A 112,666-nucleotide genomic window follows, 5' to 3' on the forward strand; every position below is an offset into this window, starting at 1 on the left:
GCGGCAGCGTTCGGGCGGGTCCGCGCAAGGTTGAGCGATTCGAGCCCCGCAATTCTGGACAGCGTCGCCAGTGGCGAGCTGATCTTGGGGTATAATGTCTTGGGGTCCTATGCCTTTGCGCGGCAGGCGGCGGGCGCGCGCATCGGGATCATCGTGCCGGATGATTACGTTCTGGTGCTGACGCGCAGCATGGTTATTCCGCGCACGGCACCAAACCCCGATCTGGCGCGCGCGTTTGTGGATTTCGCGCTGTCGCCGGCCGGTCAGCGCGTGGGCGCGGGGCCATCGGCGCTGGGCGCGATCATACCGGACAGCACGGGCACATGGACGCCGGAACGTATCTCGATGATGGGGACGGGTGTGATCCAGCCTATCGCGCTGGCACCGGTGCTGCTGGTGGCGCTTGATCCGCAGCGGCGCAGCCGGTTCCTGACCACATGGCAGGAAATCGTGGCACCGGGCCGGCCGTAACGGGCTGATGACAGGACGGTGACAGGAACCGCTGCTAGGCTTTGCCGCAGTCGGGCATGGGAGGTGCCGGAACTGGGGGGAAACCGCGACAGCACGCCTGTAGGCTATGGTTGCGCACCTGTTCCAAACATCTTCACGCTCCGCTCCGCGCTTGCGCGGTCATTTATATCCTTTGGGAGGAACATATGAAGAATTTTGGTATCGCGGCGTTTGTGGCCGCATCGGTCATGGCATCTGCCGCCGTGGCACAGGTATCCGAACTGCGCATCATGGCGCCTGCAGGCCCCGGTGGCGGCTGGGACCAGACCGCACGCACGATCCAGTCGACGCTGCAAAGCGAAGGGCTTGTGCCGAACATCCAGGTTGAAAACGTGGCTGGCGCCGGTGGCACCATCGGGTTGCAGCAATTCGTCAACCGGTCGACAGGTGATGCCGCTGCGACGATCGTCGGTGGCTATGTGATGGTCGGCGCGATCATCGCCAACGAAAGCAATGTGACGCTGAGCGATATCACCCCGCTGGCGCGCCTGACGGGCGAATATGTCGTCGTCGTGGCCAATGCCGACAGCCCGATCAACACTGCCGAAGACCTTGCCAACGCGCTGCGCAACGATATCGGTGGCGTGACCTGGGCCGGCGGGTCTGCCGGTGGCGTCGATCACATCGCGGCAGGCAAGTTCGCCCAAGTGGCGGGCGTGGCACCAGAGCAGATCAACTACATCCCCTATTCGGGCGGTGGCGAAGCACTGGCCGCGATCCTCGGTGGTCAGGTCAGCGTTGGTGTGTCTGGGTTCAGCGAATTTTCCAGCCAGATCGAGGCCGGAGCGCTGAAGGTTATCGGGATCACCGCGCCAGAGCGTCAGGCCTATCTGGATGCGCCGACCTTTGTCGAACAGGGTTTTGACGTCGATGTGCAGAACTGGCGCATGATCGCCGCCGCCCCCGGCATCAGCGACGCAGAACGCGCAGCCTTGCTGGATGTGATCGGCACGATGGCCGCATCGGACAAGTGGAACGCCGAACTGGAAACCAAGGGCTGGGTGAACACCTATCTCGCTGGTGACGATTTCGCGGCTTATCTGGCCGAACAGATCACCGCGACGACCGCGATCCTCGCCGATCTTGGAATCACCGAGTAATGTCGGGCGATCCGAAAAACCAAGCAGCCGAAGAGGACCTTCGGCTGCCTTTCGACGATGAGACCGGTCACGGCACAGGCAAACGCGATCTGGCGGGGTTGCTGATCGCGGTGGCCTTGTTCGGGCTGGCGATGGTCATCGTCAATGATGCGTCAGGCTATCCGATCCGCCGGTCCTATGCCAAGTTTGGACCAGAGATCGTGCCCTATCTGATCGCTGGTGGCATTTCTGTCATGGCCGTGATCACCGCCATCATGGCATGGCGCGGTGCGTTCGAGGCGCGTGATCCGCTGAACATCGGTGCTTTGTCATGGCTGGTCGGTGGCATCGTCCTCGAGATTTTCATGCTTTACGGCGGCACTGGATTCATCGCGGGGTCCGCCGTGCTGTTTGCCTTTGCTGCGCGTGCCTTTGGGCAAAAGACGCTGCCGCTCAATCTTGGGATCGGTCTTTTGTTGTCAACGCTGCTGTATCTGCTGTTCCGCTACGGGCTAGGGCTGTCGCTGCCTGCCGGTCCGGTCGAGCGGGCCATCGATCTTTTGCTGAGGTAAGCACATGGATACCTTCATTCTGCTGTTCGAGGGTCTGGCGACCGCGACGCAACCGTCGAACCTGATGTTCGCGTTGCTGGGCGTGATGCTGGGGACCGCCGTGGGCGTCATGCCCGGCATCGGGCCTGCGCTGACCGTTGCCTTGTTGCTGCCGGTCAGCCTGTCGTTCGGTGCGACCGGGTCGATGATCATGTTCGCGGGCATCTATTACGGGGGCATGTATGGGGGGGCGATATCGTCGATCCTGCTGAACACCCCGGGGGAAACCGCGTCGATTATGACCGCCCTCGAAGGCAACCGCATGGCCAAACGCGGTAAGGGCGGCAAGGCCTTGGGCGCTGCGGCCTTCGGGTCGTTCTTTGGCGGCATGTTCGCAACCTTGGGTCTGGCGGTTGTCGCGCCTTTCATGGTCATGGTCGCGCTGTCGTTTGGCACGGCGGAATATTTCGCGCTGATGGTCTTGTCCTTCATGACCGTTTCTGCGGCCTTTGGCGGGTCGATGTCGCGCGGGCTGACGGCGCTGTTCATCGGTCTGACCATCGGCATTGTCGGCACCGATAAATTGACAGGGCAGGTGCGCCTTGCCTTTGGCATACCGGAGATGAGCGATAACATTTCCATCGCCATCGTGGCTGTCGGGCTTTTTGCCATTGGCGAGACGATGTATCTGGCGTCGCAATATGTGAATCACAAGGAAAAGGCGCAGGCCGTGTCTGGGTCTGTCTGGCTGAACTGGGGCGATTTCAAGCGCTGCATCCGGCCCTATATCCGCGGCACCGGTCTGGGGTTCCTGTTCGGGCCATTGCCGACTGGCGGCGCCGAAATCCCGACCTTTCTATCTTATACCACCGAAAAACGTCTGGCGACCGGCGAAGCGCGCCGCGAATTTGACGAAGGTTTGGGTGCTATCGAAGGTGTGGCCGGACCAGAGGCCGCCAACAACGCTTCTGCCGCAGGGACGTTGATCCCGCTTTTGACGCTGGGTCTGCCCACCTCGGCGACGGCGGCGATGATGCTGGCAGGGTTCCAGCAATACGGGCTGCAACCCGGTCCGCTTTTGTTTACCAACAACGCGGATCTGGTCTGGGGGCTGGTGGCCAGCTTGTTCATCGCCAACCTGATGCTGGTCGTGCTGAACGTGCCGTTCATCGGCATCTGGGTGAAGCTTTTGACGATCCCGCGGCCATGGCTTTATGCGGGTATCTTGTGTTTCGCCACGCTGGGCATCGTCGGCGCGCAAGGCTCGCCTTTTGCCTTGATCCTGCTGCTTGGCTTTGGTCTGATCGGTTTCGTGATGCGGCGGTTCGGCTATCCTTTGGCCCCCGCGCTGGTGGGTGCGATCCTTGGGCCTTTGGCCGAAGAACAATTGCGCCGGGGGCTGATGATCAATCAAGGTGACTGGATGTTCCTGATCGAATCGCGGATCGCGCTGGCGATCTATGCGATTGCCCTGTTGTCGGTGTTCGGCCCCCGCCTGTGGGCGCTGGTGCGCAAAGCCAGCCGCAAGACCACCGCGGCCGCATGACCAGCTAAAGTCACCGCGCGATGCAGCGTCATGGATGCTGCGTCGCGCCTGCCGTTTTGGGGGCGATCCTGACCAAAAGTTTCGGCTAGACTGTGCAGGTGCCAACAAGGAATCGCCCGATGGCCCGTAGCTTTTCTGTCGATGTTCTGCGCGGCTTTGCGCTGCTTGGCATCGGAATTGTGAACCTGCCGTACCTTGCCCAACCGCTGGCGGCGCAGCTTGGCTCGCCCGAGGGCGGTTTGGACCTTGCCGCCAAAGGCATTGTCAGCCTGCTGTTCGAGGGCAAGTTCTTTGTGCTGTTCTCGTTCCTGTTCGGCTGGGGTTTCGGGGTGCAGCTGGCCTCTGCCGCGCGGGCGGGCCTGCCTGCGGGGCCGCCATTTCGCGCGCGGTTGATCGCGCTGGGCCTGTTTGGTGTCGCCCATGCAATATTGGTCTTTCCGGGTGATATTCTTTTGGCCTATGCGCTTCTGGGTGCGGGTTTGTGGACCCTGCGGGATGCGTCAGTGCCGCGCCTGCGGCGGATCGCGCTGTCGATGGTGCCGCTGGCGGCGCTTGCTTTTGGCGCACTCGGGTTTCTTGATGCGCTGTCTGGCGACATGGCGCAGGCTGAGGCTGCTTTGACGGGTGACGGATATCGTGGCAGCTATCTTGATGCGACAGCACAGCGGCTGGCCGACTGGCCTGTCACATTGGGCGTCGTGGCGCTGTTCAACGGGCCACTGGCCTTTGCGGCATTCTGCCTTGGGCTTGCGGCCTACAAATCAGGTTTTTTCGACGCGGGCAGTCCGGCGTTCTGCGTCCTTGCCAGACGCCTGCCCTTGCTGTTGGCTGTGGCCCTACCGGTGAACGGGGTCTACGCGGCGGCGATTCTTGGCTTTCTGCCCGATGGTGTGCCGACCTATCTGGGGTTTGCCGCGCTGGCGCTTGGCGCGCCGACACTCGCGGCAGTTTATGTGGTCATCGTGGTGCGCCTTGCGCCGCGGCTTGGTTTTCTGGCGCCTGTCGGGTCCATGCCGTTAACTGGTTATATTGTGCAGGGCCTGCTGGCGGGTGCCATCTTTCATGGTTGGGGGTTGGGGCTGTTCGACACGCTGGGCAATGCGGCACTGGTGGCAGTGGCTTGCCTGATCTGGCTGGTGGTGACGCTGGCGGCGATGCTCTGGCGGCGACGTTGGGCGCGTGGTCCGTTTGATGCAGCGCTGCGCGCAGCTGCGACACGGCTGGTCAGGGCCGTGTGACCGGCGATCAGGGCGCGTCATAGCCTTTGGGATTGCCTGATTGCCATGCCCAGGTGCTGGCGGTCATTGCATCCAGATTATGGGTGGCGCGCCAGCCGAGTTCTGCCTGCGCGCGCGCCGGATTGGCCTGCATCGCCGCGATATCGCCCGCGCGGCGGGGGGCTTGCACGGTCGGGATTGGCTGGCCGCAGGCGCGTTCAAAGGCGCGGACCATGTCGATGACGCTATAGCTTTGGCCGGTGCCGATGTTGAAAGGCCGCGCGCCGGGGGTGCGGGCGGCATAGTCGATCGCGGCAACATGCGCGCGGGCCAGATCGACGACATGGATGTAATCGCGCAGGCCGGTGCCGTCGGGCGTGTCGTAATCATCGCCAAATACCGTCAGCGCAGGGCGCAGCCCCACGGCCACCTGTGCGATATAGGGCATCAGGTTGTTGGGAATGTCCTTGGGGTCTTCGCCGATGCGAGCAGAGCCATGCGCCCCCACGGGGTTGAAATACCGCAGCAGCACCGCGCTGCGGGCCGGATCAGCGGCGGCCCAATCACGCAGCACCTGTTCGGCCATCAGTTTCGTTCGCCCGTAGACGGATGTCGGCCGTGTCGGATGCGCCTCGTCATAGGGCAGGTAATCGGGTTCGCCGTAAACCGTTGCCGACGACGAAAAGATGATCCGGCGACACCCCGCGCGGTCCATCGCATGTAGCAGCGCCAAGGTGCCGCCCACGTTGACATCGTAATAAGCCAGCGGTTTCTGCTGGCTTTCGCCCACAGCCTTCAGCCCCGCAAAATGCACAACGGCCTGTGGCACGAAATCCTGCATCACGCGGTCCAGCGTCGCGGCATCGCGCACATCGCCGCGCACATCCATCATCGTGCCGTTGGACAGGCTGCGCACACGGGTCAGCACCTCTGGCGTGGCATTGGTGTAATTGTCCAGCACGCAGACCTCGTGGCCCTGCGCCATCAGTTCGATCAGCGTGTGGCTGCCGATATATCCGGCTCCGCCGGTGACAAGGACGCGCATGCTTGGTCTTTCGTCGGGCCGCTAGTCGCGGGCATAGATGTCTTCATAGCGGATAATGTCATCCTCGCCCAGATAGCTGCCGGTCTGTGCCTCGATCAGGACCACCGGCACCTTACCGGGATTTTCCAGCCGGTGCGTTGCGCCCAGCGGGATGTAGACCGATTCATTTTCGGTCAGCAGCGTCACATTGCCATCGCAAGTGACACGCGCCGTGCCTTGCACCACGATCCAATGTTCGGCCCGGTGGTGGTGCGATTGCAGCGACAGCGCGCCACCTGCATGGACGACGATCCGCTTGACCTGAAACCGATCACCGATGGTAAGGCTTTCGAACCAGCCCCAAGGGCGGTGATCCTTGGGAAAGGTGTCGGCCTGACCTGCGCCTTGGGCTTTTAGCAGCGCCACTGCCTGTTTGACGTCCTGCGCGCGGCTTTTATGGGCGATCAGCACGGCGTCGGGCATCGCAACGGCGATGATGTCCTGCAACCCGATGCCCATGATCACCTGCCCGTCGTTCTCGGACCGCAGCAGCGTGTCTGCGCAATCAATCGCATAGGCGGGGCCGGACAGCGCCAGCCCGTCATTTTCGGTTTCGCGCCAGACCGCCGCCCAATCGCCCAGGTCCGACCAACGACCAGCATATGGGGCCACGCTCAGATTATCGGCCTGTTCCATGACCGCGTAATCAATCGAGATCGCGGGCGCGCGGTCCCATGCATCGGGTGCCAGCCGCAGAAAGCCCAGATCATGGCGCGCATCATCAACCGCCGTTTGTACCGCCTCGACCATATCCGGCGCATGCAGTGCATAGGCGACCAGAATATCCTTGACGGTGAATAAAAACAGACCCGCGTTCCATAGATACCGCCCTTCGGCCAGCATTGCGGCGGCGCGGGCGGCATCCGGTTTTTCGACAAAGCCGATCAGCGGTGCGATGCCTGCGCCGTCCTGCAAAGGCCCGCCAAGTTCCAGATAACCGTATCCGGTTTCCGCCCGATCCGGCGTGATGCCAAAGGCCACGATCTGCCCGCCTTGCGCCGCTGGCACGGCGGCCTGCACGGTCTGCGCGAACAGGGCTGCATCGGGGATCACATGGTCGGACGGGGCCACCAGCATCAGCGCGTCAGGATCGCTTTGCGCCAGATGCAATGCGGCGGCCAGAACGGCCGGGCCGGTATCGCGCCCTGTGGGTTCGATCAGCACGGCCTGCGGCGTGATCCCCAGCGCATGCATCTGCTGCACCGCGATGAACCTGAACTGGTCTGCTGTCACGACCACGGGCGCGGCGAAACCATCGCCGGTCAGGCGCGTCAGGCTGGCCTGAAACAGGCTGTCCGCGCCTGCCAGTGGCGAAAACTGCTTGGGATAGCTTTGGCGCGACAAGGGCCAAAGCCGCGTGCCGGCACCGCCGCACAGGATAACCGGTGTAATCGTTGACATACCCTGCCTTATGACGACCGCAGCGCAACACCTGCGTGATGCTGGCGTAAAACCCAACCGTAGGTTGTGTGCAAGCCCTGTTGCAAGCTGATCTTTGGCACCCAGCCCAGACGTTGCATCCGCGCACAATCCAGCAATTTGCGCGGCGTGCCGTCCGGCTTGGTCGTGTCGCAGACGATCTGGCCGGTGAAGCCTGTCACATCGGCGATCATCCGTGCCAGATCAATAATGCTGATATCCGTCCCCCACCCGATGTTCAGATGGCTTTGCATGGGTTGCGTTTCGGTGGCCAGAATGGTGGCATCCAGCCCCATCACAAAGACGGCGGCGGCGGCCAGATCATCGACATGCAGGAATTCGCGCCGTGGCGTGCCGCTGCCCCAGATCGTCACGTGGTCTGCCCCGCTTTGCACCGCGTCATGGAACCGTGCCAGAAGGGCGGGCAGGACATGCGCATTGTCGGGGTGAAAATTATCGCCCGGGCCATACAGGTTTGTCGGCATGATTGACCGGTAATCGGTGCCATGCTGCCGGTTATAGCTTTCGCATAGTTTGATCGCGGCGATCTTGGCGATGGCATAGGGGGCGTTGGTGGGTTCCAGCAGACCGGTCAGCAAGGCATCTTCGGTGATCGGCTGTGGCGCATCGCGCGGATAGATACACGATGATCCCAGCTGCAACAGGCGCCGGACGCCCGCGCTATGGGCGGCATGGATCACGTTGGCCGCGATCAACAGGTTATCGTGGATGAAATCCGCCGGATAGGTCGCATTCGCCATGATCCCGCCGACACGGGCGGCGGCCAGCACCACGGCATCGGGGCGCTGGGCCTGCATGAAATCGCGCACGGCGCGTTGGTCGGTCAGGTCAAGCTGCTGTCTGTCCGCCGTGATCAGATCATGCCCGCCGGTTATCGCCAGATGCCGCAGGATCGCGCTGCCGACCATGCCGGTGTGACCCGCGATATAGATGCGCATCCGCCTAGCCCCGCATCGCCATCGGCAGGTCCAGCCCGCAATCACGCAACACGGCCTGACGGCGCGCGGCGCGGTAATCTTCGGCGACCATTTCGGCACACATCTGCCGCGCGCTGATCTGCGGCGTCCAGCCCAGCTGTTTGCGCGCCTTGGACGGATCGCCCAGCAGGCTTTCCACCTCGGCGGGGCGGTAATAGCGCGGGTCGATCCGCATGATCGTATCACCGACGCGGACCTTTGGCGCCAGATCGCTGCGCACGGCGGTCACTACGGCGGTTTCGGCGCGCCCCGTGCCGGTGAAATCCAGATCAAGCCCCAGTTCTGCCGCAGACCAGCGGATGAAATCGCGCACCGAATGTTGCACGCCGCTGGCGATGACGTAATCCTCGGGCTGGTCTTGTTGCAGCATCATCCACTGCATGCGGACATAATCCTTGGCATGGCCCCAGTCGCGCAAAGCGTCGATATTGCCCATATAAAGGCAGTTTTCCAGCCCCAGCGCGATATTGGCCAGCCCGCGCGTGATCTTGCGGGTGACAAAGGTTTCGCCGCGCCTTGGGCTTTCGTGGTTGAACAGGATGCCGTTGCAGGCATGCAGGCCATAAGCTTCGCGGTAGTTGACGCAGATCCAATAGGCATAAAGTTTTGCCACACCATACGGGCTGCGCGGATGAAACGGCGTTGTTTCGGTCTGCGGCGATTGCGTGACCTGCCCGTAAAGTTCCGAGGTGGACGCCTGATAGAACCGCGTTTTGCGTTCCAGCCCCAGAAAACGGATCGCCTCGAGCAGACGCAGCGTGCCTAGCGCATCCACATCGGCAGTATATTCGGGGGCTTCGAAACTGACCGCGACATGGGATTGCGCGCCAAGGTTATACACCTCGTCCGGTTGCACCTGTGCGATGATCCGCGTCAGGTTGGATGCATCGGTCAGATCGCCGTAATGCAGCACGAAACGGGGATTGTCGGTCTGCGGGTCCTGATAGATATGATCGACCCGCGCGGTATTGAGGCTGGAGGCGCGGCGCTTGATCCCGTGCACCTCGTATCCTTTGGCCAGCAGGAATTCCGCAAGATAGGACCCGTCTTGCCCGGTAACGCCGGTGATCAGCGCGCGTTTCGCCATCAGCCTGTAATGTTGCAAGGTTCAGTTAACCACCTTGTGGCCAATCAGGCTTAAGGATTGATTAACGTCGCAACGGTGGTGCAGGGGGGATTTAAACATTCGGGTATAAATTGCGGCATCCCCATCCTGAAAGGTGCTGTTCGATGTCCGACCAATCCCCCCGCCTGTCCTTGCCGTTCATCCTGCCTGCGCAGGCGCAAAAGCATGTCACCCATAACGAGGCGATCGAACTGCTGGATCTGATCGTGCAACTGGCGCTGGTGTCGGTATAGCAGGTCACGCCGCCTGCAACCCCGCAAGACGGGCAGGCCTGGGCGGTGCCACCCGGCGCCACGGGCGATTGGGCAGGGCAGGACGGCATGATTGCGACATGGCGGGGCGGGGGGTGGCTGTTTGTTGCGCCACAGGACGGCTGGGTCGCTTGGGTTGGTGAGGCGGCGGCCTTGCATATATGGTCTGGCGGGGTGTGGACCGCGCAGGGTGATTTGCAAAACCTGCCCGGCATCGGGATCAACAGCACGGCTGATCCGGTCAACCGGCTGAGCCTGCGCGCGCCTGCAGCCCTGTTCGACAACGAAGGTGCGGGCCATCAGATCAAGATCAACAAGGCGACCGCTGCCGATACCGGGGCGGTGCTGTTCCAGACCGGCTATGGCGGGCGGGCTGAACTGGGGCTAGCGGGCAATGACGATTTCAGCATCAAGGTATCGCCCGACGGGACAACATGGCGAGCTGCGATCACCATTGCGGCTGCCACGGGGCGCGTGCAGCTGGCAGATGTTCTTCAGATTGCGCCAAGCGGTGTGCCTGCAACCTCTGGTGCGGGTGATATCTATTTTGATTCTGCAACTGCAAAGCTGCGTTGCTATGACGGGACCACCTGGCACGATCTGTTTTGAACAGATCGCATGGCGGGACGCGACAAAGGCAGGATCGGCGACGGTCCGGTCTTTGGGTTTTTGCAGTGAATTTATCAGAAAAATGACAGAAACGTGGGCAAACCGCGCCCCGTCTGCGTCATGCGGTCCATATCGGGGCTTCACAACCCGATTCTGGTCGCATGGCGCTTGCGACACCGTAGGACGTCTGCTACATCGCGCAAGATTTTGACGCTTTCGTGTGAACGAAGGCTTAATAAGCCGCCCCTTTGCTGCCCTTTTTCGGGTCGTCGTAAAGCTGGGCCAAGACATCGGAAGGGTGGACGTGTCCGAAACTGCTGGTATCTCCACGGGCATCGCCGCGCGCTATGCGACGGCTGTGTTTGACCTTGCCAAGGAAGGCAAGGACATCAAGGCATTGGAAACGGATGTCGCGGCATTGCAGGCCGCCATCGCTGACAGTGCAGATTTCACGACATTGCTGACATCGCCGCTGTATAACCGCGATGAACAGGGCGCAGCCGTGACAGCCATCGCGAAAAAGATGGGCCTGTCGACGACTGTCAGTAATGTGTTGTCGCTTTTGGTGGCCAAGCGGCGGTTGTTCGTGCTGCCGCATATGCTGGCTGTCCTTCAGGACCGTCTGGCCGACGAGCGCGGCGAAATGACTGCCGAAGTCACGACTGCAAAGTCCCTGACAAAAGCGCAGAGCGACAAGCTTGCCAAAACGCTTTCGGGCCAAGTCGGCAAAACCGTCACCATCAAGCAAACCGTCGATGAAAGTATCATTGGCGGTCTTATCGTAAAAATGGGCTCTCGGATGATCGACACGTCGATCGCCGCCAAGCTCAATGCACTCCAGAACACCATGAAAGAGGTCGGATAATGGCGATCCAAGCGTCGGAAATCTCTGCGATCCTGAAGGACCAGATCAAGAACTTCGGTCAAGATGCCGAAGTGGCCGAAGTTGGCCGTGTGCTGAGCGTGGGCGACGGCATTGCCCGCGTCTACGGGCTGGACAATGTGCAGGCCGGTGAAATGGTCGAATTCCCTGGCGGTATCCGCGGGATGGCTTTGAACCTTGAAACCGATAACGTCGGTGTCGTGATCTTCGGGTCCGACCGCGAGATCAAGGAAGGCGATGTCGTCAAGCGGACCAAATCCATCGTGGACGTTCCGATTGGTGATGAACTTTTGGGTCGCGTCGTGGACGGTCTGGGCAATCCGCTGGATGGCAAGGGCCCGATCAAGACGACCAAGCGCGCCGTTGCAGACAGCAAGGCCCCCGGCATCATCCCGCGCAAATCGGTGCATGAGCCGATGGCGACAGGTCTGAAATCGGTTGACGCGATGATCCCGATTGGCCGTGGCCAGCGCGAATTGATCATTGGTGACCGCCAGACAGGCAAAACCGCCGTGGCGCTGGATACGATCCTGAACCAGAAATCGTATAACGACGCTGCCACCAACGAATATGACAAGCTGTATTGCGTTTATGTCGCCATCGGCCAGAAACGGTCCACCGTGGCGCAGCTGGTGAAAAAGCTCGAAGAATCGGGCGCCATCGAATACACGATCGTCGTCGCGGCCACGGCATCCGACCCCGCGCCAATGCAGTTTCTGGCACCCTATGCCGCGACCGCAATGGCCGAACATTTCCGCGACAATGGCCGCCATGCGCTGATCATCTATGATGATTTGTCCAAGCAGGCCGTGTCCTATCGCCAGATGTCGCTGCTGCTGCGTCGCCCACCAGGACGTGAAGCCTACCCAGGTGACGTGTTCTATCTGCACTCACGTCTGCTGGAACGGTCCGCGAAGCTGAACGAAGACAACGGAGCAGGGTCTTTGACCGCGCTGCCGATCATCGAAACCCAAGGCGGCGACGTTTCGGCGTTTATTCCAACCAACGTGATTTCGATCACCGATGGTCAGATCTTCCTTGAAACCGAATTGTTCTATCAAGGTATCCGCCCTGCTGTGAACACCGGTCTGTCGGTGTCGCGCGTTGGGTCCAGCGCGCAGACCAATGCGATGAAATCTGTCGCAGGTCCGGTGAAACTGGAATTGGCACAATACCGCGAAATGGCGGCCTTTGCGCAGTTCGGCTCCGATCTGGATGCCGCGACCCAACAATTGCTGAACCGTGGCGCGCGCCTGACCGAATTGATGAAGCAGCCGCAATATTCGCCGCTGACCAATGCGGAAATCGTTTGCGTGATCTATGCTGGCACCAAGGGTTATCTGGACAAGATCTCTGTCAAGGATGTTGGCCGGTTCGAGGCTGGTCTGCTGAAATACCTGCGGACCACCGGCAAGGACGTGCTGGACATGATCACCAAAGAAGATCCAAAGATCAAAGGTGACGCAGAAGCCAAGATCAAGGCCGCTCTGGACGCATACGCCGCCGACTTCGCGTAATCCCTGAGATAAGGAGACGAAAACGTGCCTAATCTTAAGGATCTCAAGAACCGGATTGCGTCGGTCAAATCGACCCGCAAGATCACCAAGGCCATGCAGATGGTCGCGGCAGCAAAACTGCGCCGCGCCCAAGATGCGGCCGAGGCGTCGCGCCCTTATACCGAACGGTTCACCGCCGTGATGGCGCAGCTTGCGGCATCGGTGGGCGGGTCGGATAGCGCGCCGAAATTGCTGTCGGGAACCGGCGGCGATCAGGTGCATCTGCTGATCGTGATGACTGCCGAACGCGGTCTTTGCGGTGGTTTCAACAGCAACATCACCAAGCTGGCGAAAGTCCATGCGCAAAAATTGCTGGCCCAAGGCAAGACCGTCAAGATCCTGACGGTCGGCAAGAAAGGCCGCGATGCGCTCAAGCGGGAATTCGGCAGCTATGCTGTCGGTCACATCGACCTGTCCGCGGTCAAGCGTGTAGGTTACGTCAACGCGCAGGACATCGCGCGCGACGTGCTGGCACGTTTCGACGGTGGCGAATACGACATCGCGACGATCTTTTTCGCGCGGTTCGAAAACGTCGTCACACAGCACCCGACGGCGCAGCAGATTATCCCTGCTAAGTTCGAACAGGCGGCTGATGCGGATGTGACCTTGTACGACTACGAACCCGGTGAAGAGGAAATCCTTGCCGATCTGTTGCCGCGCGGCGTGGCCACGGCTATTTTCAGCGCGCTGCTGGAAAATGCCGCGTCCGAACAGGGCGCGCGGATGTCCGCCATGGACAACGCGACCCGCAACGCAGGCGAGATGATCGACAAGCTGACCATCCAGTACAACCGTTCACGTCAGGCCGTCATCACGAACGAGCTGATTGAAATCATTTCGGGCGCGGAAGCGCTCTAGACCCCGGAGAAAACCACTATGGCAAATGCAAAAGGCAAGATCACGCAGGTCATCGGCGCTGTCGTTGACGTGCAGTTCACCGACCACCTGCCCGCGATTCTGAACGCCCTGATCACTGACAACAACGGCAAGGAACTGGTGTTGGAAGTGGCGCAGCACCTTGGTGAAAACACTATCCGTGCCATCGCCATGGACAGCACCGAAGGTCTGGTCCGCGGTCAGGAAGTGATTGACCAAGACAACACGATCACCGTGCCCGTGGGCGACGCCACCCTTGGCCGCATCATGAACGTGGTCGGCGCCCCGATCGACGAAAAAGGCCCGATTGGCGAGACCGAGCGCCGCTCGATCCACGCCGATGCGCCACCATTTGAGGCCCAATCCACAGCCTCCGAAGTGCTGGTCACCGGGATCAAGGTCATCGACCTGCTGGCACCTTACGCCAAGGGCGGCAAGATCGGCCTGTTCGGCGGTGCCGGCGTGGGCAAGACCGTTTTGATCCAGGAACTGATCAACAACATCGCCAAGGTGCACTCGGGCTATTCCGTGTTCGCGGGCGTGGGTGAACGGACCCGTGAAGGCAACGACCTTTACTACGAATTCATCGAATCTGGCGTTATCAACATTGACGACCTGACAAAATCCAAAGTGGCGCTGGTCTATGGCCAGATGAACGAACCACCAGGTGCGCGTATGCGCGTCGCGCTGTCCGGTCTGACCATGGCAGAATCCTTCCGCGACCAGTCTGGCTCTGACGTGTTGTTCTTTGTCGACAACATCTTCCGCTTTACGCAGGCCGGTTCCGAAGTGTCCGCGCTGTTGGGCCGTATCCCGTCTGCCGTGGGCTATCAGCCGACACTGGCCACCGACATGGGCCAGATGCAGGAACGCATCACATCGACCAAATCCGGTTCGATCACATCGGTGCAGGCGATCTATGTGCCTGCAGATGACTTGACCGACCCTGCGCCTGCGACCTCGTTTGCGCACCTTGATGCGACCACCGTTCTGAACCGTGCGATTTCGGAAAAAGGGATTTATCCCGCCGTTGACCCACTGGATTCCACATCGCGCCTGCTGGACCCTGCGATTGTGGGCGAAGAGCATTACAAAGTGGCAGCCGACGTGCAGAACATGTTGCAGCGTTACAAGTCGCTTCAGGACATCATCGCCATCCTCGGGATGGACGAATTGTCCGAAGAGGATAAGCTGACCGTGGCCCGCGCGCGTAAGATCGAACGCTTCCTGTCGCAGCCGTTTGACGTGGCGCAGGTGTTCACCGGTTCGCCCGGTGTGCAGGTGCCGCTGGAAGACACGATTGCATCGTTCAAGGCCGTGGTTGCTGGTGAATACGATCACTTCCCCGAAGGTGCGTTCTACATGGTCGGCGGCATTGAAGACGTGAAAGCCAAAGCCGAAAAAATGGCCGCCGCCGCCGCATAAGGAGCTGCCGATATGGCAAATGTACAATTCGATCTCGTCTCGCCAGAGCGCCGTCTGGCCTCTGTCGCGGCGAGCGAGGTACGCATTCCCGCAACGGAAGGCGACATGACCGCGATGGCCAACCATCTGCCAACGATCACCACCCTGCGCCCCGGCGTCTTGGTGGTGGTGCATGATGGCGGCGCGGACGAATATGTCGTCTCCGGCGGTTTTGCCGAAATCAGCGCGGAATCCGTGTCGGTGCTGGCCGAACAGGCCCTGCCAAAGGGTGAAGTGACGCAAGGCATCTATGACCAGATGGTTGCAGATGCCGAAGCGGCGCTGAAAGCTGCGCGGGCCGATGCAACAGGCGACGATGGCAAGGCGGTCGATGCGGCCAAGGCGCTGTCCGACACTGTGGCCATCGGTGCTGCCATCGGTCTGACCACCCGGGTCTGAACCCCGCAATCCCAAAAACAAAGGCCCCGCATTGCGGGGCCTTTTGCGTTTCGCGCAGGGCTGAAATTTCTAGGCCGCGTCATTGCCACCGAACGGCCACGCCGTTGCCAACAAATTTGGCAGGATATCGGCTGCAAAATCATCCGGCGTGATGCCATCGAAAAGGTATTTTGCCTTTCCGTCGAGCGCGAGACTCGCAATGCCATGGATCGACGACCAGACGATGAAAATCTGTGCCATCCGGTCTGCTGTCGGGTCACGCCGTGCGATGGTCTTTGCAAAATCTGACAATGCCTGCGTGCTGGCCTGCGCGTAACGCGGGTCGTCGCGGTTGACCAGATCAGGCCGGAACATCAGCCGAAACCGCCCCGGATAGGCAAGCGCGAACCGCACATAGGCCAGCGCAAGCCGCTGCAAATCAGCGCCCGCGTTGTCGCTGGTCGTCACCGCGTTCAGTGCTGCGCCAAGGCTGCCATAGCCCAACAATGCCACTTCGGTCAAAAGACCGGTGGCCGACCCGAAATGATGCGCAGGTGCGCCGATGGACACGCCCGCCCTGCGGGCCGCCTCGCGCAAAGAAAAGCCTTCGACCCCCTTTTCACGGATGATCGCGTCAGCCGCTTCGATCAGCGCCTCTTTCAAATTGCCGTGATGATAGCCGCTTTTGGCCGGTGTATCGGGATTTTCCATCTATGCAGTGTTCAAATTGCCTGTTAGTGCCATCTTAGCGTTGTTCAGATAGTGATCAAAAAGGAGTAAACCATGAAAACCTGGCTTATAACAGGTGCAAACCGCGGGCTTGGCCGCGCTTTTGCGCAGGCGGCTTTGCAGCGGGGCGACCGTGTCGCAGCGACGGCGCGCAACATTGATACGCTTGACGATCTAAGGTCCCGCTTTGGCGACCAAATGGTGGCGATCCCGCTGGATGTCACGGATCGCGCGGCGTGCTTTGCTGCCGTGGAACAGGCCTGCGCGGCCTTTGGATCGCTTGACGTGGTCATCAACAATGCGGGCTATGGTCTGTTCGGGATGATCGAAGAACTGACCGAGGCTGAAATGCGCGCCCAGATGGAGGTTAATTTTTTTGGGCTTTTCCATATGACACAGGCTGTCCTGCCGGTGCTGCGCGCCCAAGGCGCTGGCCATATCATCCAGATGTCGACTGTTGGCGGTGTGATCACCTTCCCGAATCTTGGGGGCTATCACGCCTCAAAATGGGCGGTCGAAGGGTTTAGCGACGCCTTGGCCAAAGAGGTCGCGGGCCATGGGATCAAGGTCACTTTGGTCGAACCCGGACCCTATGCCACGGATTGGGCGGGGGCGTCAGCCACGCATGCGACACACATGGCCGAGTATGATCCGGTCCGTGCCGCCCTTGCAGCACAGCAGTTGCCGCCCGAACTGTACGGCGATCCCGCAGCGGTCGGGCCTGCCATTCTGAAACTGGCTGACGCAGATCAGCCGCCACTGCGACTCTTCCTTGGGGTGGTGCCAACGATGATGGTGGCCCCAGTTTATGCAAACAGGCTTGCTGAATGGGATGCCTGGACAGATGTCGCGGTAGCTGCGACGCAGGTGCAAAATGGTTGACCGCCACCTGAATCGCCGCCGTGCGGTAGATTGGGCGCTGACCGGCGTTGTGGCGTTGGTGATGATCGGCGGTGGTGCAGCGCATTTCGCAGCACCGCAGGGGTTTGCCGCCTTGGTGCCGTCGTTTCTGCCAGCCGTGCCGGTCATTCTGGCGGCAGGCGCGGTGCAGATCATGATCGGGATAGCGGCCTTGGTGCCGCGCAGCCGCAGCTGGGGCGGCCTTGCCTTTGCCGCCCTGTGCGCGGCGTATCTGCCGCTGCACCTGTGGGATTTCATCCGCTCCGACCCTGTCTTTGCGCCACCCGTCGCCGCCACGATCCGCTGTGCTGTACAGGGCCTGTTCATCTGGGCAGGTCTGGCCCTGTGGCGCAGGACAGACCGTGCGGCACCAAGACTGGCCGAATAAAAACGACTGCCCCGTCCGGCGGGGCAGTCTGGGGTCATTCCGCGGCGTAAAGCCCTTCGTAGATCGGGCCAAGCGTCTTGTGATCGAATAGCGACGACACAGATGTGCCGTTTGCCGTGTTCAGGATCGCCTGGGCGAACATTGGTGCGGTCGGCACGATGCGGATATTCGCGCAAGCGCGCACGGCGGCGCTGGGGGCGATCGTGTCGGTGATCACCAGCGTTTTCATCACCGATTTGGAAATCCGGTCGACAGCAGGGCCGGACAGCACGCCATGCGTGATATAGGAATGCACTTCGCGCGCGCCGTTGTCCATCAGCACTTCGGCGGCTTTGCACAGGGTGCCGGCGGTATCGACGATGTCATCGACGATGACGCAGACCTTGTCTTTCACTTCGCCGATCACGGTCATTTCGGCGACTTCACCGGGTTTGCCGCGCCGTTTGTCCACGATCGACAAAGGCGCATCCAGCCGCTGCGCCAGATCGCGCGCGCGCGCCACGCCGCCGACATCGGGCGACACGACCATCACATCATCCATCACATCGCGGAAATGGTGTTTGGCATCCAGCGCATAGATCGGCGATGCATAAAGGTTATCGACCGGAATATCGAAAAAACCCTGAATCTGCGTGGCATGCAAATCCAGGGTCAGGATACGTTCGATACCAGCCTCGACCAGCATATTGGCCACCAGCTTTGCGGTGATCGGCGTGCGCGCCTTGGACCGGCGATCCTGGCGGGCATAGCCGAAATAGGGGATCACGGCGGTGATCCGCGCGGCGGACGACCGGCGCAGCGCATCGGCGATGATCAGCAGTTCCATCAGATTGTCATTGGCGGGGTTCGATGTCGGCTGGATGATGAACATATCCTCGCCACGGACGTTTTCGAACACTTCGACGAAAATCTCGCCATCGTTGAACCGTTCGACACGGGCGTCGACCAGACTGACCTCGCGGCCACGGTGCATCGTCATCCGGCGGGCGATGGCGGTGGCCAGCGGCAGGTTCGCATTCCCGCTGATTAATTTGGGTTCCATTATCATCGGCATGGGAAAGGTCCTTTTGCAGCTGGGCAGACTGGTCCGTCATCGATTCGGAGCGTTGACACCGCCTAGCACAGGCGTACCGTCGCGCATAGATTCCGCTAGCCAAGGATAGCCAAATTGCCACATATCGACTGCTACTTTGCCACCATGTCGCCTTATACCTATCTGTGCGGTCTGCGCCCCGCTGAGATTGCCCGCAAATATGGCGCGACGATCACGTATAAACCGCTGGATATTATGGCGTTGTTTGCGCGCACGGGGGGTGTTCCGCCCAAGGATCGGCATCCGAACAGGCAGGCCTACCGTCTGCAAGATCTTGAACGCCGCGCCAAAGTGGCGGGTCTGCCGCTGAATGTGAAACCAGCGTTCTGGCCTACGAACCCTGCGCCGTCGTCTTTTGCGATTATTGCCGCACAAAATACTGGTGCCGATGTCGGCGGTTTGGTGCATGCGATCACCCGCGCCTGTTGGGCCGAGGATCGTGATATCAGCCAGGACGACGTGATCCGCGATTGCCTGCAGGCCGAAGGCTTTGATCCCGCGCTTGCGGACCGTGACATGATGACCAGCGCCGATACCTATGCGCAGAACCTTGAACATGCGGTGTTGGCGGGGGCCTTTGGCGCGCCGTTCTTTATCACCGATACCGACGCCCGTTTCTGGGGCGAAGATCGCCTGACCGATCTGGATCTGCACCTGTCTGGCAAGATCTGATGCACAAGGCCATTGTCGGCCATGGCGCGCCTGTCGCCATGGTCCATTGCATGCTGGCGCGCCATGAAAGCCTGTTGCCGCTGGCGGCTGCTATCGGCGGGCAAGCCACATTGTTCGATTTGCCGGGCCATGGGCGCAGCCCTGACTGGGATGGTGCGCAGGATTATCAGGCGCAGGCCGTGGCTTGGGCTGCCGCCTGTTGCGACGGTCCGACCCATCTGGTCGGTCATTCCTTTGGCGCGACGGTGGCCCTGCGGCTGGCGGTGGACCGGCCCGATCTGGTCAGCCGCCTGACCCTGATCGAACCTGTCTATTTCGCCGCTGCCCGTGGCACGCCCGCCCATGCCGATCACGCCGCAGGGTTTCGCCCGTTTCTGGAGGCGATGGCTGCGGACGATCAATCTTGTGCGGCTGCCCGTTTCAACGCTGTTTGGGGTGCGCAGCCTTGGGACGTGCTGCCGCCACGGACCCAAGGCTATCTGATGGACCGTATCCATCTTGTCACGGCCAGCGGCCGCGCGATCGAGGATGATCCGGCGGGGATCACTGCAGCAGCCTGTCTCGCGCAGGTGACGGTGCCGGTGACGCTGATCCGCGGCGCGGACAGCCCGCCCGTGATTGCCGCGATCCATGCAGCCTTGGCAGACCGCCTACCGGATGCGGTGGATCATGTCGTGGTGGGGGCTGGGCATATGCTGCCGCTGAGCCATACAGCCGATGTCGCCGCCCTTATCCTTGCAGCAGGTCAAGAAACCGGCTGACACCATCCGCCGTCATCGACCAATCGGTCACCAGACGGGCGGTCAGCATTTCATCGGGATCGCCATGGTCGGGATCGCCCGACATGACGTAATAGACAGCGCCCGCCGCCAGCATCCGCTGATGATCGCGGCGGGGCATGTCGAAAAAGATGATATTGGCGGCCGGGTCGAACAGCATCCGCGCGGTGTTGTGCTGGCGCAGCCCTTCGGCCAGTTGCACGCAACGCGCATTGGCCGCGCGCGCCATGTCCAGCCACAATCCATCCGCCAGATAGGCCTGCATCTGTGCCGACAGATAGCGGTGCTTGGATAACAAATGCCCGCCACGCTTGCGGCGCAGCTCGAATTCCCAGGCAAGCTTGGGGTCAAAGATGACACAAGCCTCGACCCCCAACGCGCCGTTCTTGGTGCCGCCAAAACTGACCGCGTCAATGCCCGCTTTCCACGTCATTTCCGCAGGGGTACAGCCCAAGGCGACCAGCGCATTGGCAAAACGCGCGCCGTCCAGATGGGTGAGCAGGCCGTATTCACGCGCGACATCGGTCAGCGCCTTGATTTCATCCAAGGTATAAACGGTGCCTTTTTCCGTCACCTGTGTCACCGACACAGGCCCCCGCTGGGGTCCGTGGACGCCGCGCGTTTCCTCGGCCTTGATCTTGGTGCGCAGGGCGTCCGCCGTCATCTTGCCCGCCGTGGTAGGCACCAGCGACAGCTTGGCCTGCGTGTAGAATTCAGGTGCGTTGCATTCGTCTTCGTGGATATGCGCGACATCGGTGCAGAAAATCGTCTGCCACGGCTGGCACATGGTCGCCAGCAACAGCGCATTGGCGGATGTGCCGTTGATCACCAGATAGACCGCTGCGTCGGGGGCTTCGAACAGATCGCGGATCTGTTGGCGGACCTCGGCCATGATCGGGTCGGCGCCATAGCCCATGGCATAGCCGGTGTTGGCCTTGACCAAGGCATCCATCACCTTGGGATGCGCGGGGCCTGCGTTGTCAGAGGCGAAAAACATCTACAGCGGCTCCTCGATAATATGGTCTTCCCAGTCGTCTTCATCGACCTCGAATTCGGGGATGGTCATGCCCTGCACCGATACGCCGGCACGGTGGACAGACCCCGGATCGCCCGACACCAGCGGATGCCAGTCGTACAGATCGCGCCCTTCGGCGACGAGGCGGTAAGCGCAGGTCTGCGGCAGCCAATACATGTTGTCGGCCAAGGTCTTGGGCGTCAGCACGATACATTCCGGCACGAATTGATGCCGGATCGCGTAATTGGCGCAAAGGCAGCTTTCGTTATCAAGCAGGCGGCAGGCGATGCGGGTCATTGCGACCTCGCCGGTGTCTTCGTCTTCGAGCTTGTTCAGGCAGCATTTGCCGCAGCCGTCGCAAAGCGCCTCCCATTCCGCGCGGTTCAGCTTGTCCATCGGCTTTTTCGCCCAGAACCGCGGGGCAAGGCCCGTACGGGCGATATCAGCGCACATCGGTCAGGATGTCCCGTGCCTGCGCGCAATCGGCGCCCATCTGGGTGATCAGCGCGTCAAGACTGTCGAATTTCAGTTCCGGCCGCAGGAAATCGACCAAGGCGACCGACAGATGCGTGCCGTAAAGATCGCCCTTGAAATCAAAGATGAAGGTTTCGCAATTCGGTACGTTTTCCCCGAACATCGGGCGCACGCCGATGGATGCGGCACCGGAATACGTGCCTTTGAACGCCCCTTCCAGCACATCGATCTTGACGGCATAGACCCCGAATTTCGGCGGATGCAGCCCAGAGATCGACATATTGGCAGTGGGATAGCCCAATTCGCGCCCGCGCTGGTCGCCACGAATGACTGCCCCTTCGATCCGGTGCCAATGGCCCAGCATGGCGGCGGCATCGCGCGGGCGCCCGTCCGTCAGCGCGGCCCTGATGGCGGTGGATGAAATATTCGCCCCCGCGATGGCGATGATCGGGGCGATGGTCACGCCAAACCCCATTTCCGCGCCAAAGGCCTGCAGGTCTGCGACAGTGCCTTTGCGGTCCTTGCCGAAACAGAAATCGGCACCGACAACGACATGGACCAGCCCCAGCTGGTCACGGATGATCTTTTGCGCGAAATCGCGGGGCGTCAGGTTGGCAAGGGCAGTGTTGAACGGCACTTCATACAGCTTTTCGATGCCCAGTTTGGCCAGACGGTTGGCGCGTGCTTCGGCATTCATCAGGCGGAACGGGCCGGTGTCGCGGGCGAAATAGCTGCGCGGATGCGGCTCGAATGTCATGATCCCCAAAGGCGCCTTGGCCGCATCAGCCGCAGCGCGGGCGATATCGATCACCGCACGGTGCCCGATATGCACACCGTCAAAATTGCCAATGGCCGCGGCGGCACCACGGTCGGCAGGATCAATAAAAACGCTGTCACGGATGATACGCATAAGGCTGCGTATCCCGACCGGCACAGGCGTGCAAGATCAGTCGAACTTGCGCGACGGTGCCAGCACGGTGGCATCCCCCGTCAGCACCTTTTTGTTGTTGACGATGCAGCGCGTGTTCATCGTCACGCGGCGGCGGGAATGGTCGATATCTGTCACCTCGACCTCGGCCGTGACCAGATCACCGGGGCGCACGGGGGCAAGGAATTTCAGGCTTTGCCCCAGATAGACCGTGCCATGGCCGGGCAATTGTTCACCAATCACGGCCGACACCAGCCCCGCCGTCAGCATCCCATGCGCGATGCGCCCGCCAAAGATCGTGTCTTGGGCGTAATCTTCGTCCAGATGCACAGGGTTCCGGTCGGTCGATACCTCGGCAAATAATGCGATATCACGGTCGGTGATGACCTTGGACAACGACCGGATCATGCCGATTTCGATGTCTTCGATGCAGATCGTGCCGCGCGGTGCGTTGTCCAACATGCCCAGTCCTTCGGTAACAAAAGTCCACATAACGGATGTATATTGAAACTTTATTACTTTGCAAATGCAGAAAGATCAAGGGGCCTAGCGCAGGAAACCGATGGAATAGGTCGCGGATGTTTGGGCTGTTGCCAGAAAACGCTCCAAAGCTTCTGGTTCGGGCTGCGTTGTTGTGCGGGTTTCATGCGCCGCCAGACCGCCGGTGATGAACAGCGAATCGATTTCTTCCTGCATCGCGCCCAGAATGTCGGTATGCACACCGTCGCCGATGGCGATGATCCGCGGGTCTGCGGGCAGGTCGGCCAGTTTGGCCATTCGGCGCCGTGCCAGATCATAGATCGGCGGATGTGGCTTGCCGAAATACAGGCTCTCGCCACCCATTTCGGTATAAAGCGCGGCCAGCGCGCCGGCGCACCATTCGCGCACCTCGCCCCTGTCCACGACGATATCGGGATTGGCGCAGAGCAGTTTCAGGCCCTTTGTCTTGGCATAAAGAAAATCGGCGCGGTTCACAGCGATATCGGCCAAGGGATCGAACGGGCCGCAGCAGACGATGCCTTCGGCCTGATCAAGCGGGACGGTTTCAATCGTCACCGGATTGTCGATAATCCGCAGCGGCATGAAAAATTCGTCATCCCGCGGGCTTTCGCCCATGAAATAAACCTTTTGCCCGACGATCCCGCGGAACATCGCCGCGCGCGCGCTGTCACCGGATGTGGCGATGGCGTCCCAGCAATCTTCGGACACGCCCATCGCGGAAATCTGCCGCGCCACCGATTCCCAAGGGCGCGGCGAATTGGTGACCAGCACGACCTTGCCGCCGCCCGCGCGAAAGGCGCGCATCGCAGCCACCGCATCGGGAAACGCGCTGATCCCGTTGTGCATGCATCCCCAGAGATCGACAAAGGCCACGTCGTATTGGTCCGCGATCGCGGCGAAATTGTCGATAATCCGGGTCATGGCGGGCCTTTACAGGGTCAGGGCAGGAATGATCTGCAGTTTACGGCTCATGATGCCGGGCAGAACGACAGTGTCGCCGTCCACGGTTGCGCCGAATGATTTTTCTGCCAGCGTCTTGGTCAGGTCATTGGGGACCAGCATGGTGGCTTCTTCGTTCAGGATATCGACGATGAACAACAGCACCTGATCGACACCATCGGCAGTGGCCACGCCGGGCATGGCGGCCATCAGGCTGTCCTTGCGGTCCAGCAGCACGCGCGGCGATGTGGTTTCCAGCACCGAGACACGGAACTTGGTGCCGGCGACCGCGTATTCCTTGCTATCCATGCGCAGCAATTCTGCGTCGGAAAAGGCAGACACATCCGATTTGGCGGCGAACATCTCATCAGCATAGCCGTTCAGGTCGATCCCCAGATCAGTGGCCAGTTGTACCGCCAGATCCTTGTCCACCGGTGTTGTCGTGGGCGACCGGAAGGCCAGCGTGTCCGACAGGATGCAGGACAGCATCAGCCCCTTGACGCCTTCGGGCATATGGCCTGCGTGATCGCCCATCATCTGGTGCATGATCGTCGCGGTGCAGGCCAGCGGGCGGATCGTGATATTGATCGGCGCTTTGGTTTCCAAGCCCCCGACCAGTTTATGATGGTCGATGATTGCCACAACATCGGCGGCATTGATGTTGGCGGGCAATTCGGCGGGGTTGTTGGTGTCCACGATCACGCATTTCTGGCCTGCTTGCACATCGGCGATGATCTCGGGCAGATCGAAACCCCAGCGCTTGGCGACAAAGGCAGCCTCGGTATTGGGGGTGCCGAGAAGGACAGCCTTGGCGCTGATGCCGGTATGGTTCAGGAACCAGTCCCAGATCAGCGGTGATCCGGTGCTGTCGGTGTCAGGGGATTTGTGACCAAAAACGAGCGTTGTCATGAACAGAACTTTCATAGGATGCGGATTTAGCCCGTATATAGAAGCGACGGCAGGCAGTGTCACCCCATGCAATCCTTGTTATAGGAGCCTTTGATGACAGTTGTGCAGGTGCCCGCCATGTCCCCCACCGCCCCGCGAGAGGCCGATCTTTACCCCCCCGTCAAAGCCTATCTGCAGGCGCGCGGCTATGACGTCAAAGGCGAGGTGGGGGCTGCCGATATCGTGGCGCGGCGCGGCGATGATCTGCTGATTGTTGAATTGAAGCGCGGTTTCACGCTGGGGCTGTTCCATCAGGCAGTGGACAGGCTGGCGCTGACCGATCTGGTTTATGTGGCGGTGCCCGCCGGCGGGCAGGCCAAGGCGCTGGCGGCGAATGTCAAACTGGCGCGCCGGATCGGGTTCGGGGTGATGACGGTGCGTCTGCGCGACGGTTTCGTCGAGGTGCTGGTCGACCCCGGCCCCTATGCCGCGCGTCTGTCAAAGCCCAAGCGCGCGCGCCTGTTGCGGGCCTTCGACCGCTTGCAGGGCGATCCGAACGCAGGCGGTGCCACGCGCCACGGCCTGGTCACCGGTTACCGGCAGGATGCTTTGCGTTGTGCGCGGTTTCTGGCGGTGCATGGCCCGTCACCGGGCGTCAAGGTCAAGACCTGGGCCGAGGTGCCGCAGGCCACACGGATCATGGCCGACAATCATTACGGCTGGTTTGACCGCGTGGCGCGCGGCGTGTTCGACCTGACGCCAGCGGGGCGCAAGGGTCTGGCCGATTATGGCGATGAACTGGATGATCCGGTCAGTAGCGCCTGACCAGATCCCAGCCATCGTTTTCCAGCAATTGCAGCACGCCGAAATCGCCGATCAGATGGGCAGCCCCAAAGGCTGCGACGATGGTGTCAGTCTCGGCTATCGCATCCGCGATCACTGGCATCCAGTTGCGGTTGCGCTGGATCAGCAGCATATCCTCCATCTCGGCAAAGATCGCGGCGCCAGTTGCAGGGTCAAGCCCCGGCGTGTCGGCGACCGCAAGGCGCGACATTTCCCACAACCGCCCGACATCATTGCTGAAATAGCTGTCCAGCATGGCGACGAACATTTGTTGTTGGATGTCCGGACTGACAAGGCCGAGGCGCAGCATGTCGATCTGGTCGTCCATGGTGCCGGTCTGGAAAACCTCGAACAGGGTGGTGAAGGATTCCAGCGACTGCATCGGAATGTCGTTTTCGCTGGCCAGATCGCTGATCATGCCGTCCAGCCCTGCCATGCCTTTTGCCAGATCCATCATCGCGCAGGGCGGGATAGCCAGCAGCAGCGACAGATACCAAGGCTGCATCTGTGCCACCATGAACCCCGGCACGCCCCGGTCGCTGGCGGCACTGGACAGGGTCGCCCAAGTGTCGGCGTCCAGCAGGTCGGGCAGGGTCGGCCCGTCTGTGATCAGGAACATGTCAGGCTCGGTGGCCAGCATCGCTTCGAGCGCGCGCTGGTCGTCGGGGGTGGCTTCGAGAAGGACGACATCCGCGGCCAGCACATCATCCGCGATCATGTCAAAGATCGGGTCAAGGCGTACGTCATAGATATGCATCGTGCCGACCAAGGTGATCGCCTTGCCGTCGCGCGTGGCATCCCAGATCAGCCCGTTCGCATAGGGCAGATCGGCGGTGGCCTGATCCAGTTGCAGGCGCTGGTCCTTGGTCAGCATGTCGAAATAGCTGGTGCCGACGCATTGCGCCGTTGCATGGCCGGCCGTCAGCAGCAGGGCTGCGGCGGCAAAAACGTGTCGCAGCATCGTGTGATCCCCCAGGGTTGTGTGGTGGTTACTTTAAAAGACGCACGGGCGGGGTCAATCGCCCCGTGCGCGTTAGCCAGTTTGTCATATTTTCCGCCAAGCCGATTGCATGCATAGCCATCATCATGAATGATAGCTTATCAGCTGTTTGGGCATGAACCTGACTGCAAGCACCCAGACAGGCATCACAAGTGCAAAGTAAGTTATGCGTATTCTCTTGGTTGAAGACGAGCCTGTGCTCGCGCAGCAGATCAACACCGTTCTAGTGACCGAAGGCTATGCCGTCGATATCGCCGATGACGGGATCGCAGCAGAGGCGCTTGGGGTCTCGCAGCCTTATGATACAATCGTGCTGGATATGGGATTGCCCGGGCGCGACGGGATGCAGGTCCTCAAGAACTGGCGCGCTGCTGGTATGCGCGCGCCCGTGCTGATCCTGTCAGCCCGCGATGGCTGGACCGAAAGGGTAGACGGGCTTGACGCTGGTGCTGATGATTATCTGACCAAGCCGTTTCACATGCCCGAACTATCCGCGCGGTTGCGGGCGATGATCCGGCGCAAATCCGAACAGGCCAGTCCGGTGTTCGAGCGCGATGATGTGGTGTTCGATTCGCGGATCAATCAGGTCATGGTCGCCGGACAGGGCATCAGCCTGACGGCGCAGGAACTGGCGGTTCTGTCCTATCTTTTCCATCACGCGGGCCGGCTGGTGTCGCGGACTGAATTGTCGCAGCACATCTATCATCACGATGGCGAACGCGAATCGAACACAATCGTCGTCTTTATCAACCGCTTGCGCAACAAACTGGGTGACAGCCTGATCGATACGGTGCGTGGTCGCGGCTATATGATCAAAGCGCCAGAATGACTTCGCTGCGCGGTCGGGCGGTAATCGGCGGCATTCTGTGGGCGGCAGTGACGATCTTGCTGGGGTTCGCGGGGCTGCAATCCTTTGTCGACCAGGGCGCCGAAGAGCGGTTTGACGAATTGCTGCGGACCCGCCTGTCACAGGTGGTCACGGCTGTTGAAAATGTCGCCGCCACCAACCCCGAGGCGATCGAGGGCGCGGTGGCCGATCCGGTTTTCATGCGCTCGATGTCAGGGCTGTATTGGCAGGTCGAAAACGAATTGGGTCAGGTGTTCCGGTCGGCGTCGCTTGACGATCATGTTCTGCCGCGCCCGCGGATGGTGGCAGACGAGGCCGCGAATGACAGGTTTCTCGGGCCGATGGGCGACCCCGTGCGCGCGATGTCCCGTCGTCTGACGCTCGATGATGGCAGTCTCTGGCATGTGCAGGTGGCCAAGTCGATGCGCGGTCTGCAGCAGGAACTGGCCCAATTGCGCGAGATCATGTTGACCGCCTTTACCTTTGTGATCGTGATCGGTGTCGTCGGTGCATTGTTGCAGGTCACTGTCGCGCTGCGCCCGATCGAAAAGCTGCGCCGCGACGTGCAGCAACGCTGGACCAGCGAAGGCGGGCTTGACCACGGCAAATACCCCGAAGAAGTCGCCCCGCTGGTCTATGACATCGACACGCTGTTGACCCGCAACCGCGAGATCGTGCAGCAATCGCGCAAACAGGCGGCTGATCTTGGCCATGCGATCAAGACACCGGCCGCGATCATGCGCAACGAACTGGACGCGCTGGCGCGCGCGGGCCAGCCCGTGGGCGAGGCGATCGCCGCGCTGGACCGGCTGGATGCCCAGCTCAAACGGGCCTTTGGCCGGATGCGCGCGCAGACCGGCATCGCCGCCCAGCCCGCCGTCACCGAGATGGACCGGTCACTGGGGCGGATGGTCTGCGCCTTTAGCGATATGGCGGCGCAGCGCAACCTGACCCTGACCGCGCAATATCCCCCCGGTGGGCGGTTGCGGATGGACCCCACCGATCTGGAAGAAGTGCTGGGAAACTTGCTCGACAATGCGCTGAAATGGGCCAGCACCACGATCCGGCTGACAGCCACACCGCAGGCGGATGTCGTCACCATCACGATCGAGGATGACGGGCCGGGCATCCCGCCCGAGCAGATCGCGCTGGCGATGGGCAGTGGCCAGCGGCTTGATATCGCCAAGCCCGGCACCGGTCTTGGCCTGTCGATCACGTCGGACCTGTTGCAAGCCTATGGCAGCGCGCTGCTGGTTGATCAATCGGTGGATCTGGGTGGTCTGCGCGTGCGGTTCCGCTTGCAAAGCGTTCAGCCACAGGGTTGACAAGCGGGTGTTTGCCCTTGCATGGCGGGCAAGAGCCCAACCCACATAACGGAGACTGGCCATGTACCGCCTGACCATGATCGTGATCTTCGCCGTGCTGCTTTTTAGCGGTTACTGGTTCGCAGCATCGCAGCTGTTGCAAGCCGCACCGGACAGGGCGGCACGCCTTTTTGCCGCCGAAGGTGTCGAAATGCAGGTCGGGTCTGTGACGACAACCGGCTTTCCCGCGCGGTTTGACACGGGTCTGACCGATCTGCGGCTAACACATGCCGCATGGGCGTGGCAGGGCGCGCGGCTGGATATGCAGGCCGACAGCCTGCGCCCGCTGGCAGCGACCGTCACCTTTCCGCCAGAACAGACGCTGCGCATTGCGGGCCAGTCGCTGCGCGTGACCAGCCAGGATTGGCAGATCAGTGCCGCAATACAGCCCACGACACGGCTGGCCTTTGATCGCGGCAGTCTGCGGATGGGCAATTCCGAGGTCGTGTCTGATGCCGGATGGCAAACGGGTCTGGGCGGGTTGGTCGCGACCATCGCATTGGCTGCGGATCAAGAGGCCATCTATGATACGACGATTGCGGCGGATAATATCACCTTTCCTCGCCTGTTGCGGGACCAGATCGACCCGCAAGGCACGCTTGGCCCGCAATTGGATGCTGTCCGCGGGACCGCGCGCCTTACCCTTGCCCGCCCGCTTGACCGCAGCCTGCAAGGGCGCTTGCCCGATCTGGACCATATCGCGCTGGACGATCTGCAGATCGACTGGGGGCCGGTCACGGTGCAGATGTCGGGCGATATCGCGGTGGATGCGGCCGGTATGCCTGCGGGCGTGATCATGCTGCGCACGCTGCAATGGCAAACGGTGATTGATCTGCTGATCACCTCTGGCATCATTGACGCAGGTCTTGCCCAGACGGTCACCCGACTGGCGGGGTTCATGGTGGATGGCGACGGGGTGCTGAACATTCCGTTGGCGTTTCAGGATGGGATCATGCTGGCTGGTCCGATGCCGATCGGGCCTGTGCCGCGCCTGCGTTAACTGGTGCCGAACAGCCCGGTCAGCGCGCGCCGGACCAAGGCGGTGACGGACGGGCGGTGGCTGGCGTGAAACGGTAGCGGGCGGCAAACTTCGATTGCGGCAACACCGACACGGGCGGTCAATGCGCCGTTCACGACGCCTTCGCCAAAGCGGCGCGACACTTTGCCAAGGATACCGCCGCCCGCGATGGTCCCGATCAGATCATCCCCCACGGCCAGCGCGCCTGTCGCCACCAGATGTGCCAGCACCCCGCGCGTCAGCCGCCAACTGCCCAAGGTGCCTGACCGCCCACCATAGATTTCCGCGATCCGCCGGATCATCCGCAGGTTCGCCGTCAGCGCGGTGATCAGATCGGCCAGTGCTAGCGGCACAAAGGCCGTGACCATCGCGACCTGCCGTGCGGCGGTTTCGACCTCGCGCATGGCGCGTTGATCGAGCGGTTGCAGCACCGTCGTTTCCGCCAGCCCCAACAACGCATCGGCATCCAGCATATCGCCTTGGCGCTGGGCCAGCTCCGCCTTGCCCCATGCGGTATCGTCACGCCCGGCATAAAGCCTTTCCAGCGCGCTGATCACCTGCCGCGCGCCTTTCAGGTCGTTGCTGACCAGCGCATCGCGCGCGCTGATCTGCAGCGCATCCAGTTTGCGTAACCGGCGAAAGGCCGACACTTCGCGCAGGCCGATGATGACCAGCACCAACAGCAACAGACCCATCAGGACGGTCGCGATCCAGCCCAGCACAGGCGCGCGCGCCAGCAATCCGGTGACATAATCCCACGCCGCTAGCGACACCACAAAGCCTGTCAGCAGCACGACAAGGCTCCAGAACCAGCGCGCCAGCGGCGATGGCGGGTGGCTTGCCACCACGGCAAGGCGTTGCATCGCGGCGCCCTGTGTCTCGTCCGGGACGGCGGGGGCGGTGTCGGGGCGAGCCATGTCCTGCCCGTCAAGATCAATCAGAACCGGTCTGCGGGTCATAACCTGTCCCCCAGCAAAAACTGCGCCGCGCGGTCCAGCCGGATATGCGGCGGCCCGTCGCCTGGGCGCAGGGTCAGGCGCGCAGGCGCGAAATTCATCACGCTGTAATCGGCATCGAGCCACTTGTCCGCGCCTTCACGCGCGGGTGCCAGCAGATGCGCAGGGTCATCAGGCAATTTGCCCGGATAAAACGCCGCCTGCTTGCCCCCGTCCAGCAACCGCCCGCGCACCACGTCCAGCGGGCCACCCGCATGCTCGACGGTGTCTTCGACCGTGGTGCGCAGGGCGGCAATCGCCATTGCGGCGGTCTGCGCGCCTGCGAAATCGGCACGGTCGCGCGCATCGCGCAGCAGGGCCTGCGTGATCGCGGTCAGTTGCGGATGCTGGGCATGATGCAGATGATCGGCCTTGGTCGCGGCAAACAGGATCTTTTCCACACGCCGCCCTTTGAAAATCCGCGTCAGAAACGCGTTGCGCCCCGGTTTGAACGCCGACAGCACGGCGGCCATCGCGCGGCGCAGATCCTCTAGCGCGGCAGGGCCGGCATGGATCGCGCCCAGCACATCGACCAGCACGATCTGGCGGTCGATCTTGGCGAAATGGTCTCGAAAAAACGGGCGCACGATGTTGGTCTTGTAGCTGTCGAACCGCCGCGCCATTTCGCGGCCCAAGGATTTGCGCGCAAAACTGTCGCCCGGCAGTGGTGCAAAGGTCAGCACGGGCGATCCGGCCAGATCACCTGGCAACAAGAACCGCCCCGGCGTGCAATCGGAAAACCCTGCATCGCGCGCCGCGTTCAGATGCGCGGTAAAGGCGGTGGCAAGGCTGGCTGCCTGCGGTTCCGACAAAGGCGCGTTGGCATCGGTCTGCTGCGCCAGCGCCAGATAGGCATTACCCCCCGGCCTGCCCTTGGCACGGGCAAGGGCTGCCTTGGACCATTGCGCATAGGTCAGATCGAGCAAGCCAAGGTCCAGCAACCATTCCCCCGGATAATCCACGATGTCGATATGCATGGTGCGCGGCCCTGACAGCCCCGACAGCAATCCGGCCGGCTGCACCCGCAGCGACAGGCGCAATTCGCTGATCTGGCGGGTGCCTTCGGGCCAGCTCGGGTCCGGCGCGGTCAGGCGGGCAAGATGGGTTTCATAGGCAAAGCGTGGCACGGTATCGTCAGGCTGCGGTTGCAGAAAGGCCGCCTTGATCGCACCATTTGCTGCGGCGGTCAGTTGCGGCATCCGCCCGCGGTCCAGCAGATTGGCCACCAGCGAGGTGATGAACACCGTCTTGCCCGCCCGCGACAGGCCGGTCACACCCAGCCGGATCACGGGGTCGGTGAAAGGCGCGGTCAGCGTGCTGGTCACGCCTTCGACGCTGCGTGTGATCTGATCGGCGATTGCGGCGATACCCAAGGCTGGCCCTTTCGTTGTTGATAAACAGATAAGCACGGCGTTGGCCGATGTGTAGGGATTGATTTTGCGCGCCTGCCCGCCTAATCGGGATCTTATGCCGCGTTATGCCCTTCTTGTTGAATATCACGGCGCGCCTTTCGCGGGATGGCAGCGGCAGACCGGCCTGCCCTCTGTGCAAGGCGCGATCGAGGCGGCATTGGCGAAACTTTCACCCGGCCCCCATACCATCGCCGCCGCAGGGCGCACCGATGCGGGGGTTCATGCGACAGGGCAGGTGGCGCATTGCGATCTGCCCGGCGATTGGGACCCGTTTCGTCTGTCCGAGGCGTTGAATTACCATCTGAAACCTGATCCGGTGGCGATCCTTGGTTGCGCGCTTGTCGCGGATGATTGGCACGCGCGGTTTGATGCGGTGGAACGGCAGTATCTGTTCCGCGTGATCGCGCGCCGCGCGCCGCTGACATCAGAGGCGGGGCAGATGTGGCGGGTGAACCATGATCTGGACGCCGCGGCGATGCAGGCGGGGGCCGATCACCTGCTGGGCCTGCATGATTTCACCACCTTCCGGTCGTCGATCTGTCAGGCGAAAAGCCCGGTCAAGACGCTGGACGAATTGCGCATCGAGGTTGTGCAGCGCGCTATTGGCACTGAATATCGGTTCCATGTGCGGGCGCGGTCGTTTCTGCACAATCAGGTTCGCAGCTTTGTCGGTACGCTGGAACGGGTCGGCGCGGGGGCATGGCAGCCGGGTGATGTCGCCCGCGCGCTGACCGCGCGGGACCGTGCTGCCTGCGGGCCGGTCTGTCCGCCGCAGGGGCTGTATCTGGCGGGTGTGCGCTATCCCACCGACCCTTTCGCGCGGGATTGAGCGTTGCAGCAAACACAGCAGCGCGGCGTTTGCAGGTGGGATTGGTCAAGCCGGACCTGTTGGGCTAGGTCTTTGGTCAGACGCGACCAAAGCTATGGGGGAGGCGCTGCGTGAAAAGCAACCTGTGGATAGCAATCGCCCTTGTTTTTAGCGCAAGCGGGGCCTTGGCCCAGGACATCCGCCTTGTTGCGAGCACAGCGCGCGAGGCGCTGAACAATGCGTCGCTGTTGCGCGCACTGGATGATACTGCCGTCCCGCAAGATTACATTGCCGCCGCGCGGGCGGATTACCGCCGGCTTTTGACGGCACTTTATGCCCAAGGGTATTATGGCGGCACCATCTCGATCACGATTGACGGGGCAGAGGCTGCAAACCTTGCGCCGCTGGCCGCCCCTGCCAGCATCAGTGAAATTGTCATCACCGTGACTGCCGGCGCGCAATTCACTTTTGGCGAGGTTGCGATTGCGCCCTTGCCGCCTGCGGCCGACATCCCCGCGGATCTGGGCCCGCGCGAAACCGCACGGTCGGGGATGATCCGGACCGTGGCGCAGCAATCTTTGCGCAGCTGGCGTGAACTGGGCTATCCGCTGGCGCAGGTGAACAGCCAGCAGATCGTCGCCCGGCATGCGGATGAAAAGCTGGATGTCACCATCGGGCTTGATCCCGGACCACAGCTGCGGTTCAGCGCGCTGGAGGTGTCGGGCAACCGGCGGGTACGCAGCGAACGGGTGCGCGCCATCGCGGGGCTGCCCGAAGGTGTGATTTATTCCCCCGCCGCCGTGGACAGGGCGCAGGCGCGTTTGCGCCGGACAGGGACGTTCAACAGCGTATCGTTGACCACCGCCGATCAGGCGGGGCCGGATGCGACGATCGGAGCGCAGGTGCAGCTGGACGAGGCCAAAAGGCGGCGGATCGGCTTTGGTCTGGAGCTTTCCTCGATCGAGGGGGTGACGGTGTCCACCTTTTGGCTGCATCGCAATCTGCTGGGCGGGGCGGAACGGTTGCGCGTCGAAGCGGTCGTGTCGCAGATCAACGCTGATGCGGATGGTGTAGATTATGCCCTGCGCGGCAGCTTTAGCCGCCCCGCGACATTGGGTCCCGACACTGATTTCTATATCAACACCGAGATTGCGCGGCAGGATGAAGACAGCTTTTTGATCGATTCTGTCGAGGTTGAAGCCGGCCTGACGCGGTATCTGCGCGATGATCTGACCCTGCAGGGCGGGATCGGCCTGCTGACCGCGCGCGAAGACAGCGATCTGGGTAAACGCGATTACACGCTGCTGATCCTGCCGCTGCGCGCCACGCTGGACCGGCGCAATAATGCTTCTGCCGCCAGTGCGGGCTATTATCTTGACGCGCGGGCGACGCCCTTTGTCAGCTCTGACGGCGATCTGGACGGCGCGCGCCTTTATGGTGATGCGCGCATTTATCGGTCGTTCGGGGCGGATGACGGGTTCACCCTTGCCGCACGCGGCCTTGTCGGCAGCTTGTTGGGCGCGCCGATTGCCGAGGCGCCGGCGGATTTTCTGTATTATTCAGGCGGTGGCGGCACCGTGCGTGGCCAGCCTTATCAATCGCTTGGCGTGCAGACGCAGGTTGGCGGGCAGATTGTCACAACCGGGGGTGCGTCCTTTCTGGCAGCCCAGCTTGAGGCGCGCTATGCGATCCGCGACAAGATCGCGCTGGTTGGTTTTTACGATACCGGTTTTGTCGGCGACACCGCCATGCCGGGCGAAAGCGGCGCATGGCACGCGGGGGCGGGCGTAGGGCTGCGCTACACCACCGGCATCGGCCCGATCCGGCTGGACCTTGGCACACCTGCCAGCGGTGATGATGCGGGCGAAAGCCTGCAGGTCTATATCGGCATAGGACAAGCGTTTTGAGATTTCTCTGCCTGATCTTCCTGCTGCTTTTGCCTGTGTCTGTGATCGCTCAGACCGCAGACGACGACCGTGGTTATCTGACCGGCCTGATCGAGGACAACCTGTCGGGCGCGGATCGTATTGTTACGATCACTGGCTTTGAAGGCGCGTTGCGGTCCGAGGCCCGGATTGCGCAGATGACGATTGCGGATGCCGAAGGTGTCTGGCTGACGCTGGAGGATCTGGTGCTGCAATGGAACCGCGCATCGCTGTTGCGCGGCGCGATCAATGTCCAGCAATTGCGCGCGGGCCGGATGATCTTGTCGCGCGCGCCGGTGAGCGGTGACAGCGGCCCGTCGCCCGAAGCGCGGCCATTTTCCTTGCCGGACTTGCCTGTCAGCGTGTCAATCGATGCGCTGGACATCGCGCGCATCGAGATCGCCCAAAGCTTTCTGGGCGAAGCGGTTGTTGCAAGCGTGCAAGGCGCGGCTTCGCTGGCGAGCGGGCAAGGCTCGGCAAACCTGCTGGCTACGCGGCTGGACGGCGCGCCCGGATCTTTGCGGATTGATGGCAGTTATTCCAATGAAACCAACGTGCTGGATATCCTTTTCGACCTTGATGAAGGCCCAGACGGGATCGCCGCGCGCCTGCTTGACCTGCCGGGGCGGCCTGCGGTCAAGCTGGTCGTGCAAGGCGATGCGCCGCTGGCCGATTTTTCTGCCACGCTGGCGCTGGCGACCGACGGGCAGGACCGTCTGACAGGTGATTTCGCGCTGGCGACGGTGGATGGGCGCCAGCAGGTGCAGCTTGATGCCGGTGGTGATATTTCGGCGCTTTTCGCGCCGGAATACCGCGATTTCTTTGGGAATGATGCGCAGTTGCAGGTTGCGTTCAACCGTGCTGCGGACGGGCGGATTGATATCCCGCAGATCACGCTTGACGCGGGGCGCGCGCGCCTGTCGGGCGCAATCCGGATTGGCCCGCAGGGCTGGCCCGAACAGATCAGCATCACGGGCGCGATCACCCCTGTCGATGGCGCGCCTGTCTTGCTGCCCGTGTCGGGGCCGCGCAGCTTTGTCGATGATGTGACCCTTGATCTGGCATTTGACGCGGCCGTTTCCGACAAATGGGCGATGGATCTGACGATCAACGGGCTGGACCGTCCGGGCCTGTCCATTGCCAGCCTTGGCCTGCGCGGTGGCGGTGTCTTGCAATCGGGCGAAGGCGATCAGAACGGGCGCGTGACCGCCGACCTGACCTATGGCGCGCAGGGTCTGCAACTGGATGATACCGGTGCGGCGCAGGCGCTGGGCGATGCGGTCAGCGGGATGCTGGTGATCGACCGGACCGAAGGCAGCCCGATTGCCCTGCGGCGCTGGTCGCTGTCCGGTGCCGGTATCGAGATCTTGGCCGAGGCCCAGATCGCCGGCGCGCGCCAAGGGTTTCGGACAACGGCGGCCGCAACGTTGGATATTGTCGGTTTGCAGCGGTTTTCGACCCTTGCAGGGCAGGATTTGGGGGGGGCTGCCGGGTTCGACATTACCGCCGATCTGACCCCGTTGGACGGGCTGTTCACGCTTGGCCTGACAGGTACCACAGATGATCTGCGCATTGGGATCGCGCAGGCCGATGCCGTGCTTGCAGGCGATGGCCGCATCGCGGCGACAGTGGTGCGCGACACCGCCGGCACGCGGCTGCAAGACCTGCGCGTAGCGACCGATGCGGCAGAGATCAGTGCCACCGCCACCCTGACCAGCACCGGATCGGTCGCCGATGTCACGGCCCGCCTGCGCGATGTGTCGGTCGTGCTGCCCGCGCTGTCGGGTCCGGCCACGACGACAGGGCAGGTGACGATATCTGCGGATGACCGGATCGCATTCGCCCTGTCCGGTGACGCGCCCGCCGCATCCTATACCCTGACCGGCACAGTCGCCCCGTTGCCCGATGACGTGCGGAATGTGACCATCGACCTTGCCGCCGATGTCACCGACCTATCGCTCTATGCCGGTGTTGCGGGGCGCCCGCTGGCGGGGGCTGCGGCGCTGCGCGTGCAAGGCTTTGTGCGCAACGATGGGGCGCGGTTCGCGCTGGATGTGCAGGGCGACACGCGTGATCTTGTCACCGGTATCACCCAGCTGGACCCGCTCTTGGCAGGTGCGGGGGATATTTCCGCACAGATCGCGCGTCCAGCGGATGATGCGCTGCGGGTCTCGGAGCTTTCGGTGCAGACCGATGCGATTGACCTGCGCGGCACGGCTGATTTGCGGCTGGACGGGCCGATGACGGCTGATCTTGCGCTGCGGATCGCGGATGCGCGCCTTGTCGATCCTGCGCTGGCGGGGCCATTGAGCTTTGTGCTGGATGCGGCACCGGACGCGCAGGGGCAGACCGGCGCGCTGTTGCAGATCACTGGCCCTGATACCGCGTTGCGGTTTGATGCGACCGTCGCAGGCCGACAGGCCGGTTTCGCCATGACCGGCGATCTAAGCGCGCAGGTGGCGGATCTGGCGTCCTATGCGGGGCTGGTCGGGCGGCCCCTGCGCGGCAGTATCGACCTGACGGCGGCGGGCCGTGTCGTCCCTGATCTGAGTGGGTTTGAGGCGCAGGTCAGTCTGCGCAGCGAAGGTCTGGGCATTGGCAATCCGACGGCCGATGCGCTGTTGGCGGGAACCGGCCGGATCACCGCCGATATCGGCCGCGCGGAGGGGCTGCTGGTGGTGCGCACGCTGGAGGTATCGACGCCGCAAGTGTCCTTTGTCGGCGCGCTGAACAGCAATGCGGGTTTCCGGCAAGGCCGCTTCAACGCCAGTCTGCGCGATGTCGGCCTGTTGACCGACCAGATCAGCGGGCCGGTGCGTGCCACCGGCAGTGCATCGCTGGACGCTGTGGGCAATTGGGGGGTGGATGCCACTGGCACCGGACCCGGCGGGCTGACAGCGCAGGTGCAGGGGGCTGTCGCGCAAACGGGGACGCTTGATCTGACGATCAAGGGGGCGGCGCCCTTGGCCTTGATGAACACCGCGATCGAGCCGCGCCGATTAAGCGGGACTGCCAATTTCGACCTGCGCGCCGATGGGGCGCCGGGGCTGGATGCGCTCAGTGGGCAGATCACTTTTGCCAACGGGCGGCTTGCCGCGCCGACACTGGGGCAGGCGCTGAACGGGATCACGGGGGCCGTGCGTTTGGGCAACGGGACGGCGCAGGTCGATCTACGCTCTGGCGTCGAGGCAGGGGGCAGCCTTGCGATCAGCGGGTCTGTTGGCCTTGGCGATGGCAATCCCGCCGATGTGACGATCCGGCTGGATGATGTCGTGCTGCAAGACACCCAGCTTTACCGTGCAAACGTTGGTGGCACGATCACCCTGCAAGGACCATTACAGGGCGGTGCGCGGATCGACGGACAGCTGTCGCTGGGCCAGACCGATGTACGGGTGCCATCATCGACGATCAGCGGCTTGGGCGCCTTGCCCGAGGTGGTTCACCGGCGGCCCGACCCCGCGGTCGTGACCACGCTGGCCCGCGCGGGCCTGTTGCCAAGCGGGGCGCAGGTCAATGGCGGCAGCACCGGCACGCGGCGCGCTTTCCCGCTGAACATCGTGATTGATGCGCCGTCGCGGATTTTCATCCGGGGGCGCGGGCTTGACGCGGAACTGGGTGGGCGGCTGATTATCGGTGGTACAAGTGCCGATGTGATCCCTGTCGGGCGGTTCGATCTTTTGCGCGGGCGCATCGACATCCTGCAACAACGGTTTGACCTGACCGAAGGCAGCGCGTCCTTGCAGGGGGAATTCGAACCCTACATCCGGCTGGTTGCCGCAACGACCAGCGCGACCGGCACCCAGGTCAGCATCATTATCGAAGGCCCCGCCAGCGAACCGCAGGTCAGTTTCGAATCCGTGCCGGACCTGCCACAGGACGAAATATTGGCGCAGCTGATCTTTGGTCGCGATGTGCAAAGCATGAGCCCCTTGCAGGCGGTACAGCTGGCAGGTGCGATCAGCACCCTGGCGGGCGGTGGCGGCGGAGCGGTTGACCAGCTGCGCCAGAACCTTGGTCTGGATGATTTCGATGTGACCACCGACGAGCAAGGCAATGCCGCCCTGCGCGTCGGGCGCTATCTGTCCGAAAACGTCTATACCGATGTCACCGTGAGCAGCGATGGTGGCACCGAGATCAACCTGAACCTTGATATCACCGATGAAATCGTGGCCAAGGGTGGCGTCGATCAGGACGGCGACACCGGCATCGGGATATTCTTCGAGCGTGATTATTAGCGACCGTGCGTGCCTGCCGGACCAGACCTGCGCCTGCGAACAGCGCCAGCACTGGTCAGCGCGGCGCGCAGGTATTAGCTAATCATCACGCCAAAAGGAAATGCCGATGTCCGATGAAATCGCCCTGATCAGCCGTGAAAAACTGCCCGATGCCCTGCGCGTGCTGCTGGCGGATTATCCGCGCGATGCATGGCAGAATGACCCTGGTTTCGACGGGCTGATCCGGTTCTGGCTGGACCGGCACCTGATGTTTCGCCGCCTGATGGCCGAGATGAGCAGCGTCACCGACAAGCTGCTGGACCGCAAGCTGGCACCCGACCAGTTTGCCGCAAACCTGTCGCGCTATGGCGGCATGTTCGTCAACGGCTTGCATGAACATCACACGATCGAGGACAGCGTCTATTTTCCCAAGCTGATGCAAAAGGACAAGCGGATCAGCCGGGGGTTCGACATCCTTGACGCCGACCATCATGCGCTGGATGAATTTCTGGCCTCTTTTGTCACCAGCGCCAATGCCGTGTTGCAGGCGTCTGGCCCGCGCGATGCCTTGCAGGACAATGCAGGGGCGTTCCAATCAGAACTCGCCCGGCTGGAAAAGCTGCTGAACCGGCATCTGGTTGACGAAGAAGAATTGGTCGTGCCGGTGCTGCTGCGCTATGGCAGTCGTGATTTTGGCTGATTATCGCAACCGAAAGGCGGCAGACCGGCCTGCACCCTGATCCACGGTAAACCGGATCAGGTCGTCGTTGATTTCGACCAACTGGCAATTATAGGGGATCAGCGACCCGCCCCAATAAAGCTCGCGGCAGAAATAGCCGTCCCGCCAGCTCCATGTGCCTTCGACATTCCAGCCGATGGCGCTGCCGAGAACCTGTCCGGTATCCAGAACATTCAGCGTGATCCCGTAAAACCGATGGCGCAATTGCTTGCCTTCGACCAGTGACAGAAAGGTGTCTTCGTCCGTCACCTTTACATAGCTGGCCACCGCTGCGCCCGCTGTCAGCGTGAGGCCAAGGGCCAGAATCAATGTCTTCATGATCAACCTTCGGTTTACTTGATGCTTTTACGCACAGACAATCCGGTCGGTTCACTTGGCCCGTTGGTTTCGGCTGATTTTGACCTGCACGGCGCGTTACAGCCCCAGCACATCCATCATGTCATAGGCCCCCGGCGCCTTGTCCTGCCCCCAAAGTGCCGCCTTCAACGCGCCGCGCGCAAAGATCGCACGGTCCGTCGCCAGATGGCGCAGCACGATCCGTTCACCGGCGGCGGCAAAGATCACGTCATGTTCGCCGACGATGTCACCGCCCCTGATTGCGGAAAACCCGATATCGCCGCGCTGGCGTGCGCCGGTCATCCCGTCGCGCCCCGCGTCGCGCACATCGGCAAGTGTCACGCCACGCCCTGTGGCCGCAGCCTCGCCCAGCATCAGCGCGGTGCCGGAGGGTGCATCGACCTTTTGATTGTGATGCGCCTCGACGATCTCGATGTCGAAATCGGGGTCAAGGGCGGCGGCGACTGTTTGCGTCAGCTTGACCAGCAGGTTGACGCCCAGTGACATATTCCCCGCCCGCACGATCACGGCATGCCGTGCGGCGGCATCAATCGCCTTGATATCATCATCCGACAGGCCCGTGGTGCCGATCACATGCACCGCGCGGGCCTGCGCGGCAAGGGCGGCAAAGCCCACGGTCGCCGCAGGTGCGGTGAAATCGATCACGGCCTGCGCGCGGGCGAAAGCCTCTAGCGCGTCATCTGTGACAGTGACGCCGGCAGGCTGGCCGCCCATGGCAGTGCCGATATCCTGCCCGATCCACGCATGGCCTGTCCGTTCCAGTACAGCGGCCAGATGGCATTTGTCTGACGCCAGCACCGCCTTGACCAGCATCTGGCCCATGCGCCCTGATCCGCCTGTGATCACGATTCCCGGTGTGTCGGTCATGTCTTTGCCCTCATCTCTTTGCCCCGTCTTAGCGGCGCTTTGCCCCCGGTGCAAAGCCTTGCTTGGCTTTGTCGTCCACAGCGATTAAATGCAGGGCATGGCAAAGAATACACAACGCGATGGCAAGGCCCCGACGCAGCGCATGTTGCGCGTGGGCGAGATGATCCGGCGGACCCTGTCCGAAATCCTGCAAAGGGGCGAGGTGCATGACCCCGACCTTGCGCGCATGTCGATCACCGTGGGCGAGGTGCGCATGTCGCCCGACCTGCGGATCGCGACGGCGTTCATCCTGCCCTTGGGCGGGATCGGCAAAGAAGAGGCGCTGGACGCTCTGCGCCGCAACCGTCACGAGGTCCGGCATCTGGTGGTCAAGGGCGGGTCGATGAAATTCGCGCCCGAACTGCGATTCCAGCTGGATGGCACCTTTGACCAGATGGACGCGACCCGCGCCCTGCTGGCCGAGGATCACGTCAGGCAGGATCTGGACGAGTGAGGCTGACGCTGGTTTTGCCGTTGATCTGGCTGGCCCTGCCTGCGGCGGCTGTCACCTGCGAAGACGTCAGCTATCTGGGCAAAAGCTATACCGCCTGCACGGTCGATCCGGTGGTCGATGACCTGCGCCTGTTTCACAAGAACGGTGACAGCATCCTTGGCAGTTTCCGCGCCATCGAAGGCTTGCCCGATGTGACCGCCCTGCCGTTTGCAATGAATGCGGGCATGTATCACGCCGATCGCGCGCCCGTGGGCCATTACGTCGAAAACGGGGTCGAGGTGATGCGCGTCATCCCCAATGCCGGCCCCGGCAATTTCGGGCTGCTGCCCAATGGCGTGCTTTGCATCACGGACACATCTGCGCGCGTGATCGAAACGCTGCGCTATGTCGAGGATGCCCCCGTTTGCCGCGATGCGACCCAATCGGGGCCAATGCTGGTGATCGACGGGGCGCTGCATCCGCGGTTTCTGCCCGACGGCACATCGCGTTTCCTGCGCAACGGGGTCGGCACGACCGCAAACGGGGATCGCGCGGTTTTCGTGATTTCCAACGATGTGGTCAGTTTCCACGAATTCGCCAGCTTTTTCCGCGACCACCTGCAAATGCCCGATGCGCTGTATTTTGATGGCAAGGTGTCGCGGCTGCATGCGCCGGCGCTGGGCCGGTCGGATTTCGGCGCTCAGATGGGGCCGATGGTCGGCGTGGTCGAATAGGCCAGCGCGATGATCCGGCCCACATCCGCGCTGGTGGGCAGGGACGCCACATCGGCAAGCGCGATCCAGCCTGCGTCTGACACGTCATCGGCGGCGACAGGCGTGCCGCTGACATAATCGCACAGCACGACGGCCAACAGGAAATGAAACTGCAACGCGCCCGCAGGGTCGTGCAGGATGATGTCCAGATTGGTCAGATACCGGACAGCGCGCGCGATCACGCCGGTTTCCTCGGCCAGTTCGCGGGTGGCGGCGGCCAGCGCTGTTTCGCCCGGCTCCACATGCCCGCCCGGAAACCCCCAAAGCCCCGCATCCGGAGGGTTCTTGCGCCGCACCAGCAGGACCTTGCCCTGATGCAGCACAACGGCGATGGCCCCCAGACGGGGCAGGGCGGGACGGGCTGTGGTTTCCATATGGGCAGCCTATGCCTGCAGCAGCGCAAGCGAAAGTGTCATTGCCCCTTGGCGCAGGCCGCTTTTGCCCACATATATGCCCCAGCCCGTTAAAGGAGACCGCGATGCTGGAACTGAACGCCAAACCGACCCCCCCTGTGGATGTCATCAAGGACGGCACCGATGCCAGTTTCCCCCAAGATGTGATCGCGGCCTCGCAGGATGTGCCGGTGATCGTCGATTTCTGGGCGCCGTGGTGCGGCCCGTGCAAAACCCTTGGCCCCGCGATCGAAGCCGCCGTGACCAAGGCAGGCGGGCGCGTCAAGCTCGTCAAGATCGACGTGGACCGCAACCCCGGCTATGCGGGCCAGCTGCGGGTACAGTCGATCCCCACGGTTTACGCATTCTATCAAGGTCGTCCGGTCGACGGGTTCCAAGGCGCGCTGCCCCCATCCGAGATCAACGCCTTTGTCGAAAAGATCGCAGCCCTTGCTGGCGAACCTGATGACGGTCTGGCCGGTGCTATCGAGGCCGCCGAACAGATGCTGACCGAAGGTGCCGTGACAGACGCCGCCGAAACCTTTGCCGCGATCCTGCAAGAAGACCCCGCCAATGCTGCCGCCTATGCCGGTCTGGTGCGCTGCTACCTGGCGCTGGACGATATCGATCAGGCCGAGGCGATCCTGAACGGCGCACCTGCCGAAATCTCGACCGACCCCGCGCTGGAGGCGTTGCACGCCCAGATCATCCTGCTGCGCGAGGCGGCGAATGCCGGACCCGTGGCTGAATTGCAGGCGCAGGTCGATGCCGACCCCGCCAACCATCAGGCGCGGTTCGATCTGGCGGTGGCGCTGCATGCCAATGGTCAGGTCGAAGAGGCGGTGAACGAACTTCTTGACCTGTTCCGGCGGGATCGGGAATGGAATGACGGGGCCGCAAAAAACCAGCTGTTCAAGATTTTCGACGCCCGCGATGCCAAGGACCCCATCGTGCTGTCCGGACGGCGCCGGTTGTCGTCAATGATATTTGCCTGAGGGCAAAGGCGGACTATGTCATGCCAATGATATCATCAACTGATCTGCCGGATACAATTCCGGTATTCCCCCTGCCCGGCGCGCTGCTTTTGCCGCGTTCGCGCTTGCCGTTGCACCTGTTCGAGCCGCGCTATCTTGCGATGCTGGACGATGTGATGAAAACATCCTCGCGGCTGATCGGGATGGTGCAACCCTATGACGCCCCCGGTGCGGCAGGCAAGCTGCACAGCATCGGCTGCGCGGGCAAGCTGACGGCGTTTTCCGAAACCGAGGACGGGCGGTACATGGTCACCCTGTCCGGCGCGTCCCGTTTCCGTATCGTGGAAGAGATCGAAGGTTTCACCCCCTACCGCCGCTGCAAGGTCAGCTGGCAAGGGTTTTCGCGCGATCTGGGGCCGGTGGAAAAAGACGAAAACTTTGACCGCGACAGTTTCATGAAGGCGTTGAACCGGTTTCTGGTGGATCAGGGCCTGTCCACCGATTGGGACAGCCTGAGCGAGGCCGAAGATGAATTGCTGATCAATTCGCTGTCGATGCTTTGCCCTTTCACACCAGAAGACAAACAAGCCCTGCTGGAAGCCCCGTCGCTGTCCACACGGCGCGAAACGCTGTTGACGCTGATGGAATATTCCCTGCGCGGCGGCAACGGAGAAGGTGTAATGCAATGAGCGAGCCCGGTTTCGACCCCAAGATGCTGGAGGCTTTGGTCTGCCCCATCACCCACGCGACCCTGCGCTATGATGCCGAGCGGCAGGAACTGGTCAGCGAAAACGCCCATCTGGCGTTCCCGATCAGGAATGGGATACCCGTGATGCTGGTGGACGAGGCGCGGCAGGTAGACTGATGCGCGGACGATGTCGTTGACAATCGGTGTTGCCTGTCCATAGACCTACGACCAGTATTTGCTGTTGTGTCAGGGTTAAGGTTGTGGATTTCCAAGTTGCGAGTTTCTGGTTCGGTGCGCCGTTGTCCTGTGTTGAAAGAGTTTGCATCCAGTCTTTCCTCGATCACGGTTACACGTTCAATCTTTATGTTCTTGACCTGACCATGGACGTGCCGGACGGTGTGATCTTGCATGATGCAAGGAGCATCTATTCCGACGAAGAATTTCAAAAACACCCTTCCTCACGGCGTCGTGCGGCGGTTTATTCCGATGTTTTTCGCATACATCTGCTGCAAATGACGGATCATGTTTGGGTCGATCTGGACATTTATTGCGTCAATCCTTTGGATTTTTCCTCAGACTATCTGTTCGGCGTTGTCTGGCGCAACAAAGCGGTCAACAATTGTGTACTGCGCCTGCCGAAAAACTCGATTGCGTTGAAGCTGATCCTTGAATTTCTTTCGTCAGAAGTCCCGCTGCCGCATTGGCTAGGCGCTGACAGGATCAAGGGTCTTGTCAGCAATTATGAGACCGAAGGACAGATTTCGCTTTATGATCTGCCGTGGACGACAACCGGCCCAAGCGTCACCCGCTGGGCGTTAAGCATCACCGGCGAAATCAGTCGCGGTCAGCATTGGCATACATATTGGCCAGCAAGGGGTTTTCTGGATCCCGAAAGAGCCATCGAAAGCTATGAACAACCTTGGGTGCGGTTTCACCATTTCCAAGGCGAGACGCGCGGTGATTTGCGCAAACATTTCTCTGGTGTCCCGCCGCGTGGAAGCTACATCGATTTGATCTGTCAGCGGCACAAGATCGATGTCGATCGGTACCCCGTCATCTAACCCTGCATCAAGCTTGGCAAATCCCCGTTCAGCCCTGCCGCCTGCCGCATGAAGCCGCGGCGTAGGCGCGGGGCGCTGTTGACCAGCCCCATACCCATATCGCGGGCGGCTCGGATCAGGGGGTTGTCGTTGGAAAACAGCCGGTTGAACGTGTCGGTCGCCAGTGCCAGCGTCGCCGTGTCGAACCGCCGCCATTCCTGATAGCGCTGCAAGGTCTGGGCGCTGCTGATATCCTCACCGCGGCTACGCGCGGTGGTCAGCACATCGGCCAAGGCCGCCACGTCGCGCAAACCGGCGTTCAGCCCTTGCCCCGCAATCGGGTGGATGCCGTGCGCGGCGTCGCCGACCAGCGCCATCCGGCCTGCGATCAGGCTGTTGGCCAGCGTCAGGTTCAAAGGATAGCTGAACCGCGCGCCGGTCAGCTGGATATTGCCAAGAAAACTGCCAAAGGCAGGTTTCAGCGCGTTCAGGAACGCCGCATCATCCATTGCGACCAATTCCTGCGCGCGGGCGCGCCGTTCGCTCCAGACGATGGAACTGCGGTTTTCCGTCAGCGGCAGGATTGCCAGCGGGCCTGCGGGCATGAAGAACTGATGCGCGATCCCGCTATGCGGTTTGTCATGTGCCACGGCGCAGACAACGGCGGTTTGCCCGTAGTCCCAGCCGGTACGCTTGATCCCTGCACGTTCGGCGGTGCCGGATTTGCGCCCGTCCGATCCGACCAGCAGCTGCGCGTCCAGCGGCTCGCCATTGGCTAGCGTCACCTGCACGCCGCCTGCCGTCACTGTCTGCGCCACAACGGTCTGTCCTGCCAGATGGGTGATCCGGTTGTCCGCTGCCAGCGCGTCCAGAAAGGCGCGGCGCAGGTGCCGGTCCTCGACCAGATAGCCCATCGGGCCTTCCTCGATCTCGGCATGGTCGAAATGCATCATCCAGGGGCTGGGGCCTTCGCCTGCGCGCCCGTCAGTGACCTTGATTTCCAGCATCGGCTGAGCATTGGCCGCGATCACCGGCCAGATGCCGATCCCGCGCAGCAGCCGTGCAGAGGTCAGCGCGAGCGCATAGGACCGCCCGTCAAAAGCGGGGTCCGTGTGGACCGGCACAGGCTGGCTGTCGATCACCGTCACGGTGAATCCTGCTTGTGCCGCCGCCAAGGCCAAGGCGGGGCCATTCAGCCCGCCGCCCACGATGATGATATCTGTGTTCATGGGCCGCAATATGACCCCGCAGGCGGGATTGTCCATGCGCCTTTGCGCCGCTACGGTTCCGCCAAACAGGAGAATGAAAGATGCAGGACTGGCGTTGGCAAACGGCCGCGGATCTGGGGCGTGGGATTGCCGCAGGGATGATTGACCCTGTGGATTTGACCGAGGTCTACCTTGCCGCCATCGACGCGCATGAACACCGTGACCGGATCTATGCCCGCGTCACACATGACCGCGCGCGCGCCGAGGCCAAAGCGGCAAGCGAACGCGCCGCGTCAGGGTTCCGGCGCGGGCCATTGGACGGTGTGCCGGTGTCTTGGAAAGACCTGTTCAACAGCGCCGGTATCGGGACAGAGGCAGGCACCGCCCTGTTGGCAGGCCGCGTGCCGGAGCGTGATGCAAAGGTGCTTGAGACAGCGACGGCGGCGGGGCTGGTGTGTCTGGGCAAGACCCATATGTCCGAAATCGCCTTTTCCGGGCTGGGCCTGAACCCGATCACCGCGACGCCGCCTTGTGTGAATGACGCGGGCGCTGTGGCGGGGGGGTCATCGTCGGGGGCGGCGGCGTCTGTCGCGTTCGGCCTTGCGGCGGCGGGGATCGGCACGGATACCGGCGGATCGGTGCGGATACCGGCGGCGTGGAATGATCTGGTGGGGCTGAAAACCAGCCATGGGCGGTTGTCGCTGGAAGGTGTCGTGCCGCTTTGCCTGACTTTTGATACCGTTGGCCCCTTGTGCCGGTCGGTCGAGGATGCGGCGCTGTTGCTGGCCGTGCTCGAAGGATCGCGCCCCGTTGATCTGGGTGGGGCCGATCTGGCCGGCATGCGCCTGATGGTGCTGGATACGATCGTGCCTGAGGATGTGCGCGACGCGCCCCGCGCGGCGTTCGAGGCTAGCGTGGCAAAACTGCAAGCGGCAGGCGCGCAGATCGAACACCGCTATTTCTCGCAGCTATTCGATGCGTTCAACGTCGCGGGCAACCTTTATGCCGCAGAAAGCTATGGCTGGTGGCGCGATCTGGTCGAGGCGCATCCCGAAAAGATGTTTCCCCAGATCCTGGAACGGGTGCGTGGCGGGAAAACCGTGTCGGGGCCTGATTTCGTGGCGGGCTGGAACATTCTGCGCCAGATCTGCAAGGAATATGCGGCTGAAACCGCGCAGTTCGATGCCGTCATCATGCCGACCGCGCCTTTGCTGCCCCCCGATGCCGCGCGCCTGTTGACGGATGATGCCTATTACAAATCCGAAAACCTGCTGGCCCTGCGCAACACCCGCGTGGCGAACCTGCTGGATGTCTGTTCGATCACCCTGCCCACGGATGTGCCATCCTGCGGGATCATGTTCAACGGGCAGACTGGGGGCGAGGCGCGTCTGCTGCGGCTGGCGGCAGCGGCGGCACGGGCGTTGGGATAAAAGATGTTGGGATAAAAGATTCTGGTCTCCGGCGGGGATATTTAGGCTCGGAATATGGGCTGGACCGTCTGAAAAGCCACAAATTCCCCACAAAGCATGGCAGGCGCTGGACACACGCGCATCTGCTGCGCTAGTTTGTGTTCGAAGTGGGGCGAAATGATCCCGCGAATTGAGGCAGTTATGGATTTCCCCGAGCGGTTTTCGGACCTTCCGGTTGCGACTTGGCCACGCCTGCGTGCGCTGTTGGACGTGCCGACCGAGGCCACCGACGTCATCAACATGACGATCGGCGAGCCGCGCCATGCCTTTCCCGCTTTTGTCGGGCCGTTGCTGGAACAGCATCTTGGCGGGTTCAACAGCTATCCCAGCAACGAAGGCCAGCCCGATCTGCTGGCAGCGATGGCGGGGTTCTTGCAGCGCCGCTACGGGCTGGATGTGCCAACCGAGCGGATCATCGCGCTGAACGGGACGCGCGAGGGGCTTTATAACGCTGCGATGGCGCTGTGTCCTGAAACCAAGAACGGCAAACGGCCCGTCGTGCTGATGCCCAATCCGTTTTATCCGGTTTACGGTGTCGCCGCGATGTCGGTCGGGGCAGAGCCTGTCTATGTCGCTGCCACACCCGCCACCGGCCATCTGCCCGATTTCGCAAGCCTGCCTGCCGAGACGCTGGCCCGCACGGCGATTGCCTATATCTGTTCGCCTGCCAACCCGCAGGGCGCTGTCGCGTCCGAGGCCTATTGGCGCGAACTGATCGGGCTGGCGGAAAAGCATGATTTCATGATTTTCGCCGACGAATGCTATTCCGAGATTTACCGCGATGCGCCGCCACCCGGCGCGTTGGAGATTGCAGCGGCGATGGGTGCTGACCCTGACCGCGTGCTGATTTTCCAATCCCTGTCGAAACGGTCCAACCTGCCCGGCCTGCGTTGCGGTTTCGCGGCGGGTGGTGCGACATCCATCGCGCGCCTGCGCCAGTTGCGTGCCTTTGCGGGTGCGCCTTTGGCTGGCCCGCTGCAATCTGTTGCAGCGGCGGTCTGGGCGGATGAAGGGCATGTGGTGGAAAATCGTGCGCTTTATGGCCGCAAATTTGACATTGCCGATGACATCCTTGGCCATGTGCCGGGCTATCAGTCGCCGCAGGCGGGGTTTTTCCTGTGGCTGCCGGTGCCCGATGGCGCGGCGGCGGCGGTTACGCTTTGGCAGCGCACGGGCGTGCGGGTGCTGCCGGGCGCGTATCTGAGCCGCGATGTCGCCGGCGACAACCCCGGACAAGGCTATATCAGGGTCGCCATGGTGGCCCCGACCCAAGAAATGCAGCGCGGTCTGACACTGATCCGCGACTGTCTGTACAGATAGGAGATACCAGATGGCATCTTACCAGTCCCGCCAGCGCGATCCGCTTTTTGACAGCACCACGCAGGCCGCGTTGGAAAAACGCAGCCGCGAATTGGTCGGTCTTGCGCTGATCGTGACGGGGGCGTTGTTTGCTGTCGTGATCGGGACCTATTCGCCCGATGACCCAAGCTGGATTTCCGCCACCGATGCGCCGGTGCAGAACTGGCTTGGCCATTTCGGTGCCTCGGTCGCTGCGCCCTTGATGATGGTGATCGGGCTGGGGTCGTGGGTCATTGCTGCAACCTTGATCGCGGCAGGCGCGCGGTTTGTGTTTCATTACGGCCAAGACCGCGTGATCGGCCGCGCGATGTTTGCCCCCGTGGTGATTGTGGTGGCCTCTGTCTATGCGGCGACGCTGGCACCGGCGCAGGACTGGCCTGCCAATTTTGGCATGGGTGGGTTGTTTGGCGATACCGTGCTGGGCGTTTTGCTGACAATCCTGCCGTTTGGCACTGTGTTCGGGGTCAAGTTTTTGTCTTTTCTGGCTGCCGTTTTGCTGGTGGCGCTGCTGACCTTCCTGCTGGGCTTTACCCGCCCCGAATTGCGCAAGGGGCTGCGGTTCGTGATGCTGGGCACGGTCTTGATCTATGATTTCGCGCTGCGGATGATGGGCAAGGGGGCCGCGCTTTCGGCGCAAGGCGCGCATGTGGCGACAGCGGCTGTGCAAGCCCGTCGTGCGCAAAGCCGGATGTTTGCCGATCCGCAGGTGACCGAGGATATCGTCAGCCGGCCACAACCCGTTGTCTCCTCTGATTTCGAAAGCCGCCTGCGCGCGGCGGCCGTCGTGCGTGCGCGCCCTGCCTTTGGGGCCGAGGAACCGCCTGTGACCACCGGCCAAATCCCTGCCGCGCCGCCACCGCTGACCGCCCCGATGCGCAACATCGCCCCGGAACCAGCGCCCAGCACGGGCGGTTTTCTGTCTGGCCTGTTGCGCCGCAACGACCCGATGCCGCAACCCGAACTGGTCACCCCCGAACCGCGCCTGACAGATGCCGAACCCGTGGCCGATACCGCCCGCGTCAGCGCGCGCATCGCCGATGCCATCCGCAGCCGTACCGCGCCACCATCGCCGACTGGCGTGCGGATCGAACCGTCCCTGACCGCAGGGCGTGGGCCAAAGCCACTGGTTTATGCGCCTTACCCGCCGCTGGTCACGCCCGAAGCAGAGCAGGACGACGCCATTTTCGAAGATGACGATGACGATGACGATGATGCGCCCTATCTGGCTGTTCCGCATACGCCGATTCCGTCAGTGCCGTCCTTTGTCGAACCGCGCACAGTTGTGCAGCATCCACCCAAGCGCCCGGTCCAGCCGTCGCGTCAGGCCGTGGCCGAGGCGCAGCCTGCGCTAAAATTCGACGATCCTTACGCGGATTACGAACGCCCGCCGTTGTCGTTGCTGACCAACCCGGTTGAGATCACGCGCCATCACCTGAGCGACGAATCGTTGAGCGAAAACGCCCGGATGCTGGAAAGCGTGCTGGATGATTACGGCGTCAAGGGTGACATCATCGCCGTGCGTCCTGGCCCTGTTGTCACGATGTACGAGCTTGAACCGGCACCGGGTCTGAAGGCCAGCCGCGTCATTGGTCTGGCCGATGATATCGCGCGGTCGATGTCGGCCTTGTCAGCGCGTGTGTCCACCGTGCCGGGCCGGTCGGTGATCGGGATCGAACTGCCCAACGAGAACCGCGAAAAGGTCGTGCTGCGCGAAATCCTGTCGCACCGCGATTTCGGTGATGGCAACCAGAAATTGCCGCTGGCGCTGGGCAAGGATATTGGCGGCGAGCCGATCATCGCCAATCTGGCCAAGATGCCGCATTTGCTGATCGCGGGGACCACGGGGTCGGGGAAATCGGTGGCCATCAACACGATGATCCTGTCGCTGCTGTATAAGCTGACACCGCAGGAATGCCGGATGATCATGATCGACCCCAAGATGCTGGAACTGTCCGTTTATGACGGTATTCCGCATCTGTTGTCGCCGGTCGTGACCGACCCGAAAAAGGCCGTGGTCGCCCTGAAATGGGTCGTGGGCGAGATGGAAGAACGCTATCGCAAAATGTCGAAAATGGGCGTGCGTAACATCGACGGCTTCAATGGTCGGGTGAAAGAAGCGTTGAGCAAAGGCGAGATGTTCAGCCGTACCGTACAGACGGGTTTTGACGATGAAACCGGCGATCCGATTTTCGAGACCGAGGAATTCCAGCCCGAAGTCCTACCCTATATCGTCGTCATCGTGGACGAGATGGCCGATCTGATGATGGTCGCCGGCAAAGAGATCGAGGCCTGTATCCAGCGCCTTGCACAGATGGCGCGGGCATCGGGCATCCACCTGATCATGGCCACACAGCGCCCGTCGGTCGATGTGATCACCGGCACGATCAAGGCCAATTTCCCGACACGGATTTCGTTTCAGGTAACGTCGAAAATCGACAGCCGCACGATCCTGGGTGAAATGGGTGCCGAACAGCTGCTGGGTATGGGGGACATGCTCTATATGGCGGGCGGGTCCAAGATCATGCGTGTCCACGGCCCCTTTGTCAGCGATGAAGAGGTTGAGGAAATCGTCAACCACCTCAAAGGCTTTGGTCCGCCTGAATATATGTCCGGCGTGGTCGAAGGGCCGTCAGATGATCACGAATCCAGCATTGATCTGGTGCTGGGTCTGGGCGACGGGTCCGATCTGGAAAACGCGCTGTATGACACGGCTGTGGCGATTGTGATCAAGGATCGCAAATGTTCCACCAGCTATATCCAGCGCAAACTGGCCATCGGCTATAACAAGGCAGCGCGTCTGGTCGAGCAGATGGAAGACCAAGGCGTGGTCAGCGCCGCCAACCACGTCGGCAAACGCGAAGTGCTGGTGCCCGAGCAGCATTGAGGGGGTTTTTTGCGAGGCGATAACCAGCCTATTTAGGTGGCGGAATCGTTTCTTGCCTCTTCGATAAGGTGCCACCGGTTTCGATCGCCGAGGTCCGTATCTGCACGACACACAAAACCGATACGCCCGAAACAGGCGATAGCTTCGCCATAATCAGGGGACCGAAGCGAAAATTTGGCAATGCGATTTGGCATGCAAAAGCGGCAATAGTACATGTGTTTGCTGGCAATTGTTCGCGTTGTAAGGATTCGTGTGAACTGCCGACCCCCCAACAAAAAACCCCCGCTGCTTGCGCAATCGGGGGTCAATCGTTTCAACAATCGGGGATGCTTTACAGCATGCCTTCGCGTTGCAGTTTCTTCCGGGCCAGCTTGCGCTGACGGCGGATCGCTTCGGCCTTTTCACGGGCCTTGCGGATCGACGGCTTTTCGAAATGTTGCTTGAGCTTCATTTCACGAAAAACGCCTTCACGCTGAAGTTTTTTCTTCAGAGCACGCAACGCCTGATCGACGTTGTTATCACGAACACTTACCTGCATGTGGTTTTCACCACCTCTCTAAGTTGGATTTGCAAAATTGCAGGAGTTGGCCAGATAGCAAAGATGGGCTAGTTTGTCCAGTATCGACAGGACAGGAGCCCCGATCATGTCACAAACCCCACTCGACCCCGTCAAACAGCAATTGCTGGATGCGATCATCCCCCATGTGGCCTTTGACGGTTGGGCGCCTGTGGCCTTCAATGCGGCGATTGCGGATGCGGGTGTGGACCCTGCCGTGGCGCGCACGATCTGCCCGCGCGGTGCGATTGATCTGGCGATTGCATTCCATGAACAGGGCGATGCGGCGATGGTGGCTGCATTGGATGCCGCCGACCTGACAGGCATGCGGTTTCGTGACAAGGTTGCCCATGCGATCCGCCTGCGTCTCCGCGCGATCCCCGATAAAGAGGCGGTGCGCCGCGGGACGGCCATGTTCGCCTTGCCGCATATGGCCGCCGATGGGGCGCGGCTGGTCTGGGGCACCGCGGATGCGATCTGGACGGCGCTGGGCGATACATCTGACGATGCAAATTGGTATACCAAGCGGCTGACCCTGTCGGGGATCTATGCCGCGGTCGTGCTGTATTGGCTGGGTGACGACAGCACTGGCGGGCAGGCGACGGATGCGTTCATTGATCGGCGGATTGATGGCGTGATGCAGTTTGAAAAGGTCAAGGCGCAGCTGCGCGACAACGCCCTGTTGAAACCACTGACAATGCCCCTTGCGCGGTTGATGGCGGGCATCAAGGCGCCGCGCCGCGATATGGACCCAGACCTGCCGGGCGTCTGGCGCGACCCGACATGATGCAGGCGGTCGAGATTACGCAGCCGGGCGGGCCAGAGGTGCTGGCCCTGACGGAGCGGCCAATGCCGGAACCGGCCCATGATCAGGTAGTGATCAAGGTCGCCTATGCCGGTGTGAACCGCCCTGATGCCTTGCAGCGCGCGGGCCTTTATAACCCGCCTGCCGGTGCCAGCGATCTGCCGGGCTTGGAAGCCGCGGGCGAGATTGCGGCCATTGGTGCGGGTGTGACCGATTGGAAGATCGGCGACCGGGTCTGCGCCTTGCTGCCGGGGGGTGGTTATGCCGCCTATGTCGCGACCCCTGGCGCGCATTGTCTGCCGGTGCCTGCCGGCCTGACGCTGGCGCAGGCGGCTTGCCTGCCCGAGACGTTTTTCACCGTCTGGTCCAATGTGTTCATGCGCGGCGGTTTGCAGGCGGGTGAACGGTTTCTGGTCCACGGCGGCAGTTCCGGCATCGGCACCACGGCGATCCAGCTGGCGCATGTGTTTGGCGCGCGGGTGTTCACGACGGCCGGATCGGACGATAAATGCGCCGCCTGTCTGGGGTTGGGCGCAGAGGCTGCTTTCAACTATCGAGAGACGGACTTCGTCGAGAAAATGAAAGAGTTGGGGGGCGCTGACCTGATCCTTGATATGGTTGGCGGCCCGTATATCCAGCGCAATATCGCGGCTTTGGCGGATGACGGTCGGCTGGTCCAGATTGCATTTCTGCAAGGCCCGAAGGTGGAATTGAACCTTGTACAAATGATGACCCGTCGCCTGACGATCACCGGCTCGACGCTGCGCCCGCAATCCGACCTTGCCAAGGCGCGGATCGCGCAGGACTTGCGCAAGCATGTCTGGCCATTGGTCGCCGCGGGGCGGGTGCAGCCAGTGATGGATCAGACATTCGCCCTTGCCGATGCCGCTGCCGCCCATGCGCGGATGGAAAGCAGTGCGCATATCGGCAAGATTGTGCTGGAGGTGGCGGGGGAGCGCTAAAATTTCCCGCCCGCGGCGCATCACTGCCGCTGCGCATAGCCTTCATAGACCGCCGGTTTCCAGCTGCGCCCGGCTTGCGACCAGTGCGCCCCTAAGGACACAGACAAGACTGCCGCTTGATCACACCATGATCGGTGTCAGGGCTTGTAGGGTGCCATGCCAGCGCGGGCCAGTTCATCGGCACGTTCGTTTTCGACATGGCCCGCATGGCCTTTGACCCATTCCCAACGGACCTGATGCTGCGCGACTGCGCTGTCCAGACGCCGCCAAAGGTCTTCGTTCTTGACGGGTTTGTTCGCCGATGTCTTCCAGCCGCGCCTTTTCCAGCCGTGAATCCAGCTGGTGATTCCGTCTTTGACATAGGCGCTGTCGGTCACGATGGTGATCGCCGTCGCCCGGCCGAGTGTTTCTAGCGCCGAAATCGCGGCCAGCAGTTCCATGCGATTGTTGGTGGTGTCTGCTTCACCGCCTGACAGCGCGCGTTCCTTGACCACTTTATCACCGTCGCGTGCGATCAGCAGCGCGCCCCAGCCGCCGGGGCCGGGATTGCCCGAACAGGCCCCATCGGTATAGGCGTAAAGATCCGCCATCACAGCACCAGCGGCAGGAATGACAGCACGACCAGCGCCGTCAGCAGCCCGCGCAGATGCATCCACCATTTCGGCGCAAGGCCCATCTGCCAGAAATGCCAATCCAGCAGCAACAGCCCAAGGAACCCCACGATCAGGTTCACCGCCGCCCCAGTCGGCCCGCCGCCTGTCATGAAAAACGCCCAAAGCGCGGGAATGACCGACAGGATATAGCCGGCTGTTGCGGCGCGCCCGCTTGCCTTGGTGGCAAAGCCCCATAGAACGCCCGACATGAATGACAGGATCACCGCGCCATAGAACAATTGCACATAGGGTCCGATGAACCGCGGCCCGAATGTCGCAGCCCCCCAAAGGCCAAGCTCAGGGCGCAGCAATGTCAGCGCGCCCCAGAAAAACGGGATCAGCCCGGCAAGGCCAAGCCACAGGGCGGAACGGGGGATGGCCTGCATCAGATCACGCCGGTTCGCGCAGCACGCGTGGTACTTTGAATTCGACGTCTTCCTTGGCGGTTTCCACCATTTCCACCGTCACGTCATAGCGGTCGCGGAAGGCGTCGATCACTTCGTTGATCAGCACTTCGGGGGCAGACGCGCCTGCCGTGATGCCCATCGACCCGATCCCATCCAGCGCGCGCCAGTCGATATCGGCGGCCCGCTGCACCAATTGGGAATAGGTGCAACCTGCACGCGCGCCGACCTCGACCAACCGGCGGGAGTTGGACGAATTGGGCGCGCCCACGACCAGCATGGCGTCGCATTTGGGGGCCATCGCCTTGACTGCTTCTTGGCGGTTGGTCGTGGCGTAGCAGATATCCTCTTTGTGTGGGCCGATGATCGCGGGGAAACGCGCCTGCAGGGCGGCGACGATACCCGCCGTGTCATCGACTGACAGGGTCGTCTGCGTCACGAAGGCAAGGCGCGCGGGGTCTCGGACCTGCACGGTCGCCACATCCGCGACGGTTTCGACCAGCAGCACCTCGCCCTCGGGCAGTTGCCCCATCGTGCCGATGGTTTCGGGGTGGCCTTCATGGCCGATCATGATCATCTGCAATCCGTTGTCTGCATGGCGCTGCGCCTCGATATGGACTTTGCTGACCAGCGGGCAGGTGGCATCGACATAGATCATCTCGCGCTTGGCGGCGGCGGCTGGCACGGCCTTTGGCACGCCATGCGCGGAAAAGATCACGGGGCGGTCATCGGGGCAATCATCCAGTTCCTCGACGAACACGGCCCCTTGGTCGCGCAGCGCATCAACGACGAATTTGTTGTGCACGATCTCGTGGCGCACATAGACCGGCGCGCCCCATTTCTGGATCGCCATTTCCACGATCTTGATGGCGCGGTCCACACCGGCGCAAAAGCCGCGGGGCGCTGCCAGATAAAGGGTAAGGGGCGGTTTGGTCATCGCGTTCTCCTGCTGATGCCAGAGGTAAAGCCTGACGCCGCGCGGGTCCAGCCCCTGCCGTTCGCAATCAGCGATTTGCCGCAGCGGTCAGCCACCAGAACCGAGCCGGCAGGATGATTGCGACAAGGGCGATCCCGACCCCGTAACCGGCCCAGACGCCCAGCGGCCCAAACCCTGCCCAGAACCCCAACGCTGCTGCCAGCGGCAAGGCGAACAGCCAATAGCTGAGCAGGGTCAACCGCGTCGGCCAGACAAAATCCATGATCCCGCGCAGCGCGCCAAGCGCGGTCGATTGCACCCCATCCGCGACCTGGATCAGCGCCACGATCACGAACATCGCGGTGGCAAGCGCGACAACGCCGCTGTCGTCGGACAATGCCGCGGCGATCCGGCCACCCAAAAGGATCAGCATGATCGTGACCGCAACCATCCAGACGGTGACCACGCCGATGGCCGCCACTGCGATAGGGCGCAGCCGTGCCGGATCACCGGACCCGCTGGCCTGCCCGATGCGGATGGCCACGGCCGCCGCCATGCCAAGCGGCAGCATATAGAGCACGCCCCCTACCGCCTGCACGATCTGGTTGGCGGCCAAGGCGGTGGCGCCAAATATCCCCAGCATCAGCCCGACCACGGCAAAGGCCGCCCCTTCGCCGGTATATCCGATAGCCAGCGGCAACCCGCCCCAGGCCAGTCTTTTGCGCAGGGCCGCATCGGGCTGCGCACGCAGCAGGCGATGCCGCGCCAGCCAGGTGATGGCGATCAGCAAGGCCAGTGTTTCCGCGATCAGGCTGGCCAGCCCCGCGCCAACCAGCCCCAGCCCCGGCCAATTGCCGATGCCCCAGATCAGACCATAGTTCAGCGGGATGTTCAGAATGACAGCCAGAAAGGCGAAACCCGCCGCCGTCCATGGCCTGTCCATCGCATTCAGCACCTGTGCGATCACCATCAACAGCGCGACAGGCACCAGCACGGCCGCCATCGCCAGCCAATAGGGTGTGATGATCGCCAGCACCTCGGGCGGTTGGCCGATCAGTGGCAGGATCAAGAGGATCAGCACCATCAACAGCGATGCCACCAATCCCGCCAGCGGGGCCAGACCCAGCCCCGCGCGCAGGGCTGCGGCGACGGCATCCGCCTGTGCGCCGCCGTGGCGATGCGCGGCCTCGATCCCCACGGCGGACACGAAACCATAGATCGCAGAATAAAAGATAATCATCGCCGCGGTCGTCAGCGACGCCGCCGCCAAGGGCAATGTGCCCAAAGGCGCGATCATGATCGTATCCACCACGCCGATCAGCGTGGATGCGGCCAGCCCCGCCACGATCGGCAGGGCCAGATGCAGCAATGGCGCGACTTCGGTGCGCGCGGTGGCGATGATGGGCGTGGTCGCCATGGTGCAGGTCCAATGCGCAAGACAAAGGCATGTTCTGGCGATACCGCAGCAACATGCAAGCTGCTGGTGCAAGAATGGTCCCGGATTGCGCTGCCAACACGACACAGCGCGCTTTGCGTGGCGGCAGCCAGAATGCCTGCCGCCACGCCTATGGATGATGCGGAGCCGTAATCCTAGCTGTCGGCCTCGACCATGTCGGTGCGGGGTTCGCGCGCTGGTCTGCCGATAACATCGCGCAATTCTTCAAGTTCGATGAAATTGTCGGCCTGACGGCGCAGTTCATCGGCGATCATCGGTGGCTGGCTTCGGATCGTGGACACGACCGACACGCGCACGCCCTTGCGCTGCAACGCTTCGATCAAGGGGCGAAAATCGCCGTCGCCGGAAAAGATCACGGCATGGTCCAGATACGGGGTAAGTTCCATCGCATCCACGGCCAGTTCGATGTCCATGTTGCCCTTGACCTTGCGGCGCCCCAAGCTGTCGGTGAATTCCTTGGCCGGTTTGGTGATCATGGAATAGCCGTTGTAATGCAGCCAATCGACCAGTGGGCGGATCGGCGAATATTCGTCGTTTTCCAACAAGGCGGTATAGTAGAACGCGCGCAGCAGCTTTCCTCGCCGCATGAATTCCTGACGTAACAACTTGTAATCTATGTCGAACCCCAGCGCGCGTGCTGCTGCATAAAGATTCGACCCATCAATAAAGAGCGCCAAACGCTCATCCCGATAAAACATGAAACACCTTTCGACAATTACCCTTGATCGTCCTTGTGCTACGAGCGGAGTTTGATCAAGTAGACACCTATATTATGCAGTGGTTGTCGGGGAACAAGGGGCGCTTTGCGATATGATTGGCCAGATTGCGCTTATTGCTCTTGGCAGCAACGACGGGTCATTTCGCGGTGATGTGGCGGAAAATGTTGCGTGGGCTATCGAGCGCGTTGGCGCTTTGGCGCACGGGGCCGTGCGCGTCAGCCCGTTTTATGCGACGCCTGCCTATCCCGCTGGCGCCGGTCCTGATTTCGTCAATGCGGCGATGGCATTTGCCACTGATCTTGACGCTTTTGCCCTGCTTGCGCAGCTGCACACTATCGAGGCAGAGGCAGGGCGCATCCGCAGGGTCCGCTGGGGGCAGCGCAGCCTTGATCTTGATCTGATCGCGCTGGGTAATCAGGTGCTGCCCGATGCCGCGACGCAGGGCCATTGGCGCAATCTGCCAGCCGATGTGCAGGCGCTGGCTGCACCAGAAAGTCTGATCCTGCCGCATCCGCGCCTGCAAGACCGCAGTTTTGTGCTGGTGCCGCTGGCCGATGTCGCCGCTGACTGGCGACATCCGCTGCTCGGGCTGAGCGTGGTGGAAATGCTGGACCGGTTGTCTGATGCCGACCGCGCGGGTGTTGTGCGGCTGGAACAGCGATCGGCAAAAGGCTGACAATGCGGGCAATCCGCCCCCGCTGGCCCTTGTCAATCCCTTTTGAACGCACTAGGGATGCAGCTTCCGAAGATTCCTGTCCGGAGATCCGTCATGGCCCGCGTTACCGTCGAAGATTGTGTTGATAAAGTTCCAAACCGTTTCGAGCTTGTGATGCTTGCAGCACATCGTGCGCGTGAAATCGCTGCCGGTTCGCCGATTACTGTGGCCCGCGACAACGACAAGAACCCTGTCGTGTCGCTGCGCGAAATCGCGGAAGAAACGCAACAGGCCGACGACCTGCGCGAACGCATGATCGAAGCCAACCAGACCCAGATCGAGATCGACGAACCCGAAGAGGACAGCATGTCCTTGCTGATGGGCGCCGAAGCCGACCGTCCGGTCGAGGATGACATGTCCGAAGAAAAATTGCTGCGCGCGCTGATGGAAGCGCAAGGCCAGCGCTAGGGCGGGCTATTCAGCCTGCCAATGATAGGCGCGGAACCAGATGACGAATGCTGATAGTCTGATCTCTCTGGTTCGCGCCTATAATCCCAAAACAAACCAAGCTTTGCTGCGCGATGCCTTTGCCTTTGGTGCCGATATGCACGAAGGCCAGTTCCGCCATTCCGGCGAGCCGTATTTCACCCATCCCGTTGCTGTCGCCCATATCCTTGCCTTGCAGCAGATGGATGACGCGACGCTGGTGACTGCCCTGCTGCATGACACGATCGAGGATACCAAGGCGTCCTTTGCCGTGGTCGAAACACGATTCGGCCGCGAGATTGCCGAACTGGTCGATGGCGTTACCAAGCTGACGAATTTGCAGCTGACCTCGACCCAGACCAAACAGGCGGAAAATTTCCGAAAATTGTTCATGGCCACCAGCCGCGATCTGCGCGTGACCTTGGTGAAACTGGCCGACCGCTTGCACAACATGCGCACGATCAAATCCATGCGCCCCGAAAAGCAGGCCCAGAAAGCCCGCGAAACGATGGAAATTTTCGCCCCCCTTGCCGGTCGCATGGGCATGCAATGGATGCGCGAGGAATTAGAGGATCTGTCTTTTCGCGTCCTGAACCCAGAGGCGCGCAATTCGATCATTCGTCGTTTCATCACGCTGCAGCGCGAAACCGGCGATGTGGTGCAAAGAATCACCGCTGATATGCGGGTCGAACTGGAAAGATCCAATATTCTGGCCGATGTCGCGGGCCGCGCCAAGAAACCCTATTCGATCTGGCGCAAGATGCAGGAAAAGGATCAGGGTTTCAGCCGCCTTTCCGACATCTATGGGTTTCGCGTCATCGTGGCGACCGAGGCTGATTGTTATCGCGTTCTGGGCACGATCCACCAGCGCTGGCGCGCCGTGCCGGGGCGGTTCAAGGATTACATCAGCCAGCCAAAATCCAACGGTTACCGCTCGATCCATACCACCGTGTCGGGCCGTGACGGCAAACGGGTCGAGGTGCAGATCCGCACCCGCGAAATGCACGAAGTCGCCGAAACCGGCGTCGCGGCGCATTGGTCCTACAAGAACGGTGAACGGGTCGAAAACCGCTTTGCCGTTGATCCGGTGCGCTGGATCGCGTCGCTGACCGACCGGCTGGATGACGACCAGAACCACGAAGAATTCCTCGAGGCTGTCAAGCTCGAGATGTATCAGGATCAGGTGTTCTGTTTCACCCCCAAAGGCGAGGTGATCAAGCTGCCGCGCGGGGCGACGCCCATCGATTTCGCTTATGCGATCCACACGCGGATCGGGTCGGCCTGTGTGGGCGCCAAGGTGGACGGCCTGCGTGTGCCGCTATGGACGCGGCTGAAAAACGGCCAATCGGTCGAGATTATCACCGCCGAAGGCCAGACACCGCAGGCCACATGGATTGATATCGCCGTGACGGGCCGCGCGAAAACCGCGATCCGGCGATCCTTGCGCGAAGAAGACCGCGAACGTTATGTCCGGCTGGGGCGCGAGTTGGCACGCGTGGCGTTTGAAAACGTGCGCAAGAAATCCACCGAAAAGGCGCTGCGCACCGCCGCCAAGGCGCTGGCCATCGACAGTGTCGACGAATTGCTGGCCCGTCTGGGCAGCGCCGAGGTAACGGGCCGCGAGGTCGTGCGCGCGATCTATCCCGAACTGGCCCATGTCAACGGTGACGAGGTTGATCAGGGCCGCGCCGTTGTCGGCCTGAGCGCTGATCAGGTCCATAAGCGCGGGGCCTGCTGTCAGCCGGTCCCGGGGGAACGTATTCTGGGCATCACGTTCCGCGGGCAGGGGGTCACGATCCATGCCATCGATTGCGCCGCATTGGTCGATTACGAAGAACAGCCCGAACGCTGGATCGACCTGCATTGGCAAGAAGGCACCCATGCCGCCGTCAATACCGTGACCTTTGACGCGACGATTACCAATGACACGGGCGTGCTGGGGCGCATTTGCACATTGATCGGCGAACAGAACGCCAATATCTCTGACCTCAAGTTCATTGACCGCAAGCCAGATTATTTCCGCCTGTTGATCGATGTTGATCTGCGGGATGCCGAACATTTGCACCGCGTGATGACGGCGCTGGAGGCGGAAAGCAACGTGTCGTCCATCGTGCGGCATCGCGATCCGGGCCTTGCGGGGACAATGCGTGGCTGACAGGCCAGAAGGGAAGTCGTGTTTTGGTATTCAAGCGCAGGGATAGGCGGCCGATCTGGAAGATCGTGCTGGACTTCGTCTATCCGCGTGGCGGCTGGGCGCGGGCCTTTGGCTATGTGAAACATCGGCTGCGGCGGTTGCCGGACACACCCGAAAAGATATCGCGCGGGATCGCGGTGGGTGTGTTCGCGGCCTTTACACCGTTCTACGGGCTGCATTTCGTGATCGCGATCCTGCTGGCGCGGGTCGCGCGGGGCAATATCCTTGCCGCGCTGCTAGGGACATTTGCGGGCAATCCGCTGACCTATATCCCCATCGGGATCGCATCCTTGGGGACAGGCTATTGGCTGCTGGGGCGGCCATTCAACGCGACCCTGTTCGGGCTGGATGGCAGCGCCTCGGCCGATTACTGCACGCTTGGGTGCCAGTTCAGCAATGCGTTTTCGGACATCATCCATAATTTCGCGGCGATGTTTACGGTTGCCACCGCCCACTGGACCGGCCTGATCGCCTTTTATCACGAGGTTTTCGTGCCATACCTGATCGGGGGCATCGCGCCGGGCTTGTTCTTTGGCTGGCTCAGCTACTATCTGTTCGTGCCGATTATCGCGGCCTATCAGAAACGGCGCCGCAAGGTGTTGCAAGCCAAGCTGGAACAATTGAAGAAATGACATCTTTCGCCTGAAAGGGAAAACCATGACCAATCTGCGGCTCGGCGTGAATATCGACCATGTGGCGACGGTGCGCAACGCGCGCGGCGGGGATGTGCCTGATCCGGTGCGCGCGGCGCTGATGGCGCAGGATGCAGGGGCCGATGGGATCACGGCGCATCTGCGCGAAGACCGCCGCCATATCATCGACAGTGACATCGAACGCCTGATGGCGGCGCTGCGGATCCCGCTGAACTTTGAAATGGCAGCGACGGCGGAAATGCAGGCGATTGCCCTGCGCCACAAACCCCATGCTGTTTGCCTTGTCCCTGAAAAGCGCGAGGAACGCACGACCGAAGGCGGGCTGGAAGTTGCCGGACAGCAAAGCGCGCTTGCCGCCTATATCGCGCCTTTGCGCGATGCAGGGTGCCGCGTGTCGCTGTTCATCGCCGCAGACGAGGCGCAGATCCGGGCCGCCCACAGCATCGGCGCGCCGGTGATCGAATTGCATTCGGGTGCCTATGCCGATGCTTGGGCCGAAGGCGACTGGCAGATGCGCGATGATGAATTGCGCAAGATCACCGATATGACCGCCTTTGCGACCGACCTGGGGCTGGAGGTGCATGTGGGCCACGGGCTGACCTATGATTGCGTCACGCCCATCGCTGCCCTGCCACAGGTGGCCGAATTAAACATCGGGCATTTCCTGATCGGCGAATCCATATTTCGCGGGCTTGGCCCGGCGATTGCCGAAATGCGCCGCCTGATGGATGCCGCGCGCGCATGATCCTTGGCATCGGCACCGATCTTGCGAATATCGACCGGATCGCGGGTACGCTGGACCGGTTCGGTGATAGGTTTCGCAATCGTGTCTTTACCCCCACCGAGCAGGCCAAAGCCGAGGCCCGCCACGACACGCCCGGCACCTATGCCAAACGCTGGGCCGCGAAAGAGGCTTGTTCCAAGGCGCTTGGCACCGGTTTGCGGATGGGGATCGCGTGGAAAGACATGGCCGTGTCGAACCTGCACACCGGCCAGCCCGTCATGGCCGTGACCGGCTGGGCGCGTGAACGGCTGGACCAGATGACGCCACCGGGGCACGAGGCGATCATCCATGTCACGTTGACCGATGATCACCCTTGGGCACAAGCCTTTGTGGTGATCGAGGCGCGGCGCATCGCTTGACTCCACCCCGTTGCGCGATCATGTAGCGTCAAACCTTAAAAGGAACGGAAAATGGCCGAAAATACGGGCTTTGTCAGCAGCGTGAAAGAGACGATCAAGACGATCTTTTGGGCGCTGATCATCGCGGGCGTGTTTCGGACCCTGTTTTTTCAACCGTTCTGGATTCCGTCTGGGTCGATGAAGGACACCTTGCTGATCGGGGATTTCCTGTTCGTCAACAAGATGGCTTATGGCTATTCCTATGCCTCCTGCCCGTCGATCCGTGTGCCAGCTGCCGGCATCGACATCGGCGCGGATGATTTTTGCGGGTGGTTTGACGATAGCAACGACCGCCTGTTCGGGTCCGACCCCGAACGCGGTGATGTCGTGGTCTTCCGGCATCCTGTGACCGGCATGGATTTTATCAAGCGCCTGATCGGTGAACCGGGTGACCGGATCCAGATGATCGACGGCGTGCTGCATATCAATGATGCGGCTGTCGGGCTGGCCGATGCCGGCACCTTTACCGAGATCATGGAACCCCAAGGGCCGATGGGCGGCCGCCCGATGTGCGCCAATGGTCCCGTTGGCGTCGGGGCTGAATGTCTGAAACCACGCCAGACAGAAACGCTGCCCAATGGCACCAGCCACGCCATTTTGAACATCGCCACGCGGGCGACCGACAATACCGGTGTCTATACGGTGCCTGCGGATCATTTCTTTTTCATGGGTGACAACCGCGACAATTCTGTCGACAGTCGTGTGCCGCAAACATTGGGCGGGGTTGGGTTTGTCCCGCGCAAGGATATCGTGGGCCGCGCTGACCGTGTGATTTTCTCGTCGGCGGGCCGGTCGATGTTGGCCTTCTGGACGTGGCGCAGCGACCGTTTCTTCAAGGCGGTCGAGTGAAACTTTCCGCTGATCTTGCCAGCTTTTCGCAGCGTCTTGGCTACAGCTTCGTGAGGCCGGACTTGCTGGTGCGCTCGGTGACCCATTCGTCCATGGTCAGCATCCACCGCGACGACAACCAGCGGCTTGAGTTTCTGGGCGACCGCGTGCTGGGTTTGGTGATGGCCGAGGCGTTGCTCAAGGCCGATCCATCCGCGCCCGAAGGTCTGCTTGCGCCGCGCTACAACGCGCTGGTGCGACGTGAAACCTGCGCCGATGTCGCCCGCGAGGTCGACCTTGGTGCCGTGATCAAGCTGGGCCGCTCCGAGATGAAATCGGGTGGCCGGCGCAAAGAGGCATTGCTTGCCGATGCGATGGAGGCGGTGATTGCCGCGATCTATCAGGATGGCGGGTTCGATGCTGCGCGCAAGGTCGTGCTGCATCTATGGGGTGCGCGCATCACGAATGTTGCCGATGATGCCCGCGACGCCAAGACCGCCTTGCAGGAATGGGCGCAGGCGCGCGGCGAAGCGCCCCCCAGCTATACCGAGACGGCGCGCACTGGACCTGACCACCAGCCCGCCTTTACCATTGCCGTGACGCTGGAATCCGGCCAGACCGAAACAGCGACCGCAGGGTCGAAACGGCAGGCAGAACAAGCCGCAGCCGCCGCCCTTTTGAAGAAAGTTGACCGATGAATGATGCGCCGACCAAAGCGGGCTTTGTCGCCCTGATCGGGGAACCGAACGCCGGTAAATCGACGCTGCTGAACCGGATGGTCGGCGCCAAGGTGTCCATCGTGACCCACAAGGTCCAGACCACCCGCGCCCGTATTCGCGGCGTGGCGATGGACGGGCAGGCGCAGCTGATTTTCATCGACACGCCCGGCCTGTTCAAACCCCGCCGCAGGCTGGACCGCGCGATGGTTGCTGCTGCGTGGGGCGGGGCCGCCGATGCCGATGTTGTCGTTCTGATGATCGAGGCCCATCGCGGCATGAGCGAAGGGGTCAAGGCGATCCTTGCCAATCTGCCCGACCGTATGGGCAAGACCAAGGTCGCACTGGCGATCAACAAGATCGACAAGGTGAAATCCGAAGGTCTGCTGGCCCTGACCCGCGACATGAACGAGGCGTTTGCTTTTGCCGAAACCTTTATGATCTCTGCTGAACGCGGGCATGGCTGTGACGCTTTGCGCAAATGGCTGGTGGACCAGGTTCCCGAAGGCCCGTGGCTGTACCCCGAAGACCAGATTGCCGATCTGCCGATGCGCATGATCGCGGCCGAAATGACCCGCGAAAAACTGACCCTGCGGCTGCATCAGGAACTGCCATATGAGTTAACCGTCGAGACCGAGAATTGGGAAGAACGCCCTGATGGGTCCGCCCGCATCGACCAGCTGATCTATGTCGCGCGTGATGGCCACAAAGGCATTGTGCTGGGCAAGGGCGGCGAGACGATCAAACAGGTCAGCCAGGCCGCCCGTGCCGAGATCATGGAATTCGTGGGCCGCCCCGTGCATCTGTTTCTGCAGGTCAAGGTGCGGCCAAACTGGCTGGAAGAAAAAGAGCGTTACTCCGAAATGGGGCTGGATTTCAAAGACGGCAACGCATGAGATTGACCGCCGACATCTGGGTGTCGGCCTATCTGACGCGGCTGCGGCTGGCGGCAATCCCCGCCTTTGTCGTTGCGCGTGGCGATGCCACGGCGGGGGCGGTGATGGTCAAGCTCAATACGCTTGACGGGCGCGCGTGCTGTTACCAGCGCAGTTTTGACCTGATGACGGGTGAGCGCAGCTGGGTTATTCTGGCCGAGGGCGCAGAGGCGGATGTGGAGCAATCGATCCAGCGTCAGCGCGGCTATGATCGTGATCTTTGGGTGATCGAGGTCGAGGATAAACAGGGCCGTCATTTGCTGGACGAGGACGGGTTGTCATGACTTTTATGCCTCCGGCGGGAGTATTTCTGGAAATAAGAAGGTGCTGGCCCGATGATATCGTGGCGCGATGACGCCGCTATTCTGGCGATGCGCCCTTTTGGCGAAAGCAGCGCCATTATCGAGGTGTTCAGCGCCAATCATGGCCGCCATGCCGGTGTGGTCCGCGGCGGTGCCAGCCGCAAGATTGCCCCGCTGATCCAGCCCGGCGCGCAGGTCAATGTGGCGTGGGCTGCGCGGCTGGACGATCATCTGGGCAGTTTCACCGTGGAACCTGTGCGTTCGCGCAATGCGGCGGCGATGGCAGACCGGCTGTCCCTGGCAGGGTTGAATGCGGTTTGCGCCTTGTTGTTGATGGTTTTGCCTGAGCGTGAAAGCCATCCGCTCTTGTATCAGCGCAGTATCGCCTTGCTCGATTTGTTGGACCAGCGCGCTGTATGGCCTTTGGCCTATTTGCGCTGGGAACAGGCCCTGCTGGAGGAGATGGGCTTTGGTCTGGACCTGTCGGCCTGTGCGGCTAGCGGCGTGAACGAGGATCTGGCCTTTGTGTCGCCCAAGTCGGGCCGCGCGGTCAGCCGCGATGCGGCGGGGGTCTGGGCGGACAGGTTGCTGCCCTTGCCCCCCGTGCTGGCAGGCAAAGGCGATGCCTCTGGGGTGGAGATTGCCAAGGCGCTGGGCACGACAGGGTTTTTCATTGAAAACCGCTTGATCAAGGGCTTGGGCGACCGCAACGTCCCTGCCGCCCGCGCCCGTTTGATCGACGCGATTATGCGGGCGGATGGCTAGGCTAGACGTGGGCCGCCGACAGGTTACCCCAGCACGCGCCGCGCGATGACCTGCGCCTGAATTTCTGCCGCCCCTTCAAAGATGTTCAGGATGCGGGCGTCACACAGGATGCGGCTGATCTTGTATTCCAGCGCGAAACCGTTGCCGCCGTGGATCTGCAAGGCATTGTCCGCACAGGCCCAAGCCACACGCGCGCCCAAAAGCTTGGCCATCCCCGCCTCTAGATCACAGCGCCGGTCGTTGTCTTTTTCATGCGCGCTGAAATAGGTCAGCTGCCGCGCGATCGTGATTTCCACCGCCATCATCGCGAGCTTGCCCGCCACGCGGGGAAAGTCGATCAGCGCCGCGCCAAATTGCTTGCGATCCTGGGCATATTGCATGCCGACATCCAGCGCCGATTGCGCCACACCCACGGCGCGCGCGGCGGTCTGGATGCGGGCGGATTCGAAGGTTTGCATCAGCTGCTTGAACCCCTTGCCGGTGTCGCCGCCCAAAAGATTGTCACCCTTGACCATGAACCCGTCGAAGGCCAGTTCGTATTCTTTCATGCCGCGATAGCCCAGCACCTCGATCTCGCCGCCGGTCATGCCTGGGGTAGGAAAGGGGTTTTCGTCGGTGCCGGGGGTCTTTTCGGCCAGAAACATCGACAGACCGCTGTAATCGGTCGTCGTGGGATCGGTGCGTGCCAGCAGGGTCATCACATGGGTGCGGGTGGCATGGGTGATCCATGTCTTGTTGCCGGTGATTTCCCAATCATCGCCCTTTTTCACGGCGCGGGTGCGCAGGCTGCCAAGATCGGAGCCTGTATTGGGTTCGGTGAACACGGCGGTCGGCAGGATTTCGGCAGAGGCAAGGCCGGGTAGCCAGTGCTGCTTTTGCTCTTCGGTGCCGCCGCAAAGAATCAGCTCTGCGGCAATTTCGGTGCGTGTGGCCAGTGACCCCACGCCGATATACCCGCGCGACAGTTCTTCTGACACGACACACATCGACGCCTTGGACAGCCCGAAACCGCCGTATTCTTCGGGGATGGTCAGGCCAAAGACGCCCATTTCCGCCATCTCGTCGATGATCGACAGGGGGATCAATTCGTCCTTGAGGTGCCAGTCATGCGCATGCGGTTCCACCTTTTCGAGGCTGAAACGCCGGAATTGTTCGCGGATCATTTCCAATTCGTCATCAAGGCCAGAGGCCCCGACCGTCAGGTTTGCCGCCTGATCCTGTATCAAGGCAACAAGGCGCATCCGCGCGGCCTGTGTGTTGCCCTGTTCGCAGAGGGTTGTGACGGCGGGGATCAGCATTGCGCGCATTGCCTCCTGGGGCAGGCCAATGTCCTGCGGGCGCAGGATTTCGCCTTGGCTCATCGGGATGCCGCCAGAGATTTGCGACAGATATTCACCGAATGCGATCTGGTGGATCAGCTGTTCAACCTCGTTGAATTTGCCATCCGCGTGCAACCGGTCCGCCCAATGCTGCATCTGGTGCAAGGATTGCGCATAGGTCGCAAGCCAGGCCAGCCCATGTGCTGCCGTCTGATGCGCATCGATCAGCGCGCCGCAGACGCGGCCATCGCGGCTGACCTTGGCGCGAACGATATCCTTAGCCAGCGCCAGCACCTTATCTACGGCAGGCAAGGCCGCGCCTGTCAGGTCCAGCAGATCCGCAAGGATCGGGCTTGAGGTCAGATGCAGGTCCTGTCCGTCATGTGGCATGGCGAGTCTCCGGTCTATGTGCAGGTGCAGAGATAATCACTTTGCAGCCGCAGCGCAATATTAATTCGCGGGACGCATTTGCGGTGAATAAAAGTGTCGCATCCGATTTGGTGATGCCAAGCCTTCAAGAACGGCATATGACGCAGCATGTCACATTTTTTTACTGTTATCACGCCTGAATTGTTCCTCTTCGCCTGTGTCGTCACGTTCCTTGGCGGGTTCGTGAAAGGTGCGGTGGGTTTTGCCATGCCGTTGATCATGGTGTCGGGCATGGGGATCGCCATCGCGCCTGAATTGATCATCGCGGGGATCGTCCTGCCGATTGTGGTGAGCAATATATTGCAGGTCGGGCGCGCCGGTCTGGGGCAAGCGCGCGACGCAGTGGTCGAACATTGGCGCTATATCGTGGCGGTCTGCGCGATGATTCTGGTCTCGGCGCAATTTCTGCGGCGCATCCCGACCGATACGTTGTTTATCGTGCTGGGCGTGCCTGTGGTAATCCTGTGCCTGATCCAGATTGCGGGCTGGCGTCCGGTGATCGCGGCGCGCCTGCGGCGTCCGGTGGAATATGCGGCGGGGATCGTGTCGGGCATGCTTGGCGGGTTGACCGGCACCTGGGGGCCGCCCACGGTTCTGTATCTGCTCGCGCTTGGCACGCCGCGCGACCGGCAGATGTCGGTGCAGGGGGTGATCTATGGGCTGGGATCGGTGATGCTGTTTCTGGGCCATGTCCAATCGGGCGTGCTGAACGCGCAGACGTGGCCGTTTTCGGCGGCGCTGGTGGCGCCGGGGATGCTGGGCATGTGGGTCGGGTTCCGGTTGGGGGACCGTTTTGATGCCGACAGGTTCCGGCAGGTCACGCTGTGGGTATTGGTGATCGCGGGGGTGAACCTGATCCGCCGCGGCGTGATGGGCTAGGACAGCAGATCGCCGTACCCGCAAGCCCCGGCCAGATCGGGCAAGGCGGTGGGTGGGACAACGTCGAAAGCGACAGAAAACAATTCTGCATCGTCCAGCATGGCCGTGAAGGTCCATGTGCCAGTGACGCGTTCGTAATCTTCGTCGAACTGATAAAAGGTTGGTGATGGTTCTGTCCCGCTGATCCAGGATTGATAGCTTTGCTGGGTCACCCCCGCATCGCCCATCGGCGGATGGGTCACGATGATGGTCACACCGGACAGCCCGTCAGGGTCCAGCGCCTGCGCCTTGACGCCAAAGCCGATGCCAATGACCGCGGGAACCTGCGTGATTTCAGCGATAAAGGGCGGTGTTTGTGCGATCAGATGCGTGCTGCCTGCGATCGTGTCGGGTGCAGGCGAAGAACCTACGACAGGCGGCCCGCAAACGACACCGGCGCGAAGCATGGCGATGACGTCTTGCGCGGCAGCCATGAGCGGCAGCAACAAGCAGGTAACAAAGGCAAGCATCAGGCGCATGGTGCAACCATAGCCAGATGCGCCGTGATGTCGAGATTGGGGTAAGGTGGAACTGGTTCCACCTTACCTGTGTCAGCCAATCGCGGCTGCTTTGACATCGTCGTCGATGAAGGGGACGTATTTCGCGAAATTGTCGCTGAACATGCCCACCAGCTTGGCCGCCTGCGCGTCATAAGCCGCCGCATCGGCCCAAGTCGTGCGCGGATCAAGCAGGCGCGCATCCAGACCTTCGACTGCCACCGGCACTTCGAACCCGAAATGTGGGTCCTTGCGGAAGGTGCTTTCGATCAGCGTGCCGTCCAGCGCCGCCGCCAAAAGAGCGCGTGTCGCCTTGATCGGCATCCGGCTGCCGGTGCCATAGGCGCCACCGGTCCAGCCGGTGTTCACCAGCCAGCAGGTCGCACCATGGCTTGCGATCTTGGACCGCAGCAGATTGCCATACACCTCTGGCCGGCGTGGCATGAAAGGCGCGCCGAAACAGGTGCTGAAGGTCGGTTCCGGTTCAGTCACGCCGCGTTCGGTGCCTGCGACCTTGGACGTAAAGCCGGATAGAAAGTGATACATCGCCTGCGCTGGTGTCAGCCGCGCGATGGGCGGCAGCACGCCAAAGGCATCGCAGGTCAGCATGATGATATTCTTGGGATGCCCGCCAAGCGCCGTGTCGGATGCATTGGCGATATAATTCAGCGGATAGGCGCAGCGCATATTCGCGGTCAGGCTGTCATCCTCGAAATCCAGCTCCAGCGTTTCGGGATCGAACACCATATTCTCGATCACCGTATGCGGCATGAAACAGGTGGCATAGATGTCTGGCTCTGCCTCGGCGCTCAGGTTGATGGTCTTGGCATAACAGCCGCCTTCGAAATTGAAGGTGCCGCGATCCGACCAGCCATGTTCGTCATCGCCGATCAGCACGCGGGATGGATCAGCCGAAAGCGTGGTCTTGCCGGTGCCGGACAGGCCAAAGAACACCGCCGTGTCGACCGGATTGCCGGGCGCATGGTTGGCGCTGCAATGCATTGGCATGATGCCCTTTTCGGGCAACAGGTAGTTCAGCAGCGTGAACACGGATTTCTTGTTCTCGCCTGCATATTCTGTGCCGCCAATCAGGATCAGCTTGCGGTCAAAATTCATCGCGATCACGGTATCGGTCCGGCAGCCATGGCGCACAGGATCAGCCTTGAAGGTCGGGCAGTTGATGATCGTGAAAGCGGGGGTAAAGCTGGCCAGTTCCGTTGCATCGGGGCGACGCAGCAAATGCCGGATGAACAGACCATGCCATGCCAGTTCGGTCACAACGCGCACATCAAGCCGGTGGGCAGGGTCTGCCCCGCCGAACAGATCCTGCGCATAATAGGTGCCGCCCTGCATATGCGCGACCATATCGGCGTAGAGCACGTCGAAATGTGCAGGGTCCATCGGGGCGTTGTTGTCCCACCAGATCGTGTCTTCGACCGATGCGCTGCGCACGACGAATTTATCCTTGGGCGACCGGCCCGTATGCTTGCCCGTGGTCACCAGCAGGCTGCCGCCCTTGCCGGTCACACCTTCGCCAGCTGCAATGGCCGCGTCGTGCAATTGCGCCGCAGAGCTGTTGTAATAGACGTAACCCAGCCCGGTGATGCCTTGGTGCTCAAGCTTCATCTGTGGGTTGACCGTACCTTGGTCCATGGGTTCGCTCCTTTTCGAATGGGCAATCCTGCCAGCGATGGGCCTGCATACCACCAAGCTTTCCTGCCTTGATAGGGGGTTAGGGAAACGTTAGCGCAACCAAATGCATGTTAGCGCAACCAAATGCACGCCGCCGGTGGCACCAGGGGGGAATGGTAAATTTGGTGCGATGATGGCGATCCTGTGGCGGTCACAGCTTTGGGGATTGATTCGGCCCGATAAACAGCGGAAAATCCCCGCGTTGTTATGAGTTCGCTAATTACATAGAGGTAGCACGTACATGTCGAGAATTGCCCTGGTTGACGATGACCGAAACATCCTAACATCGGTGGCGATGACGCTGGAAGCGGAAGGGTTCGAAGTCGAAACCTATAACGACGGGCAAGCGGCATGGGACGCGTTCAACAAACGTATGCCGGACATGGCCGTTCTGGATATCAAGATGCCGCGTATGGACGGGATGGACCTGTTGCAGCGCCTGCGCCAAAAGACATCGATGCCGGTCATATTTCTGACATCGAAAGACGACGAGATCGACGAGGTCCTGGGCCTGCGCATGGGGGCCGACGATTACGTCAAAAAACCTTTCTCACAGCGTCTGCTGGTCGAACGAATCCGGTCATTGTTGCGCCGGCAGGATGCGATTGCAGGCGAAGAGATCGAGGAAACCGAAGAAACCAAGGTGATGGTGCGCGGTGATCTGGTGATGGACCCGCTGCGCCATGCCGTGAAATGGAAGGGCCATGACGTTTCATTGACGGTCACCGAATTTCTGCTGTTGCAGGCTCTTGCGCAGCGCCCCGGCTTTGTCAAAAGTCGGGATCAGTTGATGGACGTGGCTTATGATGATCAGGTCTATGTCGATGATCGTACCATCGACAGCCATATCAAGCGCCTTCGCAAGAAGATGCGCAACACCGATGATGAGTTTTCCGCGATCGAGACATTATATGGCATTGGTTACCGCTACAACGAAGACTAGGGGATGACGTCCGCCCCGGAGATTGACGTGCGCGACCTCAAGTCGGTGCGCCGGGCGACGATGCCACCCGATATCGTCTTGGGCGAGGATTGGGTCGATCCAGATGTCACACGCAGTGATGTGACCTATCTGGACGCACCCAAACGCGGCATCATCGCGCTGCGCAAATCCCCCATCGCGCGCAAGATCGTCGTTTTCAACCTGATCGCGATGTTCGTCATGATCGCGGGGGTTTTGTTTCTTAACGCGTCGCGCGATAATCTTGCCTTTCAGCGTGCGAATGGTCTGATCTACGAAGCCCAGCTGATCGCCGATGTGTTCGAGGTACAATTGCCCAGCCGCGCGCCTGTGAACCTGGTCACGGCGCACGGGATCAATGCCGCCGAAACTCTGGCCAACCTGAACCTGCGTGGTGGTATGGAAGTGTCGGTCTTCGGATCCGATGCCACGCTGGTCGCGCGCACGACCGGCCCGTTGGCTGAAACTGCCATCGCGGATCTTGACGCTGTGATCGGCCGGACATTCATCAGCGATTTTCTTGGAACGGTCACAGGCGGGTTGTTTGGCCTGTTCAACCGGGCAGAGACGGGACCGGGCCAACAGATACTTGCCACAGCGACGCCCGAACTGATCGCGATCGCGCTTCAGGGCAAAACCCGGCTTGATATGACAGAGGTACGGGGGAGCTTGGTGCTGGTCGTCGTCACGCCGATCATGCGCAACGACGAACCGGTCGGCGTGATCGCAGCGGCCACGGCGGCAGGCGAGGTGGACAGCCTTGTGCGCCGCGAACGCGAAGACGTATTGCGCCTGCTGCTGGTTGGGATCGCGGTCAGTATCGGGCTTAGCCTTGTGCTGGCCTCGACTATTGCCAATCCTTTGGCAGATCTGGCCACCGCCGCCGAAGCCAGCCATCAAAAGAACGCCCGCAAATTAGCCCCGGTCCGCGTCCGCATCCCCGATCTGACCGCCCGCCCCGACGAAATAGGCCGTCTGTCGGGGGCGCTGCGCGGGATGGTATCGGCGCTTTACGACCGGATCGAAAGCAACGAACAATTCGCCGCCGATGTCGCCCATGAAATCAAGAACCCGCTGGCGTCGCTACGCTCTGCCGTCGGAACCATGCGCATCGCCAAGCAAGACGATCAGCGCGAACGCATGCTTGATCTGATCGAACATGATGTCAAACGCCTCGACCGTCTGATCAGCGACATTTCCAGCGCGTCGCGTCTGGACAGCGAATTGGTCAAGGAAACAGAGCAAACCTTTGACCTGATCGCCATGCTGCACAACGTGAACGACCATCTTGGCAGAGAGGCAGAGGCTCGTGGCATCAGCTTTATCGCCGATGTGCCTCGCACGCCGATCATGGTTCAGGGGCTGGAAGGCCGGCTGGCGCAGGTCTTTGTCAACCTGATCAGCAATGCGATTTCGTTTTGCGAACACGGCGATGCCATCCGCGTCTGGACCCGTACCCGCGAAAACCGCGTGCTGGTTGTTGTCGAAGACACCGGCCCCGGCATTCCAGACGGCGCGCTGCGCAAGATATTCCAACGATTCTATTCTGAACGTCCCGCTGCGCAGTTTGGCAATAACTCCGGCCTTGGCCTTGCGATTTCCAAACAGATCGTCGAGGCGCATGGCGGTGTGATCTGGGCCGAGAATATTCGTCCGACCGATACAGACCCCGCGTCAGAACCCGCAGGCGCAAGGTTTGTCGTCGGGCTGCCGCTGTAATGGGTCGCCATGATGCTGCCTGAGACACATCACGCCACCTGCGTCGCGCTGGGCGACAGTGCAGTCTTGATCCTTGGCGCTGCGGGGCGTGGCAAATCCTCGCTTGCGCTGCAAGTGATGGCGCTGGGTGGTGTGCTGGTGGCCGATGACAGGGTTCTGTTGCAAGCCGAGGGCGACCGGCTGCTGGCGCAATGTCCGCCCGCCATCCTGGGCCTGATCGAGGCGCGCGGCGCCGGCATCCTGCACGCTGCCTATCAGGCGCAGGCACAGGTGGCTTTGGTCGTCGATCTGGATCAATCCGAAAGCCAGCGCCTGCCGGAACGCGCATATACACGCATATGTGGCTGCGATATTCCCTTGATAAAACACATCGACGGGCCACATTTCGCAGCAATCATTGTACAAATCCTCAAGGCTGGCTGGAGCGACCGATGACAGACACCGCACGCACAATGCCCACGACGGTCCTTGTGACCGGGCCGTCAGGTGCGGGCCGGTCTACCGCGATCAACGCGCTCGAGGATCTGGGATACGAGGTGATTGACAACCTGCCGCTGTCGCTCTTGCCGCGCCTGCTGGATGGTCCGCCGCCCAGCCGCCCGTTGGCTTTGGGCCTTGACGTGCGCAACCGTGATTTCGGAACCGATGCGCTGATTGCAACCATAGATCAGCTGGCCGCGCGCAGCGACCATGTCATGCAAGTGCTGTATCTGGATGCCGCCGAGGAAGAGCTGGTCAAGCGCTATTCCGAAACCCGCAGACGGCATCCGCTGGCCCCAGCGGGTCCCCCGATGGCGGGGATCGCGCGCGAACGCGATCTGCTGGTGCCGGTGCGCAGCCGTGCTGACGTCCTGATCGACACAACGGGCCTGTCGCCGCATGATCTGCGCGCCGAAATTGACCGCTGGTTCGTCACTGCCGAAGGGCGCAATCTGGGGGTCACGCTGCATTCGTTTTCGTATAAACGTGGCCTGCCGCGCGGCATGGATATCGTCATGGATTGTCGTTTCCTGCGCAACCCGCATTGGGACGCCGATCTGCGCGCGCGCGACGGGCGCGACGGCGATGTCGCGGCCTATGTTGCCGCCGACCCGCGATTCGCGGATTTCTTTGACCGCGTGAAGGCGCTGATCGATCTGGTCCTGCCCGCGCATAAGGACGAAGGCAAAAGCCACCTGTCCATCGGCTTTGGCTGTACCGGAGGGCAACACCGTTCCGTCATGATTGTCGAACACATGGCACAGGCCCTTGCGAAAGACGGGTGGCATGTGTCTAAACGGCATCGAGAGATGGAAAGGCATGACACATTGGCCAGCAAGGAACGACAGGCTTGATCGGGATCGTCATCGTCGCACATGGCGGGCTGGCGCAGGAATACCTGTCCGCCGTTGAACATGTCGTCGGGCACCAGCCCGGGATGGTCAGCATCGCCATCGGGCCGGATGACGACCGCGCGCTCAAACAGGCAGAAATCTGCGATGCTGCCGATGCGGTCGATACTGGCGCGGGCGTGATCATCGTGACCGACATGTTCGGCGGATCACCGTCCAACCTGTCGCTGCGCGCCTGCAGCCCGGCCAACCGCAAGATCCTCTATGGGGCTAATCTGCCGATGCTGATCAAACTGGCCAAATCGCGTAAACGCTCTGTCTCCGACGCTGCCGAAGCCGCGATTGCAGCGGCGCATAAATATATCAACAGCCACAACGGCGGCATATCCCAATGACGACAGCGGTCCTCAAGATCGAAAATATCAAGGGCCTGCACGCCCGTGCCTCGGCCAAGCTGGTCGAGGTCGTCGAAAGCTTCGACGCCGATGCCACCGTGCGCCGCGATGGCGAATCCGCCAGCGGCGACAGCATCATGGGGCTGTTGATGCTGGCCGCCTCGATTGGCACCTATATCGAGGTCGAAACCCGCGGCCCCGACGCCGAACCGTTGCTGGTGGCGATCACAGCACTTGTCGCGGATAAATTCGGCGAAGGCGACTGACACCACCCGGATCATCATCTTCCGAGCATAAATATCCCCGCCGGAGGCGTAGAATCTTTTCTGCGACGGCGCGGTTCAGCGCGTCGGCACCGGAGTCTCGCCACGGTAATCATAAAACCCGCGCTGCGTCTTGCGGCCCAGCCAGCCTGCCTCGACATATTTGGTCAGCAAGGGGCAGGGGCGGTATTTGGTATCGGCCAGCCCGTCATGCAGCACGTTCATGATCGCAAGGCAGGTATCCAGCCCGATGAAATCCGCCAGTTCCAGCGGCCCCATCGGGTGGTTTGCGCCCAGTTTCAGCGATGTGTCGATGGATTGCACCGACCCGACCCCTTCATACAGGGTATAGATCGCCTCGTTGATCATTGGCATCAGGATGCGGTTGACGATGAAACCGGGGAAATCCTCGGATGCGGTGCTGGTTTTGCCCAGCCGTTCCACGACCTGCTGACAGGCGCGAAAGGTGGGTTCGTCGGTGGCGATCCCGCGGATCAGTTCAACCAGTTGCATGATCGGCACGGGGTTCATGAAATGGAACCCCATGAACCGTTCGGGCCTGTCGGTGCGCGACGCCAGCCGCGTGATCGAAATCGACGAGGTGTTCGACGTCAGGATCGTATGTGGTTTCAGATGCGGCACGAGGTCTTCAAAAATCGCGGCCTTGATCGTTTCGCGTTCGGTCGCAGCCTCGATGATCAGGTCGCTGTCGCCCAGATCGGTCAGCGTCTGGGTCATTGATATCCGGCGCATCGCCTGTGCCTTGGTATCGGCACTGATCAGGTCGCGCGTGACCTGCCGTTCAAGGTTGCGGTCGATCTGGGCCAGTGCTGCGGCCAGCGCATCGGCGCTGACATCTGTCAACAGCACGTCATAGCCCGCCACGGCAAAGACATGGGCGATGCCATTGCCCATTTGCCCCGCACCCACAATTCCCACACGTTCGATCGCCATGATTTTTCCTTTACAGGTTCCGCCGTACCATAGGCCGCTGCATGGGCAGGCTTCAAGCCGGACAGATGCAGCAAATTTGTCAGAAATCCAAGCATTAGCCTTTTGGCAAAACTATTGCGCGACACTGAAGCCATCGGTGCATGGGAACACAGATGCGGCAAGACTCGATTGATATGGGCGATCTGTCCTATTCGCCCTGCCGATACGGCAATTCACGGATCCTGTTCCGCGGCCCGCGCAGGCCGCTTGACCGGCCCTATCTTGCCTTTATCGGCGGCACCGAAACCTATGGCAAATTCATCGAAAAACCGTTCCCGACGCTGGTGGAAACCGCGCTGCGGCAGCCCTGCGTGAATTTCGGCTGCCTGAACGCAGGTATCGACGCTTTTGCCAATGACCCCACGATCATGGAAATCTGCAATGGCGCGGATATGACCGTGGTACAGGTGCTGGGGGCCAACAACCTGTCAAACAGGTTCTATTCGGTGCATCCGCGCCGCAACGACAGGTTTCTGCGCGCCGCGACCGTTTTGCAGGCGATCTATCCCGAGGTTGAATTCAACGATTGTGCCTTTACCGGTCAATTGTTGGCGCGGCTGTTTGAAACATCTCCAGACAGGTTCGACATCGTCGTGCATGAATTGCGTCAGGCATGGCTTGCGCGGATGCAGACCATGCTGCGCCAGATCGGTCCCAATTGCATGTTGCTGTGGTTCTCGGATGAACCGCTGGACAATGCGGATTGGGTGGCACGTCCGGCGCAGCTGCGCGCCGCACCTTTGTTCATCACCGCCAGCATGATCGACACGCTGCGCCCCTTGGTGCGGGCGGTGGTGACGGCCATTCCGTCTGAACAGGCGTTGGCGCAGGGTACGATGGGCATGCAATACCCGCCATCGCAGCAATCTGTCGCTGCCGAAATGCTGGGCGTGCGTTGCCATGTCGAAGCCGCGTCAAAGCTGGTCATGGCCCTGCGCGACGACATGTTTTCGATCTGAAACGCACAAGGGCCGGCGTTGCCACCGGCCCTTGCAACAGATTGGTGTGTTGCAGTTACAATTTGCCGGTCAGTTCCGGCAGCGCCACGAACAGATCGGCGACAAGGCCGTAATCGGCGACCTGGAAAATCGGTGCTTCTTCGTCCTTGTTGATCGCGACGATGATCTTGCTGTCCTTCATGCCCGCAAGGTGCTGGATCGCACCGGAAATGCCGACGGCGACGTACAGATCGGGGGCGACGACCTTGCCGGTCTGCCCGACCTGCCAGTCATTCGGCGCATAGCCGCTGTCCACGGCGGCGCGCGATGCACCGACAGCGGCACCCAGCTTGTCTGCCAGTTTCTCGATCAGGGCGAAATCGGCCAGCGACCCCAGCCCGCGCCCGCCCGACACGACAACGCCTGCCGATGTCAGTTCGGGGCGGTCAGAGGCGGCAACCCTGTCTTCGACCCATTCCGACAGGCCGGGGTTGTTGGCTGCGCCGATCACCTCGACCGTGGCGGACCCGCCCATGCCGGCGGCGTCAAAGCCCGCGGTGCGGATCGTCATCACCTTGGTCGCATCGGTGGATTTGACGGTCTGGATCGCGTTGCCCGCATAGATCGGGCGTTCAAACGTATCGGCGTCGATGATGCCGGTCACTTCGGAAATCACCATCACGTCCAGCAAGGCCGCGACGCGCGGCATCACGTTTTTCGCATCCGCCGTGCCGGGGGCGGCGATATGGGTGTAATCGCCCGCCAGAGACACGATGAGTGCGGCTGTCGGTTCGGCCAGACGGTGGCCAAGGGCCGCGTCTTCGGCGCAAAGCACGCGCGCCACGCCGTCGATTTTCGCGGCCTCATCTGCCGCTGCACGCGCCGAGGCACCAGCGCAAAGCACGGTCACATCACCCAGCGCCTTGGCAGCGGTCACGGCCTTTGCGGTCGCATCGATGGCCAGGGCGCCATCGGTCACTTCACCAATCAACAAAACAGCCATTACACAGCCCCCGCTTCTTTGAGTTTCTCGACCAGTTCGTCCACGGATTTGACAATGATCCCGGCCTTGCGCGTGCCGGGTTCGACGGTTTTCACGACGCTCAGGCGCGGCGTGACATCGACACCGTAATCGGCAGGGGTTTTCTCATCCAAAGGCTTTTTCTTGGCCTTCATGATATTGGGCAAGGAGGCATAGCGCGGTTCGTTCAGCCGAAGATCGACGCTGATGATCGTGGGCATCTTGACCTTGATGGTCTGCAAACCGCCGTCCACTTCACGCGTGACGGTGGCATGGTCGCCGTCGATGCTGACCTCGGATGCAAAGGTCGCCTGCGACCAGCCCAGCAGCGCCGACAACATTTGCCCCGTGGCGTTCATGTCATTGTCGATGGCCTGCTTGCCGCAGATCACCAGACCGGGGTTTTCTTCCTTGACGATCGCGGCAAGGATTTTCGCAACGGCGAGGGGTTCGATATCCTGATGCACGTCCTCGCTGGCGACAACCAGAATGGCGCGGTCAGCGCCCATCGCCAGTGCGGTGCGCAAGGTTTCCTGCGCCTGCTTGACGCCGATGGACACGGCCACGACCTCTTCGACCGTGCCAGCCTCGCGCAGGCGGATCGCCTCTTCGACGGCGATTTCGTCGAAAGGGTTCATGGACATTTTGACATTGGCAAGATCGACACCGGAACCATCCGCCTTGACGCGGACCTTCACGTTATAGTCGATCACGCGCTTGACAGGTACGAGCACCTTCATCTGCGTTTCTCCCATAGAATTCATCATGCGGTCTGTTGCAGTAACTAGCGACTACCACCCGATGACAACAGTGCAAAATCGACGCGGCAAGTGTCAGGGACGCCACGTTTCTGGCCCAGGGGTCAGCTAAGGTGGGTTGAAACCCACCCTACGTCAGCGGTTTGCCCCCGGAATCCACAAAACATCGGCCCGTCCGTCGTCATTGGCGATGCGCGATGCCTGAAAAAACCAGTCTGACAACCGGTTGAGATATTTTGCCGCCGCTGGATTGACCGCCTCGGCCCCGGCCAGTTCCACCGTCAGCCGTTCGGCGCGCCGCGACACTGTCCGGCACAGATGCAGATGCGCCGCCAGCGCAGACCCGCCCGGCAACACGAAACTGCGCAGGGGTTCGACCTTGGCGGTCATCGCGTCGATCTGGCTTTCCAGCCGCGCGACCTGTGCATCGCTCATGCGCAGCACGGTATAGCCAGCCTCGCCGTCTTTTGCCATGTCGGGGCGGCACAGGTCCGCGCCCAGATCGAACAGATCATTCTGGATCATCGCCAGATACGCGTCCATTTCGCCCGTGGCGTGCAGGCGTGCCATGCCGACCGTGGCGTTGGTTTCATCGACCGTGCCATAGGCATTCACCCGCAGCGCGTATTTCGCCACGCGGTCACCATTGCCCAGTGCCGTTTGCCCAGCATCGCCGGTTTTCGTGTAGATCTTGTTCAGCACCACCATGTGGTCAGCCCCCTTGTCCGCGACGATAAACGAATAGCACGATCAGGATCACCGCGACGAATTGCGCACCGATCCGCCAGCGCATGATCTTGTTGGCATTCTTGCGATAAAAATCGCCGCCTTTGCCAAAAGACCCGATGCCGAGCAATAAGATGCCAAGCACCAGCAGCACCGCAACAGCCACAAGCCAGAAAAGAGGGTCGTTTGCCATGATGGTCTTCCTTTGGTCGTGTCAGCGCGACCTAGCGCCGCGCGCACAGATAGCAATCCTCTATCCGCGCAGCAGCACCGCATCAAGCAATCGCGTCGGCAGCAGCCGCCGCATCAGCCCCGCCAGATAGGTGGGCCGCGTGACATAATAGCGCGGTTTCGGCTTGGCCGCTGTCACCGCATGCAACAGTTTCGCGGTCACGGCACTGGCGGGCAGTTCAAATCGGTCCGGCCCGCTGTCGGTATAAAGCCGCGCCAGCAGTGTCTTGTAGTCATCCGCGCGCGCTGACCCCTGCCAATCGATCCAGCGTTCGAAATGGGGAATGGCGTTCTTGCGGATGTCTGACGTGATTGGGCCGGGTTCGATCAGGATAACTTTGATACCGGTGCCGGCCATTTCCAGCCGCAGCACATCGGTCAACCCTTCCAGCGCGAATTTGCTGGCGACATAGGCCCCCCGCCACGGGATGCCGACCAGCCCCAGCACGGACGAACAATTCACGATCCGCCCATGCCCCTGCGCGCGCATCACGGGGATCACCGCGCGGGTCAACGCGTGCCAGCCAAAGAAATTCGTCTCGAAGACTGCGCGCAATCCGTCAACCGGCAGATCCTCGACAGCGCCCGGCAGCGCATGGGCGCCGTTGTTGTACAGCGCATCCAGCGTGCCGCCCGTTGCGGCCAGCACCTCGGCCAGACCTGTGGCGATGCTGGCCTCATCGGTGTAATCAATGCGCGGGCTTTCAAACCCCAACCCCGCCAGACGCGCGCAATCCTCGGCCTTGCGACAAGAGGCGAACACGCGCCAGCCCGCGGCCCGCATGCCCTGCGCCGCGTCGAAGCCGATGCCCGACGAGGCACCCGTGATCAGGATGGATTTCTGCACCATGGCGCAGCTTTCGCAAAACCCCGCGCAAAGGGCAAGCAGCGCCGCATCTCCAATTCCCCGCTTTACGGGTGAATCCTTGATCGCTACACGACAGAACATGAGTGATGACAACGAGACAGCCCCCGGCCCAAATGACGTAACCGAATCGCTGCGCAGTGCGATCGGCGACCGCTATCTGACCTATGCCTTGTCCACGATCATGCACCGTGCGCTGCCCGATGCGCGCGACGGGTTGAAGCCGGTCCACCGCCGTATCCTTTATGCGATGTCGCGGCTGCGGCTGTCGCCGACGGGGGGCTTTCTGAAATCCGCCAAGATCAGCGGCGACACGATGGGTGATTTCCATCCCCACGGCGATGCCGCGATCTATGATGCGATGGCGCGCCTCGCGCAGGATTTCAACGTCCGCTATCCGCTGGTGGACGGGCAGGGGAACTTTGGCAATATCGACGGTGATAACCCCGCCGCCTCTCGTTACACCGAGGCGCGCATGACCGCCGCCGCCGAGGCGCTGCTGGAAGGTTTGTCCGAGGATGCCGTCGATTTCCGGGATAATTACGATGGCCGCCTGACCGAACCATCGGTCCTGCCTGCCAGTTTCCCCAACCTGTTGGCCAACGGGTCCAGCGGCATTGCCGTGGGTATGGCCACGAATATCCCGCCGCATAACCTGCATGAATTGATCGACGCCTGCCTGCATCTGATCAAATCGCCGGGTGCCGCCGATGACAGCCTGCTGACCCATATCCTTGGCCCCGATTTTCCCACGGGCGGTGTGATCGTCGAGCCACCCGAGAATATGGCCGAAGCGTATCGCACTGGCCGCGGGTCGTTCCGCCTGCGCGCGAAATGGGAGGTCGAGGATCTGGGCCGTGGCCAATGGCAGATCGTCGTGACCGAGATCCCCTATCAGGTACAGAAATCGAAACTGATCGAAAAACTGGCCGAGGTGATCCAGACCAAAAAGGTGCCGTTGCTGGCTGACGTGCGCGACGAAAGCGCCGAGGATGTGCGCGTGGTGCTGGAACCGCGCGCGCGGTCGGTCGACCCTGAAATGCTGATGGGCATGCTGTTTCGCAATTCGGACCTCGAAATCCGGTTCAGCCTGAACATGAACGTGCTGATCGACGGGCTGACCCCCAAGGTCTGTTCCCTCAAAGAAGTGCTGCGCGCTTTCCTTGACCACCGCCGCGATGTGCTGGTGCGGCGTTCGCGCCACCGGTTGGGCAAGATCGACCACCGTCTGGAAGTGTTGGAAGGTTTCATCATCGCCTTCCTGCATCTGGACCGGGTGATCGACATCATTCGTTACGATGATGACCCCAAATCCGCCCTGATGGCCGAGGATTGGGCGCATCCGCACATCCGCGCGACATCCGAAAAGGATTATGTCGGGCCAAAAGCCACCGACCCAGAAATCGCCCTGACCGAAGTGCAGGCCGAGGCGATCCTGAACATGCGCCTGCGGTCGTTGCGGCGGCTCGAAGAACTCGAACTGATCGCCGAACGTGATGCTTTGAGGGCGGAACGGCAGGGGATCATGGCGCTCTTGGCTGACGAGGCGCTGCAATGGGCGCGTATCGCGGATGAATTGCGCGAAACCCGCAAGCAATTTGGCCGCACCAGCCCCGGCGGCGCGCGGCGCACGCAATTCGCGCTGGCCGCCGATGTCGCCTATGTCCCGATCGAGGCGATGATCGACCGCGAACCGATCACAGTTGTCTGTTCGCAGATGGGTTGGGTGCGTGCGATGACCGGCCATATCGACCTGACGCGCGACTTGAAATTCAAGGATGGCGATGCCGCCCGTTTCACCTTTCACGCCGAAACCACCGATAAATTGCTTGTCTTTGGTGCCAACGGGCGGTTTTACACGGTGTCGGCGGCCAATCTGCCCGGCGGGCGCGGCATGGGTGAACCGCTGCGCCTGATGATCGACCTGCCGAACGAGGCGGAAATCATCGACATCTTGATCCATAAACCGGGTGAGAAACTGTTGGTCGCATCAACCGACGGCAACGGCTTTGTCGTGCCCGAGGTTGAGGTGGTGGCCCAGACGCGCGCCGGCAAACAGGTTCTGAACCTTGGTGCCAGCACCGCACGGCTGTGCAAGCGGATCGCCGGCGATCACGTTGCCGTGGTGGGCGAAAACCGCAAAGTGCTGGTCTTCGGTATCGACGAGCTGCCCGAAATGACCCGTGGCAAAGGCGTGCGCCTGCAAAAATACAAGGACGGCGGGCTGTCGGATGCGACGACATTTACCTTGGCAGACGGGCTGACATGGCTGGACCCTGCGGGGCGGACGCGGACGCAATCGGAGCTTGATGAATGGATCGGCAAACGCGCCACTGCGGGGCGTATGGCACCACGCGGTTTTCCGCGTGACAACCGCTTTACCTGATTTTTTCCGCCGTTTGTCACATCGCTGAGAAGAAACGCCGCTACTCCCCTGGTTGAAATCAACGCCAGCAAGGAGTGCGCGCCATGAAAGATATCGACACAAAGACCCTGTCTTGGGATGAATGGGATGAACTGCAGCGTCCCGCACTTGCCACAACCGATTTTGATGCCGTCGTTGACACCGCCTTGTCGCGGCGCGGCTTTCTGGGGGGCGTATTGGCCTTTGGGTCTGGCGCGGCAGTGATGGGCACGGGCTTGCTGTCGGGTACCTCGGCACAGGCGCAGGCGACCAGCCGTTTCGGTTTCAACGCCATCCCGATTGCAACGGATTTCACCGTGCATGTGCCTGAAGGCTATACTTGGCAGCCGGTCGCCAAATGGGGCCAGCCGCTGTTTTCAGATGCCGCCCCGCTGAGCCAGGAAACCGGGGTCGATCTGGCCAGTTCCGATCGCGTGTTCGGTGAAAATACCGACGGAATGGAATTGTTCAGCATCGGTGGCCGCCAGGTTGTCGCGGTGAACCATGAATATGTGAACCCTGACATCAACCTGCCCCATACCGGCGGTGAAACCACCAGCGCGGACGATGCGCGCATCTTGCAGAATATGCAGGGCGTGACAGTGATGGAAGTCGCCGAAGGCGCGAACGGTTGGGACATTGTCGTCGATAGCCCGTTCAACCGCCGCATCACCCAGAACACACCCATGACGTTCTCTGGTCCTGCGGCGGGTCATCCGCTGTTGCAGACGGCGGCAGACCCCGATGGCATGATCGTGCTGGGCACGTTCAACAATTGTGGATCGGGCAAAACCCCGTGGGGGACCTACCTGACCTGCGAGGAAAACTTTAACGGCTATTTCGGCTCCACCGATGCTGCCTTTGCGCGGCCTGATGATTACGTCCGATACGGGATCGGGCTGGAAAGCCGGTACGGCTATGAAAAGTTTGATGCCCGTTTCGATGTCAGCCAGAACGTCAACGAACCCCGCCGTCAGGGCTATGTGGTCGAGATCGACCCATCTGACGCGACATCGACACCCGTGAAACACACCGCGTTGGGCCGTTTCAAGCACGAGAATGCCGCCGTTGTCGTCGCGCGCGACGGGCGCGTCGTTGTCTATCTGGGCGACGATGAGCGTGGTGAATTTCTGTACAAGTTCGTTTCAGCCGGTGTTTACACGCCCGGCGGTGAGACAAGCAGCCTGCTGTCGGATGGCCAGCTTTATGTTGCCCGTTTCGCCACTGACATGACTGGTGAATGGGTGGCGCTGACCCCAGAGGCAACAGGCATGGATGCTGCCGAAATCGCCGTTTACACGCGCGTCGCCGCGTCCCGCGTCGGCGCCACCACGATGGACCGCCCCGAATGGGTCGCCGTCAACCCCGTCGCAATCGAGGGGTATTGCGCCTTGACGAACAATTCGCGCCGCGGCGCGGATGCGACCAATGCCGGTGGCGATGCGATGCAGGCCGTCGAAAATTCGCCTAATCCGCGCGAAGCCAACCGGTATGGCCAGATCCTGCGCTGGTTCCCCGATGCAGAGGATCACGCCGCCACGACCTTTCACTGGGATCTTTATGTCATGGCGGGCAATCCCACCGTGCATCAAGACGCAAATGCCGGGTCGGCGAACATCAACGAAGGCAACTTGTTCAACTCGCCCGATGGCATGATGTTTGACAGTTCTGGTCTGTTGTGGATCCAAACCGACGGTGATGACAGCAACGAAGAAGGTTTTGCCGGCATGGGCAACAACCAGATGCTGGCAGGTGATCCGGTCACGGGTGAAATCGCGCGCTTCCTGACTGGCCCGAATGGGTCCGAGGTGACAGGTCTGACATGGTCTGCGGACCGTCGCACCATGTTCGTCGGTATTCAGCACCCCGCTGCGCCGTTCCCGGACGGTGACGGCAAGCTGGCGCGTTCGACCGTCATCGCTGTGAAAAAGGCCGATGGTGCCGTGATCGGCTGATCTGGCGTAAGCGGGCGGGTCTGTACCCGCCCGCCTTTGCCCTGCGGCTTTGCAGGGTTCGCAACAAAACCGCGAAAAGCCCAGCAGTGTCCGCATTGCGCTTGATTTCCCATCCGTTTCCCAATACATCGCCCGCGATGCTGAAACGGGTCACCTCGGCCCCTCTGAAATTAAGGTCCTGAAGAATGGCAAAGGCAAAGTTCGAACGCACCAAACCGCACGTGAACATCGGCACGATCGGTCACGTTGACCACGGCAAGACGACGCTGACGGCGGCGATCACCAAGTATTTCGGCGATTTCAAGGCCTACGACCAGATCGACGGCGCGCCCGAAGAAAAGGCCCGCGGGATCACGATTTCGACCGCGCACGTGGAATACGAATCCGAAGCGCGCCATTATGCGCACGTCGATTGCCCCGGCCACGCCGACTATGTGAAGAACATGATCACCGGTGCCGCCCAGATGGACGGCGCGATCCTTGTTGTGAACGCTGCTGACGGCCCGATGCCGCAGACCCGCGAGCACATCCTGCTGGGCCGTCAGGTCGGCATTCCATACATGGTCGTGTACATGAACAAGGTCGACCAGGTGGATGACGCCGAACTGCTGGAACTGGTCGAGATGGAAATCCGCGAGCTTCTGTCCAAATACGACTATCCCGGCGATGATATCCCCGTCATCCCCGGCTCTGCGCTGCATGCGATGAACGGCACCCAGCCTGAAATCGGTGAAAGCTCGATCCGTGCGCTGATCGCGGCTGTCGACGAATACATCCCGACACCGGCACGCGCGGTCGACCTGCCGTTCCTGATGCCGATCGAAGACGTGTTCTCGATCTCTGGCCGTGGCACGGTTGTGACCGGTCGTGTGGAACGCGGTGTGGTGAACGTGGGCGACGAGATTGAAATCGTCGGTATCCGCGACACCAAGAAGACCATCTGTACCGGTGTGGAAATGTTCCGCAAACTGCTGGACAGCGGCCAGGCTGGCGACAACATCGGTGCGCTGCTGCGCGGTGTTGACCGTGAAGGTGTTGAGCGTGGGCAGATTCTGTGCAAGCCCGGTTCGGTCAAGCCGCACACCAAGTTTGAAGCCGAAGCCTATATTCTGACCAAGGAAGAGGGCGGTCGTCACACACCGTTCTTTGCGAACTACCGCCCACAATTCTACTTCCGCACGACGGATGTGACCGGGACTGTTGTTCTGCCAGAAGGCACCGAGATGGTGATGCCCGGCGACAACCTGAAGTTCGAAGTTGAACTGATCGCGCCGATCGCGATGGAAGAAGGCCTGCGTTTCGCGATCCGCGAAGGCGGCCGGACTGTCGGCGCCGGCGTTGTGTCGAAGATCCTGCTGTAAAAAGCACAGGCAAAGTAAGGTGGGTCTTGACCCACCCTACGCCAAACAAAGGCCGCCCCGAAAAGGGCGGCCTTTTGCGTTTCACCGCAGCTTGTGGCCTCTAGCGGCTGATCAGCCTGTCGGCCCGCGCCGTTGTCGCGTCCATGAAGCGGCGCATCTGCTCGCGCAGATTGCTGCGCGTGGCGTCGTCCGGCTTGCGCGGGACTGTACCCTCGAACCGCGCAAACACCATAGCGCCATGCCCAAACAGGCGCGGCACCAGCATCCGGTCCCATGTGTTCAACCGCAGCCCGCGCGTTGTGGCGAAAGCATAACAGAATACCGGCACGCCGGTGATACGCGCCCATTCAAGCGGCGCATCCTTGACCTGATAGGCGGGACCGAGCGGCCCGTCAGCGGTCATCCCGATACTGATGCCCTCGCGGACCCGTTTCAGCACGATCCGCGACGCGGCAAGGTTGGTGGTCTGGCGCGACATCTGAATGGATCGCAGGCCGACACGGCGTTGCAAGGCACCCGACACGCGGCCGATGGGCGAGGAATCGTAAAGGCTGGTCAGCGGGCCATCGGCGACCGGCCAATGCAACGCCGCCATTACCGACCGGCCATGCCACATGACAAGCAGAACAGGGCCCTGCGCCAGTGCGGCGCGCAGGTCATCCAGCCCTTCGACCTGCCAACGGGTCGTGCGGTTGCACAGCGCCAGATAGCTGCCGGCCAAACTGGCCAGTAGCGAGGCTAGTCTTTGCGATTGTTCGATCCGTCTGCGCAGGGACAAGGGTGGCCTTTCGGGCTTGGTTCGTCTTGTGTTTCGACATTTCTGACGCCGAAGACAAGTCTGCGCTACCTTGGGTCTTGATCCTGCCCTGATTTGCGACTAATCCGACATTCGGCCATAGGGGTATAGCTCAGTTGGTAGAGCGACGGTCTCCAAAACCGTAGGTCTGGAGTTCGAGTCTCCATGCCCCTGCCAGGCCCGGATCGGAACGGCAAGTGCCGAAGGATCATCACCGACATGTTGGACCCAGCATTTTCCGTGGCTTTCCATATCGGGGCGCACAAGACAGCGACGTCGCATCTGCAACGGTCTATCGGGGCACAGGCTGATGCTCTTGCCGCACGAGGCGTGCAATGGTTCGGCCCCCATTACCTGCGTAAATGGGATCAGACGTTGCCCGAACTTTTGGGTTTGGGCGATGGGCAAGCCTTGTCCGGCCAATTGCGTTCGCTGCTGCAGACAGCGCAGCGCGTTGTCTTGAGCGAAGAAAACCATATCGGCGTGCTGAACGATCCGCGCCGCAGGCCCGTGACTTGTCGCTATCCCAAAGCGGCGCCACGGATCAGGGCTGTCGCACAGGGCCTTGGCCGCAATGTCGATGTCTTTCTGGCGATCCGGCGACCAACCGGTTTTGTGAATGCGGCCTATTGCCAGCAATTGATGAGTGGCAACGTGATGCTGATGGCGCAATATCGCAAGATTAACCCGACGGAATCGGTTGATTGGGCCGATCTGGTCGCGCGGCTGCGCGCCACTGCCGGCGTCGGACAGCTGGTCGTGTGGTGCTATGAGGATTACGCCGTTCATTTTAGCGCGATCTGCGCGGGTTTGCTGGGGCCTGCCGCTGCGGGGGTGGTGCAACCTATCGACCGTTATATTCACCGCGGCCTGTCTGCCGCCGCCGTGGCCGAGATTTTGCATCGCCATGCCTTGGGCGGGGCGGGCGATGCGGGGAGAAATGTGCGCGCGCTTTTGTCGGTCGAAGACGGCTATCCGCCCTTTGACGGTTTCACCCCGGCCGAACATGCCGCGGGTGATAGCGCCTATCGTGCTCAGATTGCCGCAATCGGTGCCATGCCGGGGGTGACATTGCTGGATCCGCTGTGGGCGGATGGCCCCATGCGGGCTTGAATTCGGCCCCGCGACCCCGTATGTCGCACAAAGTTTCGATAAAGGACCGTGCCGATGGCCATCGCCAATCCCGTGAAGTTCATTCAAGAAGTCCGCTCCGAGGTGGCCAAGGTCGTCTGGCCCACCCGCCGCGAGGTGGTGCTGACCACGATCATGGTCTTCATCCTTGCCGCGCTGACGGCGGTGTTCTTTTCGTTAGTCGATTTCGTGATCCGCTTTGGGCTGTCCGGCGTGCTGGGCTATTTCGGCGGCTAAGGCTGGCGCGCTTATTCTGCCCGCCCCTCTTGAAAACGGGTGGTGGCGGCGGTAAAGGCAGGCAACTTCGGAAATATGGCGTGCGGCGAATCGAGTTGCGCGCCGCTTTTATTTTCGACACCGGCGCAGGCGTCGGATCAATTTGAACCAGGGGCCATTGCGGTCTCGTGACGACAAGGTGCTCTGACAGATGGCTAAACGCTGGTATTCGGTAAGCGTTCTTTCGAACTTCGAAAAGAAGATCGCAGAGGCAATCCGCGCAAAAGCGGAAGAAAAAGGCCTGTCCGACCAGATTGACGAAGTCTTGGTGCCAACCGAAGAAGTGATCGAAGTACGTCGCAACAAAAAAGTGACGACTGAACGCCGTTTCATGCCCGGCTATGTGCTTGTGCATATGGAAATGTCGGATGAAGGCTATCACCTGATCAATTCGATCAACCGCGTCACCGGGTTTCTGGGGCCACAAGGCCGCCCGATGCCGATGCGCGATGCCGAAGTGCAGGCCATCCTTGGCCGCGTTCAGGAAGGCGAGGACAGCCCACGCACCCTGATCCACTTCGAGATCGGCGAAAAGGTCAAGGTCAACGACGGCCCGTTCGAGGATTTCGACGGCATGGTCGAATATGTCGACGAAGAACATCAGCGCCTCAAGGTGACGGTGTCGATCTTTGGCCGGGCAACCCCGGTCGAGTTGGAATTCACGCAGGTTTCCAAACAGTAAACGTGCGTGTTCAGACGTGGGAGGCCCGGGTTTGATCCGGCCCGAACCACGGCATCACCGCCCCATCCGGGGCAAATGTAGGGTGGGCATCAGCCCACCGCTGAAAAAGGAGAGGCCAAATGGCCAAGAAAGTCATGGGCATGCTCAAGCTGCAAGTTGCAGCCGGCAATGCCAAGCCAAGCCCGCCAGTCGGCCCAGCATTGGGTCAGCGCGGCATCAACATCATGGAATTCTGCAAGGCGTTCAACGCCAAGACTGCGGATATGGAAAAGGACGCACCTTGCCCGACCGTGATCACCTATTACGCGGACAAGTCGTTCACATTCGAGATCAAGACGCCACCTGCGTCCTATTACATCAAAAAGGCGGCCAAGCTGGCGTCGGGGTCCAAGACCCCCGGCCGTGCGACTGCCGGTTCGATCACCGCCAAGCAGGTGCGTGAAATTGCCGAAGCCAAGATGAAAGACCTCAATGCGACATCCATTGAAGGTGCAATGCAGATCATCATGGGCTCTGCCCGTTCGATGGGCGTGGAGGTCAAGTAATGGCAAAATTTGGTAAGCGCACAACCGCAGCCCGTGCCGCATTTGACGGCAAGACCAATGTGTCGGTCGCCGAAGCCATCGCTTTGGTCAAAGGCAGCGCCACTGCAAAATTTGACGAAACCGTCGAAATTTCGATGCAGCTGGGTGTTGATCCACGCCACGCCGACCAGATGGTCCGTGGCACCGTGACCCTGCCAAACGGCACTGGCAAAACTGTCCGCGTGGCCGTTTTTGCCCGTGGCGACAAAGCTGACGAAGCAAAGGCCGCCGGCGCTGATATCGTCGGTGCAGAGGACCTGATGGAAACCATCCAGTCCGGCAAGATCGACTTTGACCGTTGCATCGCGACACCCGACATGATGGCTATTGTTGGTCGTCTGGGCAAGGTTCTTGGCCCGCGCAACCTGATGCCAAACCCGCGCGTCGGCACCGTGACCATGGATGTCAAAGAAGCTGTCGAAGCGGCCAAGGGCGGCCAGGTCCAGTTCAAGGCTGAAAAAGCAGGCGTCGTGCATGCCGGTATCGGCAAGGCGTCGTTTTCTGCAGAACAGCTGCAGGAAAACATGCGCGCTTTTGTGGATGCGGTCGGGAAGGCCCGTCCATCGGGCGCCAAAGGCACCTATATGAAAAAGATCGCCGTCAGCTCGACCATGGGTCCAGGCGTGACTGTTGACGTTGCCTCGGCGACCGGCAACGCCTGATCCGGCTTTCGGTTTACGAACAAAACGGCAGGCCATCACGGCCTGCCGTTTTTGTTTTTGTTGCCATCTTTTGGCACGACAGGAATGCGATGAAAGCTGCTTGCTGTAGCGGTGGGGAAAGTACGTTACCCTGATAATAGGCGCAGCCGATGCGACGAACGGCGGCGATGTCCTTGGCTGATTCGACGCCTTCGGCGGTTGCGGCAATGCCCAAGGCGCGGGTCATTTCAAGGATCGCTGCGATCACCTTGGATTTATGCGGATCGCGCAGCGCAGCGCGGATCATCCGACATTCGATCTTGAGCCGGTCCGGCTGCACCTTCAGCAAGCCGACGATCGACGCCCGTCCGCTACCAAAATCATCCGAATGTATTTCGACCCCCATGTTGCGCAGCTGCTGCAGATTTTCCTTGATCTGAGGGACTTCGCGCCTGTCATCAAGATAGATCGTTTCCAGCAATTCGATCGACAGCCCGCATCTGCGGTCTGTCCAGGTGTTGGCCACATCCTCGGGCAGGCGCGGGTCCATCAGGCGCGGCCCGCTGATGTTTACCGATATCGATGGCAGATGAAGCCCGCACGCGCGAAATTTGTCGACCGCCGCCAGGGAAATGCGCAGCACCTGTCTGTCGATATCTTCGATCATGCCCATTTCGGCGGCGATATCCAGAAAGTCCGCCGGTTTCAGCAACCCGCATTCGGGGTGATGCCAGCGCACCAGCGCCTCTGCGCCAACGATCTCGCCAGTCTCGATATCGGCCTGCGGTTGGAAATAGGCGGTAAACTCGCCGCGTTCGAGCGCGCCGGGAATTGTGGCTGCGATCTGGCGCTTGATCTGCATCTGTTTGGTGATCTGCGGCGTGATCTGGCAGACCTGATTGCGCCCATTGCGTTTCGCCTCATAGAGCGCGACATCCGCATGGGCGATCACCGTCGCGGCGGTATCCTGCCCCGCAACGCCGGTTGCGATCCCGATGCTGATGCCGATGGTGACCTGGCGTTGTGCCAGATCTATGGGGCGTGTCAGGGCCTTGACGATCGCGGTCCCTGTCTGATGGGCAAGATTGGCCGAGATGCCCTGCGTGAGAAGCACCATGAATTCGTCGCCGCCGACCCGATAGGTCTGCCCCCGGTTGCCCACCGCCTGCGAAATCCGTTGCGCGGCGGTCACCAGCACGGCATCGCCGCTTTGGTGTCCCAACGTGTCATTCACCCATTTGAACCTGTCCAGATCAAGGTGCAGCAAGGCTACCCGTCCGTCTGCCGCGCCAAGACAATGTTCCAGCGCCCTTTCGAAAGCGCGCCGGTTCGGCAGCTCTGTCAGCGGGTCGTGATAGGCCGCCTGTTCCAGCGCCTGCCGCGCCTCGTCAAGTTCGCGGTTTCTGATCGCCAGCGCGGCATTGCTTTGTTCCAGCTGCATCATCGCTACCTTTTCACGGGTGACATCATGCCCTGTGCCGCGATAGCCGGTGAATGCGCCGGCCTGATCGAACTGCGGCTCGCCTGAGATGCGCAGCCACATCACCGACCCGTCCGTTGGCCGGATGATGCGATATTCAAAATTGCGAAATGCGCGATGCGCCTGCAGGTCGGCCAGATGCGCCTGCCATGCCGCGCCAGAGGGTTCTTCCGCGAAGATATCACGTTCGCGCCCCAAGACGTCTGCCCTGCTGATCTTTGTGACCTGTTCCATCCGGTTCGAAAAATAGATGAACCGATTCTGATGGTCGGTTTCCCAGAACCAGTCAGAGGCGATTCCTGCAAAATCTTCGAGGTTGCGGAAATTGGGTTGGTTCTGCGATGTCATGCGCCTTGTCTTACTGGGCATTTCTTGAACAAAGGTTTACCTCGCACGGGCGCCGGCAGCGCCGTTGGGCGCAAATCGGCCCTTGGCAAAGCGCCGTGCAGGCGATAACCAACAATCAGGCCCGAAAGATTGATTCGTTCGGGCCTTTATTCGTCCGAGACGGTGGGTTGGTCGCAAGACCGTTAATTCCTGCCTGAGACGGGATAGACCAGAATTTTTCGAGGCTCTCCTCGGTTCAACTTGGCTCGCCCCGTTTACGTGGACACCGACTGTCGGGTGGTCCGCCGCCCGGCAAAAACGAGAGCCGGTGCCAGACTATTTGGTACCTTAATTGGAGTGAAACTGTGGATAGAGCACAAAAAGAACAATTGGTCGATGAACTCGGCCAGATCTTTGAAAGCTCTGGCGTTGTAGTGGTCGCCCACTACGAAGGCATGACAGTTGCTGAAATGCAGGACCTGCGGGCGCGTATGCGCGATGCTGGTGGGGCCGTACGCGTTGCCAAGAACAAGCTCGCCAAGATCGCTCTTGAAGGTAAGCCATGCGAAAGCATCGCCACTTACCTGATGGGCATGACCGTGATCGCCTATTCCGAAGATCCTGTCGCTGCGGCGAAAGTGATCGATGCCTATGCCAAGACGAACGAGAAATTGGTCGTTCTGGGCGGGGCAATGGGTGACACGGCACTGGATCCAGCCGGTGTGAAAGCCGTTGCCGGGATGCCAAGCCGCGAGGAGCTTATTGCTTCTATCGTTGGTTGCATCGCAGCACCTGCCGCAAACATCGCCGGGGCCATTGGCGCGCCTGCTTCGAACATCGCGAGCATTCTTTCGACCATCGAAGAGAAAGCTGCGTGAAGCATCTGAATTGACTTGGGGCTGTCGCCTCACGTTGGAACACACTTAAATCGAACGGAAAGCATAAAATGGCTGATCTGAAAAAACTCGCTGAAGAAATCGTTGGTCTGACCCTTCTTCAGGCACAAGAACTGAAAACCATCCTCAAGGATGAATACGGCATCGAGCCCGCTGCTGGCGGCGCTGTGATGATGGCCGGTCCTGCTGCAACAGCAGAAGCCGCCGAAGAAAAGACCGAATTCGACGTCGTCCTGAAAGACGCCGGCGCACAGAAGATCAACGTGATCAAAGAAGTGCGCGGCATCACCGGTCTGGGCCTGAAAGAAGCCAAAGATCTGGTCGAAGCTGGCGGCAAGGTCAAAGAAGGCGCTTCCAAAGCCGAAGCCGACGAAATCAAAGCCAAGCTGGAAGCAGCTGGCGCGACCGTCGAACTGGCGTAAGGCGGGGTTTACCCCGCCCTTCGGTGATTTTCGATCATCGTGGGCGTTTGAACGCGGCTGGACCTGCATTTGCGGGTCCAGCCAAACCTGTCTTAGCGGTCGGCCATGCGTGGCCCACCCCTTGGGCTAGGTTGAAAAGTCGGGAGGCAGCCGGTGGGACGGCAGCCACGAATAGACTTGAAACCCCCGGTCAAATGGATGTGGCGGCGCAGCCCGGGCGCCGCACGTTCGAGAGACAAACAAAAGGTGATATCGCACATGGCTTCCTCCTTCCTTGGTCAGAAACGCCTGCGCAAGTATTACGGCAAAATCCGTGAAGTGCTTGAAATGCCGAACCTCATCGAGGTTCAGAAATCTTCCTATGATCTGTTCCTGCGTTCCGGCGACAGTGCAACACCGCTTGACGGCGAAGGCATCAAGGGTGTGTTCCAGTCGGTTTTCCCGATCAAGGACTTCAACGAGACCGCTGTGCTTGAGTTCGTGAAATACGAGCTGGAAAAGCCAAAGTACGACGTCGAAGAATGTATGCAGCGCGACATGACCTATGCCGCACCGCTGAAGGTGACGCTGCGCCTGATCGTGTTCGAAGTGGATGAGGACACAGGTTCCAAATCTGTCAAGGACATCAAGGAACAAGACGTGTTCATGGGTGACATGCCCCTGATGACGCCGAACGGCACCTTTGTCGTGAACGGCACCGAACGTGTGATCGTGTCCCAGATGCACCGTTCGCCCGGCGTGTTTTTTGACCATGACAAGGGCAAGACCCATTCGTCGGGTAAATTGCTGTTTGCTTGCCGGATCATTCCTTACCGCGGCAGCTGGCTCGACTTTGAATTCGATGCCAAGGACCTTGTGTTCTGCCGGATTGACCGCCGTCGCAAATTGCCTGTGACCACCCTGCTTTATGCGCTGGGGCTGGACCAGGAAGGCATCATGAATGCCTATTACAACACCGTCGATTACACGCTGGACCCAAAAACCAACGCCTGGACGACCAAGTTCTTCCCCGAACGCGTCCGCGGTACCCGTCCGACCTATGATCTGGTCGATGCCGATACCGGTGAGATCATTGCAAAGGCCGGCGAAAAAGTGACGCCACGGTCTGTCAAAAAGATGATCGACGAAGGCAAGGTCAAGAACCTGCTGGTCCCCTACGAGCATATCGTTGGCAAATACGTTGCCCGTGACATCATCAACGAGCAAACCGGCGCGATCCATGTCGAAGCTGGTGATGAACTGACGCTGGAAATCGACAAGACGGGCGCTGTCACAGGCGGCACGTTGCGGGATTTGATCGACGCGGGTATCACCTCGATCCCCGTCCTCGACATCGACAACATCTCTGTGGGTGGCTACATCCGCAGCACGATGGCGGCGGACAAGAACATGAACCGCGAAACCGCGCTCATGGATATCTACCGCGTGATGCGTCCTGGTGAACCACCGACCGTCGATTCCGCATCGGCGCTGTTCGACACGCTGTTCTTTGACGGCGAACGCTATGACCTGTCGGCTGTGGGCCGCGTCAAGATGAACATGCGTCTGGACCTCGATGCCGATGACACGATCCGCACATTGCGCCGTGAAGACATCGTCTCGTGCATCAAGGCGCTGACCGAATTGCGCGACGGCAAGGGCGACATCGACGACATCGACCACCTTGGCAACCGCCGCGTGCGGTCCGTGGGCGAATTGATGGAAAACCAGTATCGCGTCGGCCTGCTGCGCATGGAACGCGCGATCAAGGAACGCATGTCATCTGTCGAAATCGACACGGTGATGCCGCAAGATCTGATCAACGCAAAACCTGCGGCTGCGGCTGTGCGCGAATTCTTTGGCTCCAGCCAGTTGTCGCAGTTCATGGACCAGACGAACCCGCTGTCCGAAGTGACGCACAAGCGTCGCCTGTCGGCCCTTGGGCCCGGCGGTCTGACCCGCGAACGTGCCGGTTTCGAAGTGCGCGACGTTCACCCGACCCATTATGGCCGGATGTGTCCGATTGAAACGCCCGAAGGTCCAAACATCGGTCTGATCAACTCATTGGCGACCTTCGCCCGCGTGAACAAGTACGGTTTCATCGAAACACCGTACCGCAAGGTCGTGGACGGCAAGGTGACGGATGATGTGCAATACATGTCCGCGACCGAAGAAATGCGCCACACCGTGGCACAGGCCAACGCGTCGATGAACCCTGACGGATCGTTCAAGAATGATCTGGTGTCGACCCGTGTGAACGGCGATTACACGCTGGCCCCGCGTGAAAACGTGGACCTGATCGACGTGTCGCCAAAGCAGCTGGTTTCGGTTGCGGCATCGTTGATCCCGTTCCTTGAAAACGACGACGCCAACCGCGCGCTGATGGGCTCGAACATGCAGCGGCAGGCCGTGCCTTTGCTGCAGGCCGAGGCACCATTGGTCGGCACTGGCATCGAAGAAGTCGTGGCGCGCGATAGCGGCGCTGCGATTATGGCGAAACGTGCCGGCGTCATCGACCAGGTCGATGCGCAGCGGATCGTGATCCGCGCGACATCCGATCTGGAATTGGGTGATGCGGGCGTCGATATCTACCGCATGCGCAAGTTCCAGCGGTCCAACCAGAACACCTGTATCAACCAGCGTCCGCTGGTGAAGGTGGGCGATCTGGTCCAGAAAGGGCAGGTCATCGCCGATGGTCCATCGACCGATCTGGGTGAACTGGCGCTGGGTAAAAACGTAGTCGTCGCGTTTATGCCATGGAACGGTTACAACTACGAAGACTCGATCCTGATTTCGGAACGCATCGTGCGCGACGACGTCTTCACCTCGATCCATATCGAGGAATTCGAAGTCGCCGCCCGTGACACCAAGCTCGGGCCAGAGGAAATCACCCGCGACATCCCCAACGTCGGCGAGGAAGCTTTGCGCAACCTTGACGAAGCGGGCATCGTGTATATCGGGGCCGAGGTTGGGCCTGCGGATATTCTGGTCGGCAAGATCACCCCAAAAGGCGAAAGCCCGATGACGCCAGAAGAAAAGCTGCTGCGCGCCATCTTTGGTGAAAAGGCATCCGACGTACGCGACACATCTTTGCGCCTGCCACCCGGTGACTTTGGCACCGTGGTCGAGGTGCGCGTGTTCAACCGTCACGGCGTGGAAAAAGACGAACGCGCGCTCCAGATCGAGCGTGAAGAAGTCGAACGCCTGTCGCGCGACCGCGATGACGAACGTGCGATCCTTGACCGCAACATCTATGCGCGTCTGTGGGATATCATCGGTGGCAAGACAGCAGCCAAAGGGCCAAAAGGCTTCAAGGCCGGCGCTGTTGTCACCGAGGAAAGTGTCTCCGACCTGAGCCGTGGCCAGTGGTGGCAATTGGCGATGGAAGACGAGGATGACGCGAAAATCGTCGAGGCGTTGAACCAGCAATACGAAATCCAGAAACGGGCCATGGATGCACGGTTCGAGGACAAGGTTGAAAAGGTCCGTCGCGGCGACGATCTGCCTCCGGGCGTGATGAAGATGGTCAAAGTGTTCGTCGCGGTAAAGCGCAAGCTGCAACCGGGCGACAAGATGGCTGGTCGTCACGGCAACAAGGGCGTGATTTCCAAGGTTGTTCCCATGGAAGACATGCCGTTCCTTGCAGACGGGACACCGGTGGATTTCTGTTTGAACCCGCTGGGCGTGCCATCGCGCATGAACGTCGGTCAGATCCTTGAAACCCACATGGGTTGGGCTGCGCGCGGTCTGGGTATCCAGATTGACGAAGCCTTGGGTGAATACCGCCGGTCCGGCGATCTGACACCCGTGCGCGAAGCGATGAAAATCGCCTATGGTGATGATGTCTACGAAGAAGGCATCGTCGGTATGGACGAGGCTGATCTGGTCGAAGCAGCGGGTCATGTCACGCGCGGTGTGCCGATCGCGACCCCCGTGTTCGACGGCGCGAAAGAGGCTGACGTGAACGATGCGCTGCGGCGTGCCGGTTTCGACACCTCGGGTCAGTCGATCCTGTTCGACGGTCGCACCGGTGAACAATTCAGCCGCAAGGTGACGGTGGGTGTCAAATACCTGCTGAAACTGCATCACTTGGTTGACGACAAGATCCACGCACGTTCCACCGGGCCTTACAGCCTTGTCACGCAGCAGCCTCTGGGTGGTAAAGCCCAGTTCGGCGGTCAGCGTTTCGGGGAAATGGAAGTCTGGGCCTTGGAAGCTTATGGCGCGGCCTACACGCTGCAGGAAATGCTGACGGTCAAGTCGGATGACGTGGCAGGGCGGACGAAAGTCTATGAAAGCATCGTCAAAGGCGAAGACAATTTCGAGGCTGGCGTGCCTGAGTCCTTCAACGTGCTCGTGAAAGAAGTCCGGGGTCTCGGCCTCAACATGGAACTCCTGGATGCGGAGGATGAGGAATAGGGCGGATCAGTCGGGCGAGCCCCGACCACAAACGCCCGTAGGGCGGGGTTGACCCCGCCTTACCCCTCGCACTTGCGCACCCCAATTCAAGGAATTGAAGATGAACCAGGAACTGACAAACAACCCGTTCAACCCGGTTGCCCCGGCAAAGACGTTTGACGAAATCAAGGTGTCTCTGGCATCGCCCGAACGGATCCTGTCGTGGTCCTTCGGCGAGATCAAAAAGCCCGAAACCATCAACTACCGTACGTTCAAGCCTGAGCGGGACGGTCTGTTCTGTGCGCGTATCTTTGGCCCGATCAAGGATTACGAATGCCTGTGCGGCAAATACAAGCGCATGAAATACCGCGGCGTTGTCTGCGAAAAATGCGGCGTGGAAGTGACCCTGCAAAAGGTCCGCCGCGAACGGATGGGCCATATCGAACTGGCCGCACCTGTCGCGCATATCTGGTTCCTGAAATCGCTGCCAAGCCGCATCGGCCTGATGCTGGACATGACATTGCGCGATCTGGAACGCATTTTGTATTTCGAAAACTATGTCGTGATCGAACCCGGCCTGACCGACCTGACCTATGGCCAGTTAATGACCGAGGAGGAATTCAACGACGCACAAGACCTGTACGGCATGGACGCGTTCCAAGCCAATATCGGCGCCGAAGCGATCCGCGAAATGCTGGCCCAGATCGATCTGGAATCCGAAGCTGAGCAGCTGCGCGCCGATCTGAAAGTGGCGACAGGCGAGTTGAAGCCCAAGAAGATCATCAAGCGTCTGAAGATCGTCGAGAATTTCCTTGAATCTGGCAACCGCCCGGAATGGATGGTCCTGACCGTGATCCCCGTGATCCCGCCGGAACTGCGCCCTCTGGTCCCGCTGGATGGTGGCCGTTTTGCGACATCCGACCTCAACGATCTCTATCGCCGCGTGATCAACCGTAACAACCGTCTGAAGCGGCTGATCGAATTGCGCGCGCCTGACATCATCGTGCGTAACGAAAAGCGCATGTTGCAGGAATCGGTCGATGCATTGTTCGACAACGGCCGTCGGGGCCGGGTGATTACGGGTGCCAACAAGCGTCCGCTGAAATCCTTGTCCGATATGCTCAAGGGTAAGCAGGGCCGTTTCCGCCAGAACCTTTTGGGCAAGCGGGTCGACTTTTCGGGGCGTTCGGTCATCGTGACAGGTCCGGAACTGAAACTGCACCAATGCGGGTTGCCCAAGAAAATGGCGCTCGAATTGTTCAAACCGTTCATCTATTCGCGGCTGGAGGCCAAGGGCCTGTCCAGCACCGTGAAACAGGCCAAGAAACTGGTCGAAAAAGAACGGCCAGAAGTCTGGGATATCCTCGATGAGGTGATCCGCGAACACCCCGTCATGCTGAACCGTGCGCCGACCTTGCACCGTTTGGGCATTCAGGCGTTCGAACCTGTCCTGATCGAAGGCAAGGCGATCCAGCTGCATCCGCTGGTCTGTACCGCGTTCAACGCCGACTTTGACGGTGACCAGATGGCTGTTCACGTCCCGCTGAGCCTTGAGGCGCAGCTGGAAGCCCGCGTGCTGATGATGTCCACGAACAACGTGCTGTCGCCTGCCAACGGCGCGCCGATTATCGTGCCATCGCAGGATATGATCCTTGGCCTGTACTACACGACCATCATGCGCGAAGGCATGAAGGGCGAAGGCATGTCGTTCAGCAACATCGACGAAGTCGAACATGCGCTGGCCGCAGGCGAGGTGCATCTGCACGCCAAGATCACGGCGCGGATGATCCAGATCGACGGCGAAGGCAACGAAGTGCTGGAACGGTTCGAGACGACACCCGGCCGTCTGCGTCTGGGCGTGCTGTTGCCGCTGAACGCCAAGGCGCCTTTCGCGCTGGTCAACCGTTTGCTGCGCAAGAAAGAAGTCCAGCAGATCATTGATACCGTCTACCGCTATTGCGGCCAGAAGGAATCGGTCATCTTCTGTGACCAGATCATGACCATGGGCTTCCGCGAGGCGTTCAAGGCGGGCATTTCGTTCGGTAAGGACGATATGGTCGTGCCAGATACCAAATGGGCGCTGGTTGATGAAACCCGCGATCAGGTCAAGGATTTCGAACAGCAATATATGGACGGCCTGATCACCCAGGGTGAAAAGTACAACAAGGTCGTCGATGCCTGGTCGAAAGCCAACGACAAGGTCACCGAAGCGATGATGACCACCATTTCCACCGCCGGCCGCGATGCCGACGGATCGGAAAGCGAGCCGAACTCGGTCTATATGATGGCCCATTCCGGTGCGCGTGGCTCGGTCACACAGATGAAGCAGCTGGGCGGGATGCGCGGCCTGATGGCCAAGCCGAACGGCGAGATCATCGAGACGCCGATCATCTCGAACTTCAAGGAAGGTCTGACCGTTCTTGAATACTTCAACTCGACCCACGGCGCCCGTAAGGGTCTGTCGGATACGGCGCTCAAGACAGCGAACTCTGGCTATCTGACACGGCGTCTGGTCGATGTCGCGCAGGATTGCATCGTCCGTCAGGTCGATTGCGGCACAGATCGTGCGATCACGGCCGAAGCTGCGGTCAATGATGGTGAGGTTGTGTCGTCGCTGGCCGAACGTGTGCTTGGCCGTGTCTCTGCCGATGACGTTATTCGTCCCGGCACCGACGAGGTGATCGTGCATGCAGGCGAGCTGATCGACGAACGCAAAGCCGACATGATCGACGCCGCAGCCATCGGCAAGATGCGCATCCGCAGCCCGCTGACCTGCGAGGCCGAAGATGGCGTTTGTGCGATGTGCTATGGCCGTGATCTGGCGCGCGGTACCCGCGTGAACATCGGTGAAGCGGTCGGCATCATCGCTGCTCAATCCATCGGTGAACCCGGCACACAGCTGACGATGCGGACATTCCACATCGGCGGCGTGGCACAGGGTGGGCAGCAGTCCTTCCTCGAAGCATCGCAGCCCGGCAAGGTCACCTTCCGCAATGCCATGTTGCTGGAAAACGCCACTGGCGAAAACGTCGTCATGGGCCGGAACATGGTCATCGCGATTGTTGGCCCCGAGGGCGAGGATCGTGCGACACACAAGGTCGGCTATGGCTCCAAGGTGCTGGTCAAAGAAGGCCAGGACATCCTGCGCGGCGACAAGATCTTTGAATGGGACCCCTATACCCTGCCGATCATCGCCGAAAAGTCGGGAACGGCGAAATATGTCGATCTGATCAACGGGATCGCCATGCGTGAAGACACTGATGATGCGACGGGCATGACCCAGCGTATCGTGTCCGACTGGCGCGCTGCCCCCAAGGGCAACGAGCTGGCCCCCAAGATCATCGTGATCGGCGCGGATGGTGAAGTTGTTCTGAAAGACGATGGCAACCCTGTGTCCTATGGCATGTCGGTTGACGCGGTTCTGTCCGTCGAAGACGGCCAAGAAGTGAAAGCCGGTGACGTGATCGCGCGTATCCCGCGTGAAGGTGCCAAGACCAAGGACATCACCGGTGGTCTGCCGCGTGTGGCCGAATTGTTCGAAGCCCGTCGCCCCAAGGATCACGCGATCATCGCCGAAATCGATGGCTATGTGCGCTTTGGCAAGGACTACAAGAACAAGCGCCGCATCGCGATCGAGAGCGCGGAAGACCCTGACGTCAAGGTCGAATACATGGTGCCTAAGGGCAAGCACATTCCCGTCGTGGAAGGTGATTTTGTCCAAAAGGGTGATTACATCATGGATGGCAACCCAGCCCCGCACGATATTCTTGCGGTCATGGGGGTCGAGGCACTGGCTGTCTATATGATCGACGAAGTGCAGGACGTGTATCGTTTGCAGGGCGTTAAGATCAACGACAAGCACATCGAAGTCATCGTGCGCCAGATGCTCCAGAAATGGGAAATCCAGGACAGTGGTGACACGGTTCTTCTGAAAGGCGAAACTGTCGATAAGGCTGAATTCGACGAAGCCAATGCCAAAGCGATCAAGCGCGGCGACCGTCCGGCAACAGGCGAGCCGATCCTTTTGGGGATCACCAAGGCATCGTTGCAGACACGCTCGTTCATCTCGGCGGCATCGTTCCAGGAAACCACGCGCGTGCTGACCGAAGCATCGGTGCAGGGCAAGCGGGACAAGCTGATCGGCCTGAAGGAAAACGTGATTGTTGGTCGCCTGATCCCCGCAGGGACAGGTGGGGCAACCCAGCAGATGCGCAAGATCGCAGCGGACCGCGACAATGTCGTGATCGAAGCGCGCCGCGAAGAAGCCGCGCAGGCGGCGGCGCTGGTTGCGCCCGTGCGCAGCGAAGAAACCGATGTCTTTGGTGCGCGCACCGAAGCACCGGAAGACAACGACGCGTAATCAATTGAAATAATTTAAAAAAAGGCCCTCGGTTTCGGGGGCCTTTTTTGTTTGCAAAAGAATATTGGTGACGTCTTCGCAATCTCGCTGGCAGTGGTGATGCCGCACTGATACCTGCATGTCATGGCGGTGATGTCTGACAATATCCGAGGGGCGCTGTTGATGGTGGGGGGCATGTGTGCCTTTACCGTCAATGATGCGTTCATGAAATCCTTGTCCGGCGATATCCCGCTGTTTCAGGCCGTCCTGCTGCGCGGGATCTTTGCGATCATCTGCCTGACCATCATGTGCCGGGTGATGGACCAGCTGCATTTCAACCTGCCACGGCGCGACTGGGGGCTGATCATGTTGCGCACCCTGGGCGAGGTTGGCGGCACATATTTCTTTCTGACGGCCCTGTTTCATATGCCCATCGCCAATGTTAGCGCGATTTTGCAGGCGTTGCCGCTGGCGGTCAGCCTTGCCGCGACGTTGTTTCTGGGCGAGGCACTGGGCTGGCGCAGGTTTGCGGCCATCGCCATCGGCTTTGTCGGGGTGGTGCTGATCATCCAGCCCGGTGGTACGGATTTCAGCAGCTACAGCATCTATGCGCTGATCGCGGTCGCCTGCATCACGCTGCGTGATCTGGCGGTGCGGCGCATGTCGGTGCAGGTGCCTGTCGTCTTCGTGGCGCTGATCGCGGCCATTGGGGTGACGGCATTGGGGGCAATCGGGTCATTGTTCATCACATGGCAGCCGATGTCCGCCACCTCGGCCATGCAGATCGGCAGCGCCACGATCTGCCTGATCTTCGGCTACATCTTTTCGGTCAGCGCAATGCGGTCGGGCGAGATCAGCTTTGTCGCGCCTTTCCGCTATACCAGCCTGCTGGTCGCGCTGATCCTCGGGATGGCGGTGTTCGATGAATGGCCCAATGTCCTGACGGTCCTTGGTGCGTCAATCGTGGTTGCCACCGGCCTGTTCACGCTGTGGCGTGAAAGACGGCTACGGATACGGCACAATCTGTCACCGGATCGCATCCGCTAGAATCGCTGTGCGATAGGCTGTGCTGCGGGCGTTGGGTGGGGCAGGGCGACCGCGCCATTCCCTCTTGTTTATTGGCCATTGGTGCGTTCATCGGCAGGGTCCGGCCCTGTTGACAGCCCAAGCGCAACGGCCTATACGCCGCTCATCCGGGCGGGGTTTTTCCTATTTGTCCCGATATCACAACTGTCGTGGCCAAGAACCGGGCGATTATTGCCTTGTTCCTCTGGATACTGACCGCACCGAACCTCCGGTAAGGGTTCGACGCGGAATTTTTGTGCTTTTCAGACATGAAAAGCATGTTTTGAAACCCGCGTTTGCCGGACGCATACAAGTGAATAGATGGGAACATCACACGATGCCAACGATTCAGCAGCTGATCCGCAAGCCGCGCCAGCCAAAAATTGTCAAATCCAAATCCCAGCATTTGGAATCCTGCCCTCAGAAACGCGGCGTCTGCACGCGCGTTTACACCACCACACCAAAGAAACCGAACTCGGCTATGCGGAAAGTCGCCAAAGTGCGTCTGACCAACGGCTTTGAGGTGATCTCTTACATCCCCGGTGAAAGCCACAACCTTCAGGAACACTCTGTCGTCCTGATCCGTGGCGGCCGTGTAAAAGACCTTCCCGGTGTGCGTTATCACGTCCTGCGCGGTGTTCTGGATACCCAAGGCGTCAAGAACCGCAAACAGCGCCGTTCCAAATATGGCGCGAAGCGTCCGAAGTAAGGGAAAGATCACATGTCACGTCGTCACGCCGCTGAGAAGCGCCAAGTTCTGCCAGACGCCAAGTTTGGTGATACCGTTCTGACCAAGTTCATGAACAACCTGATGGTTGACGGCAAAAAAGCCGTTGCCGAACGCATCGTCTATAACGCGTTTGATCGCGTTGAAGGCAAGCTGAAGAAATCGCCCGTGGAAGTGTTTCACGAGTGTCTGGACAACATCAAACCATCCGTCGAAGTGCGTTCGCGCCGCGTCGGTGGTGCGACTTACCAGGTACCCGTCGAAGTCCGCCCCGAGCGCCGCGAAGCGCTGGCGATCCGCTGGCTGATCGCTGCTGCGAAAAAGCGCAATGAAAACACCATGGAAGAACGGCTTGCTGGCGAATTGCTTGACGCTGTCCAGGGTCGCGGCACTGCCGTGAAAAAGCGCGAAGACACCCACAAGATGGCCGACGCGAACAAAGCGTTCAGCCATTACCGCTGGTAATAGGGACGATCTGACATGGCACGCGACTACCCACTCAACCGTTACCGCAACTTCGGTATCATGGCGCATATCGATGCGGGTAAAACAACCTGCACCGAACGGATCCTGTATTACACCGGCAAATCCCACAACATCGGCGAAGTGCATGATGGCGCGGCGACGATGGACTGGATGGAGCAGGAACAGGAACGTGGCATCACGATCACGTCCGCTGCGACCACCACATTCTGGCAGCGTCAAGAAGATCCGTCCGCTGACGGCATTTCTGACGAAAAGGTCCGGATGAACATCATCGACACCCCCGGCCACGTTGACTTCACGATTGAAGTTGAACGTTCGCTGGCCGTGCTTGATGGCGCGATCTGCTTGCTGGACGCCAACGCAGGTGTTGAACCGCAGACCGAAACCGTCTGGCGTCAGGCCGACCGTTACAAGGTGCCGCGGATCGTGTTCGTCAACAAGATGGACAAGATTGGCGCTGACTTCTTCAACTGCGTCAAGATGATTGCTGACCGCACCGGCGCGGTGCCTGCACCTATCCAGCTGCCCATCGGTGCCGAGACCGAGCTTGAAGGCATCATCGACCTCGTGACGATGGAAGAATGGGTTTATCAGGGCGAAGATCTGGGCGCGTCCTGGGTCCGTCAACCGATCCGTGCCAGCCTGAACGACATGGCGCTGGAATGGCGCGGCAAGCTGATCGAGCTGGCCGTCGACATGGATGATGACGCGATGGAAGCTTACCTCGAAGGGCAAGAGCCTGACGTGGACACGCTGCGCGTCTTGATCCGCAAAGGCACTTTGGCGATGAAATTCGTTCCTGTTCTGGCTGGCTCTGCCTTCAAGAACAAAGGCGTGCAGCCATTGCTGAACGCTGTGATCGACTATCTGCCAAGCCCGATGGACGTTGTCGATTACATGGGCTTCAAACCCGGTGACGAAACCGAAACACGGTCCATCCCGCGTCGTGCGGATGACAACATGCCGTTTTCGGGTCTTGCGTTCAAGATCATGAACGACCCGTTTGTGGGTTCCTTGACCTTTACCCGGATCTATTCGGGCAAGCTGGCCAAGGGCGATGCGATGCTGAATTCCACCAAAGGTGGCAAGGAACGCGTCGGTCGTATGATGATGATGCACGCCATCAACCGCGAAGAAATCGACGAAGCCTGGGCCGGTGACATCATCGCGCTGGGTGGTCTGAAGAACACGACAACCGGCGACACGCTTTGTGATCCGTCCGACCCTGTTGTGCTGGAAACGATGACCTTCCCAGAACCAGTGATCGAAATCGCGGTCGAGCCGAAAACCAAAGCCGACCAAGAGAAAATGGGCATCGCACTGGCACGTCTTGCTGCCGAGGACCCATCCTTCCGCGTGGAAACTGACTTTGAATCCGGTCAGACCATCATGAAGGGCATGGGCGAATTGCACCTCGACATTCTGGTCGACCGCATGCGCCGTGAATTCAAGGTCGAGGCCAACATCGGTGCGCCACAAGTGGCATATCGTGAAACCATCGGTCACGAAGTCGAACACACCTATACCCACAAGAAACAATCGGGTGGGTCGGGTCAGTTCGGTGAAGTGAAGCTGTTGATCCAGCCCACAGCACCAGGCGAAGGCTATTCGTTTGAATCCCGCGTTGTCGGTGGTTCGGTGCCAAAGGAATACGTCCCCGGCGTCGAAAAAGGGATCAAATCGGTCATGGACTCCGGTCCATTGGCAGGTTTCCCCGTGATCGACTTCAAAGTGGCGCTGCTGGAAGGCAAGTATCACGATGTGGACTCCTCGGTCCTCGCGTTCGAGATCGCAGCACGGATGTGTATGCGTGAAGGCATGCGCAAGGCTGGTGCGAAACTGCTTGAGCCGATCATGAAAGTCGAAGTCGTGACACCCGAGGAATATACCGGCGGGATCATCGGCGACCTGACATCGCGTCGGGGCATGGTGCAGGGCCAAGACAGCCGCGGCAATGCCAACGTGATCGAAGCTTTCGTGCCTCTGGCCAACATGTTCGGCTACATCAACACCTTGCGGTCAATGTCGTCTGGTCGTGCCAATTTCACGATGATCTTTGATCATTATGAGCCGGTGCCGCAGAACATCAGCGACGAGATCCAGAAGAAATACGCTTAAGGTGCGGCGGGGATGACCCCGCCCTACCACCCCCCATAAGGCGGGGTTATCCCCGTCGCCCAAACACAAAAATTCAAGGAGCCACACCATGGCAAAGGCAAAGTTCGAACGCACCAAACCGCACGTGAACATCGGCACGATCGGTCACGTTGACCACGGCAAGACGACGCTGACGGCGGCGATCACCAAGTATTTCGGCGATTTCAAGGCCTACGACCAGATCGACGGCGCGCCCGAAGAAAAGGCCCGCGGGATCACGATTTCGACCGCGCACGTGGAATACGAATCCGAAGCGCGCCATTATGCGCACGTCGATTGCCCCGGCCACGCCGACTATGTGAAGAACATGATCACCGGTGCCGCCCAGATGGACGGCGCGATCCTTGTTGTGAACGCTGCTGACGGCCCGATGCCGCAGACCCGCGAGCACATCCTGCTGGGCCGTCAGGTCGGCATTCCATACATGGTCGTGTACATGAACAAGGTCGACCAGGTGGATGACGCCGAACTGCTGGAACTGGTCGAGATGGAAATCCGCGAGCTTCTGTCCAAATACGACTATCCCGGCGATGATATCCCCGTCATCCCCGGCTCTGCGCTGCATGCGATGAACGGCACCCAGCCTGAAATCGGTGAAAGCTCGATCCGTGCGCTGATCGCGGCTGTCGACGAATACATCCCGACACCGGCACGCGCGGTCGACCTGCCGTTCCTGATGCCGATCGAAGACGTGTTCTCGATCTCTGGCCGTGGCACGGTTGTGACCGGTCGTGTGGAACGCGGTGTGGTGAACGTGGGCGACGAGATTGAAATCGTCGGTATCCGCGACACCAAGAAGACCATCTGTACCGGTGTGGAAATGTTCCGCAAACTGCTGGACAGCGGCCAGGCTGGCGACAACATCGGTGCGCTGCTGCGCGGTGTTGACCGTGAAGGTGTTGAGCGTGGGCAGATTCTGTGCAAGCCCGGTTCGGTCAAGCCGCACACCAAGTTTGAAGCCGAAGCCTATATTCTGACCAAGGAAGAGGGCGGTCGTCACACACCGTTCTTTGCGAACTACCGCCCACAATTCTACTTCCGCACGACGGATGTGACCGGGACTGTTGTTCTGCCAGAAGGCACCGAGATGGTGATGCCCGGCGACAACCTGAAGTTCGAAGTTGAACTGATCGCGCCGATCGCGATGGAAGAAGGCCTGCGTTTCGCGATCCGCGAAGGCGGCCGGACTGTCGGCGCCGGCGTTGTGTCGAAGATCCTGCTGTAAAAAGCACAGGCAAAGTAAGGTGGGTCTTGACCCGCCCTACGCCAAACAAAGGCCGCCCCGAAAAGGGCGGCCTTTTGCGTTTCACCGCAGCTTGTGGCCTTTTACATCATCCAAGACGGGCGTTATCGCAGCCGCAACCAGCGCCGCGGCAAGCGGTATCGTTGCTGCATAGCCGAACGTCTGGAACCCGATTGCGCCAGCCAAGCCACCGACAAAAAACGACACCAACAAGGTGCCGAGCATCACACCACGTTTCGGGCGCGGTACAAATTCTTTATTCCGTGCGAGATTGCAAAACAGCCACCGGCCCAGATCAATCCCCAGATCGGTCGCGATGCCAGTGACATGCGTGGTCCGAATGACAGCGCCAGAGATTTTGGTGATGACCGCATTCTGTAACCCCATGACAAAGCACAAAAGCAAAATCGTGATAGAGACGACACCGCCCTGCATGGTGCCGTGTTGTGCGCCCAGAATACCGAAGGCCATCAGCAGCGATGCTTCGACCAGCAGCGGGATCGCATATTCGCTTTGCAGCTGACGGCTGCGGGCGTAATTCACGAGGATTGCGGTGCAGGCGGCACCCCCGATGAAGGTCGCCAGACAGGCCAGCCCGAACAGCGCAAACCGGTACTGGCCCAAAGCAATCAGATCGGCCATTTCGGACACGATCCCCGTCATATGCGATGTATATTGTTGCACAGCGAGGAACCCGCCCGCGTTGATGGCACCGGCCACAAATGCAAGCAGATAGCCCAGCCCCCGATTGCCCGATTCGGTCCGCGATGCCCCGGTCAGATGCCGTGACAGATTGCTTGCCATGGTGGTGCCTTTCATGCTGCATTCGGCCATCAAAACTGGCCGGATGCGGGGAAATAGCAACACCAATAGGGTTGAAACACAAGGCCGCGTGGATCGGGCGGATTTGTACAATCAGCCCTTGCCAGCTTGGGTGCAACCCCCTATACGGCCCCAATCCGACAAGGGTGCGCCATGCGTGCCCTTTTTATGTTGGTGCAAAAGACGCGATGAGGGTTCTGGATGAGCCATGATCCTCCTCTCCGATCTAGACCCTATTCAAAAAGGGTGATGAAATGGCAGGTAGCCAAACCATCCGTATCCGCCTCAAGGCGTTTGATTTCCGCGTGCTTGACGCAAGCACCGCAGAAATCGTCAGCACAGCCAAGCGCACTGGCGCATCTGTGCGCGGCCCGATTCCTTTGCCGAACAAGATTGAAAAATTCACAGTTCTGCGCGGCCCGCATATCGACAAGAAATCCCGCGATCAGTTCGAGATCCGTACGCACAAGCGCCTTCTCGACATCGTTGACCCGACACCGCAGACCGTGGACGCGCTGATGAAGCTCGACCTGGCCGCTGGCGTCGACGTCCAGATTTCCGTGTAAGGAGGGTTATCAATGCTCCGTACAGGACTTATCGCAAAGAAACTGGGCATGACCCGTTTGTTCATGGAAGACGGTCGGCAAGTGCCGGTCACCGTTCTGGCCTTGGAAAACCTGCAGGTCGTTGCACAGCGTACTGTTGAAAAGGACGGCTATGTCGCTGTCCAGCTGGGTGCCGGTGCTGCCAAAGCAAAGCGCACAAGCCAGGCCATGCGCGGCCATTTTGCCGCCGCAAAGGTTGAACCAAAGCGTAAGGTCGCCGAATTCCGCGTCGCCCCCGAGAATATGATCAACGTTGGTGAAACCATCACCGCGAACCATTATTTCGAAGGTCAATATGTGGACGTGTCCGGCACATCGATCGGTAAAGGTTTTGCCGGTGCGATGAAGCGGCACAACTTTGGCGGTCTGCGTGCATCGCACGGTGTGTCCGTCAGCCACCGTTCGCACGGTTCCACTGGCCAGTGTCAGGATCCGGGCAAGGTGTTCAAAGGCAAGAAAATGGCCGGCCACATGGGTTCTGCCCGCGTGACCACCCAGAACTTGCAAGTTGTGCGGACAGATGCCGACCGTGGTTTGATCATGGTGAAAGGCGCAGTTCCCGGATCGCGTGGCGGTTGGGTGACGTTGAAGGATGCGGTCAAGAAACCGACCCCTGAAAACGTGATCTATCCTGCTGGCTTGAAATCCATGGATGAAGAAGCCGCGCGTTTGGCCGAAGAAGCCGCCGCAGCCGCAGCAGCCGCTGAAGCTGCCGCAGCAAAGGCCGCTGCCGAAGCAGAACAAGCTGCGCTCGAAGCTGCTGAAGCCGCCGCAAACGAAGCCCCGGCTGATGCCGATACGACAGAGGGTGATAAAAATGAAGGCTGATGCAATCAATCTGGAAGGCGCAAAGGCCGGTTCCGTCGAGTTGAACGACGCGATCTTTGGTCTGAAGCCACGCAAGGACATCTTGCACCGCGTCGTCCGCTGGCAGCGCAACAAGGCCATGGCAGGCACACACGACGTGCTTGGCCGGTCGGAAGTGTCCTATTCCACCAAGAAGATCTATCGCCAAAAAGGCACCGGTGGCGCACGTCACGGGTCCAAAGGCGCGCCGATCTTCCGTCACGGTGGTACCTACAAGGGCCCGACCCCACGCAGCCACGCGCATGAGCTGACCAAAAAGTTCCGTGCGCTGGGTCTCAA

110 protein-coding genes, 1 tRNA gene and 1 pseudogene (1 of these 112 only partly in view) are annotated in these 112,666 nt (G+C 60.8%); 75 read left to right on the plus strand and 37 right to left on the minus strand.

Annotation, left to right across the window (positions count from 1 at the left end):
• The 5 genes from SKA53_RS12375 to SKA53_RS12395 all read left to right on the plus strand — a co-directional run.
• Positions 1–471: the final stretch of a sensor histidine kinase gene (locus SKA53_RS12375; protein WP_007206495.1), read on the plus strand. Its footprint begins 2,010 nt before the window's first position; the window shows 471 of its 2,481 coding nt (coding positions 2,011–2,481); the start codon falls outside the window, past its left edge; it ends in the stop codon at positions 469–471.
• Positions 472–656: 185 nt separating this feature from the next.
• On the plus strand, positions 657–1,610 hold the full coding sequence (locus SKA53_RS12380; protein ID WP_007206496.1) for a Bug family tripartite tricarboxylate transporter substrate binding protein: 954 nt from the start codon (positions 657–659) through the stop codon (positions 1,608–1,610).
• On the plus strand, positions 1,610–2,161 hold the full coding sequence (locus SKA53_RS12385; RefSeq protein ID WP_007206497.1) for a tripartite tricarboxylate transporter TctB family protein: 552 nt from the start codon (positions 1,610–1,612) through the stop codon (positions 2,159–2,161). The genes SKA53_RS12380 and SKA53_RS12385 overlap by 1 nt, the downstream gene beginning before the upstream one ends.
• A 4-nt stretch (positions 2,162–2,165) precedes the next feature.
• Entirely contained in the window at positions 2,166–3,686 is a 1,521-nt protein-coding gene (locus SKA53_RS12390; protein ID WP_007206498.1) for a tripartite tricarboxylate transporter permease, read from the plus strand.
• Positions 3,687–3,805: 119 nt separating this feature from the next.
• A complete protein-coding gene (locus SKA53_RS12395) occupies positions 3,806–4,924 on the plus strand; it encodes a DUF418 domain-containing protein (protein WP_007206499.1) in 1,119 nt (372 codons plus the stop codon).
• Between the two features lie 7 nt (positions 4,925–4,931).
• On the opposite strand, the gene galE is transcribed toward SKA53_RS12395, so the two are convergent.
• The 4 genes from galE to gmd are packed head-to-tail and all read right to left on the minus strand — an operon-like array spanning position 4,932 to position 9,491.
• Positions 4,932–5,948: a UDP-glucose 4-epimerase GalE gene (gene galE, locus SKA53_RS12400; protein WP_007206500.1), complete on the minus strand. Its 1,017-nt coding sequence runs from the start codon at positions 5,946–5,948 to the stop codon at positions 4,932–4,934.
• Positions 5,949–5,969: 21 nt separating this feature from the next.
• Positions 5,970–7,388 carry a mannose-1-phosphate guanylyltransferase/mannose-6-phosphate isomerase gene (locus tag SKA53_RS12405; protein ID WP_007206501.1) on the minus strand — a complete coding sequence of 473 codons (1,419 nt, stop codon included), beginning with the start codon at positions 7,386–7,388 and terminating at the stop codon, positions 5,970–5,972.
• A gap of 8 nt (positions 7,389–7,396) precedes the next feature.
• Entirely contained in the window at positions 7,397–8,365 is a 969-nt protein-coding gene (locus tag SKA53_RS12410; RefSeq protein ID WP_007206502.1) for a GDP-L-fucose synthase family protein, read from the minus strand.
• A gap of 4 nt (positions 8,366–8,369) precedes the next feature.
• Positions 8,370–9,491 (minus strand): GDP-mannose 4,6-dehydratase, encoded by a 1,122-nt coding sequence (gmd, locus tag SKA53_RS12415; protein WP_007206503.1) that lies wholly within the window; start codon positions 9,489–9,491, stop codon positions 8,370–8,372.
• 143 nt (positions 9,492–9,634) lie between these two features.
• Between gmd and SKA53_RS15755 the strand changes: the two genes are divergently transcribed.
• From SKA53_RS15755 to SKA53_RS12445, 7 genes and pseudogenes are all read left to right on the plus strand, one after another.
• Positions 9,635–9,763 carry a hypothetical protein gene (locus SKA53_RS15755; RefSeq protein ID WP_007206504.1) on the plus strand — a complete coding sequence of 43 codons (129 nt, stop codon included), beginning with the start codon at positions 9,635–9,637 and terminating at the stop codon, positions 9,761–9,763.
• A gap of 18 nt (positions 9,764–9,781) precedes the next feature.
• Positions 9,782–10,390 (plus strand): annotated as a pseudogene (locus SKA53_RS12420) (DUF2793 domain-containing protein); the annotation flags it as partial.
• A gap of 304 nt (positions 10,391–10,694) precedes the next feature.
• On the plus strand, positions 10,695–11,255 hold the full coding sequence (locus tag SKA53_RS12425; RefSeq protein WP_207327944.1) for a F0F1 ATP synthase subunit delta: 561 nt from the start codon (positions 10,695–10,697) through the stop codon (positions 11,253–11,255).
• Positions 11,255–12,790, plus strand: a complete 1,536-nt coding sequence (gene atpA / locus SKA53_RS12430; RefSeq protein WP_007206507.1) for a F0F1 ATP synthase subunit alpha — start codon at positions 11,255–11,257, stop codon at positions 12,788–12,790. The genes SKA53_RS12425 and atpA overlap by 1 nt, the downstream gene beginning before the upstream one ends.
• A 24-nt stretch (positions 12,791–12,814) precedes the next feature.
• The gene (locus tag SKA53_RS12435) at positions 12,815–13,687 is read left to right on the plus strand and encodes a F0F1 ATP synthase subunit gamma (protein WP_007206508.1); all 873 of its coding nucleotides are present in this window, start codon (positions 12,815–12,817) and stop codon (positions 13,685–13,687) included.
• Between the two features lie 18 nt (positions 13,688–13,705).
• On the plus strand, positions 13,706–15,130 hold the full coding sequence (gene atpD, locus SKA53_RS12440) for a F0F1 ATP synthase subunit beta (RefSeq protein WP_007206509.1): 1,425 nt from the start codon (positions 13,706–13,708) through the stop codon (positions 15,128–15,130).
• Positions 15,131–15,142: 12 nt separating this feature from the next.
• Positions 15,143–15,568 carry a F0F1 ATP synthase subunit epsilon gene (locus tag SKA53_RS12445; RefSeq protein WP_007206510.1) on the plus strand — a complete coding sequence of 142 codons (426 nt, stop codon included), beginning with the start codon at positions 15,143–15,145 and terminating at the stop codon, positions 15,566–15,568.
• 69 nt (positions 15,569–15,637) lie between these two features.
• On the opposite strand, the gene SKA53_RS12450 is transcribed toward SKA53_RS12445, so the two are convergent.
• Entirely contained in the window at positions 15,638–16,258 is a 621-nt protein-coding gene (locus tag SKA53_RS12450; protein WP_007206511.1) for a TetR/AcrR family transcriptional regulator, read from the minus strand.
• A 72-nt stretch (positions 16,259–16,330) separates the two neighbouring features.
• Here SKA53_RS12450 and SKA53_RS12455 point away from each other — a divergent pair, with 72 nt between their 5' ends.
• Both SKA53_RS12455 and SKA53_RS12460 read left to right on the plus strand, forming a co-directional pair.
• Positions 16,331–17,158 (plus strand): SDR family NAD(P)-dependent oxidoreductase, encoded by an 828-nt coding sequence (locus tag SKA53_RS12455; protein WP_007206512.1) that lies wholly within the window; start codon positions 16,331–16,333, stop codon positions 17,156–17,158.
• Entirely contained in the window at positions 17,151–17,564 is a 414-nt protein-coding gene (locus tag SKA53_RS12460) for a hypothetical protein (protein ID WP_007206513.1), read from the plus strand. The genes SKA53_RS12455 and SKA53_RS12460 overlap by 8 nt, the downstream gene beginning before the upstream one ends.
• A 34-nt stretch (positions 17,565–17,598) precedes the next feature.
• Here the strand turns inward: SKA53_RS12460 and SKA53_RS12465 are convergent, their stop codons facing one another.
• Positions 17,599–18,618, minus strand: a complete 1,020-nt coding sequence (locus SKA53_RS12465) for a ribose-phosphate pyrophosphokinase (RefSeq protein ID WP_040482973.1) — start codon at positions 18,616–18,618, stop codon at positions 17,599–17,601.
• Between the two features lie 114 nt (positions 18,619–18,732).
• On the opposite strand from SKA53_RS12465, the gene SKA53_RS12470 reads away from it, so the two are divergent.
• Both SKA53_RS12470 and SKA53_RS12475 read left to right on the plus strand, forming a co-directional pair.
• Positions 18,733–19,329, plus strand: a complete 597-nt coding sequence (locus SKA53_RS12470) for a 2-hydroxychromene-2-carboxylate isomerase (RefSeq protein ID WP_040482974.1) — start codon at positions 18,733–18,735, stop codon at positions 19,327–19,329.
• Positions 19,329–20,090 carry an alpha/beta fold hydrolase gene (locus SKA53_RS12475; protein ID WP_007206516.1) on the plus strand — a complete coding sequence of 254 codons (762 nt, stop codon included), beginning with the start codon at positions 19,329–19,331 and terminating at the stop codon, positions 20,088–20,090. Before SKA53_RS12470 ends, SKA53_RS12475 begins: the two co-directional genes overlap by 1 nt.
• On the opposite strand, the gene SKA53_RS12480 is transcribed toward SKA53_RS12475, so the two are convergent.
• From SKA53_RS12480 to SKA53_RS12505, 6 genes are all read right to left on the minus strand, one after another.
• On the minus strand, positions 20,059–21,105 hold the full coding sequence (locus SKA53_RS12480) for a threonine aldolase family protein (protein ID WP_007206517.1): 1,047 nt from the start codon (positions 21,103–21,105) through the stop codon (positions 20,059–20,061). The genes SKA53_RS12475 and SKA53_RS12480 overlap by 32 nt on opposite strands.
• On the minus strand, positions 21,106–21,576 hold the full coding sequence (locus tag SKA53_RS12485) for a YcgN family cysteine cluster protein (RefSeq protein ID WP_007206518.1): 471 nt from the start codon (positions 21,574–21,576) through the stop codon (positions 21,106–21,108).
• Positions 21,566–22,507, minus strand: a complete 942-nt coding sequence (locus tag SKA53_RS12490) for a bifunctional riboflavin kinase/FAD synthetase (protein WP_007206519.1) — start codon at positions 22,505–22,507, stop codon at positions 21,566–21,568. Before SKA53_RS12490 ends, SKA53_RS12485 begins: the two co-directional genes overlap by 11 nt.
• 36 nt (positions 22,508–22,543) lie before the next feature.
• Complete coding sequence (locus SKA53_RS12495; RefSeq protein WP_040483304.1) at positions 22,544–22,987, minus strand: MaoC family dehydratase; 444 nt, start codon at positions 22,985–22,987, stop codon at positions 22,544–22,546.
• A gap of 84 nt (positions 22,988–23,071) precedes the next feature.
• Positions 23,072–23,947 (minus strand): TIGR01459 family HAD-type hydrolase, encoded by an 876-nt coding sequence (locus SKA53_RS12500; protein ID WP_007206521.1) that lies wholly within the window; start codon positions 23,945–23,947, stop codon positions 23,072–23,074.
• Between the two features lie 9 nt (positions 23,948–23,956).
• Entirely contained in the window at positions 23,957–24,874 is a 918-nt protein-coding gene (locus tag SKA53_RS12505; protein WP_040483305.1) for a manganese-dependent inorganic pyrophosphatase, read from the minus strand.
• Between the two features lie 93 nt (positions 24,875–24,967).
• Here SKA53_RS12505 and SKA53_RS12510 point away from each other — a divergent pair, with 93 nt between their 5' ends.
• Positions 24,968–25,678, plus strand: a complete 711-nt coding sequence (locus tag SKA53_RS12510; protein ID WP_007206523.1) for a DUF2161 domain-containing phosphodiesterase — start codon at positions 24,968–24,970, stop codon at positions 25,676–25,678.
• On the opposite strand, the gene SKA53_RS12515 is transcribed toward SKA53_RS12510, so the two are convergent.
• Positions 25,665–26,657 (minus strand): TraB/GumN family protein, encoded by a 993-nt coding sequence (locus SKA53_RS12515; protein ID WP_007206524.1) that lies wholly within the window; start codon positions 26,655–26,657, stop codon positions 25,665–25,667. The genes SKA53_RS12510 and SKA53_RS12515 overlap by 14 nt on opposite strands.
• A gap of 205 nt (positions 26,658–26,862) precedes the next feature.
• On the opposite strand from SKA53_RS12515, the gene SKA53_RS12520 reads away from it, so the two are divergent.
• The 3 genes from SKA53_RS12520 (at position 26,863) to SKA53_RS12530 (ending at position 29,907) form a co-directional block, all read left to right on the plus strand.
• Positions 26,863–27,525 carry a response regulator gene (locus SKA53_RS12520; RefSeq protein ID WP_040482975.1) on the plus strand — a complete coding sequence of 221 codons (663 nt, stop codon included), beginning with the start codon at positions 26,863–26,865 and terminating at the stop codon, positions 27,523–27,525.
• Complete coding sequence (locus SKA53_RS12525) at positions 27,522–28,868, plus strand: sensor histidine kinase (protein ID WP_007206526.1); 1,347 nt, start codon at positions 27,522–27,524, stop codon at positions 28,866–28,868. Before SKA53_RS12520 ends, SKA53_RS12525 begins: the two co-directional genes overlap by 4 nt.
• 61 nt (positions 28,869–28,929) lie before the next feature.
• The gene (locus SKA53_RS12530; protein WP_007206527.1) at positions 28,930–29,907 is read left to right on the plus strand and encodes a DUF2125 domain-containing protein; all 978 of its coding nucleotides are present in this window, start codon (positions 28,930–28,932) and stop codon (positions 29,905–29,907) included.
• Here SKA53_RS12530 and SKA53_RS12535 read toward each other — a convergent pair.
• Both SKA53_RS12535 and SKA53_RS12540 read right to left on the minus strand, forming a co-directional pair.
• Complete coding sequence (locus SKA53_RS12535; protein ID WP_007206528.1) at positions 29,904–30,884, minus strand: YcjF family protein; 981 nt, start codon at positions 30,882–30,884, stop codon at positions 29,904–29,906. The genes SKA53_RS12530 and SKA53_RS12535 overlap by 4 nt on opposite strands.
• Positions 30,881–32,293: a YcjX family protein gene (locus SKA53_RS12540; RefSeq protein ID WP_007206529.1), complete on the minus strand. Its 1,413-nt coding sequence runs from the start codon at positions 32,291–32,293 to the stop codon at positions 30,881–30,883. Before SKA53_RS12540 ends, SKA53_RS12535 begins: the two co-directional genes overlap by 4 nt.
• A 94-nt stretch (positions 32,294–32,387) precedes the next feature.
• On the opposite strand from SKA53_RS12540, the gene truA reads away from it, so the two are divergent.
• The 4 genes from truA to SKA53_RS12560 all read left to right on the plus strand — a co-directional run bounded on the left by truA (position 32,388) and on the right by SKA53_RS12560 (position 39,979).
• Positions 32,388–33,161, plus strand: a complete 774-nt coding sequence (gene truA, locus SKA53_RS12545) for a tRNA pseudouridine(38-40) synthase TruA (protein WP_007206530.1) — start codon at positions 32,388–32,390, stop codon at positions 33,159–33,161.
• A gap of 110 nt (positions 33,162–33,271) precedes the next feature.
• A complete protein-coding gene (locus tag SKA53_RS12550; RefSeq protein ID WP_050752686.1) occupies positions 33,272–35,047 on the plus strand; it encodes an autotransporter assembly complex protein TamA in 1,776 nt (591 codons plus the stop codon).
• Positions 35,044–39,300, plus strand: a complete 4,257-nt coding sequence (locus tag SKA53_RS12555) for a translocation/assembly module TamB domain-containing protein (protein ID WP_007206532.1) — start codon at positions 35,044–35,046, stop codon at positions 39,298–39,300. Before SKA53_RS12550 ends, SKA53_RS12555 begins: the two co-directional genes overlap by 4 nt.
• A 106-nt stretch (positions 39,301–39,406) precedes the next feature.
• On the plus strand, positions 39,407–39,979 hold the full coding sequence (locus SKA53_RS12560; protein WP_040483308.1) for a hemerythrin domain-containing protein: 573 nt from the start codon (positions 39,407–39,409) through the stop codon (positions 39,977–39,979).
• Here SKA53_RS12560 and SKA53_RS12565 read toward each other — a convergent pair whose 3' ends face one another.
• Together SKA53_RS12565 and dapB are read right to left on the minus strand one after the other, a co-directional pair.
• Positions 39,980–40,336, minus strand: a complete 357-nt coding sequence (locus tag SKA53_RS12565) for a hypothetical protein (protein ID WP_007206534.1) — start codon at positions 40,334–40,336, stop codon at positions 39,980–39,982.
• A 96-nt stretch (positions 40,337–40,432) separates the two neighbouring features.
• A complete protein-coding gene (gene dapB / locus SKA53_RS12570; protein ID WP_040482976.1) occupies positions 40,433–41,242 on the minus strand; it encodes a 4-hydroxy-tetrahydrodipicolinate reductase in 810 nt (269 codons plus the stop codon).
• Between the two features lie 97 nt (positions 41,243–41,339).
• Here dapB and rbfA point away from each other — a divergent pair, with 97 nt between their 5' ends.
• A complete protein-coding gene (rbfA, locus tag SKA53_RS12575; RefSeq protein WP_040483309.1) occupies positions 41,340–41,735 on the plus strand; it encodes a 30S ribosome-binding factor RbfA in 396 nt (131 codons plus the stop codon).
• Positions 41,732–42,448 carry a phosphodiester glycosidase family protein gene (locus SKA53_RS12580; RefSeq protein WP_007206537.1) on the plus strand — a complete coding sequence of 239 codons (717 nt, stop codon included), beginning with the start codon at positions 41,732–41,734 and terminating at the stop codon, positions 42,446–42,448. The genes rbfA and SKA53_RS12580 overlap by 4 nt, the downstream gene beginning before the upstream one ends.
• Here SKA53_RS12580 and SKA53_RS12585 read toward each other — a convergent pair.
• A complete protein-coding gene (locus tag SKA53_RS12585; protein WP_007206538.1) occupies positions 42,415–42,861 on the minus strand; it encodes an NUDIX hydrolase in 447 nt (148 codons plus the stop codon). The genes SKA53_RS12580 and SKA53_RS12585 overlap by 34 nt on opposite strands.
• A gap of 104 nt (positions 42,862–42,965) precedes the next feature.
• Here SKA53_RS12585 and SKA53_RS12590 point away from each other — a divergent pair, with 104 nt between their 5' ends.
• The 4 genes from SKA53_RS12590 to SKA53_RS15060 all read left to right on the plus strand — a co-directional run bounded on the left by SKA53_RS12590 (position 42,966) and on the right by SKA53_RS15060 (position 45,602).
• Positions 42,966–43,874: a thioredoxin family protein gene (locus SKA53_RS12590; protein ID WP_007206539.1), complete on the plus strand. Its 909-nt coding sequence runs from the start codon at positions 42,966–42,968 to the stop codon at positions 43,872–43,874.
• A 26-nt stretch (positions 43,875–43,900) separates the two neighbouring features.
• Positions 43,901–44,542 (plus strand): LON peptidase substrate-binding domain-containing protein, encoded by a 642-nt coding sequence (locus SKA53_RS12595; protein WP_007206540.1) that lies wholly within the window; start codon positions 43,901–43,903, stop codon positions 44,540–44,542.
• A complete protein-coding gene (locus tag SKA53_RS12600; protein WP_007206541.1) occupies positions 44,539–44,718 on the plus strand; it encodes a Trm112 family protein in 180 nt (59 codons plus the stop codon). The genes SKA53_RS12595 and SKA53_RS12600 overlap by 4 nt, the downstream gene beginning before the upstream one ends.
• 83 nt (positions 44,719–44,801) lie before the next feature.
• Complete coding sequence (locus SKA53_RS15060) at positions 44,802–45,602, plus strand: hypothetical protein (RefSeq protein ID WP_131494599.1); 801 nt, start codon at positions 44,802–44,804, stop codon at positions 45,600–45,602.
• On the opposite strand, the gene SKA53_RS12610 is transcribed toward SKA53_RS15060, so the two are convergent.
• Entirely contained in the window at positions 45,599–46,846 is a 1,248-nt protein-coding gene (locus SKA53_RS12610; RefSeq protein WP_007206543.1) for a UbiH/UbiF/VisC/COQ6 family ubiquinone biosynthesis hydroxylase, read from the minus strand. The two genes, SKA53_RS15060 and SKA53_RS12610, sit on opposite strands and share 4 nt — an antisense overlap.
• 44 nt (positions 46,847–46,890) lie before the next feature.
• On the opposite strand from SKA53_RS12610, the gene SKA53_RS12615 reads away from it, so the two are divergent.
• The 3 genes from SKA53_RS12615 (at position 46,891) to SKA53_RS12625 (ending at position 52,501) form a co-directional block, all read left to right on the plus strand.
• Entirely contained in the window at positions 46,891–48,219 is a 1,329-nt protein-coding gene (locus SKA53_RS12615; protein WP_007206544.1) for an amidase, read from the plus strand.
• 180 nt (positions 48,220–48,399) lie between these two features.
• The gene (locus SKA53_RS12620) at positions 48,400–49,578 is read left to right on the plus strand and encodes an aminotransferase class I/II-fold pyridoxal phosphate-dependent enzyme (protein ID WP_007206545.1); all 1,179 of its coding nucleotides are present in this window, start codon (positions 48,400–48,402) and stop codon (positions 49,576–49,578) included.
• A gap of 10 nt (positions 49,579–49,588) precedes the next feature.
• Complete coding sequence (locus SKA53_RS12625; protein WP_007206546.1) at positions 49,589–52,501, plus strand: DNA translocase FtsK; 2,913 nt, start codon at positions 49,589–49,591, stop codon at positions 52,499–52,501.
• Between the two features lie 331 nt (positions 52,502–52,832).
• Here the strand turns inward: SKA53_RS12625 and rpsU are convergent, their stop codons facing one another.
• Positions 52,833–53,039, minus strand: coding sequence for a 30S ribosomal protein S21 (rpsU, locus tag SKA53_RS12630; RefSeq protein WP_007206547.1), 207 nt, complete (start codon positions 53,037–53,039; stop codon positions 52,833–52,835).
• Positions 53,040–53,145: 106 nt separating this feature from the next.
• Here rpsU and SKA53_RS12635 point away from each other — a divergent pair, with 106 nt between their 5' ends.
• Entirely contained in the window at positions 53,146–53,844 is a 699-nt protein-coding gene (locus SKA53_RS12635) for a COQ9 family protein (protein WP_007206548.1), read from the plus strand.
• On the plus strand, positions 53,841–54,824 hold the full coding sequence (locus tag SKA53_RS12640; protein WP_007206549.1) for an NAD(P)H-quinone oxidoreductase: 984 nt from the start codon (positions 53,841–53,843) through the stop codon (positions 54,822–54,824). Before SKA53_RS12635 ends, SKA53_RS12640 begins: the two co-directional genes overlap by 4 nt.
• 137 nt (positions 54,825–54,961) lie before the next feature.
• On the opposite strand, the gene rnhA is transcribed toward SKA53_RS12640, so the two are convergent.
• From rnhA to SKA53_RS12665, 5 genes are all read right to left on the minus strand, one after another.
• The gene (gene rnhA / locus SKA53_RS12645; RefSeq protein WP_007206550.1) at positions 54,962–55,414 is read right to left on the minus strand and encodes a ribonuclease HI; all 453 of its coding nucleotides are present in this window, start codon (positions 55,412–55,414) and stop codon (positions 54,962–54,964) included.
• On the minus strand, positions 55,414–55,863 hold the full coding sequence (locus SKA53_RS12650) for a DUF3429 domain-containing protein (RefSeq protein ID WP_007206551.1): 450 nt from the start codon (positions 55,861–55,863) through the stop codon (positions 55,414–55,416). Before SKA53_RS12650 ends, rnhA begins: the two co-directional genes overlap by 1 nt.
• Before the next feature lie 4 nt (positions 55,864–55,867).
• On the minus strand, positions 55,868–56,818 hold the full coding sequence (gene ispH, locus SKA53_RS12655) for a 4-hydroxy-3-methylbut-2-enyl diphosphate reductase (RefSeq protein WP_007206552.1): 951 nt from the start codon (positions 56,816–56,818) through the stop codon (positions 55,868–55,870).
• Between the two features lie 67 nt (positions 56,819–56,885).
• A complete protein-coding gene (locus tag SKA53_RS12660) occupies positions 56,886–58,214 on the minus strand; it encodes an MATE family efflux transporter (protein WP_007206553.1) in 1,329 nt (442 codons plus the stop codon).
• Between the two features lie 173 nt (positions 58,215–58,387).
• Positions 58,388–58,951, minus strand: a complete 564-nt coding sequence (locus tag SKA53_RS12665) for an NYN domain-containing protein (protein ID WP_007206554.1) — start codon at positions 58,949–58,951, stop codon at positions 58,388–58,390.
• Between the two features lie 112 nt (positions 58,952–59,063).
• Here SKA53_RS12665 and folK point away from each other — a divergent pair, with 112 nt between their 5' ends.
• From folK to recO, 11 genes are all read left to right on the plus strand, one after another.
• Positions 59,064–59,648: a 2-amino-4-hydroxy-6-hydroxymethyldihydropteridine diphosphokinase gene (gene folK / locus SKA53_RS12670; protein ID WP_007206555.1), complete on the plus strand. Its 585-nt coding sequence runs from the start codon at positions 59,064–59,066 to the stop codon at positions 59,646–59,648.
• A 93-nt stretch (positions 59,649–59,741) separates the two neighbouring features.
• Positions 59,742–60,095: a DNA-directed RNA polymerase subunit omega gene (rpoZ, locus tag SKA53_RS12675; RefSeq protein WP_007206556.1), complete on the plus strand. Its 354-nt coding sequence runs from the start codon at positions 59,742–59,744 to the stop codon at positions 60,093–60,095.
• 40 nt (positions 60,096–60,135) lie between these two features.
• On the plus strand, positions 60,136–62,268 hold the full coding sequence (locus SKA53_RS12680) for a RelA/SpoT family protein (protein ID WP_007206557.1): 2,133 nt from the start codon (positions 60,136–60,138) through the stop codon (positions 62,266–62,268).
• 23 nt (positions 62,269–62,291) lie between these two features.
• Positions 62,292–62,939, plus strand: coding sequence for a DUF2062 domain-containing protein (locus SKA53_RS12685; RefSeq protein ID WP_040482977.1), 648 nt, complete (start codon positions 62,292–62,294; stop codon positions 62,937–62,939).
• A 25-nt stretch (positions 62,940–62,964) separates the two neighbouring features.
• Positions 62,965–63,705 (plus strand): pyridoxine 5'-phosphate synthase, encoded by a 741-nt coding sequence (locus SKA53_RS12690; RefSeq protein WP_007206559.1) that lies wholly within the window; start codon positions 62,965–62,967, stop codon positions 63,703–63,705.
• Complete coding sequence (gene acpS / locus SKA53_RS12695; protein ID WP_007206560.1) at positions 63,702–64,103, plus strand: holo-ACP synthase; 402 nt, start codon at positions 63,702–63,704, stop codon at positions 64,101–64,103. The genes SKA53_RS12690 and acpS overlap by 4 nt, the downstream gene beginning before the upstream one ends.
• A 51-nt stretch (positions 64,104–64,154) precedes the next feature.
• Positions 64,155–64,991, plus strand: coding sequence for a signal peptidase I (gene lepB, locus SKA53_RS12700; RefSeq protein WP_007206561.1), 837 nt, complete (start codon positions 64,155–64,157; stop codon positions 64,989–64,991).
• Positions 64,988–65,668, plus strand: a complete 681-nt coding sequence (rnc, locus tag SKA53_RS12705; protein WP_007206562.1) for a ribonuclease III — start codon at positions 64,988–64,990, stop codon at positions 65,666–65,668. The genes lepB and rnc overlap by 4 nt, the downstream gene beginning before the upstream one ends.
• Entirely contained in the window at positions 65,665–66,582 is a 918-nt protein-coding gene (gene era / locus SKA53_RS12710; RefSeq protein WP_007206563.1) for a GTPase Era, read from the plus strand. The genes rnc and era overlap by 4 nt, the downstream gene beginning before the upstream one ends.
• On the plus strand, positions 66,579–66,905 hold the full coding sequence (locus tag SKA53_RS12715; protein WP_007206564.1) for a DUF1491 family protein: 327 nt from the start codon (positions 66,579–66,581) through the stop codon (positions 66,903–66,905). Before era ends, SKA53_RS12715 begins: the two co-directional genes overlap by 4 nt.
• 51 nt (positions 66,906–66,956) lie before the next feature.
• Positions 66,957–67,688 carry a DNA repair protein RecO gene (gene recO, locus SKA53_RS12720; RefSeq protein WP_007206565.1) on the plus strand — a complete coding sequence of 244 codons (732 nt, stop codon included), beginning with the start codon at positions 66,957–66,959 and terminating at the stop codon, positions 67,686–67,688.
• 23 nt (positions 67,689–67,711) lie between these two features.
• Here the strand turns inward: recO and SKA53_RS12725 are convergent, their stop codons facing one another.
• On the minus strand, positions 67,712–69,397 hold the full coding sequence (locus tag SKA53_RS12725; protein WP_007206566.1) for an acyl-CoA dehydrogenase family protein: 1,686 nt from the start codon (positions 69,395–69,397) through the stop codon (positions 67,712–67,714).
• A gap of 147 nt (positions 69,398–69,544) precedes the next feature.
• On the opposite strand from SKA53_RS12725, the gene SKA53_RS12730 reads away from it, so the two are divergent.
• On the plus strand, positions 69,545–70,315 hold the full coding sequence (locus tag SKA53_RS12730; protein WP_007206567.1) for a sulfite exporter TauE/SafE family protein: 771 nt from the start codon (positions 69,545–69,547) through the stop codon (positions 70,313–70,315).
• Here SKA53_RS12730 and SKA53_RS12735 read toward each other — a convergent pair.
• Both SKA53_RS12735 and SKA53_RS12740 read right to left on the minus strand, forming a co-directional pair.
• Positions 70,312–70,833: a DUF3859 domain-containing protein gene (locus SKA53_RS12735; RefSeq protein ID WP_007206568.1), complete on the minus strand. Its 522-nt coding sequence runs from the start codon at positions 70,831–70,833 to the stop codon at positions 70,312–70,314. The genes SKA53_RS12730 and SKA53_RS12735 overlap by 4 nt on opposite strands.
• A 72-nt stretch (positions 70,834–70,905) precedes the next feature.
• Positions 70,906–72,504: a phosphoenolpyruvate carboxykinase gene (locus SKA53_RS12740; protein WP_007206569.1), complete on the minus strand. Its 1,599-nt coding sequence runs from the start codon at positions 72,502–72,504 to the stop codon at positions 70,906–70,908.
• Between the two features lie 280 nt (positions 72,505–72,784).
• Between SKA53_RS12740 and SKA53_RS12745 the strand changes: the two genes are divergently transcribed.
• The 6 genes from SKA53_RS12745 to SKA53_RS12770 are packed head-to-tail and all read left to right on the plus strand — an operon-like array spanning position 72,785 to position 77,215.
• The gene (locus SKA53_RS12745; RefSeq protein WP_040482978.1) at positions 72,785–73,486 is read left to right on the plus strand and encodes a response regulator transcription factor; all 702 of its coding nucleotides are present in this window, start codon (positions 72,785–72,787) and stop codon (positions 73,484–73,486) included.
• 3 nt (positions 73,487–73,489) lie between these two features.
• Positions 73,490–75,223, plus strand: coding sequence for a sensor histidine kinase (locus tag SKA53_RS12750; protein ID WP_007206571.1), 1,734 nt, complete (start codon positions 73,490–73,492; stop codon positions 75,221–75,223).
• A 12-nt stretch (positions 75,224–75,235) separates the two neighbouring features.
• The gene (locus SKA53_RS12755) at positions 75,236–75,658 is read left to right on the plus strand and encodes an HPr kinase/phosphorylase (RefSeq protein WP_242601268.1); all 423 of its coding nucleotides are present in this window, start codon (positions 75,236–75,238) and stop codon (positions 75,656–75,658) included.
• Positions 75,655–76,557 (plus strand): RNase adapter RapZ, encoded by a 903-nt coding sequence (rapZ, locus tag SKA53_RS12760; protein WP_007206573.1) that lies wholly within the window; start codon positions 75,655–75,657, stop codon positions 76,555–76,557. Before SKA53_RS12755 ends, rapZ begins: the two co-directional genes overlap by 4 nt.
• Complete coding sequence (locus SKA53_RS12765; RefSeq protein WP_007206574.1) at positions 76,554–76,949, plus strand: PTS sugar transporter subunit IIA; 396 nt, start codon at positions 76,554–76,556, stop codon at positions 76,947–76,949. Before rapZ ends, SKA53_RS12765 begins: the two co-directional genes overlap by 4 nt.
• Positions 76,946–77,215 (plus strand): HPr family phosphocarrier protein, encoded by a 270-nt coding sequence (locus SKA53_RS12770; protein ID WP_007206575.1) that lies wholly within the window; start codon positions 76,946–76,948, stop codon positions 77,213–77,215. The genes SKA53_RS12765 and SKA53_RS12770 overlap by 4 nt, the downstream gene beginning before the upstream one ends.
• Before the next feature lie 75 nt (positions 77,216–77,290).
• On the opposite strand, the gene SKA53_RS12775 is transcribed toward SKA53_RS12770, so the two are convergent.
• A complete protein-coding gene (locus SKA53_RS12775) occupies positions 77,291–78,166 on the minus strand; it encodes a 3-hydroxybutyryl-CoA dehydrogenase (RefSeq protein ID WP_007206576.1) in 876 nt (291 codons plus the stop codon).
• Positions 78,167–78,306: 140 nt separating this feature from the next.
• Here SKA53_RS12775 and SKA53_RS12780 point away from each other — a divergent pair, with 140 nt between their 5' ends.
• Positions 78,307–79,164 carry a DUF6473 family protein gene (locus SKA53_RS12780; protein WP_242601269.1) on the plus strand — a complete coding sequence of 286 codons (858 nt, stop codon included), beginning with the start codon at positions 78,307–78,309 and terminating at the stop codon, positions 79,162–79,164.
• A gap of 55 nt (positions 79,165–79,219) precedes the next feature.
• On the opposite strand, the gene SKA53_RS12785 is transcribed toward SKA53_RS12780, so the two are convergent.
• The 5 genes from SKA53_RS12785 to SKA53_RS12805 form a co-directional block, all read right to left on the minus strand.
• A complete protein-coding gene (locus SKA53_RS12785; protein ID WP_007206578.1) occupies positions 79,220–80,146 on the minus strand; it encodes an electron transfer flavoprotein subunit alpha/FixB family protein in 927 nt (308 codons plus the stop codon).
• Positions 80,146–80,904 (minus strand): electron transfer flavoprotein subunit beta/FixA family protein, encoded by a 759-nt coding sequence (locus SKA53_RS12790; RefSeq protein WP_007206579.1) that lies wholly within the window; start codon positions 80,902–80,904, stop codon positions 80,146–80,148. The genes SKA53_RS12785 and SKA53_RS12790 overlap by 1 nt, the downstream gene beginning before the upstream one ends.
• A gap of 153 nt (positions 80,905–81,057) precedes the next feature.
• On the minus strand, positions 81,058–81,630 hold the full coding sequence (locus SKA53_RS12795) for a cob(I)yrinic acid a,c-diamide adenosyltransferase (protein ID WP_007206580.1): 573 nt from the start codon (positions 81,628–81,630) through the stop codon (positions 81,058–81,060).
• Positions 81,631–81,634: 4 nt separating this feature from the next.
• The gene (locus SKA53_RS12800) at positions 81,635–81,841 is read right to left on the minus strand and encodes a twin transmembrane helix small protein (RefSeq protein WP_007206581.1); all 207 of its coding nucleotides are present in this window, start codon (positions 81,839–81,841) and stop codon (positions 81,635–81,637) included.
• A 60-nt stretch (positions 81,842–81,901) separates the two neighbouring features.
• Entirely contained in the window at positions 81,902–82,729 is an 828-nt protein-coding gene (locus SKA53_RS12805; RefSeq protein ID WP_007206582.1) for an SDR family NAD(P)-dependent oxidoreductase, read from the minus strand.
• A 97-nt stretch (positions 82,730–82,826) separates the two neighbouring features.
• Here SKA53_RS12805 and SKA53_RS12810 point away from each other — a divergent pair, with 97 nt between their 5' ends.
• The 3 genes from SKA53_RS12810 (at position 82,827) to tuf (SKA53_RS12820) (ending at position 88,464) form a co-directional block, all read left to right on the plus strand.
• Positions 82,827–85,130: a DNA topoisomerase IV subunit A gene (locus SKA53_RS12810; RefSeq protein WP_007206583.1), complete on the plus strand. Its 2,304-nt coding sequence runs from the start codon at positions 82,827–82,829 to the stop codon at positions 85,128–85,130.
• An 83-nt stretch (positions 85,131–85,213) separates the two neighbouring features.
• The gene (locus SKA53_RS12815) at positions 85,214–87,103 is read left to right on the plus strand and encodes a PhoX family protein (protein ID WP_007206584.1); all 1,890 of its coding nucleotides are present in this window, start codon (positions 85,214–85,216) and stop codon (positions 87,101–87,103) included.
• 185 nt (positions 87,104–87,288) lie between these two features.
• The gene (gene tuf / locus SKA53_RS12820) at positions 87,289–88,464 is read left to right on the plus strand and encodes an elongation factor Tu (protein WP_007206586.1); all 1,176 of its coding nucleotides are present in this window, start codon (positions 87,289–87,291) and stop codon (positions 88,462–88,464) included.
• Between the two features lie 100 nt (positions 88,465–88,564).
• Here the strand turns inward: tuf (SKA53_RS12820) and SKA53_RS12825 are convergent, their stop codons facing one another.
• Positions 88,565–89,242: a lysophospholipid acyltransferase family protein gene (locus SKA53_RS12825; RefSeq protein ID WP_242601270.1), complete on the minus strand. Its 678-nt coding sequence runs from the start codon at positions 89,240–89,242 to the stop codon at positions 88,565–88,567.
• Between the two features lie 119 nt (positions 89,243–89,361).
• Between SKA53_RS12825 and SKA53_RS12830 the strand changes: the two genes are divergently transcribed.
• The 6 genes from SKA53_RS12830 (at position 89,362) to rplA (ending at position 92,595) form a co-directional block, all read left to right on the plus strand.
• Positions 89,362–89,437: transfer RNA gene (locus SKA53_RS12830), tRNA-Trp, on the plus strand.
• Between the two features lie 42 nt (positions 89,438–89,479).
• Positions 89,480–90,373, plus strand: coding sequence for a hypothetical protein (locus tag SKA53_RS12835; RefSeq protein ID WP_007206588.1), 894 nt, complete (start codon positions 89,480–89,482; stop codon positions 90,371–90,373).
• 54 nt (positions 90,374–90,427) lie between these two features.
• A complete protein-coding gene (gene secE, locus SKA53_RS12840) occupies positions 90,428–90,628 on the plus strand; it encodes a preprotein translocase subunit SecE (protein WP_007206589.1) in 201 nt (66 codons plus the stop codon).
• Between the two features lie 190 nt (positions 90,629–90,818).
• Complete coding sequence (gene nusG, locus SKA53_RS12845) at positions 90,819–91,349, plus strand: transcription termination/antitermination protein NusG (RefSeq protein WP_007206590.1); 531 nt, start codon at positions 90,819–90,821, stop codon at positions 91,347–91,349.
• Between the two features lie 119 nt (positions 91,350–91,468).
• Complete coding sequence (gene rplK / locus SKA53_RS12850; protein WP_007206591.1) at positions 91,469–91,894, plus strand: 50S ribosomal protein L11; 426 nt, start codon at positions 91,469–91,471, stop codon at positions 91,892–91,894.
• Positions 91,894–92,595 carry a 50S ribosomal protein L1 gene (gene rplA, locus SKA53_RS12855; protein WP_007206592.1) on the plus strand — a complete coding sequence of 234 codons (702 nt, stop codon included), beginning with the start codon at positions 91,894–91,896 and terminating at the stop codon, positions 92,593–92,595. Before rplK ends, rplA begins: the two co-directional genes overlap by 1 nt.
• 13 nt (positions 92,596–92,608) lie before the next feature.
• Here the strand turns inward: rplA and SKA53_RS12860 are convergent, their stop codons facing one another.
• Positions 92,609–94,402 (minus strand): putative bifunctional diguanylate cyclase/phosphodiesterase, encoded by a 1,794-nt coding sequence (locus SKA53_RS12860; protein WP_007206593.1) that lies wholly within the window; start codon positions 94,400–94,402, stop codon positions 92,609–92,611.
• Positions 94,403–94,746: 344 nt separating this feature from the next.
• Here SKA53_RS12860 and rplJ point away from each other — a divergent pair, with 344 nt between their 5' ends.
• The 9 genes from rplJ (at position 94,747) to tuf (SKA53_RS12905) (ending at position 110,075) form a co-directional block, all read left to right on the plus strand.
• A complete protein-coding gene (rplJ, locus tag SKA53_RS12865) occupies positions 94,747–95,259 on the plus strand; it encodes a 50S ribosomal protein L10 (RefSeq protein ID WP_040482979.1) in 513 nt (170 codons plus the stop codon).
• A gap of 68 nt (positions 95,260–95,327) precedes the next feature.
• Positions 95,328–95,699 carry a 50S ribosomal protein L7/L12 gene (gene rplL, locus SKA53_RS12870; RefSeq protein WP_007206595.1) on the plus strand — a complete coding sequence of 124 codons (372 nt, stop codon included), beginning with the start codon at positions 95,328–95,330 and terminating at the stop codon, positions 95,697–95,699.
• A 258-nt stretch (positions 95,700–95,957) separates the two neighbouring features.
• Entirely contained in the window at positions 95,958–100,097 is a 4,140-nt protein-coding gene (gene rpoB, locus SKA53_RS12875; protein ID WP_007206596.1) for a DNA-directed RNA polymerase subunit beta, read from the plus strand.
• A gap of 100 nt (positions 100,098–100,197) precedes the next feature.
• Positions 100,198–104,436 carry a DNA-directed RNA polymerase subunit beta' gene (gene rpoC, locus SKA53_RS12880; protein ID WP_007206597.1) on the plus strand — a complete coding sequence of 1,413 codons (4,239 nt, stop codon included), beginning with the start codon at positions 100,198–100,200 and terminating at the stop codon, positions 104,434–104,436.
• Positions 104,437–104,559: 123 nt separating this feature from the next.
• Complete coding sequence (locus SKA53_RS12885; protein ID WP_007206598.1) at positions 104,560–105,462, plus strand: DMT family transporter; 903 nt, start codon at positions 104,560–104,562, stop codon at positions 105,460–105,462.
• A gap of 355 nt (positions 105,463–105,817) precedes the next feature.
• On the plus strand, positions 105,818–106,189 hold the full coding sequence (rpsL, locus tag SKA53_RS12890; protein WP_007206600.1) for a 30S ribosomal protein S12: 372 nt from the start codon (positions 105,818–105,820) through the stop codon (positions 106,187–106,189).
• 12 nt (positions 106,190–106,201) lie between these two features.
• On the plus strand, positions 106,202–106,672 hold the full coding sequence (gene rpsG / locus SKA53_RS12895) for a 30S ribosomal protein S7 (protein WP_007206601.1): 471 nt from the start codon (positions 106,202–106,204) through the stop codon (positions 106,670–106,672).
• 15 nt (positions 106,673–106,687) lie between these two features.
• Positions 106,688–108,811, plus strand: a complete 2,124-nt coding sequence (fusA, locus tag SKA53_RS12900) for an elongation factor G (RefSeq protein ID WP_007206602.1) — start codon at positions 106,688–106,690, stop codon at positions 108,809–108,811.
• A gap of 88 nt (positions 108,812–108,899) precedes the next feature.
• The gene (gene tuf / locus SKA53_RS12905) at positions 108,900–110,075 is read left to right on the plus strand and encodes an elongation factor Tu (protein ID WP_007206586.1); all 1,176 of its coding nucleotides are present in this window, start codon (positions 108,900–108,902) and stop codon (positions 110,073–110,075) included.
• Between the two features lie 81 nt (positions 110,076–110,156).
• Here the strand turns inward: tuf (SKA53_RS12905) and SKA53_RS12910 are convergent, their stop codons facing one another.
• The gene (locus SKA53_RS12910) at positions 110,157–110,897 is read right to left on the minus strand and encodes a YoaK family protein (protein WP_040483312.1); all 741 of its coding nucleotides are present in this window, start codon (positions 110,895–110,897) and stop codon (positions 110,157–110,159) included.
• Positions 110,898–111,169: 272 nt separating this feature from the next.
• Between SKA53_RS12910 and rpsJ the strand changes: the two genes are divergently transcribed.
• The 3 genes from rpsJ to SKA53_RS12925 all read left to right on the plus strand — a co-directional run.
• Positions 111,170–111,481, plus strand: coding sequence for a 30S ribosomal protein S10 (gene rpsJ / locus SKA53_RS12915; RefSeq protein ID WP_007206605.1), 312 nt, complete (start codon positions 111,170–111,172; stop codon positions 111,479–111,481).
• Positions 111,482–111,493: 12 nt separating this feature from the next.
• Complete coding sequence (gene rplC / locus SKA53_RS12920) at positions 111,494–112,348, plus strand: 50S ribosomal protein L3 (protein ID WP_040482980.1); 855 nt, start codon at positions 111,494–111,496, stop codon at positions 112,346–112,348.
• Positions 112,338–112,666, plus strand: a 329-nt coding sequence (locus SKA53_RS12925; protein WP_007206607.1) for a 50S ribosomal protein L4, incomplete at its 3' end; no start/stop codon positions are given. The genes rplC and SKA53_RS12925, both read left to right, overlap by 11 nt.

This window comes from Yoonia vestfoldensis SKA53 (assembly GCF_000152785.1).
GTDB lineage: Bacteria > Pseudomonadota > Alphaproteobacteria > Rhodobacterales > Rhodobacteraceae > Yoonia > Yoonia vestfoldensis_A.

Coding starts and splice junctions, on each gene's coding strand:
- SKA53_RS12380 (WP_007206496.1), top strand. CDS start 657: ATGAAGAATTTTGGTATCGCGGCGTTTGTGGCCGCATCGGTCATGGCA.
- SKA53_RS12385 (WP_007206497.1), top strand. CDS start 1,610: ATGTCGGGCGATCCGAAAAACCAAGCAGCCGAAGAGGACCTTCGGCTG.
- SKA53_RS12390 (WP_007206498.1), top strand. CDS start 2,166: ATGGATACCTTCATTCTGCTGTTCGAGGGTCTGGCGACCGCGACGCAA.
- SKA53_RS12395 (WP_007206499.1), top strand. CDS start 3,806: ATGGCCCGTAGCTTTTCTGTCGATGTTCTGCGCGGCTTTGCGCTGCTT.
- galE (WP_007206500.1), bottom strand. CDS start 5,948: ATGCGCGTCCTTGTCACCGGCGGAGCCGGATATATCGGCAGCCACACG.
- SKA53_RS12405 (WP_007206501.1), bottom strand. CDS start 7,388: ATGTCAACGATTACACCGGTTATCCTGTGCGGCGGTGCCGGCACGCGG.
- SKA53_RS12410 (WP_007206502.1), bottom strand. CDS start 8,365: ATGCGCATCTATATCGCGGGTCACACCGGCATGGTCGGCAGCGCGATC.
- gmd (WP_007206503.1), bottom strand. CDS start 9,491: ATGGCGAAACGCGCGCTGATCACCGGCGTTACCGGGCAAGACGGGTCC.
- SKA53_RS15755 (WP_007206504.1), top strand. CDS start 9,635: ATGTCCGACCAATCCCCCCGCCTGTCCTTGCCGTTCATCCTGCCTGCG.
- atpA (WP_007206507.1), top strand. CDS start 11,255: ATGGCGATCCAAGCGTCGGAAATCTCTGCGATCCTGAAGGACCAGATC.
- atpD (WP_007206509.1), top strand. CDS start 13,706: ATGGCAAATGCAAAAGGCAAGATCACGCAGGTCATCGGCGCTGTCGTT.
- SKA53_RS12445 (WP_007206510.1), top strand. CDS start 15,143: ATGGCAAATGTACAATTCGATCTCGTCTCGCCAGAGCGCCGTCTGGCC.
- SKA53_RS12450 (WP_007206511.1), bottom strand. CDS start 16,258: ATGGAAAATCCCGATACACCGGCCAAAAGCGGCTATCATCACGGCAAT.
- SKA53_RS12455 (WP_007206512.1), top strand. CDS start 16,331: ATGAAAACCTGGCTTATAACAGGTGCAAACCGCGGGCTTGGCCGCGCT.
- SKA53_RS12460 (WP_007206513.1), top strand. CDS start 17,151: ATGGTTGACCGCCACCTGAATCGCCGCCGTGCGGTAGATTGGGCGCTG.
- SKA53_RS12465 (WP_040482973.1), bottom strand. CDS start 18,618: ATGCCGATGATAATGGAACCCAAATTAATCAGCGGGAATGCGAACCTG.
- SKA53_RS12475 (WP_007206516.1), top strand. CDS start 19,329: ATGCACAAGGCCATTGTCGGCCATGGCGCGCCTGTCGCCATGGTCCAT.
- SKA53_RS12480 (WP_007206517.1), bottom strand. CDS start 21,105: ATGTTTTTCGCCTCTGACAACGCAGGCCCCGCGCATCCCAAGGTGATG.
- SKA53_RS12485 (WP_007206518.1), bottom strand. CDS start 21,576: ATGTGCGCTGATATCGCCCGTACGGGCCTTGCCCCGCGGTTCTGGGCG.
- SKA53_RS12490 (WP_007206519.1), bottom strand. CDS start 22,507: ATGCGTATCATCCGTGACAGCGTTTTTATTGATCCTGCCGACCGTGGT.
- SKA53_RS12495 (WP_040483304.1), bottom strand. CDS start 22,987: ATGTTGGACAACGCACCGCGCGGCACGATCTGCATCGAAGACATCGAA.
- SKA53_RS12500 (WP_007206521.1), bottom strand. CDS start 23,947: ATGACCCGGATTATCGACAATTTCGCCGCGATCGCGGACCAATACGAC.
- SKA53_RS12505 (WP_040483305.1), bottom strand. CDS start 24,874: ATGACAACGCTCGTTTTTGGTCACAAATCCCCTGACACCGACAGCACC.
- SKA53_RS12510 (WP_007206523.1), top strand. CDS start 24,968: ATGACAGTTGTGCAGGTGCCCGCCATGTCCCCCACCGCCCCGCGAGAG.
- SKA53_RS12515 (WP_007206524.1), bottom strand. CDS start 26,657: ATGCTGCGACACGTTTTTGCCGCCGCAGCCCTGCTGCTGACGGCCGGC.
- SKA53_RS12520 (WP_040482975.1), top strand. CDS start 26,863: ATGCGTATTCTCTTGGTTGAAGACGAGCCTGTGCTCGCGCAGCAGATC.
- SKA53_RS12525 (WP_007206526.1), top strand. CDS start 27,522: ATGACTTCGCTGCGCGGTCGGGCGGTAATCGGCGGCATTCTGTGGGCG.
- SKA53_RS12530 (WP_007206527.1), top strand. CDS start 28,930: ATGTACCGCCTGACCATGATCGTGATCTTCGCCGTGCTGCTTTTTAGC.
- SKA53_RS12535 (WP_007206528.1), bottom strand. CDS start 30,884: ATGACCCGCAGACCGGTTCTGATTGATCTTGACGGGCAGGACATGGCT.
- truA (WP_007206530.1), top strand. CDS start 32,388: ATGCCGCGTTATGCCCTTCTTGTTGAATATCACGGCGCGCCTTTCGCG.
- SKA53_RS12560 (WP_040483308.1), top strand. CDS start 39,407: ATGTCCGATGAAATCGCCCTGATCAGCCGTGAAAAACTGCCCGATGCC.
- SKA53_RS12565 (WP_007206534.1), bottom strand. CDS start 40,336: ATGAAGACATTGATTCTGGCCCTTGGCCTCACGCTGACAGCGGGCGCA.
- dapB (WP_040482976.1), bottom strand. CDS start 41,242: ATGACCGACACACCGGGAATCGTGATCACAGGCGGATCAGGGCGCATG.
- rbfA (WP_040483309.1), top strand. CDS start 41,340: ATGGCAAAGAATACACAACGCGATGGCAAGGCCCCGACGCAGCGCATG.
- SKA53_RS12585 (WP_007206538.1), bottom strand. CDS start 42,861: ATGGAAACCACAGCCCGTCCCGCCCTGCCCCGTCTGGGGGCCATCGCC.
- SKA53_RS12590 (WP_007206539.1), top strand. CDS start 42,966: ATGCTGGAACTGAACGCCAAACCGACCCCCCCTGTGGATGTCATCAAG.
- SKA53_RS12595 (WP_007206540.1), top strand. CDS start 43,901: ATGATATCATCAACTGATCTGCCGGATACAATTCCGGTATTCCCCCTG.
- SKA53_RS12600 (WP_007206541.1), top strand. CDS start 44,539: ATGAGCGAGCCCGGTTTCGACCCCAAGATGCTGGAGGCTTTGGTCTGC.
- SKA53_RS12610 (WP_007206543.1), bottom strand. CDS start 46,846: ATGGACAATCCCGCCTGCGGGGTCATATTGCGGCCCATGAACACAGAT.
- SKA53_RS12615 (WP_007206544.1), top strand. CDS start 46,891: ATGCAGGACTGGCGTTGGCAAACGGCCGCGGATCTGGGGCGTGGGATT.
- SKA53_RS12620 (WP_007206545.1), top strand. CDS start 48,400: ATGGATTTCCCCGAGCGGTTTTCGGACCTTCCGGTTGCGACTTGGCCA.
- SKA53_RS12625 (WP_007206546.1), top strand. CDS start 49,589: ATGGCATCTTACCAGTCCCGCCAGCGCGATCCGCTTTTTGACAGCACC.
- rpsU (WP_007206547.1), bottom strand. CDS start 53,039: ATGCAGGTAAGTGTTCGTGATAACAACGTCGATCAGGCGTTGCGTGCT.
- SKA53_RS12635 (WP_007206548.1), top strand. CDS start 53,146: ATGTCACAAACCCCACTCGACCCCGTCAAACAGCAATTGCTGGATGCG.
- SKA53_RS12640 (WP_007206549.1), top strand. CDS start 53,841: ATGATGCAGGCGGTCGAGATTACGCAGCCGGGCGGGCCAGAGGTGCTG.
- rnhA (WP_007206550.1), bottom strand. CDS start 55,414: ATGGCGGATCTTTACGCCTATACCGATGGGGCCTGTTCGGGCAATCCC.
- SKA53_RS12650 (WP_007206551.1), bottom strand. CDS start 55,863: ATGCAGGCCATCCCCCGTTCCGCCCTGTGGCTTGGCCTTGCCGGGCTG.
- ispH (WP_007206552.1), bottom strand. CDS start 56,818: ATGACCAAACCGCCCCTTACCCTTTATCTGGCAGCGCCCCGCGGCTTT.
- SKA53_RS12660 (WP_007206553.1), bottom strand. CDS start 58,214: ATGGCGACCACGCCCATCATCGCCACCGCGCGCACCGAAGTCGCGCCA.
- SKA53_RS12665 (WP_007206554.1), bottom strand. CDS start 58,951: ATGTTTTATCGGGATGAGCGTTTGGCGCTCTTTATTGATGGGTCGAAT.
- folK (WP_007206555.1), top strand. CDS start 59,064: ATGATTGGCCAGATTGCGCTTATTGCTCTTGGCAGCAACGACGGGTCA.
- rpoZ (WP_007206556.1), top strand. CDS start 59,742: ATGGCCCGCGTTACCGTCGAAGATTGTGTTGATAAAGTTCCAAACCGT.
- SKA53_RS12680 (WP_007206557.1), top strand. CDS start 60,136: ATGACGAATGCTGATAGTCTGATCTCTCTGGTTCGCGCCTATAATCCC.
- SKA53_RS12690 (WP_007206559.1), top strand. CDS start 62,965: ATGACCAATCTGCGGCTCGGCGTGAATATCGACCATGTGGCGACGGTG.
- acpS (WP_007206560.1), top strand. CDS start 63,702: ATGATCCTTGGCATCGGCACCGATCTTGCGAATATCGACCGGATCGCG.
- lepB (WP_007206561.1), top strand. CDS start 64,155: ATGGCCGAAAATACGGGCTTTGTCAGCAGCGTGAAAGAGACGATCAAG.
- era (WP_007206563.1), top strand. CDS start 65,665: ATGAATGATGCGCCGACCAAAGCGGGCTTTGTCGCCCTGATCGGGGAA.
- SKA53_RS12715 (WP_007206564.1), top strand. CDS start 66,579: ATGAGATTGACCGCCGACATCTGGGTGTCGGCCTATCTGACGCGGCTG.
- recO (WP_007206565.1), top strand. CDS start 66,957: ATGATATCGTGGCGCGATGACGCCGCTATTCTGGCGATGCGCCCTTTT.
- SKA53_RS12725 (WP_007206566.1), bottom strand. CDS start 69,397: ATGCCACATGACGGACAGGACCTGCATCTGACCTCAAGCCCGATCCTT.
- SKA53_RS12730 (WP_007206567.1), top strand. CDS start 69,545: ATGTCACATTTTTTTACTGTTATCACGCCTGAATTGTTCCTCTTCGCC.
- SKA53_RS12735 (WP_007206568.1), bottom strand. CDS start 70,833: ATGCGCCTGATGCTTGCCTTTGTTACCTGCTTGTTGCTGCCGCTCATG.
- SKA53_RS12740 (WP_007206569.1), bottom strand. CDS start 72,504: ATGGACCAAGGTACGGTCAACCCACAGATGAAGCTTGAGCACCAAGGC.
- SKA53_RS12745 (WP_040482978.1), top strand. CDS start 72,785: ATGTCGAGAATTGCCCTGGTTGACGATGACCGAAACATCCTAACATCG.
- SKA53_RS12750 (WP_007206571.1), top strand. CDS start 73,490: ATGACGTCCGCCCCGGAGATTGACGTGCGCGACCTCAAGTCGGTGCGC.
- SKA53_RS12755 (WP_242601268.1), top strand. CDS start 75,236: ATGCTGCCTGAGACACATCACGCCACCTGCGTCGCGCTGGGCGACAGT.
- rapZ (WP_007206573.1), top strand. CDS start 75,655: ATGACAGACACCGCACGCACAATGCCCACGACGGTCCTTGTGACCGGG.
- SKA53_RS12770 (WP_007206575.1), top strand. CDS start 76,946: ATGACGACAGCGGTCCTCAAGATCGAAAATATCAAGGGCCTGCACGCC.
- SKA53_RS12775 (WP_007206576.1), bottom strand. CDS start 78,166: ATGGCGATCGAACGTGTGGGAATTGTGGGTGCGGGGCAAATGGGCAAT.
- SKA53_RS12780 (WP_242601269.1), top strand. CDS start 78,307: ATGGGAACACAGATGCGGCAAGACTCGATTGATATGGGCGATCTGTCC.
- SKA53_RS12785 (WP_007206578.1), bottom strand. CDS start 80,146: ATGGCTGTTTTGTTGATTGGTGAAGTGACCGATGGCGCCCTGGCCATC.
- SKA53_RS12790 (WP_007206579.1), bottom strand. CDS start 80,904: ATGAAGGTGCTCGTACCTGTCAAGCGCGTGATCGACTATAACGTGAAG.
- SKA53_RS12795 (WP_007206580.1), bottom strand. CDS start 81,630: ATGGTGGTGCTGAACAAGATCTACACGAAAACCGGCGATGCTGGGCAA.
- SKA53_RS12800 (WP_007206581.1), bottom strand. CDS start 81,841: ATGGCAAACGACCCTCTTTTCTGGCTTGTGGCTGTTGCGGTGCTGCTG.
- SKA53_RS12805 (WP_007206582.1), bottom strand. CDS start 82,729: ATGGTGCAGAAATCCATCCTGATCACGGGTGCCTCGTCGGGCATCGGC.
- SKA53_RS12810 (WP_007206583.1), top strand. CDS start 82,827: ATGAGTGATGACAACGAGACAGCCCCCGGCCCAAATGACGTAACCGAA.
- SKA53_RS12815 (WP_007206584.1), top strand. CDS start 85,214: ATGAAAGATATCGACACAAAGACCCTGTCTTGGGATGAATGGGATGAA.
- tuf (WP_007206586.1), top strand. CDS start 87,289: ATGGCAAAGGCAAAGTTCGAACGCACCAAACCGCACGTGAACATCGGC.
- SKA53_RS12835 (WP_007206588.1), top strand. CDS start 89,480: ATGTTGGACCCAGCATTTTCCGTGGCTTTCCATATCGGGGCGCACAAG.
- secE (WP_007206589.1), top strand. CDS start 90,428: ATGGCCATCGCCAATCCCGTGAAGTTCATTCAAGAAGTCCGCTCCGAG.
- nusG (WP_007206590.1), top strand. CDS start 90,819: ATGGCTAAACGCTGGTATTCGGTAAGCGTTCTTTCGAACTTCGAAAAG.
- rplK (WP_007206591.1), top strand. CDS start 91,469: ATGGCCAAGAAAGTCATGGGCATGCTCAAGCTGCAAGTTGCAGCCGGC.
- rplA (WP_007206592.1), top strand. CDS start 91,894: ATGGCAAAATTTGGTAAGCGCACAACCGCAGCCCGTGCCGCATTTGAC.
- SKA53_RS12860 (WP_007206593.1), bottom strand. CDS start 94,402: ATGACATCGCAGAACCAACCCAATTTCCGCAACCTCGAAGATTTTGCA.
- rplL (WP_007206595.1), top strand. CDS start 95,328: ATGGCTGATCTGAAAAAACTCGCTGAAGAAATCGTTGGTCTGACCCTT.
- rpoB (WP_007206596.1), top strand. CDS start 95,958: ATGGCTTCCTCCTTCCTTGGTCAGAAACGCCTGCGCAAGTATTACGGC.
- rpoC (WP_007206597.1), top strand. CDS start 100,198: ATGAACCAGGAACTGACAAACAACCCGTTCAACCCGGTTGCCCCGGCA.
- SKA53_RS12885 (WP_007206598.1), top strand. CDS start 104,560: ATGGCGGTGATGTCTGACAATATCCGAGGGGCGCTGTTGATGGTGGGG.
- rpsL (WP_007206600.1), top strand. CDS start 105,818: ATGCCAACGATTCAGCAGCTGATCCGCAAGCCGCGCCAGCCAAAAATT.
- rpsG (WP_007206601.1), top strand. CDS start 106,202: ATGTCACGTCGTCACGCCGCTGAGAAGCGCCAAGTTCTGCCAGACGCC.
- fusA (WP_007206602.1), top strand. CDS start 106,688: ATGGCACGCGACTACCCACTCAACCGTTACCGCAACTTCGGTATCATG.
- tuf (WP_007206586.1), top strand. CDS start 108,900: ATGGCAAAGGCAAAGTTCGAACGCACCAAACCGCACGTGAACATCGGC.
- SKA53_RS12910 (WP_040483312.1), bottom strand. CDS start 110,897: ATGGCAAGCAATCTGTCACGGCATCTGACCGGGGCATCGCGGACCGAA.
- rpsJ (WP_007206605.1), top strand. CDS start 111,170: ATGGCAGGTAGCCAAACCATCCGTATCCGCCTCAAGGCGTTTGATTTC.
- rplC (WP_040482980.1), top strand. CDS start 111,494: ATGCTCCGTACAGGACTTATCGCAAAGAAACTGGGCATGACCCGTTTG.